The organism is Bradyrhizobium sp. CCBAU 11386, from assembly GCF_028128955.1.
GTDB lineage: Bacteria > Pseudomonadota > Alphaproteobacteria > Rhizobiales > Xanthobacteraceae > Bradyrhizobium.
Window position 1 is genome coordinate 566 of the sequence record NZ_LBKA01000005.1, and the last position, 93,935, is coordinate 94,500.

100 protein-coding genes and 1 tRNA gene are annotated in these 93,935 nt (G+C 64.3%); 73 read left to right on the forward strand and 28 right to left on the reverse strand.

The features are described 5' to 3' along the window. The 3 genes from XI09_RS02040 to XI09_RS02050 all read left to right on the forward strand — a co-directional run. Window positions 1-877: GDP-L-fucose synthase family protein (locus tag XI09_RS02040; RefSeq protein WP_271565468.1), on the forward strand; the 877-nt coding region annotated here is incomplete at its 5' end. A 63-nt stretch (window positions 878-940) separates the two neighbouring features. Then, on the forward strand, window positions 941-1,105 hold the full coding sequence (locus XI09_RS02045) for a hypothetical protein (RefSeq protein WP_271565534.1): 165 nt from the start codon (window positions 941-943) through the stop codon (window positions 1,103-1,105). 44 nt (window positions 1,106-1,149) lie between these two features. Then, complete coding sequence (locus XI09_RS02050) at window positions 1,150-1,353, forward strand: hypothetical protein (protein ID WP_271565469.1); 204 nt, start codon at window positions 1,150-1,152, stop codon at window positions 1,351-1,353. A 106-nt stretch (window positions 1,354-1,459) separates the two neighbouring features. On the opposite strand, the gene XI09_RS02055 is transcribed toward XI09_RS02050, so the two are convergent. Then, on the reverse strand, window positions 1,460-1,693 hold the full coding sequence (locus XI09_RS02055; RefSeq protein ID WP_271565470.1) for a hypothetical protein: 234 nt from the start codon (window positions 1,691-1,693) through the stop codon (window positions 1,460-1,462). On the opposite strand from XI09_RS02055, the gene XI09_RS45905 reads away from it, so the two are divergent. From XI09_RS45905 to XI09_RS02085, 7 genes are all read left to right on the forward strand, one after another. Beyond that, complete coding sequence (locus tag XI09_RS45905) at window positions 1,587-1,895, forward strand: NrtR DNA-binding winged helix domain-containing protein (RefSeq protein ID WP_442869512.1); 309 nt, start codon at window positions 1,587-1,589, stop codon at window positions 1,893-1,895. The genes XI09_RS02055 and XI09_RS45905 overlap by 107 nt on opposite strands. 195 nt (window positions 1,896-2,090) lie before the next feature. Continuing rightward, window positions 2,091-3,488, forward strand: coding sequence for an MFS transporter (locus tag XI09_RS02060; protein WP_092192590.1), 1,398 nt, complete (start codon window positions 2,091-2,093; stop codon window positions 3,486-3,488). Between the two features lie 122 nt (window positions 3,489-3,610). Beyond that, window positions 3,611-4,438 carry a 3-keto-5-aminohexanoate cleavage protein gene (locus tag XI09_RS02065; protein WP_271565471.1) on the forward strand — a complete coding sequence of 276 codons (828 nt, stop codon included), beginning with the start codon at window positions 3,611-3,613 and terminating at the stop codon, window positions 4,436-4,438. A gap of 134 nt (window positions 4,439-4,572) precedes the next feature. Next, complete coding sequence (locus XI09_RS02070) at window positions 4,573-5,778, forward strand: MFS transporter (protein WP_271565472.1); 1,206 nt, start codon at window positions 4,573-4,575, stop codon at window positions 5,776-5,778. A gap of 184 nt (window positions 5,779-5,962) precedes the next feature. Next, the gene (locus tag XI09_RS02075; RefSeq protein ID WP_271565473.1) at window positions 5,963-7,192 is read left to right on the forward strand and encodes a CaiB/BaiF CoA transferase family protein; all 1,230 of its coding nucleotides are present in this window, start codon (window positions 5,963-5,965) and stop codon (window positions 7,190-7,192) included. 194 nt (window positions 7,193-7,386) lie between these two features. Then, on the forward strand, window positions 7,387-7,602 hold the full coding sequence (locus XI09_RS02080; RefSeq protein WP_271565474.1) for a hypothetical protein: 216 nt from the start codon (window positions 7,387-7,389) through the stop codon (window positions 7,600-7,602). Window positions 7,603-7,699: 97 nt separating this feature from the next. Further along, entirely contained in the window at window positions 7,700-8,092 is a 393-nt protein-coding gene (locus XI09_RS02085) for a RidA family protein (RefSeq protein ID WP_092192604.1), read from the forward strand. 178 nt (window positions 8,093-8,270) lie between these two features. Here XI09_RS02085 and XI09_RS02090 read toward each other — a convergent pair whose 3' ends face one another. Continuing rightward, a complete protein-coding gene (locus XI09_RS02090; protein WP_271565475.1) occupies window positions 8,271-8,942 on the reverse strand; it encodes a TetR/AcrR family transcriptional regulator in 672 nt (223 codons plus the stop codon). 323 nt (window positions 8,943-9,265) lie between these two features. On the opposite strand from XI09_RS02090, the gene XI09_RS02095 reads away from it, so the two are divergent. The 4 genes from XI09_RS02095 to XI09_RS02110 all read left to right on the forward strand — a co-directional run bounded on the left by XI09_RS02095 (window position 9,266) and on the right by XI09_RS02110 (window position 13,044). Then, window positions 9,266-10,501, forward strand: coding sequence for an acyl-CoA dehydrogenase family protein (locus XI09_RS02095; RefSeq protein ID WP_271565476.1), 1,236 nt, complete (start codon window positions 9,266-9,268; stop codon window positions 10,499-10,501). 140 nt (window positions 10,502-10,641) lie between these two features. Further along, window positions 10,642-11,700 carry a phosphotransferase family protein gene (locus XI09_RS02100; protein ID WP_271565477.1) on the forward strand — a complete coding sequence of 353 codons (1,059 nt, stop codon included), beginning with the start codon at window positions 10,642-10,644 and terminating at the stop codon, window positions 11,698-11,700. A 354-nt stretch (window positions 11,701-12,054) separates the two neighbouring features. Beyond that, window positions 12,055-12,396, forward strand: coding sequence for an NIPSNAP family protein (locus tag XI09_RS02105; protein ID WP_271565478.1), 342 nt, complete (start codon window positions 12,055-12,057; stop codon window positions 12,394-12,396). Window positions 12,397-12,417: 21 nt separating this feature from the next. Then, complete coding sequence (locus tag XI09_RS02110) at window positions 12,418-13,044, forward strand: LysE family translocator (protein ID WP_271565479.1); 627 nt, start codon at window positions 12,418-12,420, stop codon at window positions 13,042-13,044. 273 nt (window positions 13,045-13,317) lie between these two features. Here XI09_RS02110 and argE read toward each other — a convergent pair whose 3' ends face one another. From argE to XI09_RS02125, 3 genes are all read right to left on the reverse strand, one after another. After that, on the reverse strand, window positions 13,318-14,490 hold the full coding sequence (gene argE, locus XI09_RS02115; protein WP_271565480.1) for an acetylornithine deacetylase: 1,173 nt from the start codon (window positions 14,488-14,490) through the stop codon (window positions 13,318-13,320). A 128-nt stretch (window positions 14,491-14,618) separates the two neighbouring features. Further along, window positions 14,619-15,170, reverse strand: coding sequence for a hypothetical protein (locus tag XI09_RS02120; RefSeq protein ID WP_271565481.1), 552 nt, complete (start codon window positions 15,168-15,170; stop codon window positions 14,619-14,621). A gap of 1,113 nt (window positions 15,171-16,283) precedes the next feature. Then, entirely contained in the window at window positions 16,284-17,069 is a 786-nt protein-coding gene (locus XI09_RS02125; RefSeq protein WP_271565482.1) for an SDR family NAD(P)-dependent oxidoreductase, read from the reverse strand. A 133-nt stretch (window positions 17,070-17,202) separates the two neighbouring features. Here XI09_RS02125 and XI09_RS02130 point away from each other — a divergent pair, with 133 nt between their 5' ends. Together XI09_RS02130 and XI09_RS02135 are read left to right on the forward strand one after the other, a co-directional pair. Beyond that, entirely contained in the window at window positions 17,203-17,901 is a 699-nt protein-coding gene (locus XI09_RS02130; RefSeq protein WP_271565483.1) for a histidine phosphatase family protein, read from the forward strand. A gap of 140 nt (window positions 17,902-18,041) precedes the next feature. Next, entirely contained in the window at window positions 18,042-18,809 is a 768-nt protein-coding gene (locus tag XI09_RS02135) for an SDR family NAD(P)-dependent oxidoreductase (RefSeq protein WP_271565484.1), read from the forward strand. 195 nt (window positions 18,810-19,004) lie between these two features. On the opposite strand, the gene XI09_RS02140 is transcribed toward XI09_RS02135, so the two are convergent. Then, window positions 19,005-20,228: a serine hydrolase domain-containing protein gene (locus XI09_RS02140; RefSeq protein WP_271565485.1), complete on the reverse strand. Its 1,224-nt coding sequence runs from the start codon at window positions 20,226-20,228 to the stop codon at window positions 19,005-19,007. A 150-nt stretch (window positions 20,229-20,378) separates the two neighbouring features. Between XI09_RS02140 and XI09_RS02145 the strand changes: the two genes are divergently transcribed. Next, window positions 20,379-20,454: transfer RNA gene (locus tag XI09_RS02145), tRNA-Trp, on the forward strand. A 103-nt stretch (window positions 20,455-20,557) separates the two neighbouring features. Here XI09_RS02145 and XI09_RS02150 read toward each other — a convergent pair. The 17 genes from XI09_RS02150 to XI09_RS02230 all read right to left on the reverse strand — a co-directional run bounded on the left by XI09_RS02150 (window position 20,558) and on the right by XI09_RS02230 (window position 36,506). Further along, complete coding sequence (locus XI09_RS02150; protein WP_271565486.1) at window positions 20,558-20,782, reverse strand: hypothetical protein; 225 nt, start codon at window positions 20,780-20,782, stop codon at window positions 20,558-20,560. A 56-nt stretch (window positions 20,783-20,838) separates the two neighbouring features. After that, on the reverse strand, window positions 20,839-21,873 hold the full coding sequence (locus XI09_RS02155; protein ID WP_271565487.1) for a Gfo/Idh/MocA family protein: 1,035 nt from the start codon (window positions 21,871-21,873) through the stop codon (window positions 20,839-20,841). Between the two features lie 3 nt (window positions 21,874-21,876). Then, a complete protein-coding gene (locus tag XI09_RS02160; RefSeq protein ID WP_271565488.1) occupies window positions 21,877-23,082 on the reverse strand; it encodes a class I SAM-dependent methyltransferase in 1,206 nt (401 codons plus the stop codon). Then, on the reverse strand, window positions 23,075-24,292 hold the full coding sequence (locus XI09_RS02165; protein ID WP_271565489.1) for a class I SAM-dependent methyltransferase: 1,218 nt from the start codon (window positions 24,290-24,292) through the stop codon (window positions 23,075-23,077). Before XI09_RS02165 ends, XI09_RS02160 begins: the two co-directional genes overlap by 8 nt. Window positions 24,293-24,696: 404 nt before the next feature. After that, window positions 24,697-25,275 (reverse strand): WbuC family cupin fold metalloprotein, encoded by a 579-nt coding sequence (locus tag XI09_RS02170; protein WP_271565490.1) that lies wholly within the window; start codon window positions 25,273-25,275, stop codon window positions 24,697-24,699. Next, window positions 25,253-25,918: a class I SAM-dependent methyltransferase gene (locus tag XI09_RS02175; RefSeq protein WP_271565491.1), complete on the reverse strand. Its 666-nt coding sequence runs from the start codon at window positions 25,916-25,918 to the stop codon at window positions 25,253-25,255. The genes XI09_RS02170 and XI09_RS02175 overlap by 23 nt, the downstream gene beginning before the upstream one ends. Window positions 25,919-25,943: 25 nt before the next feature. After that, entirely contained in the window at window positions 25,944-26,336 is a 393-nt protein-coding gene (locus XI09_RS02180; protein WP_271565492.1) for an LIC12192 family sporadic carbohydrate cluster protein, read from the reverse strand. After that, entirely contained in the window at window positions 26,329-27,135 is an 807-nt protein-coding gene (locus XI09_RS02185; RefSeq protein ID WP_271565493.1) for a sporadic carbohydrate cluster 2OG-Fe(II) oxygenase, read from the reverse strand. Before XI09_RS02185 ends, XI09_RS02180 begins: the two co-directional genes overlap by 8 nt. After that, window positions 27,132-28,250, reverse strand: coding sequence for a DegT/DnrJ/EryC1/StrS family aminotransferase (locus XI09_RS02190; protein WP_271565494.1), 1,119 nt, complete (start codon window positions 28,248-28,250; stop codon window positions 27,132-27,134). Before XI09_RS02190 ends, XI09_RS02185 begins: the two co-directional genes overlap by 4 nt. Then, the gene (locus XI09_RS02195; RefSeq protein ID WP_271565495.1) at window positions 28,240-29,346 is read right to left on the reverse strand and encodes a DegT/DnrJ/EryC1/StrS family aminotransferase; all 1,107 of its coding nucleotides are present in this window, start codon (window positions 29,344-29,346) and stop codon (window positions 28,240-28,242) included. The genes XI09_RS02190 and XI09_RS02195 overlap by 11 nt, the downstream gene beginning before the upstream one ends. Before the next feature lie 8 nt (window positions 29,347-29,354). Beyond that, entirely contained in the window at window positions 29,355-30,314 is a 960-nt protein-coding gene (locus XI09_RS02200) for a transketolase family protein (protein WP_271565496.1), read from the reverse strand. A 10-nt stretch (window positions 30,315-30,324) separates the two neighbouring features. Continuing rightward, window positions 30,325-31,173, reverse strand: coding sequence for a transketolase (locus XI09_RS02205; RefSeq protein ID WP_271565497.1), 849 nt, complete (start codon window positions 31,171-31,173; stop codon window positions 30,325-30,327). Continuing rightward, on the reverse strand, window positions 31,148-32,185 hold the full coding sequence (locus XI09_RS02210; protein WP_271565498.1) for an aminoglycoside phosphotransferase family protein: 1,038 nt from the start codon (window positions 32,183-32,185) through the stop codon (window positions 31,148-31,150). Before XI09_RS02210 ends, XI09_RS02205 begins: the two co-directional genes overlap by 26 nt. Continuing rightward, window positions 32,182-32,793 carry a hypothetical protein gene (locus XI09_RS02215; RefSeq protein ID WP_271565499.1) on the reverse strand — a complete coding sequence of 204 codons (612 nt, stop codon included), beginning with the start codon at window positions 32,791-32,793 and terminating at the stop codon, window positions 32,182-32,184. Before XI09_RS02215 ends, XI09_RS02210 begins: the two co-directional genes overlap by 4 nt. Before the next feature lie 5 nt (window positions 32,794-32,798). Further along, on the reverse strand, window positions 32,799-33,800 hold the full coding sequence (locus XI09_RS02220) for an NAD-dependent epimerase/dehydratase family protein (RefSeq protein ID WP_271565500.1): 1,002 nt from the start codon (window positions 33,798-33,800) through the stop codon (window positions 32,799-32,801). A 28-nt stretch (window positions 33,801-33,828) separates the two neighbouring features. Beyond that, on the reverse strand, window positions 33,829-35,394 hold the full coding sequence (locus XI09_RS02225; protein ID WP_271565501.1) for a PfkB family carbohydrate kinase: 1,566 nt from the start codon (window positions 35,392-35,394) through the stop codon (window positions 33,829-33,831). A gap of 83 nt (window positions 35,395-35,477) precedes the next feature. Beyond that, window positions 35,478-36,506 (reverse strand): SDR family oxidoreductase, encoded by a 1,029-nt coding sequence (locus XI09_RS02230; RefSeq protein ID WP_271565502.1) that lies wholly within the window; start codon window positions 36,504-36,506, stop codon window positions 35,478-35,480. A gap of 159 nt (window positions 36,507-36,665) precedes the next feature. Here XI09_RS02230 and XI09_RS02235 point away from each other — a divergent pair, with 159 nt between their 5' ends. The 14 genes from XI09_RS02235 (at window position 36,666) to XI09_RS02300 (ending at window position 57,485) form a co-directional block, all read left to right on the forward strand. Beyond that, on the forward strand, window positions 36,666-37,253 hold the full coding sequence (locus tag XI09_RS02235; RefSeq protein ID WP_271565503.1) for an SIS domain-containing protein: 588 nt from the start codon (window positions 36,666-36,668) through the stop codon (window positions 37,251-37,253). A gap of 250 nt (window positions 37,254-37,503) precedes the next feature. Continuing rightward, window positions 37,504-37,746 carry a lysylphosphatidylglycerol synthase domain-containing protein gene (locus tag XI09_RS02240; protein ID WP_271565504.1) on the forward strand — a complete coding sequence of 81 codons (243 nt, stop codon included), beginning with the start codon at window positions 37,504-37,506 and terminating at the stop codon, window positions 37,744-37,746. Between the two features lie 85 nt (window positions 37,747-37,831). After that, window positions 37,832-39,100 carry a class I SAM-dependent methyltransferase gene (locus XI09_RS02245; protein WP_271565505.1) on the forward strand — a complete coding sequence of 423 codons (1,269 nt, stop codon included), beginning with the start codon at window positions 37,832-37,834 and terminating at the stop codon, window positions 39,098-39,100. Between the two features lie 356 nt (window positions 39,101-39,456). Then, a complete protein-coding gene (secE, locus tag XI09_RS02250; protein WP_007611620.1) occupies window positions 39,457-39,648 on the forward strand; it encodes a preprotein translocase subunit SecE in 192 nt (63 codons plus the stop codon). Continuing rightward, the gene (nusG, locus tag XI09_RS02255) at window positions 39,648-40,202 is read left to right on the forward strand and encodes a transcription termination/antitermination protein NusG (RefSeq protein ID WP_271565506.1); all 555 of its coding nucleotides are present in this window, start codon (window positions 39,648-39,650) and stop codon (window positions 40,200-40,202) included. Before secE ends, nusG begins: the two co-directional genes overlap by 1 nt. A gap of 220 nt (window positions 40,203-40,422) precedes the next feature. Next, the gene (rplK, locus tag XI09_RS02260) at window positions 40,423-40,851 is read left to right on the forward strand and encodes a 50S ribosomal protein L11 (protein ID WP_011088164.1); all 429 of its coding nucleotides are present in this window, start codon (window positions 40,423-40,425) and stop codon (window positions 40,849-40,851) included. A 6-nt stretch (window positions 40,852-40,857) separates the two neighbouring features. Further along, a complete protein-coding gene (gene rplA / locus XI09_RS02265; RefSeq protein WP_011088163.1) occupies window positions 40,858-41,550 on the forward strand; it encodes a 50S ribosomal protein L1 in 693 nt (230 codons plus the stop codon). A 107-nt stretch (window positions 41,551-41,657) separates the two neighbouring features. Further along, window positions 41,658-42,611 carry a 2-hydroxyacid dehydrogenase gene (locus XI09_RS02270; protein ID WP_271565507.1) on the forward strand — a complete coding sequence of 318 codons (954 nt, stop codon included), beginning with the start codon at window positions 41,658-41,660 and terminating at the stop codon, window positions 42,609-42,611. A gap of 581 nt (window positions 42,612-43,192) precedes the next feature. After that, complete coding sequence (gene rplJ / locus XI09_RS02275) at window positions 43,193-43,711, forward strand: 50S ribosomal protein L10 (RefSeq protein WP_092192758.1); 519 nt, start codon at window positions 43,193-43,195, stop codon at window positions 43,709-43,711. 54 nt (window positions 43,712-43,765) lie between these two features. Continuing rightward, window positions 43,766-44,143 carry a 50S ribosomal protein L7/L12 gene (rplL, locus tag XI09_RS02280; protein WP_271565508.1) on the forward strand — a complete coding sequence of 126 codons (378 nt, stop codon included), beginning with the start codon at window positions 43,766-43,768 and terminating at the stop codon, window positions 44,141-44,143. Window positions 44,144-44,629: 486 nt separating this feature from the next. Next, the gene (rpoB, locus tag XI09_RS02285; protein WP_271565509.1) at window positions 44,630-48,748 is read left to right on the forward strand and encodes a DNA-directed RNA polymerase subunit beta; all 4,119 of its coding nucleotides are present in this window, start codon (window positions 44,630-44,632) and stop codon (window positions 48,746-48,748) included. A gap of 129 nt (window positions 48,749-48,877) precedes the next feature. Continuing rightward, window positions 48,878-53,074 (forward strand): DNA-directed RNA polymerase subunit beta', encoded by a 4,197-nt coding sequence (gene rpoC, locus XI09_RS02290; RefSeq protein ID WP_271565510.1) that lies wholly within the window; start codon window positions 48,878-48,880, stop codon window positions 53,072-53,074. 192 nt (window positions 53,075-53,266) lie between these two features. Beyond that, window positions 53,267-55,327 (forward strand): FAD-dependent oxidoreductase, encoded by a 2,061-nt coding sequence (locus tag XI09_RS02295; protein WP_271565511.1) that lies wholly within the window; start codon window positions 53,267-53,269, stop codon window positions 55,325-55,327. A 133-nt stretch (window positions 55,328-55,460) separates the two neighbouring features. Continuing rightward, on the forward strand, window positions 55,461-57,485 hold the full coding sequence (locus tag XI09_RS02300) for an ABC transporter ATP-binding protein (RefSeq protein ID WP_271565512.1): 2,025 nt from the start codon (window positions 55,461-55,463) through the stop codon (window positions 57,483-57,485). Here XI09_RS02300 and XI09_RS02305 read toward each other — a convergent pair. Continuing rightward, window positions 57,407-58,651 (reverse strand): FAD-dependent oxidoreductase, encoded by a 1,245-nt coding sequence (locus XI09_RS02305; RefSeq protein WP_271565513.1) that lies wholly within the window; start codon window positions 58,649-58,651, stop codon window positions 57,407-57,409. The two genes, XI09_RS02300 and XI09_RS02305, sit on opposite strands and share 79 nt — an antisense overlap. A gap of 672 nt (window positions 58,652-59,323) precedes the next feature. Here XI09_RS02305 and rpsL point away from each other — a divergent pair. From rpsL to rplQ, 31 genes are all read left to right on the forward strand, one after another. Then, window positions 59,324-59,695 carry a 30S ribosomal protein S12 gene (rpsL, locus tag XI09_RS02310; RefSeq protein WP_007603006.1) on the forward strand — a complete coding sequence of 124 codons (372 nt, stop codon included), beginning with the start codon at window positions 59,324-59,326 and terminating at the stop codon, window positions 59,693-59,695. Between the two features lie 15 nt (window positions 59,696-59,710). Further along, on the forward strand, window positions 59,711-60,181 hold the full coding sequence (gene rpsG / locus XI09_RS02315) for a 30S ribosomal protein S7 (RefSeq protein ID WP_011088154.1): 471 nt from the start codon (window positions 59,711-59,713) through the stop codon (window positions 60,179-60,181). A gap of 33 nt (window positions 60,182-60,214) precedes the next feature. Beyond that, on the forward strand, window positions 60,215-62,287 hold the full coding sequence (gene fusA / locus XI09_RS02320; RefSeq protein ID WP_271565514.1) for an elongation factor G: 2,073 nt from the start codon (window positions 60,215-60,217) through the stop codon (window positions 62,285-62,287). Window positions 62,288-62,327: 40 nt separating this feature from the next. Beyond that, a complete protein-coding gene (gene tuf, locus XI09_RS02325) occupies window positions 62,328-63,518 on the forward strand; it encodes an elongation factor Tu (protein ID WP_011088152.1) in 1,191 nt (396 codons plus the stop codon). Window positions 63,519-63,602: 84 nt separating this feature from the next. Next, entirely contained in the window at window positions 63,603-63,911 is a 309-nt protein-coding gene (gene rpsJ / locus XI09_RS02330; RefSeq protein ID WP_002712302.1) for a 30S ribosomal protein S10, read from the forward strand. A gap of 52 nt (window positions 63,912-63,963) precedes the next feature. After that, window positions 63,964-64,680, forward strand: coding sequence for a 50S ribosomal protein L3 (gene rplC / locus XI09_RS02335; protein WP_271565515.1), 717 nt, complete (start codon window positions 63,964-63,966; stop codon window positions 64,678-64,680). Between the two features lies 1 nt (window position 64,681). Next, complete coding sequence (gene rplD, locus XI09_RS02340) at window positions 64,682-65,302, forward strand: 50S ribosomal protein L4 (RefSeq protein WP_057745497.1); 621 nt, start codon at window positions 64,682-64,684, stop codon at window positions 65,300-65,302. Next, a complete protein-coding gene (locus XI09_RS02345) occupies window positions 65,299-65,601 on the forward strand; it encodes a 50S ribosomal protein L23 (RefSeq protein WP_011088149.1) in 303 nt (100 codons plus the stop codon). Before rplD ends, XI09_RS02345 begins: the two co-directional genes overlap by 4 nt. A 12-nt stretch (window positions 65,602-65,613) precedes the next feature. Then, entirely contained in the window at window positions 65,614-66,447 is an 834-nt protein-coding gene (rplB, locus tag XI09_RS02350; protein WP_271565516.1) for a 50S ribosomal protein L2, read from the forward strand. Between the two features lie 12 nt (window positions 66,448-66,459). Beyond that, entirely contained in the window at window positions 66,460-66,738 is a 279-nt protein-coding gene (rpsS, locus tag XI09_RS02355; protein ID WP_008136357.1) for a 30S ribosomal protein S19, read from the forward strand. A gap of 10 nt (window positions 66,739-66,748) precedes the next feature. Then, on the forward strand, window positions 66,749-67,135 hold the full coding sequence (gene rplV / locus XI09_RS02360; RefSeq protein WP_028137020.1) for a 50S ribosomal protein L22: 387 nt from the start codon (window positions 66,749-66,751) through the stop codon (window positions 67,133-67,135). Window positions 67,136-67,152: 17 nt separating this feature from the next. Next, a complete protein-coding gene (rpsC, locus tag XI09_RS02365) occupies window positions 67,153-67,875 on the forward strand; it encodes a 30S ribosomal protein S3 (RefSeq protein ID WP_092192679.1) in 723 nt (240 codons plus the stop codon). A 31-nt stretch (window positions 67,876-67,906) separates the two neighbouring features. Further along, window positions 67,907-68,320 (forward strand): 50S ribosomal protein L16, encoded by a 414-nt coding sequence (rplP, locus tag XI09_RS02370; protein WP_220010735.1) that lies wholly within the window; start codon window positions 67,907-67,909, stop codon window positions 68,318-68,320. Between the two features lie 5 nt (window positions 68,321-68,325). Next, window positions 68,326-68,532 (forward strand): 50S ribosomal protein L29, encoded by a 207-nt coding sequence (gene rpmC, locus XI09_RS02375; protein ID WP_011088144.1) that lies wholly within the window; start codon window positions 68,326-68,328, stop codon window positions 68,530-68,532. Window positions 68,533-68,545: 13 nt separating this feature from the next. Next, window positions 68,546-68,794 carry a 30S ribosomal protein S17 gene (rpsQ, locus tag XI09_RS02380; RefSeq protein WP_011088143.1) on the forward strand — a complete coding sequence of 83 codons (249 nt, stop codon included), beginning with the start codon at window positions 68,546-68,548 and terminating at the stop codon, window positions 68,792-68,794. Window positions 68,795-68,878: 84 nt separating this feature from the next. Beyond that, a complete protein-coding gene (gene rplN, locus XI09_RS02385) occupies window positions 68,879-69,247 on the forward strand; it encodes a 50S ribosomal protein L14 (protein WP_007603030.1) in 369 nt (122 codons plus the stop codon). Then, window positions 69,247-69,561, forward strand: coding sequence for a 50S ribosomal protein L24 (gene rplX / locus XI09_RS02390; protein ID WP_011088142.1), 315 nt, complete (start codon window positions 69,247-69,249; stop codon window positions 69,559-69,561). The genes rplN and rplX overlap by 1 nt, the downstream gene beginning before the upstream one ends. Continuing rightward, complete coding sequence (gene rplE, locus XI09_RS02395; RefSeq protein WP_018647250.1) at window positions 69,554-70,111, forward strand: 50S ribosomal protein L5; 558 nt, start codon at window positions 69,554-69,556, stop codon at window positions 70,109-70,111. The genes rplX and rplE overlap by 8 nt, the downstream gene beginning before the upstream one ends. A 46-nt stretch (window positions 70,112-70,157) precedes the next feature. Continuing rightward, on the forward strand, window positions 70,158-70,463 hold the full coding sequence (rpsN, locus tag XI09_RS02400; protein ID WP_011088140.1) for a 30S ribosomal protein S14: 306 nt from the start codon (window positions 70,158-70,160) through the stop codon (window positions 70,461-70,463). 14 nt (window positions 70,464-70,477) lie between these two features. Then, a complete protein-coding gene (gene rpsH, locus XI09_RS02405) occupies window positions 70,478-70,876 on the forward strand; it encodes a 30S ribosomal protein S8 (protein ID WP_011088139.1) in 399 nt (132 codons plus the stop codon). 16 nt (window positions 70,877-70,892) lie between these two features. Next, window positions 70,893-71,426: a 50S ribosomal protein L6 gene (gene rplF / locus XI09_RS02410; RefSeq protein ID WP_011088138.1), complete on the forward strand. Its 534-nt coding sequence runs from the start codon at window positions 70,893-70,895 to the stop codon at window positions 71,424-71,426. 11 nt (window positions 71,427-71,437) lie between these two features. Beyond that, the gene (rplR, locus tag XI09_RS02415; RefSeq protein ID WP_007603036.1) at window positions 71,438-71,800 is read left to right on the forward strand and encodes a 50S ribosomal protein L18; all 363 of its coding nucleotides are present in this window, start codon (window positions 71,438-71,440) and stop codon (window positions 71,798-71,800) included. A gap of 44 nt (window positions 71,801-71,844) precedes the next feature. After that, complete coding sequence (rpsE, locus tag XI09_RS02420; protein ID WP_027549202.1) at window positions 71,845-72,438, forward strand: 30S ribosomal protein S5; 594 nt, start codon at window positions 71,845-71,847, stop codon at window positions 72,436-72,438. A gap of 25 nt (window positions 72,439-72,463) precedes the next feature. Then, on the forward strand, window positions 72,464-72,658 hold the full coding sequence (gene rpmD / locus XI09_RS02425) for a 50S ribosomal protein L30 (protein ID WP_011088137.1): 195 nt from the start codon (window positions 72,464-72,466) through the stop codon (window positions 72,656-72,658). 73 nt (window positions 72,659-72,731) lie between these two features. Further along, window positions 72,732-73,217 carry a 50S ribosomal protein L15 gene (gene rplO / locus XI09_RS02430; protein WP_018322273.1) on the forward strand — a complete coding sequence of 162 codons (486 nt, stop codon included), beginning with the start codon at window positions 72,732-72,734 and terminating at the stop codon, window positions 73,215-73,217. A gap of 149 nt (window positions 73,218-73,366) precedes the next feature. Continuing rightward, entirely contained in the window at window positions 73,367-74,698 is a 1,332-nt protein-coding gene (secY, locus tag XI09_RS02435) for a preprotein translocase subunit SecY (protein ID WP_271565517.1), read from the forward strand. Window positions 74,699-74,977: 279 nt separating this feature from the next. Further along, window positions 74,978-75,871 (forward strand): adenylate kinase, encoded by an 894-nt coding sequence (locus tag XI09_RS02440; protein WP_271565518.1) that lies wholly within the window; start codon window positions 74,978-74,980, stop codon window positions 75,869-75,871. 185 nt (window positions 75,872-76,056) lie between these two features. Then, on the forward strand, window positions 76,057-76,425 hold the full coding sequence (rpsM, locus tag XI09_RS02445) for a 30S ribosomal protein S13 (protein ID WP_008549231.1): 369 nt from the start codon (window positions 76,057-76,059) through the stop codon (window positions 76,423-76,425). Window positions 76,426-76,555: 130 nt separating this feature from the next. Beyond that, window positions 76,556-76,945 carry a 30S ribosomal protein S11 gene (gene rpsK / locus XI09_RS02450; RefSeq protein ID WP_007603045.1) on the forward strand — a complete coding sequence of 130 codons (390 nt, stop codon included), beginning with the start codon at window positions 76,556-76,558 and terminating at the stop codon, window positions 76,943-76,945. Between the two features lie 112 nt (window positions 76,946-77,057). Beyond that, entirely contained in the window at window positions 77,058-78,089 is a 1,032-nt protein-coding gene (locus XI09_RS02455) for a DNA-directed RNA polymerase subunit alpha (RefSeq protein ID WP_011088132.1), read from the forward strand. Between the two features lie 145 nt (window positions 78,090-78,234). After that, the gene (gene rplQ, locus XI09_RS02460; RefSeq protein ID WP_011088131.1) at window positions 78,235-78,651 is read left to right on the forward strand and encodes a 50S ribosomal protein L17; all 417 of its coding nucleotides are present in this window, start codon (window positions 78,235-78,237) and stop codon (window positions 78,649-78,651) included. 79 nt (window positions 78,652-78,730) lie between these two features. Here the strand turns inward: rplQ and XI09_RS02465 are convergent, their stop codons facing one another. Further along, the gene (locus tag XI09_RS02465) at window positions 78,731-79,708 is read right to left on the reverse strand and encodes a Bug family tripartite tricarboxylate transporter substrate binding protein (RefSeq protein WP_271565519.1); all 978 of its coding nucleotides are present in this window, start codon (window positions 79,706-79,708) and stop codon (window positions 78,731-78,733) included. 188 nt (window positions 79,709-79,896) lie between these two features. Between XI09_RS02465 and XI09_RS02470 the strand changes: the two genes are divergently transcribed. Both XI09_RS02470 and XI09_RS02475 read left to right on the forward strand, forming a co-directional pair. After that, window positions 79,897-80,685, forward strand: a complete 789-nt coding sequence (locus XI09_RS02470; protein WP_271565520.1) for an SDR family NAD(P)-dependent oxidoreductase — start codon at window positions 79,897-79,899, stop codon at window positions 80,683-80,685. 10 nt (window positions 80,686-80,695) lie between these two features. Next, window positions 80,696-81,004, forward strand: coding sequence for a DUF1330 domain-containing protein (locus XI09_RS02475; RefSeq protein WP_271565521.1), 309 nt, complete (start codon window positions 80,696-80,698; stop codon window positions 81,002-81,004). Between the two features lie 106 nt (window positions 81,005-81,110). Here the strand turns inward: XI09_RS02475 and XI09_RS02480 are convergent, their stop codons facing one another. Next, window positions 81,111-82,124 (reverse strand): zinc-binding alcohol dehydrogenase family protein, encoded by a 1,014-nt coding sequence (locus XI09_RS02480; RefSeq protein ID WP_271565522.1) that lies wholly within the window; start codon window positions 82,122-82,124, stop codon window positions 81,111-81,113. A gap of 133 nt (window positions 82,125-82,257) precedes the next feature. Between XI09_RS02480 and XI09_RS02485 the strand changes: the two genes are divergently transcribed. Then, window positions 82,258-82,635, forward strand: a complete 378-nt coding sequence (locus tag XI09_RS02485; protein WP_271565523.1) for a winged helix-turn-helix transcriptional regulator — start codon at window positions 82,258-82,260, stop codon at window positions 82,633-82,635. A gap of 165 nt (window positions 82,636-82,800) precedes the next feature. Here XI09_RS02485 and XI09_RS02490 read toward each other — a convergent pair whose 3' ends face one another. Continuing rightward, complete coding sequence (locus tag XI09_RS02490; protein WP_271565524.1) at window positions 82,801-84,414, reverse strand: OprO/OprP family phosphate-selective porin; 1,614 nt, start codon at window positions 84,412-84,414, stop codon at window positions 82,801-82,803. Between the two features lie 313 nt (window positions 84,415-84,727). Here XI09_RS02490 and XI09_RS02495 point away from each other — a divergent pair, with 313 nt between their 5' ends. From XI09_RS02495 to XI09_RS02505, 3 genes are read left to right on the forward strand one after another with little or no spacing between them, the layout of a single operon-like run. Then, window positions 84,728-86,134: a DegQ family serine endoprotease gene (locus tag XI09_RS02495; protein ID WP_271565525.1), complete on the forward strand. Its 1,407-nt coding sequence runs from the start codon at window positions 84,728-84,730 to the stop codon at window positions 86,132-86,134. After that, a complete protein-coding gene (locus XI09_RS02500; RefSeq protein WP_271565526.1) occupies window positions 86,131-87,468 on the forward strand; it encodes a replication-associated recombination protein A in 1,338 nt (445 codons plus the stop codon). The genes XI09_RS02495 and XI09_RS02500 overlap by 4 nt, the downstream gene beginning before the upstream one ends. 52 nt (window positions 87,469-87,520) lie before the next feature. Beyond that, window positions 87,521-88,750: an RluA family pseudouridine synthase gene (locus XI09_RS02505; protein ID WP_271565527.1), complete on the forward strand. Its 1,230-nt coding sequence runs from the start codon at window positions 87,521-87,523 to the stop codon at window positions 88,748-88,750. 181 nt (window positions 88,751-88,931) lie between these two features. Here the strand turns inward: XI09_RS02505 and XI09_RS02510 are convergent, their stop codons facing one another. After that, window positions 88,932-89,378, reverse strand: coding sequence for a hypothetical protein (locus tag XI09_RS02510; RefSeq protein WP_271565528.1), 447 nt, complete (start codon window positions 89,376-89,378; stop codon window positions 88,932-88,934). A gap of 75 nt (window positions 89,379-89,453) precedes the next feature. Here XI09_RS02510 and XI09_RS02515 point away from each other — a divergent pair, with 75 nt between their 5' ends. From XI09_RS02515 to XI09_RS02535, 5 genes are all read left to right on the forward strand, one after another. Beyond that, window positions 89,454-90,248, forward strand: coding sequence for an ATP12 family chaperone protein (locus XI09_RS02515; RefSeq protein ID WP_271565529.1), 795 nt, complete (start codon window positions 89,454-89,456; stop codon window positions 90,246-90,248). Between the two features lie 53 nt (window positions 90,249-90,301). After that, entirely contained in the window at window positions 90,302-91,939 is a 1,638-nt protein-coding gene (gene fliK / locus XI09_RS02520; protein ID WP_271565530.1) for a flagellar hook-length control protein FliK, read from the forward strand. Beyond that, on the forward strand, window positions 91,936-92,199 hold the full coding sequence (locus XI09_RS02525; RefSeq protein WP_271565531.1) for an EscU/YscU/HrcU family type III secretion system export apparatus switch protein: 264 nt from the start codon (window positions 91,936-91,938) through the stop codon (window positions 92,197-92,199). The genes fliK and XI09_RS02525 overlap by 4 nt, the downstream gene beginning before the upstream one ends. A gap of 34 nt (window positions 92,200-92,233) precedes the next feature. Then, a complete protein-coding gene (blaOXA, locus tag XI09_RS02530) occupies window positions 92,234-93,091 on the forward strand; it encodes a class D beta-lactamase (protein ID WP_442869513.1) in 858 nt (285 codons plus the stop codon). 69 nt (window positions 93,092-93,160) lie between these two features. Then, window positions 93,161-93,817, forward strand: coding sequence for a carboxymuconolactone decarboxylase family protein (locus XI09_RS02535; RefSeq protein WP_271565533.1), 657 nt, complete (start codon window positions 93,161-93,163; stop codon window positions 93,815-93,817). Window positions 93,818-93,935: the final 118 nt, after the last annotated feature.

Genomic DNA, 93,935 nt, shown 5'->3' on the forward strand with positions numbered 1-93,935 from the left:
CCGGCTCGCAGGAGAGGATGTCAAGCTCGTCACGGTGGACCGTCGCGAGGTCGATCTCTGCAACCAGGCCGCCGTGTTCGACTGGTTCGCAAAGGTGCGGCCGCAGGTCGTGTTCCTCGCCGCGGCCAAGGTCGGCGGCATCGTCGCCAACGACACGCTGCGCGCCGAGTTCATCTACGACAACATCGCGATCGCGGCCAACGTGATCCACGCCGCGCATCGGAACGGCGCAGAGAAGCTGATGTTCCTCGGCTCCTCCTGCATCTATCCGAAACTGGCGCCGCAGCCCCTGCGCGAGGACTCGGTGCTATCAGGCCCGCTAGAGCCGACCAACGAGCCCTATGCGATCGCCAAGATCGCCGGCATCAAGATGGCGGAGGCCTATCGCAGCCAATATGGATGCGACTTCATCAATGTGATGCCGACCAATCTCTACGGCCCCGGCGACAATTATCATCCCGAAATGAGCCACGTCGTCGCCGCGCTGATCCGCCGCTTCCACGAAGCCAAGGTTGCGGGCGCCGGAAGCGTCGTCGTGTGGGGCACCGGCACGCCGCGGCGCGAGTTCCTCTATGTCGACGACATGGCGGATGCCTGCGTGCACCTGATGAAGACCTATTCGGCTGCCGAGCTGATCAACATCGGCACCGGCCAGGACATCACCATCGCCGAATTCGCGCGCGTCGTTGCCGAGGTCGTTGGCTACCGCGGCGAGATCTCCTTCGACACCTCGCGGCCCGACGGCACGCCGCGCAAGCTGCTCGATGTCAGCCGCCTCACGAAACTCGGCTGGCGCGCGACGACCTCGCTTCACGATGGCTTGAAGCGCGCCTATGCGGCGTATCAGGCCGGCGCGCCGGTGACAGCGCAAGAGTAGGAACCTTCGCCGCAAGCACGAGTTGGCCGGTCGGGCAGGGCGAAAAGCCACACGAGGCCGACCGTGCAGCAAGACGTGCGCGTGCGCGCCACCGCGCAAATCAACGAGGCGCGCGGCCGTCCCGTCGGCGTCGCCATCGACAAGACAGGTGCGCTGCTCGTCGCCGACGACACCGGCAACACGGTGTGGCGGGTGAGCGCGGCGCATCCGCCGCTCACGCAGCGATAGGTTTGCCGGCTGGAGATGATTGTTCAACGCCAGGGAGTTTGACGATGGGCCTTGCTCAATATGCGATCGTACCGGTCAAGGACGAATGGGGTGTGCTGCACGACGGCAACATCAATGGCAAATACGCCACCAAGGAATCCGCGTTCGAATCGGCGGTGGCCGCTGCCTCACTGGCGCTGCGCCAGGGCCATGAGGTTCATGTCAGCGTCCCCGGCCGCGAAGCGGGCGAGACAGCGCTCGGCAGCTAAAGCATGATCCGGAAAAGTGCGAAGCGGTTTTCCGGAAAGATCATGCGTCAACGACAATCCAAAGCGCGATGACGACTCACCCAAATCTCATCGCGCCTTAGCTTCGTCACACGATCAGCCGGCCGCGCCGCGCGGCGATCCCGATCGTGACCTCGGCGCCTGCGTTGAAATCGAGGCGGTCGGCTTCCACGCCGTCGCTGAAGATGACGCCGTTTTCCGCCATCAGCGAGCGGATGCCGGCAGAATTCACGCTGCCGGACTTGCAGCGCGTCCACGAGATCGCGCTCGACCGCCCGCTGGAGAAGAGCGCCTTCCGGACGCGGATCCTGTCGGCCGACATGATCGAGCCCGTTGCCAGGATGCGGCGCGGCCCGAACCGTCCGGCGCAGCTCCATCGTCTGCAGCTCTATCGTCTGAAGAAGGACAGCGAGCCCGTGTATTCGTGCGGACGTTCAATCCGCCGGAATGATATCTCGCGGCGAGGTGCCGAGCCGCCGCTCCGCGAACATGACTGCTGTCCGGAGGCAGACGCTCCGGCCTAGATAACATCATGTTAGGTTTATCGCATAACTGGGTAATTGTGTTAGCCCAGCGAAAGCCTATTGTCGCGACCAATCAGACACCCATCGGCAGTGACCAGCGCTCGCGAAACCCCCGCAGAGCGCCCGCAGATTGCTGTCCAATTGTTCAACGAAGCCCGCCAACGGGACGTCAGCAAACCAGGGAGGAATTTTGAAATGGTCACGACTCGCGCGATCCATCAGATGAGTCAGTCCAGGAAGGCTGCTGCCAGCGGCTGGATCGGGTCGGCTCTCGAATATTATGACTTCTTCATCTACGCGACCGCTGCGTCGCTGATCTTCCCGCAAATCTTCTTTCCGTCAGACAATCCCACCGTCGCAATCGTCGCATCGCTGGCGACCTATGGGGTTGGATATGTGGCCCGGCCGATCGGCGCCTTCGTTCTCGGACATTGGGGCGACACCCATGGGCGCAAGACCGTCCTCATTGTCTGCATGTTCCTGATGGGCATCTCGACCATGGCCGTTGGCCTTCTGCCGACCTATCACCAGGTCGGTATCCTCGCGCCGATCCTGCTGGTCATCCTGCGCCTCGTGCAGGGATTTGCCGTGGCCGGTGAAATCTCCGGCGCGAGCTCGATGATCCTGGAGCACGCGCCGTTTGGACGGCGCGGCTTTTACGCGAGCTTCGCCCTTCAGGGCGTGCAGGCCGGTCAGATTCTCGCTGCAGCCGTCTTCCTGCCGCTGGCGGCCTACATGCCGACCGACGCCTTCAACAGCTGGGGCTGGCGGATTCCCTTCCTGCTCAGCTTCTTCGTCATCGTCGCAGGCTACATCATTCGTCGCGAAGTGGACGAGACGCCTGCCTTTGCCCGCGAGGACGAGCGGGGAGAAACGCCGCGGGCGCCCATTGTCCAGGCCATCAAGCTGAGCTGGCGCGACATGCTCAGGGTCATCTGCATGGCTCTGATGAACGTCATCCCCGTCGTTGCGACCATTTTCGGTGCGGCCTACGCGGTCCAGCCCGCCTATGGCATCGGCTTTGCCAAGGACGTCTATCTCTGGATCCCGGTGCTCGGAAACATGCTGGCCGTGTTCGTCATTCCCTTCGTTGGCCATCTCTCCGACAAGGTCGGCCGCAAGCCTCCGATCATCGTGGGCGCGCTGCTCTCCGGCCTGCTCGCCTTCGGCTATCTCTACGCGATCAGCATCCGGAATGTGCCGCTCGCGATCCTGCTGTCGCTCCTGATGTGGGGCGTCGTCTACCAGGGCTACAACGCGATCTTCCCGAGTTTCTACCCGGAACTGTTTCCGACGCGCACCCGTGTGTCGGCGATGGCGATCTCGCAGAACATCGGAACGACCATCACCGCGTTGCTTCCCGCTTTGTTTGCGACCGTGGCGCCTCCCGGCTCGGCCAACATTCCGTTGACGGTGGGAGCGATCGCGTTCGGCATCACGGTCATCGCGGCGCTGGCGGCCGTCACCGCCCGGGAAACCTACCGGATCCGCATCGACGATCTCGGCAATCCCAAGGCCGTTCCGATGGCGCGGGCCGACTATGAGCGGCAGCGAGCCGAAGCGGCGAGTAGCGCGGCCGCAATTCCGACCTGACGGGAGTGCAAGGAGCCGTGCCGCTGCGATCGATGATGTTTGCAGCGGCAGGGCTCGATGCGTTACGAGATTGTCGATTCGAACTTTTGGGCGCGTGAGCGCGATCATCAAGAGGTTGCAGGATGAACCCCGTCGTCGTTGCCGTCGCTATCACCGGCTCCGTTCCGCGCAAGAAGGACAATCCGGCGGTGCCCATCCTGCCGTCCGAGCAGATCGAGTCGACGCAACAAGCCTTCGAGGCCGGCGCCACGCTTGCCCATATCCATGTTCGCAACGATGACGAGACGCCGTCCTCCGATCCCGAGCGATTCGCCCTCGTGCAGGAGGGGATCAGGAAGCATTGTCCGGGGATGATCGTTCAATTCTCGACCGGCGGGCGGGGCCGCGATCCCTCGGCGCGTGGATCATCGCTCTACCTGAAGCCCGACATGGCCTCGCTGTCCACGGGATCAGTGAACTTTCCGACGATTGTCTACGAGAACAGCGCCGCCCTGGTCGAGACTCTCGCCACTGGCATGAAGGCCGGCGGTATCCGGCCGGAAATCGAGATCTTCGATCTGTCGCATCTGCATGGCGCCCGCCGCCTGATCGAGGCGGGACTGATCGACCCGCGTCCGCACGTGCAGTTTGTCATGGGCGTCAAGAACGCGATGCCGGCCGACGAACATGTCCTCGATATCCTGCTGGGAGAGCTCAGGCGCCTGATCCCGCAAGCGACGTGGACCGCGGCCGGGATTGGACGCCATCAGGCCGAGGTCATGGGCTGGGCCCTCGCGCGCGGCGCGGACGCGGTTCGCACCGGGCTCGAGGACAATATCAGGATTGACAAGACGCGGCTGGCCGCCAGCAACGCGGAGCTGGTGACCATCGCCTGCGGGGCTGTCGAGCGCCAAGGCCGGCGCGTCGCGACCGCGGCCGAGGCGCGATCCCTGCTCGGGCTCGCGGGATAGGGGCCTACTGCCTCCTCCTGACATGCTTCCGGCTGCCTTCTGCCATTCGGCGGCTGGCGTTCCCGTGCGCTGAGTCTCCGGCTAAGACATGCCCACAGGCGCGATCTGCGCCTGCCGGGCAGGCGACGTTTGGAATGCGGTTCTTGAAATCTGACGGCAGGCTCATCGGGGTCCTGCTGGTGCTTGCAATCACCCAACTCATTGGATGGGGAACGATCGGCCTTCCGCCGATCGTCGGCCGCGACCTTGCGGCCGATCTCGGCATGAGCCTGCCGATGGTATTTGCGGGCACCTCCACGCTTTATGTCACCATGGGGCTGTGCGCGCCCTGGCTCGCCAAGGCGTTTGCGCGGCACGGCGCACGCAAGGTGATGATGGTGGGCACCGTTGTGGCCGTGCCGGGCTACGTCGTTCTGTATTTCGCGCGCGAGCCGATGCTTTATTTCGTGGCCTGGGTCATTCTCGGCATGGGCGGCAGCGCCACGCTGTCGACCGGTGCCTATATCATGCTCAACGAGGTTGCGGGGCGCAAGGCCAAGAACGCCATCGGCGCGCTGATGCTGGTGACGGGCCTTTCCAGCAGCATCTTCTGGCCGACCACCTCGTTTCTCAGCGGCCATTTCGGCTGGCGGGGCACCTGCCTCGTCTACGCCGCCATGCTGATCCTGGTCTCGCTTCCGCTCTACGTCTTCGGCGCGCCGCGCCGGAATGGTGTGAAGGACGAAGGCGGCTCGGCTGCAAGACCCTCCGATGCGCCTGCGATTCCGCGAAGCACCTTCAACTTGGTCGTCGTCGCGATCACGCTGAACGCCTTCGTGAATTTTGGTCTCGGCGCCGTGCTCATCGAGCTGCTGCGGGCGGAAGGGCTGGCGCCGGCCCAGGCCATCGCCTTCGGTTCGATGCTCGGCGTGATCCAGGTCAGCGCCCGCGGGCTGGACTTCCTCGGCGGCGGGCGGTGGGACGGAATCACGACCGGGCTTGTCGCCGGCACGGCGCTCCCCGTGGCCATGCTGCTGCTGATGCTGAGCGAGGGAGCGACCTGGGCGGTCGCGGTCTTCATCCTGCTCTATGGCGCCGGCAGCGGCGCGATGGCGGTGGCGCGGGCAACCATCCCGCTCGTGTTCTACGACCAGGCCGAGTTCGCCAAGGCGATGTCGATGATCGCGCTGCCGCTCAATCTGGCTTCCGCGATCTCGCCGCCGCTCCTTGCCGCTCTGCTCACCCAGTTCGGCAGCCGCGGCGCGCTGGGCCTGACCCTGGTGTTTTCCTGCGCGACCGTGCTGATCCTGGTCCTGCTCGGCCGCCGCCGGCCGCAGGTGGCTGCGGCTGCTGTAACCTAAGGCAATATTCACGGCGCGGAATTCGATCGCGATGGCCGATCCGGCCGCCGGGGCAGGGATGGCCGTATGCCCGGAGTGCAGTGCTCAGGCTGCGAAAATGGTGTATCCGCAGGGAGCGCGGCCGCGGCCGAACCTCAGCGCTCGGGCCGCCGCGCCAAGACCCAGTTCCCCGGAGGAAGTCGACATGTCGGCCTTGCCGCTCTCAGGCATCAAGATCCTTGACCTCACCCGCGTGCTCGCCGGGCCCTTGTCGGCCCAGATGCTGGGCGATCTCGGCGCGGAGGTCATCAAGATCGAGCGGCCGGGCACCGGCGACGACGCGCGCGCCTTCGGGCCGCCTTATCTGACCGACCCTGACGGCAAGGCGAACAACAACAACTCGTTCTATCTCTGCGCCAACCGCAACAAGAAGTCGGTCACGGTCAACATTGCCAAGCCCGAGGGGCAGGCGATCATCCGCGAGCTCGCCAAGGACGTCGACGTCTTCATGGAGAACTACAAGGTCGGCGATCTCAAGCGCTACGGCCTCGACTACGAGACCATCAAGGCGATCAATCCCGGCATCATCTATTGCTCGGTGACCGGCTTCGGCCAGACCGGACCTTACGCGCCGCGCGCCGGCTATGACGCCATCCTGCAGGCGATGGGCGGCCTGATGAGCGTCACCGGCCATATGGACGGCGAGCCGGGCGAGGGCCCGATGAAGGTCGGTCCCTCGATCGTCGACTACATGACCGGCATGAACACCTCGATCGGCATTCTTTCGGCGCTCTACCATCGCGACGCCAATGGGGGCGTCGGACAGCATCTCGACGTCTGCCTGCTCGATACCGTGATTGCCTCTCTCAGCCACTGGCTCCAGATCTACCTCGTCAACGGCAAGACACCGCCGCGCCGCGGCACCTGGGGCAATGGCGGCATGCCGGCCGGCGTGTTCCGCTGCACCGACGGCGAGCTGATGCTGGTGGTCGGCAATGACGGCCAGTTCCAGCGTACCTGCGCGGTGCTCGGCGAGCCCGAGCTCGCCAACGACAAGCGCTTCGTCAGGAACAACGACCGCGTCATGCACGGCAAGGAGATCATGGCGATCTTCGCCGGCCTGTTCCTGAAGAAGCCGGTGGCCTACTGGCTGGACAAGCTGGAGGAGGCCGGCGTTCCGTCGGGTCCGATCAACAATTTCGAGCAGGTGTTCAACGATCCGCACGTCCAGTCGCGCGGCATGCGGGTGAAGACCGAGCACAAGTTCGAGCCGGAGCTGTCGCTGATCCGCAACGCGCTGACCTTCTCGGAGACCCCGATCAAGAATTACCGCGCCCCGCCGCTGCTCGGCGAGCACACAAAGGAGGTGCTCGGCGGCAAGCTCGGCTATGATGCCGGCAAGATCGAGATGCTGAAGCAGCAGGGTATTATCTAGCGCTTTCCTTCTTCGCCTCTCCCCGCGGGTGGGGAGAGGGGGCGCAGCTACTCTGCGGCGATGGCGCGCGCGATGCTCGGCCTTGCCTGAGGCTTGCGCGCAATCCCCAGATAAACCCGGTCCGTACTCACACAGGCTTCCGCTTCGCGCTCGACTCTGATTCGATCTCCCTACGAGTTCCGGGAGGGAAGCGCATGTCCTATACGATCGGGTTCCAGGCCAAGAACCAGAAGGCAATTCTGGCGACCGAGGCGGCAACCGCCAATCAGGCCGTCGCCATCATTGCCGCGCTGCGGCAAAGCGCCGACGAAATCAAGTTCATCCGCTCGCCGCAGGAAGGCGAGATGGGTATCGAGATGCTGCTGCTGCTCGCCAAGGAAGAGGCCGAGGAGATGCCGCAGCGGGCCTGACCCCCGCGACGACCACACTTCGATCAGAAGCGAAACATGCCGGCTGCAATATAATGTAGCAAGGCGCCAACCTCGCTCGAACCGAAGGTGGCCGCCCATGAAACGCGAAGCGCTCCGCGTCGAACCGATCTCGTCCTTTCTCGACCGCTGGAAGGCGCCGACCTCGCCGGTGACGCGCGCCGGCAACATGATCTTCGTTGCCGGTCTGCCGCCGTTCGATCCTGAAACGGGCGAGATCGCCTCCGCGCCGATCGAGCGGCAGAGCGAGATCATCATGGAGCAGATGAAGCTGTGCCTTCAGACGGCCGGCGCCTCCCTCGACAACGTCATGAAGTGCAATGTCTACTGCACCTCGACGAAGCATTTCGCCGCGTTCAACGCGGTCTATGCGCGCTATTTCCCGATCGATCCGCCGGCGCGGATCTTCGTCTGCACGCCGGAATGGTTCGCCCCCTTCGACGTCGAGATCGACTGCATCGCGATGATGTGAGGTGAGTGGCCGTGGTCATCCTTCGAGACGCCCGCTTAGGCGGGCTCCTCAGGATGAGGACGGAGTGTGCGGCAGCAGGATCAACGGGCACCGATGCCGCTTAGCCTCATCCTGAGGAGACCGCGAAGCGGTCGTCTCGAAGGACGAGGCGTGCGCTCGATTCGATCGAGGTCATTCGTCAGCGCGCGTCCCTCGCCAGCGCACGCGCCGGCGCCTTGGCCTCGGCCTTGCCCGCCGTCAGCGCCATCGTCGCCACGCTGACGACGCGTGCAACGACGTCCTCGACGTCGTCGAGGTCGCACTTGCCTTCCGACAGTTTCGTCAGTCGCTCGCTCTCGCGGATGGTGTGGTGCGCCATGGCGAGCGCGAAGTTGAGGCCCCAGTAGATATCGACGTCGCTGCGGTCGGGCAGGGACCTGCGCATCGCGCCGGCGAATTTGCGCAAATGGTCGATCTCGCGGTTCTTGATGCGGCGGATCGGCGGCACGGATTCGATCGAGGCGCGGATCATGAAGCGCGCCGCGGTCGAGCGCTGGTTTTCGGGGCCGAGGCAGCCGCGCAAGGTCGGGCCGACGAGGGCGCGCAGGATCACCTCGATTGGCGCGCGGCCGCCGCCCTCTTCTTCCGCCGCCTTCAATTCGCGCAGGCGTTCGCGGTTGGTGGCGATCGAGCGGGAGACGAACAGCTCCGCGATCAATTCGTCCTTCGAGCCGAAATGATAGTTCACCGCCGCGAGGTTGACATTGGCCTCCGCGACGATGTCGCGCAGCGTCACGTCGCCGAAGCCGCGATCGGCGTAAAGCCGTTCGGCGGCGGCGAGAATGGCAGACCTCGTATGATCGCTGGCCATGGCTCTTTATCCCGTCATTCCGGGGCGCGACATCGTCGCGAACCCGGAATCTCGCGCCGCAACTTCTGGATTCCGGGTTCGACGCTTCGCGTCGCCCCGGAATGACGAGGAGGGCGCGAAGTGCCGAGGGAGTTGCAATTCAAACAGTTGTATGAAACTATCGTTTGAAGGCCGGGAAAAGTCAATCCGCAATCGGGACTCGTTCGCAACTGCGATCAGGCCTGAGGCTTCGCAAGGCGCGCGCATTCACGCTTGCGGGCCGCGCGCGGCGGGAGGACAGTCCGGCGCAAAACAGGTTCGAAGAGAGAAACGAGGAGCGTCCCATGGATTTCGATCTGTCCCCCAAGCAGAAGGAATGGCTCGACCGCGTGCGGTCCTTCATGGCCAAGCACGTGCGTCCGGCGGTGCCGGTCTATGACGAGCAGGATCGCAGCGGCGAGCGCTGGAAGGTGATCCCGATCCTGGAGGACCTCAAGAAGAAGGCGAAGGCCGAAGGCCTCTGGAACATGTTCATGCCGCCGTCCGAGCATGAGGATGATGAATTCCGCGGCGCGGGATTGACCAATCTCGAATACGCGCTGCTGTCGGAAGAGATGGGCCGCATCACCTGGGCCTCCGAGGTGTTCAACTGTTCCGCGCCCGACACCGGCAACATGGAAGTGTTCATCCGCTACGCCACCAGGGAGCAGAAGCGCAAATGGCTGCGGCCGCTGATGGACGGCGAGATCCGCTCGGCCTTCCTGATGACGGAACCGGCAGTGGCCTCGTCCGACGCCACCAACATCGAGACCCGCATCGAGAAGGACGGCGATCACTACGTCATCAACGGTCGCAAATGGTGGTCGTCCGGCGTCGGCGATCCCCGCTGCAAGATCGCGATCCTGATGGGCAAGACCGATCCGAAGGCGGCCAAGCACCAGCAGCAGTCGCAGATCCTGGTTCCGCTCGACACGCCCGGCATCAAGGTCGAGAAGATGCTCCCCGTCTTCGGCTTCGACGACGCGCCGCACGGCCATGCCCAGGTGCTGCTCGACAACGTGCGGGTGCCGAAGGAGAACATCCTGCTCGGCGAGGGCCGCGGCTTCGAGATCGCGCAGGGCCGCCTCGGTCCCGGCCGTATCCACCACTGCATGCGCACCATCGGCAAGGCCGAGGAGGCGCTGGAGAAGATGGTGAAGCGGCTCTCTTCGCGCTCCGCGTTCGGCAAGAAGATCATCGAGCATTCGGTGTGGGAGCAGCGCATCGGCGAGGCGCGTACCGACATCGAGATGAATCGTCTCCTTTGCCTCAAGGCCGCCGACATGATGGACAAGGTCGGCAACAAGGCGGCGCAGCTCGAGATCGCCATGATCAAGGTCGCAGGCCCCAACATGGCGCTGAAGATCATCGATCAGGCGATCCAGGCCTTTGGCGGCGCCGGCGTCTCCGACGAGGCCGGCCTTGCCAAGGACTACGCCCACATCCGCACGCTCAGGCTCGCCGATGGTCCGGACGAGGTGCACAACCGCGCCATTGCCAGACTTGAAGTTCGGAAGTATGCAAACTCTCCCGGTCATTAAGAGGGAGTGCCGGTTGGCGCTCCCGATTTGAAGAAACGACAGGGCATGATTGGGTGACCGCTTGACGCAAGTGCGTCAGCGGTTACCGATTAGGATCATGCTCGACCTGAAATGGTCAGGACTGAAGAGGGAGCGTCATCGTGGCCGACGGCGTCAGGAAAGACGAGGAGTTCTCGGGCACCAAGCCGGTCGAGGAGCGGCATCGTTTCGACGAGCTGCGCCTCGAGGCGTGGATGCGCGACAACGTCGAAGGCTATGAGGGACCGCTGGTCGTCCTCCAGTTCAAGGGCGGCCAGTCCAACCCGACCTATCGGCTGAACACGCCGAAGCGTTCCTACGTGATGCGCCGCAAGCCGTTCGGCAAATTGCTGCCGTCGGCGCATGCGGTCGATCGTGAATATCGTGTCATCGCGGCGCTGGGAAAACAGGGCTTTCCGGTCGCGCGCGCCTATGCGCTGTGCCAGGACGACGGCGTCATCGGCGCGGCCTTCTACATCATGTCGATGGAGGAGGGCCGGGTGTTCTGGGATCCGACGCTGCCGAGCCAGGATGGCGATGCGCGTCGCAAGATCTTCACCAGCAAGATCGAGACGCTGGCAAAGCTCCACATGTTCGACCCCGTCGCGATCGGCCTTGGCGATTTCGGCAAGCCCGGAAATTATTTCGCGCGCCAGATCGACCGCTGGACCAAGCAATATCGCGCCTCCGAAACCCAGCACATTCCGGAGTTCGAGAAGGTCGCCGAATGGCTGCCCAAGACCGTGCCGGAACAGGCGCGCGTCTCGATCGTGCACGGCGACTACCGCCTCGACAACATGATTTTCCACGCGACGGAACCGCGCGTGCAGGCCGTGCTGGACTGGGAGCTGTCGACGCTCGGCGATCCCATGGCCGACTTCACCTATCTGCTCATGCAGTGGATCATGCCGGGCCTGCAGGGCGTCGACCTCAAGGCGCTCAACATTCCAAGCCTGGAGGAGGCCGCGCAGATCTATTGCAACGCGACCGGGATGAGCGTGCCTGATCTCAACTGGTACTTCTCCTACAACCTGTTCCGCCTCGCCGGCATCACGCAAGGCATTGCGGGGCGCATCCGCGACGGCACCGCCGCCAACGCCAAGGCGCTCGAATCCGCCAAGCGCACCGTGCCGCTGTCGCAGGCGTCGTGGGAATACGCGCAGAAGGCGGGGGCGGTGTAGGAACGACAAGGCGCGGCTGACGGCCGCGCCTTTCTTTTTGAGGTCCTCGCTGCTCCGACACACTCCGCGTCGTTGCCCGCGAAGGCGGGCAATCCAGTATTCCAGAGGCAGCACAGGGACACGGAGAAGCCGCGGCGTACTGGATGCCCCGCCTGCGCGGGGCATGACAGCTTCCGTAGGGCGCAGCTTCGTAGCCCGGGTGAGCGACTTGTCCGCCGTAGCTCGAAGAGCGAAGGCGGAAGCGATACCCGGGACAGCCGTCCCGCATATCGCTTGCGCTCATGCGGGCTACGACATCGCGACCTTTGACATCTCGCGCTCCGATCCTATCTCCGCGGGGCACGGAGACTGATCATGATCCAGCAACTGCGCATCTACGAGATCTTCGAGAAGAACAAGGCCGCGTTCCACGTCCGGTTTCGCGATCACGCAGCACGCATCATGCGAGCCAGATATGGCTTTCGGATCGTGGCGATGTGGGAGACGCGGCACGGTGACCGTACCGAATTCGCCTATCTCCTGGAGTGGCCCGACGAGGCCGCCAAGACGTCGGCGTGGGCGGCGCTCATGGCGGACGCCGAATGGGCCGAGATCAAGCGGGTCACTCACGCCGAGCATGGGCTCATGGTCGGCCAGATCGAGGATCGCCTGCTCGTGCCGGTGGACTATTCGCCCTCGCTCAGCCTGTTACACTGACCCGGCATCGGGACCACGCCCATGATCGACCACACCACCCTCATCACCTACATCCTCATCGTGCTCGGCTTTGTCTTCATTCCCGGTCCGGCCACGCTGCTCACCATGGCGCGCGCCGCAAGCTCCGGAACGAAGGTGGGTATCGCGACGGGCGCGGGGATTGCTGCGGGTGACGTGATCCACACCAGCATGGCGATCGTCGGCCTCTCGGCGATCATCGCCACTTCGGCGCTCCTGTTCGGCATTGTCAAATATGCGGGGGCCGCGTTCCTGATCTATCTTGGCATTCGCGCCATGCTTGAGAAGGCACCGATCGAGCTGAACGGCGGAGCGCCCACGATCAGCGCAGGTCGCGCATTCCGCGAGGCCGTGCTGACCGAGGTGCTCAATCCCAAGACGGCGCTGTTCTTTCTGGCGTTCCTGCCGCAGTTCGTCCGGCCGGAACACGGCGGCACCGCGCTGCAGCTTGCGGTCCTCGGCATCGTCTTTGTGCTGCTCGGCCTGTTGAGCACCGTCGTGTTCGCTGTAGGGGCCGGTCGGCTCGGCAATTTCCTGCGCCGCCATCCGGCCGTCGTGAGGTGGCAGGGCAAGGTGGTCGGGACCATCTATTGTGCCGTCGGCGTGCGCCTGGCATTGCAGGAGCGCTGAGGCGCGACGCGCTCTCGTAGCTCCCGTAGCCCGGGTGAGCGCAGCGATACCCGGGACAGTGGTCCCGCATGTCGCTTCCGCCTTCGCTCTTCGAGCTACGGCGGACAAGTCGCTCATGCGGGCTACGCACTGCTCCCACACACTTCCGTCATTGCGAGGAGCCCGCGACAAAATTGCAAGGCAATTTTGCGCTGGTGCGACGAAGCAATCCAGACTGCCCCGGCAGAACGATTCTGGATTGCTTCGCTTCGCTCGCAATGACGAAGAGAAGCCTTACCCCTTCGCGCAATGCGCGATCAGCTTCTCGACGAACCCCGCGCATTTCAACAGCTCCGACATCTCGACGAACTCGTCCGGCGTGTGCGCCTGCGCGATCGCGCCGGGGCCGATCACCACCGAGGGGATATCGGCCATGCTGGCGAACAGGCTCGCCTCGGTGCCGAAGGCGACCTTGGCGTGGTCGTTGCGGCCGGCGAGGCTCTTGGCCAGCGTGACGATTGACGCATCGGCAGCGGTGTCGAGCGCGGGATAGTCGAGGATCTCCTCGAAATCGATGCCGCACTCCGGATGCCGCGCCTTCATCGCCGGCTCGATCTCGGCCTTGGCCCAGGCGACGATCGCATCCGTCACCTCGCGCGACTCGGTGATGCCGATGCCGCGGCATTCGAAATCCACCGTGCAGGTATCGGGCACGATGTTCAGTGCGGCGCCGCCATGGACGATGCTGGTGAGCAGCGTCGAGTGCGGAACGTCGTAGAGGCTGTCCGTCGATCTCTTGCCAGCGAGCAGCACGGCGCGGCGGCGGATCTCGACGATCAGCTCGGCGGCATATTCGATTGCGTTGACGCCGTCGGGCGCGATCGAGGAGTGGCGGGCGAGACCGCGGAAGGTGGCGCGCACGCCGTGCTTGCCCTTGTGGCCGATGATGACCTGCATCTGCGTCGGCTCGCCGATGAAGGCGCCGAGCGGCCTGATCTTCTTCCTGGCGACCTCGCCGAGCATCGGCCGCACGCCGACGCAGCCGATCTCCTCGTCATAGGAGATCGCCAGATGAATCGGCGTCCTGAGCCTGGCCTCCAGCATCTCCGGCACCATGGCGAGACACACTGCGACAAAACCCTTCATGTCGGTGGTGCCGCGGCCGTAGAGCCTGCCGTCGCGCTCGACCAGCTTGAACGGATCGTGGCTCCAGTCCTGGCCCACGACCGGCACGACGTCGGTGTGGCCCGACAGCACGAGGCCCGGGCGGTCCTCCGGCCCGATGGTGACCCACAGCGAGGCCTTCTGCCCGGTCTCGTCGACGATGCGCTCAAAGCCAACGCCGAGCGCGGCGAGATAGCTTTCGATATGGGCGATCAGGGGCAGGTTGGTGCGGTCGCTGACGGTGTCGAAGCCGACGAGGTCGGCGAGGAGCTTGCGAATCCGGTCGGGTCTTGTGTCCAGCATTCTCGGGATCATGTGATGGGAGGGGTCGTGGTCGGCTCTGCCGGCCTGCACGAACCATACCAACGGAACGGCACGACGTGCAAACCCGCTGGGCGGGCGGGCGAGCCAGGTCGGCCGTCCGAATGCGCTCAGTTCTTCTGGGCCGCGTTCTTCTTGGCCGGGGCGGGCGCCGGCGCCGCGGCGGTTTCCGGCGCTGCTTGTGGCGTTGCGACCGAAATGCCGTAGGGCCGCCACTGGTTGGCGACGTTCTGGAAGGTGAGGTCGAAATTGATCTGGAGCGGGCGGGTCGGAAAGAATCCTGTCAGACGCAGCATCTTGTTGGGATCGAGATAAGGCGGCGTCGAGAGCTGCGGTGCGGCAAGCGCCACCGAGAACAGGTCAAAATTCCGTCGCCGCAGGTCGGTGAAGCCAAGCGCGAGATCGGCGGCGCTGTTCCTGGCCTGGAAGTCCGGCGCGGCGAGGTCGCGCAGCACCGAATAGTTGCCGGTGCGGTTGGCGTCGTTCAGCGTCAGCAGCGTCGAGCGGATCAGGTACAGCGCCTGCTCGGCGCTGATGGGAAGCTGCGGCTGTTGCTGCTTGGCGGCGGCCTTGTCGTCCTCGGCCATGGTCGAGCTCATGACCGCCAGCGACATGGTGACCACCACGCCCAAAGCGAGGGCGAGATATTTCCGCACGCGCATGGCCAAATCCAGCCTCACCATCCGAGCCTGACTCCGACACGCGCGCCGAGCAGGTTCTGGTTCATGCCTGCAAAAACGTGCATCGTTATTCCTCAAACAAACCGACCCAATGACATTAGCGGTTCGATCGAACGGAATCTGTCACCGCCCGGCAACATCAGGCCGGGACCATTCCGCCGGAGTGAGGCGGGCCGCCGGCGCCGACCGGTAGAATCCGTAGCCCGGGTGAGCGAAGCGATACCCGGGACCGGTGGCGAGAAAAACCCGGATATCGCTTCGCTCATCCGGGCTACGAGATCTTGCGTTGCCCGACGGGCAAGACACGCAAGATGCCGGTCAACGCGCACCGTCGAAAATATTCCACTTTACCGAAATTCGGAATTGGCGTATCTGTCGCCGCACTCCGGCCCAAGGAAGAGGGGCGTATCGCGATCGTCACGAACGCGGGCCGGGCGGCGGTGGACGTGGGTCACATCGGCGCGAAAGGCATCGCAGGGCGGGCAACCGTGAGCGAAGGCATCGCGCGCACGACCGGTGTGATCGGCGTACGGCCAAATCGTGTCGTCCTGGCGCCCGGGGTCTGTGCGCCAAGTCTTGCGGTGATGTGTGCGGCCCGACCGGACCGCGCACATCAGCCATCCGCAGGGCGACGGGGGCAATAGTGCATCGCTCCCCGGGGAGAGCACGACATAAGCCGTTCCAACCATCGCGCAGGGAAGGCCGGGATGTCTCCGGTTGCCCTGTTTCCCGCCGTGCATCGTAGCGCAATCCGCGTTTGGCATGGCGGCCAATGGGAGCCAACCGGCTCCCGGCCTTCCCTGCGCCCTCTTTCTTTGGAGGGTGAGGCGACGAAGCAAAGCTCGGGCAGAAGAAGCCGCGAGGATGCGAAGGTGTGTCTGCACGAAAGCGAATACGGACGTTGCCGCAAGCCCTATGCATCACCGTCACCCTGAGGTGCGCGCGCTGCGGCGCGACAGCGTCGCAGAGCAAGCCTCGAAGGGCGACGGCCCGGCTGCACCTACTCGGCCGCTCATCCTTCGAGGCTCAGCATGCGATGCATTCGCATCGCACGCCTCGCACCTCAGGATGACGGAACGAACAAGAACGATAATGCTAAACCGGCTTGCCCGTATACGGCATCGACGCCGTCAGGCCGCCGTCCACCGGGAACGCCTGGCCGTTGACATACGAGGCTTCGTCGCTCGCCAGGAACAGTCCCATCGCCGCGAGCTCGTGCGGCTGGCCGGGACGCTTCAGCGGATTGAGCTGGCCGATCTTGTCTTGGGTGCCGCGCTCCTTGGCGCGGTCGAAGATCGGTTTCGTCATGCCGGTTTCGATCAGGCCCGGGCAGACCGCATTGATGCGCACGCCGGTGCCGGTGAGCGAATAGGCGGTGGTCTGCACCAGGGAAATCACGCCGGCCTTGCTCGCCGCATAGGGATGGCCGCTCGCGCCGGCCTTGAGGCCCGCGACGGATGCGGTCAGCACGATCGCGCCGGACTGCTGCTTCACCATGTGCGGCATCGAGTGCTTCACCGCGAGGAACGGTCCGATCAGATTGACGCGCAGCACCTCCTGCCAGTGCTCCACGGTTTGCTCGCCGAGCGGGACGAGCCCGCCGGAGACGCCGGCATTGGCCCAGATCACGTCGAGCCGGCCGTGCGTCTTCACCGCCTTGTCGATGACCGCGATCACATCCTTCTCGGACCCCGCATCCGCGACCATCGCTTCCGCGATGCCGCCGGCCTTCTTCACCTCCTCGACGGTCTCCTTCACCGCCTCGGTGCGATCGACCGCGATCAGCCTGGCGCCTTCCCTGGTGAACAGCAGCGCAGCGGCGCGGCCGATGCCGCTGCCGGCGCCTGTGATGATGACGGATTTGTCTTGCAGGCGGCCCATGCGTTTCTCCCTTTGGCTCGCGCACGACGCTTGCCGCGCGACGGAATTTCAAACAAGATTTCAAACGGTAAAGTGTCTTGAGACACGTTCACACCTGACGTACAGCGACATTACACGGGATGGAAGGGTTTCGATGGCAGGCGCAGACAAGCCGAATGTGGTCACGACACGGTGGTGGTGGGTCCGTCACGCGCCCGTGCGCAATGACGGCGGCAACATCTACGGGCAGAGCGATATTGCCTGCGACACCAGCGACACCTATGTGTTCAATGCTGTTGCCAAGGTGCTGCCACGCGAGGCGGTCTGGTATTCGAGCAATCTGATGCGGACGCATCAAACGGCCGAAGCGATCTGGGCGGCCGGCTTTCCAAGGCCTGCGTCAATGAAGTGGGAAGCGGACCTTGCCGAGCAGAATCTCGGCCGCTGGCAGGGCATGAACCGCGCCCAGTTCATCGCCAGCCGTCCCGTCGGCACGAGCTGGTTCGCCGACATCAACGAGCCTGCGCCCGGCGGCGAAAGCTTCATGGACCTCTACAACCGCACGCGCTGCACCATCGAGCGGATCAACACCGAGGCGGCGGGGCAGGACATCGTCGCGGTCGCGCACGGCGGCACCATCAAGGCCGCGCTGGGGCTCGCGCTCGATGGCCAGCCGGAGCGGGGGCTGTCGTTCGACATCGACAATTGCTCCGTGACGCGGCTCGACTATTTTGCGAGTCCCGAGCGCACGGTCTGGCGGCTGCCGATGGTCAATCAGCAGCCGTGGATCGCGGATGATGCGCACGCGGCGATGCACCAGCTTGCGGGACCTGAAGTCAAGAAGCTCGCCTGAGTGAGCTGTCATCCCGGGATGGTCCGAAGGACCAGACCCGGGATCTCGAGATTCTCAGGTGCGCAACTGCACACCAAAGTTCGATGCTTCGCATCGCCGCGTAACGATATTGAATACGAAGATCAATCTGGGAGAGAAACATGACCTTGTTCGACATGAAGGGGAAAGTCGCCGTCATCACCGGCTCGACGCGCGGCATTGGGCTCGCGATCGCCGAGCGCATGGCCGAGCACGGCGCCAAGGTGGTGATCTCCTCGCGCAAGGCCGACGTCTGCGACCAGGTGGCCAAGGGCATCAACGACAAGTTCGGCAAGGGCACCGCTGTCGCGATCGCCGCCAACATCTCCTCGAAGGAAAATCTGCAAAACCTGATCGACGAGAGCAACCACGCCTTCGGCAAGATCGACGTGCTGGTGTGCAATGCCGCATCGAACCCGTACTACGGTCCGCTCGCCGGCATCTCCGACGATCAGTTCAGAAAGATCCTCGACAACAACATCGTCGCCAACAACTGGTTGATCTCGATGGTGGTGCCGCAGATGATCGAGCGCAAGGACGGCTCGATCATCATCGTCTCCTCGATCGGCGGCCTCAAAGGCTCGACCATCCTCGGCGCCTACGCGATCTCCAAGGCCGCCGACATGCAGCTCGCACGCAACCTCGCCTGCGAATACGGCAAGCACAACATCCGCGTGAACTGCATCGCACCCGGCCTGATCAAGACCGATTTCGCCAAGGCGCTGTGGGACAATCCGGAGAACCTGAAGGCCTCGACCTCGCGTTCGCCGCTGCTCCGCATCGGCATCCCCGACGAGATCGCCGGCGCGGCCGTGTTCCTGGGCTCGAAGGCTGGCGACTTCATGACCGGCCAGACCATGGTGATCGACGGCGGCGCGACGATCAGTTGACGCGCGCGCGGGAAGGGGCGATTGCGTCGCCCCAACATCGGTGTCATCGCCCGCGAAGGCGGGCGATCCAGTACGCCGCAGCGGATGTGATGAGAGCGAGTTCTCCAACGAAGGCCGCGGCGTACTGGATGCCCCGCCTTCGCGGGGCATGACAGTGAGTGTGGAGACGCAGCGTTGCGTGTAAAGCGCCGCCCCTCAATCCACCGCTGCGTACACCAGATCCCGCACCAGCGTGCGCGTGTAGTCGCGCTGGCCCGGGCCCTGGCTCATGAACACCGCGAACAGATCCTCCTTCGGGTCGATCCAGAAGAACGTCCCCGCGATGCCGCTCCAGAAATACTGGCCGACGCTGCCGGGGAAGGGCGCGATGCCGGCCTCGCGGCGCACGGCGAAGCCGAGGCCGAAGCCGTGACCGGGCGAGAGCAGGGTGCCGTTGGTCTTCACCTCGGGCCCGAGGTGGTCGGAGGCCATCAGCTCCAGCGTCTTGCGGCCGATGATCCTGTTGCCGTCGAGCATGCCGCCATTGCGCAGCATCAGCGCGAAGCGGGCGTAGTCCATCGTGGTGGAGACGAGGCCGCCGCCGCCGGATTCCATCACCGGCTGTTCCAGCATGTTGAACAGCGCGACCTTGTCGCCGGTCCAGGGATCGGCCGCGAACGGCTCGGCGAGCCTGTTGGCATTGGTCTCGCTGGTCGCAAAGCCGGTCTCGGCCATCTGGAGCGGGGCCAGGACGCGCTCGGTCAAGAACGCGCCGAGCGTCTTGCCGCTGACGACCTCGATGATGCGGCCGAGGATGTCGGTGGAGCGGCTGTAGTTGAACTCGTCGCCGGGGTGGCAGACCAGCGGGAAGCTCGCCACCAGCGCCGCGTGCTCGGCATTGGTGATCTTGCGGCTGCGCACCCGCGAGTCCTGGTAGATCTTGTGCACGGGGCCGTCGCCCTGGTGCTCGTAGGTCAGGCCGGAGGTGTGGCGGAGCAGGTCCTGCACCGTCATCGGGCGCCTTGGTGGAACCAGGTCCAGCCTGCCGCCGCTGACCACGCCGACCTTCTGGTCGGCAAACGCCGGGATGAACTTGGCAACGGGATCGCCGAGCAGGAGGTGGCCGTCCTCGACCAGCGCCATGACGGCGACCGAGACGATCGGCTTGGTCATCGAGAAGATGCGGAAGATCGAATCAAGGGCCATCGGCGCTGATGTGGCCGGGCTCTGGCGGCCCAGCGCCTCGAACCAGCCGACCTGGCCGCGGCGGGCCACGAGCACGGTGATTCCGGGGATGGTGCCCTTGTCGATCTCGCGCCTGAAGGCGTCCGACATCGCCTGGAGGCGCGGCCGCGACAGGCCCAGCGTCTCGGGCTTGGCCTCAGGCAAGGGCGGTGTTTTCGGCGCGGTTGCGGGGCTAAGGGCGGCTGTCGCGGTCATGGTCACTCCCGGGGGCACATTATTATCGGGAGCGAACTGTGGCCCAGAAGGCGCGGCACAAACAAGCGAAGCGAGCGCGCTTCTCCCTTGCAATCCGGCCGTCCCCTGTGCTTGAAAGCGGCCGTGATCCTAAGGCGACGCAGGGTCCGTAGGAGTGTAGCTCAATTGGTAGAGCACCGGTCTCCAAAACCGGGGGTCGCAGGTTCGAGCCCTGCCACTCCTGCCAGCGAAATCAACCACTTAGACTAGATATCGGCGGGATGGGACAAGATCTCCCCGGCAGGCGCTCGCCGTCGTCGACCGCGATTGGGATCCCGGCTGGGTGGGGACTAGTGTGCGGGGGGCGGTCCGGCGTTGGCAGGAACCTGATCGAGATCGACATCCCGAATCGGAACGCGGCGGAGCAGCGAGACGATGGTCCCGACGAGCTCGAAATAGGTGTGCAGGTCACCGGCATGCTTCGCCTTGCCTGGGGCAATCAGTCCTTTGCCGGATTTGCCTTGCGCACTGAGAGGCGGACCGTCCTCCAGGAAATTGGCAGAGGTCACCATCAAGCCGGGGCCGATCGCGGGAATAACGCCGCTCGATCGTTCGAAGGCGGATGCGATGCCTAGCCGCTGACGCGCCGCTTCCAGATCGCCTCAGCGAGAGCGATGTCGGCCACAGAATCTTCGCCGGAGGCCAGGGGCGTCCCTTGTTCGACGATATCGGCGACGAAGGCGTCGGCCTGACGCCGAAACGCCCAGCTCCCTTCGCGCATCAGCCGCGTGCGTTGTCCGCCCTGGTCGAGGATGACCTCTGCCTCCTGCTCGGCAAAGGGCGGGGGCAATTCGATGCTCAATGCGCCCCGCTCAAAATCGATCGTCAATCCTTCGCGCCAGGCACCTTCGGATCCATTCACGAGATCCAGCGTGCACGCGACGCCGTCGAAGTCGAGGGTTATGCGCGCAGCTCCCGTGTTCTCGAGGGTGCTTTCGGCGATTGTCGGCGACGATCCGAGCACGTAGCGCGCGAGATTGATGATATGGCTGAACACGTTCAGAAAATTGTCGTAGCCGGGCCGCATCGTGCCCGGCATCCAGTCGGGACCATCCTGCCAGAGCTCGAGCCCGTCCGGCCGGGTTTCGCCGGTCATGACAAAATTGTCGTGCGATCGGCCGGTGTCGCCGCCGAAGCACCAGCCTCTTGCTCCGACAACGCGTCCGAGCGAGCCGTCTGTGCGCAGACGCCTCAGTTCGGCCAGCGCGCGCGCCACGCCGGCGTCGTGACGCTTCATGTAGCCGATGCTGTAGACGAGGCGCTGTCGCCGCGCGGCTTCGACCAGCGACGCAGCCTGAACCGTCGTGTAGGCCATCGGCTTCTCCGACAGCACGTGCCGGCCGCTGTTCAACGCATCCAGCACGATCGGGCCGGTGGCGCGACGCTTGGTCACGACGACGACGGCGGATACCTCGCTGTCTGCGAGCAGCTCCCGGTGCGTGCCGTAGACCCGCGGGATGCCGAATTTCTTCGCCGCGGCGGTCGCCAGGTCAGGCCGGAGATCGGCGATCGCAACGACGCGGCAGGCGGGATTGGCGGCGAAATTGGCGAGGTGGCACATCTGGCCCACCATGCCCGTTCCGATGATGGCAATGCCTGGCCTCACTGGCTACGATCCCTCGAAGCGCTTCCGGACGACGAGGAAATGCGCCGGCTGCCCCCAGGTGCCGATGAACGCCGGATCCGACTGGGTGAGGGCGGCGACCGCGGACGCTTCCCGTCGCCCGATCGCGCTGAAGATGCGATGGAAGCTGTCGAGCGTTGCCGTGATGGCTTCGATGTCGGAAGCATCGTCGGCGAGAATATCCGTCGTCAGGATCGCCTCGCGTAACGAGGCGAGGCTCGCGATCACGCGGGGCAGGCTGTCGCCGAAGGGCTCGTCGATCATTCGGTCCACATCGAGCACCAGCGCTTCGATCGAAGCCGAGATCGCGCTCACCGCGCCGGCCTGGCCGACCAGATAAAGCTTCCGTCCCCCGAGGAAACTCAGGCGGCTGCGGTCAAGATGGCGTGTGGCGCGACGCAGCTTCTCGTCCGCCGACAGGACCTTCTTGTGCCAGTAGACGTCCAGGCTGTCGCGATAGGCGGGCCATGCCGAATGGATGTCGAATCCCCGCTCGTGGGCCGCGGTACAGAGGGCCTCCGCATCGAGGAAGTAGCGGTGCCGGACGAACGGATTCTCGAGCACGTCCATCAGCCAGGATTCGAAGCTGCGGGTGTGCGAAATGCTGTTCCACTTCGGCTCGAACAGCAGCTTCGCCGTCTCCGGCGCGGGGCGGCCCGTCAGGGCCTTGCCGGCGGCATGGATCGCCTTGAGTGCGAGCTCGAAGAAGCCGCCATAACGTTCGTAATAGGAAACGACGGCGTAACCGTCCGGATTGAGCAGCCGGTGGAAGATGCCGAGCCATTTTTCGCTCGGCTGCACCGTGTAGATGAACCCTTCGGCGTCGATGATGTCGAAACGGCGGTCGCTGCGAAACCCCTCGACGTCGGACAATGCGAGTTCGCGAAGACGTTCCGTCTGGCCGAAATGCGCGAAGTAGGCCTGGATCTTCGGGTGCGCATGCCGGTTCGGTTCGGCGAGCGTCATGTTCGCGCCCCAGCCGGCAAACACCAGCGCGTTCTCACCGGAATCAGGACCGAATTCGAGGACCTCGGCATCGCGGAACAGCCGCGGAGGCAGCACCAGCTTGTCCGAAAAGAGTTCGCGCCGCTGGCTCGCATAGGCCGCGAGTTCGGCGGCCGACTTGAAATTCCCGAACGTCGGCAGGACGTCCTGACGTTCGTAGTAGTTGAAGAGTTTGTCCTCAGCCATGCCGAGACCCTGCGACCCCCTCGAGGCGGTCGAGCTCGCTCCAGATATCGGAGGGCGCGAAGATCGAAACGATGTGCAGCGGGCGCTTCACGTTTTCGCGCAGCCGGCTGCTGACCTTGGCTTCGTTCTCCTCGTTCACGGCAAGAAGGCAGACGAGCGCATTCGACTTGCCGGCGAGTTCCTCCGGCGAACGGATCGGGATCCCGGTGCCGGGCAGGAATAGCCCCTGGCGCTCCTTCTGGTCGTCGACCGAGAGGTCGACGAGATCAGCCAGTTCGTGCGCGTTGGTGAAGGTGCAGGCGCGGCAGCCCGCACCGTAGATGGCGATCTCGGCACCGTTGGCGCGAGCCTTGGCGAGGATCGGGCGGAGACGCGCGCCATACTCCCTCGCGCGCTGGCCGAATTTCTCGCCGACGCCGGCGGGGGCGGGCGGCGGCGTCACGTCGCGCGTCGCACGGCGGGCCGCGATCGCGAGGCTGCCGCCGCTGAAATTGTATTTCTTCACGGACACCGCCTCGAAGCCGTGGCGCGCCAGCAGCGCGACCAGGGTCGGTTCGGTGAAATAGCTGACGTGTTCCTCCCAGAGGACGGAGAGGTCGCCGACCGTCGAGCCGGGCGCGAAATCCGGCACGTCGATGAACAGCAGGCCGTCGTCGCGCAGCGCGATCTTGACGCAGTCGAAAAAGTTCTCGAAGTCGACGATGTGCTCCAGCACCTGGCGCGAGACGACGAGGTCGAACTGGCCGGCCTGGGCGACCGCGTCGTGACACAGCGCCGGGCTGATCATGTCGGCATAGACCTTGATGCCGCGCTCGCGGGCGATCTTGCCCGACACCGGGTTGGGCTCGACGCCGACCAAAACCTTCGCGCCGCGCTCGCGCAGCTTGTCCATGAACAGGCCGTCGTTGCAGCCGATCTCGAACACGGATTGATGGCTCGAGAATTTCGCGATGGTATCGAGCTCGTCGACCTGGTGCGGCTCAGGCTTCCAGCTGCTGAAATTGTAGTTGAACTGGCGATACAGGATGTCGGGATCGATCGGCTTGACGATCTGCGGCAGACCGCAATCGCCGCAGGCGAGCACCTCGAACGGATACCGTTCCTCCTGCTCGTTCCGGCTGTGCCGAAGTCGATGCGCAATCGGCATCTGTCCGAGGTCGATGACCGGTCGCAGGTTGGTCGAATGGCAAAGGCGGCAATGGTCGGTCACTGGTTATTCTCGCATTTGGGCAGGTCTGACGAGGCGATTTTCAATGAAACCGGCGCGGCCGCAATGAGATGGTCCCGGACACATCCAATCAGGGGTGCAGGGCGCAGTCCTCCGGCCGATGCGTCCTCAACCAATGCAGGTAGCAGTCGTCGATAGGTCATGCAAGACGTGCCGCTATCCATCGACGGGAGGCGGGTACGGCCAAGTCGGAGAATCCGTTCAGTCAAAAATCGCAGTTCCGCTTCTGGATGCGCTTTATACCAAGGGATCGAAGGTGGCTTCTGCCGTGTCGGCGGTCCCCAATGCGATCTTTCTGAAGTCGCGCACAACGTAGGCAGCTTCATCGGGTAGGTCGTCCTCGAGCGTTCAAGGCGGAATAGTCGAGTAGCGGTACCAGTCGAAATCTAACGTCCCATCAGATGCTCCGCGGCGAGCGCGCCAGTCTTTGTGACATAGTCCTGGACTGCGGCGGCTTCGCTGCCATCCGGCGCCCAGTCGGGAAATACCGTACGGGAGGGGTCGAAGGGACCGGCGGTGGTCTCGTGAAACACCAGCCATTCCGAGGTGATCAGGATCGAGTGGAAGACCTGTTCGGGCATCCGGTAGTAGCAGCGCTTGCCCTGGCCGTATGGTGCCATCTCGAGCACGTCGCGAATGCGGCCGTCATCTTCGAAGATCACGACCTGCGCCGTACCCTCGATCACGTGAAACGATTCAGGTTTGCCAAAATGCTTGTGGGGCCGCACATAGGCCTCGCGATGATGCACGATCAGCATCTCGTGCAGGCCGGACGAGGGATCGGGATGCGTGCACAGCCGGCTGCGCAGGCGCGGGTTGCCAGCGGCGATGCGCTTCAGCTCCGCGATCGTGGCATCGTCCGCCGTGACGATGGCGTCGTCCGAATAGTACACTTCCGGATTCTGCGCACGCAGCGAGGTCGGCCGGCCCAGGCTGGCCGTCTCATTCGAAGAAGATGAACCCATGATCGCCCCGATACCCGCATTTGTCGTAGATCCAGGCCCACGTTTCCGGACCGTGGAAGCTCAGGCAGGTGAGCTGCCAGTAGAGGAGGTTTGCCTTCTCGCGCTCGTTGCGGAACGATTCCACCATCAGATATTTCGAAGCGCCGCGTCCGACACGCTCGATCTCCGACACCGCGCGGAAGACGTCCTCGAGCGGAAGGTTGTGCAGCACGCCGAGCGACACCACGAGATCGAAGCTGTGATCGGGGTAGGGCAGCTCGACGGCGCTGCCGACCTTGAGGTGCGGCCGCACCTCCTCCTTGGCGTTGGCGATGCCATACTCGGAGACGTCGATGCCCGCGATCGTGAGGTCGGGGACGAGCTGGGTGAACTCGTAGAGCAGATAGCCCTTGCCGCAACCGACATCGAGCACGCTCACGCCCGGCTCGATGCCGTAGCGGTCGATCAGGGTCTGGGCGAGCGGGCGCCACCGTCCGTCGTAGCGATAGCCGCCATAGCCGTAACGGCGGTCGCCGTCCCAGTAGTCGCGGCCCCATTGCCGCGCCACGGTGGCGGATTCGGCCTTGTCATGCTCGACCACGCGCTGAACGTAGTCCCGCTTGGTCGATGCGTGCATGGGCTGAAGCAGGTTGATCTCGGTCATGATCGTCGACCGGTCCGCGACATCGTCACAGGATGGTCGCGAATTTATTGACGAGCAGGATGTCCTCGACGGCCTGAATGCCGTCCCGCGACGAAAGCGTGATCTCCTCGACGGCTGCGTGAAGGTCGCAGCCCTCGCGCAGCACGCGGTCGTAGATCTCCCGCCGTCGTGCCTCGTCGGGCGGCAGCATGAAGATGCTGTAAAGGATCAGGCCGCGCAGCCGCGGCAGCTCGTCCAGGATGTCCTCGAGCACCATGTAGCTGCCGGGCATGGTGTGCTCGGCGGCGCTGAGCAGATATTGCAGGTTCTTCCGCCGGGCATAGTCGCGGATCACGATGTTCTGGACGTGCTGCGGGGTACGGCTGCCGTTCAGCGGCCGCGCGCCGATGTAGCCGCGATGGCCGACGCGCTCAGCCATGGAAGCCTCCCGGCAGCTTGTATTGCATGCCGACCCGTGTTGCCGGGCGCAGCAGGATCGGTTCGAAGAATTCGCCGAAGCGCTTGTCCGCGTAGGGGGACATGATGCTCTTGAAGCGGCAGTTCATGCTCCAGCGCGTGCCGGGTTCCTCGTTGATGCGATTGCCGTGCATCAGGGTCTGGTTGAACAGCATCACGTGGCCGTAGGGAATCTCGATGAAGGTCGCGTGCGGCTTGATCGTCTTGTACAGCTCTTCGGCGCTACGCAGGCTCGCCATCCGGTCCTGCATGTCGCCGTTCAGGGACGGCGGCAGCAGATACATCGATTTGGTGCGGTGGACATCGACCAGCGGCACCCACACCACGACCTCGAACGGCGAGTCGCCCGACCAGACGTCGGAGTGGGTGGCGAGCAGCGAGGAGTCGTCGCCGGGCATCTGGATGCTGAGATTGACGCGCCGCTGCATGCAGAGCTCGTTGCCGACGATGGTCTCGATCGTCGAGCGCGCCAGACGGAAATAGGTCGGCCGGAACCAGGGCTCGGCGTTGAGGCCGTTGAACACGTGGAGCCGCAGGCCGTTGAGATCGTCCACGCTCACGCGCGTGTGGATGGTGTCGAGCAGGCCGTAGGGATCGTTGCTGTGCGGCAGCTTCAGATAATCGGCTGCGAGCTCGGCGGCGCGCCGCTGGATCCGGTCGAGCCCGGCGCGGTCGTCGGCCGGCGTGGTGACAAAGCCGTCGTCGATGAAGCGCTGCGCCAGCGCCTGCTCGTCGGCCTCGAGGAAAGCCGTGTCCGTCATGAAAAATACTCCCGGGCGGTCGCGCAAATATAGCTGATATCGGCGGCCGAGAGGAACTGGTTGATGGGAAGGGTAAGGATCTGATCCGCCTGCCGCTCGGTGACCGGAAACGCGCCGCGCCCCAGACCAAGATGCGTTGCCGCCGGCTGAAGGTGGATCGGCACCGGATAGTGGATCGCGGTCTCGATGCCCTTGTCGGCAAGATATTTCTGGAAGTCGTTGCGGCGGTCGGTCTGCACCACGAAGGTGTGGAACGTATTGAACTCGATGTTGCGGCAGGGCGGAATGAACAGGGGCAGGCCTGCAAGCTCGGCGCGGTATTGCGCGGCGTTGCGCCGTCGGCGCTCGATCACCGACGGCAAATGGCGCAGGCGGATTCGCAGCACTTCCGCCTGAAGCGTGTCGAGCCGCGATACGATGCCCCATTCCTGGACGTCGCTGCGGTTGATCAGGCCGTGATTGCGCAGGCGGCGAATTCGTGCGGCAAGCTCGGCGTCGGCGGTGACGAGGAAGCCGGCATCGCCCGCGGCATTGAGATTCTTCAGGGGATGCGCGGAGAAGCAGCCGAACGTTCCGATGGTGCCGCTCATCCGCCCGTCATAGGTCGAGCCGACGGCCTGGGCGCTGTCCTCGATCACGGCGAGAGCGTGCTTGGCGGCGATCGCCATCAGCGGGTTCATGTCGGCCATGCGCCCGGTCAGGTGCACCGGCATGATCGCCTTGGTCCGCGGCGTGACGGCGGCCTCGACCGCGGCCGGATCGATGTTCTGGTCCGGCAGCACGTCCGCAAAGACCGGCGAGGCGCCGACTGCGATGATCGCGGCGGTCGATGCCACGAACGAATTCGGCGGGGTGATGACCTCGTCGCCGGGACCGATGTTGAGCGCCCTCATCGCGAGGATCAGCGCATCGGTGCCGGAATTCAGCGTCACGACATGCGGCGAGTCGAGATAGGCGGACAGTTCCTCTTCGAGCTTTCCGACCGCCGCCCCGCCGATGAAATCGCCACGCTGGAAGACGCCCTCGACCGCCTGCATGATCTCGGCGCGCTCTTCCTCGAATTGCGCCGGAAGATTGACGTAACCGATGCGCCGGCGGCCGGTGTCAGCGTCCATGGCAGAACTTCCGAACGGTCTCGATGACGCGGTCCTGCTGCGCGCGCGTCAGGTGCTGGTCCACCGGGAAGCTGATGACTTCCTTGGCGTGGCGGTCGGTGACCGGGAACGTTCCCGGGGCGTAACCGAGATGCTTGAGACCTTCCTGCTGATACAGCGGGATCGGATAGTGGATCTTGGCTTCGATGCCGTTGTCCAGGCAGTACTGATAGAGCTCGTCGCGACGCTCGGCGAACACCATGTAGAGGTGATAGACGTGCTTCACGTTGGGCCGGCGCGGCGGGATGCGCAGGCCGGGCAGGCCGGCGAGTCCCGCGTCGTAATAGGCCGCGTTCTCGATCCGGCGCCGCGTGATCTCGCTGGTCTGGCCGATCAGCCAGTTGCCGACCACCGCCTGGAGGGAATCGAGCCGCGAATTGCAGCCGAGGATCGCGATCTCGTCGCGGTTCTTCATGCCGTGGTTGCGGATGAGCCGGAGCCGCTCGTTCATCCCGTCGTCATTGGTGACGACGACGCCGGCATCGCCCCAGACGTTCAGGTTCTTGAGTGGGTGCAGGGAAAAGCCGGCCGCGATGCCGTGGGTGCCGGAGCGCTTTCCCGCGAACTCCGACAGGATGCCCTGGCAGGCGTCCTCAACGACGGGGATGTTGTGGCGCTGGGCGATCGCCATCAGCTTGCCCATGTCGGTGACCTCGCCGGTCAGCTGAACCGGCATGATCGCCTTGGTCTTCGCTGTGATCGCGGCTTCGACATAGTCGACGTTCATGCAGAACGAATCGTCGCAGTCGACCAGCACGGGCCTTGCCCCGGTCTCCGCGATGGCGCCGACGGTCGCGATGAACGTATTGGCGGCGGTGATGACTTCATCGCCATGGCCAATGCCGAGCGCCTTGAGCGGCAGCTTGAGCGCGTCGGTGCCCGATCCGACGCCGATGGCGTGGCGCACACCGATCAGCTCCGCAAAACGCCGCTCGAATTCGGCGACGGGCTTGCCAAGGGTGAAGTCCCCGGTCGCCACCAGCCGGCCGATCTCGGCCAGGATGGGGGCTGGATCGGAGAATTGCTCGAGCAGATAGGAATATCGAACGTCGTACATGTGGCCCGTCAGGTGGAATGGAGTTGAGGGGAGGAGGTGTGCGAGGCGGCAAGTGCGCGCTCGATCGAGGTGGCAATGGCGCCGGCGGAAAGCCCGTGCTTCTTGAGCAGCGAGTCCTGCGAGCCGTAATTGTGCATGAAGCGGTCCGGCAGCGACAGCCGCAGCATCGCCGGCAGGCCTGATCCGAGCTTGTCGATCAGCGTCTCCGCGACCGCGCTGCCGAGGCCGCCGGAGGGGACATGCTCCTCGAGAGTCGCCACGAGCTTGGTGCCGCGGATCGCTTGCAGCAGCGCCTCGGTGTCGAGCGGCTTGACGGTATGCATGTGCAGGATGCCGGCGCGGACGCCTTGTGCGGCCAGCAGGTCGGCTGCGGCCAGCGCTCGCTGAAGCATGATCCCGGTGGTCACCAGGAGGACGTCACCCGGCGGGCGCATCAGGATGGCCTTGCCGATCCCAAAGCCGTGCTCGGCCTTCGAGACGATGGCGTCGCCGCCTTTTCCCAGGCGGATGTAGATCGGTCCGGTCCAGTCGAGGGTCTGCTCCATCAGCCGCGCCGCTTCGTCGGCATCGCACGGGCACACCACCGTCATGTTGGGCAGGGCCCGCATGATGGCGATGTCCTCGATCGCCTGATGGGTGGGGCCGAGCGGCGCATAGACGAGCCCGCCGCCGTTGGCGATCAGCCGCACCGGCAGGTTGTGCAGGCAGAGGTCGACGGCCACCTGCTCGTAGCAGCGGCGGGTGAGGAATGTCGCGATGGTGTTGACGTAGGGCACGAAGCCCTCCATCGCCAGGCCGGCCGACATGCCGATGATGTGCGCTTCCGAGATGCCTTCGATCAGATGGCGCTTCGGAAACTCCTTGCTCATCGCGCGCAAGGTGCCCGCGCCGGGATCGGAGCCGATGTAAAGCACACGCTCGTCGCGCGCGGCGAGCTTGTGGACCATGTTCATGGCGGTGTTGCGCATGGGGTGCCGATCAAAAATCGCCGACAGCTACGCGAATCGCGTCGAGCTCGCTGTCGGTCAGCTTGTTCTTGTGATGCCAATCGGCGTTGGATTCTGCGGCCGGCAGACCCTTGCCCTTGACGGTATGGCAGATGATCGCGGTGGGTTTGCCCGCAACGGGGGGGACCTGCTTCAGGACGGTGCGCAGGGCGCCGACGTCGTGGCCGTTGAGCTCCTGCACGGCAAAGCCGAAGCTGCGCCACTTGTCCGCGAGGGGCTCCAGCGGCAGGACGTAGTCGGTGGGCCCGTAGCTCTGGAGCTTGTTGTAGTCGATCAGCGCGACCAGGTTGTCGAGCCCGTGCTTGGCCGCGCCCATGGCGGCTTCCCACACCGATCCCTCGTTGATCTCGCCGTCGCCGAGCAGGACGAAGGTGCGGTAGGTGCGCTCGCGCATGCGCGCGGCGAGCGCAAGGCCGACACCGATCGACAGGCCATGTCCAAGCGCGCCGGTCGAGGCTTCGACCCCCGGCACCATTCCGTATTCGGGATGTCCGCCCAGAATACTGTCCGGGCCGCAAAAGCCCTCCAGCTCCGACAGGGGGAAGAAGCCGCGGTCGGCCAACAGCGCATAGAGCGCCAGGCAACCGTGTCCCTTGCTGAGGATCGCGCGGTCGCGGTCCGGATCGCGCGGGTTGTTCGGGTCGATCCGCAGCACGTCGTCGTAGAGCACGCGGACCATTTCGATCAGCGACAGCGCCGGACCGACATGTCCGCGTCCCGCCGAGCGGACGGATCCGAGCACCAGGCGGCGCAAGTAAAGGCTGCGCTCGTCGAGCGTGCAGGTGAGGGCGGTTTCAGCGTGGGGTGAGATCTGGATCACGTTGGCAAATCGTTTGATGGAGCCGGCGGGCTTTGTCGAGCTGACCGGCGAGGCGGACCGTCAGGTCGCCACCTTGCGCAGCCAAGGCGCGTCGGGAGCGGCTTTCCGGCAAATAGGCATTCAGGACAATCAGGCACCAAATCGCCCCAAACACAGGATAGAGTACGTCAAGGCGGATCGCAAACGCATCATCCCTAGCCGCGAAAGCTTGTGTGAGGCGTTCGATCAACCGATTTGCTTCGGCTTCGGGCAGATCGCTGCCGGGGTGAATCGCGGTGTCGGACACCAGCTTGACCGGATCGTCCCAGCCGAAATATTCGAAGTCGATGAAGCGCAGCCGGCCGTCCGCGGCGCGTAGCGCGTTGTGCAGTCCGAAATCGGAGGGACTCAATGCGCGATGCGCGGGCGCAATGTCCGCTGCGGGATCCCAGCCGAGTTCCGCATAGCGCCGGCGGAGCTGCCGGATCGCGATGGCCGTGCTGGGAATCAGGCTGTCGTCCATGAAGGCGCGCAGGTCCGGATGATCATCCGAGGCGCGCCTCAGTCCGTCCAGCCGCTGCTCGTATTGCGCAATGGCTTCCTCGGGCGAAAAGATACTGGCCGAGGCGTTCCGCAGAGTCCGGGCGCCCTCGGCGTCTCGCAGCTTTTGCAGCGCGATCAGGAACTCGGCCAACTGGTCGGCATCGTTGCCCTGGGGGCGCAGGACCGCCGCCTCGCCGTCGAACCATTGATACAGCGCGCAGAACGCATCCGCGTCCTTCGCGATCGGCCGCGGCGTCGACGTGATGCCGTGGCGCGACAGAAACGAGAGTGCGTCATATTCCTGACCCAGGCGATCGCGCCCGTCGGACGGATAATGCTTCAGGGCGAGGGGCGGTCCCTCCGCCATCTCCAGCCGAAACACCCTGTTGTTGCCGCCGGCCCGCGCCGGTTGAGCGGCCGCGACCCGCGCCCCGGCCAGGCGGCTGCCGATCGCCATTGCATCCGGCGCGCTGATGTCGGGCTCGCTCATTCCGCAAACACCTCGTGGCGGATGCCGGCCCATGTCGCGATCGGCTTGCAGTGTTCGGGGTGGGGAGGCTGCGAACGCGTGAACAGGATCGATCGCGTGGCCTTCGGAAAATGCGGTTGCTCGAAGACCTCGACGAGATCGTCGATGAAGACGTCGAGCTTCAGGTTCGCAAGTCTCTCGACCTTGCCGGCCAGCGTGTCCTCGAAATAGACGTCACCGACGGCCAGCGCCGCGTCCGCAGCGTCGATCAGGCCAGCCTCCCGCAGCCAGCTGCGTGCGGCGTCACGCAGGTCGGTGCAGTCGGGGTCCTGGTGGCCGAACCGGGTCTTGTGGCTGACGATGTAGACCTTCGCGCCGGCTTGCCTACACGCCGCGAGGAATTCCCGCACCCCCGGATAGATATCGGCGCCGCCAATACCCTTGCCGTAGACGAAGCCTTGCAGCCCTTGCCAGGCAAGCTCGCCGCCCGCGCGGGATCGCAGATGATCCCGTACGTCGGTCTTCAGTCCCTCCCAGCCCTCCGGCACCAGCCCACGCTGACGCGCGACGGCGGCAAAGACCTTGTCGTAGCAGATGATCGTGTTGTCGAAATCGATGCCGATCCGCACGCCGCTCACTTCAGGCTGATGTTCTGCATCATCTTGATGTTGAAATACCTGGGGTCGTTGAGCGAGTTCGGCAGGCGGCCGGCCTTGAAGGCATCCACAAGGCCGGACACGGCCTGCTCGATGGTGTGCGTCGGCGCAAATCCGAGCTCGCGGCGAATCTTCTCCGAAGAGACATGGTACGAGCGCAGATCGTCGGTCGGCTCGATGACCACGTCGACATTGCTGCCGACCACCGACTTGACGATGTCGGCGATCTTCATCAGCGAGTGGTTTTCGTAGCCGATATTGTAGGTCTTTCCGTCGATCTTCGCGTCGTCCTGCTGAAGCAGGAACAGGTAGGCCGCGGACATGTCCTCGATGTGCAGGTTGGGCCGGCGCTGCGTTCCGCCGAACACGCGGATGCGGCCGGTGTTGACCGCAAGATTGGTCAGGATGTTGACGACGACGTCGAGTCGCTGCCGCGGTGCGTAGCCGCAGACGGTCGCGGGACGAACGGTGCAGGCGACGAACCCGGACGCGGCCTCGTCGGCAAGGTCGGTCTCGCACATAGCCTTGAACTTCGAGTAGTCCGTGAGCGGCTCGCAGGACAGCTCCTCGGTCACCTCGGCCTCGTCCTTGATGCCGTAGACGCTCGAGGAGGAGGCGTAGATGAAGCGCCTGATGCCGGCCCTCTTCGCGGCGCGCACCATCGGCCGGAAGCAGTCGTAGTTGATGGACTTGCCGAGCGCAGGATCCAGCTCGAACGAGGGGTCGTTGGAGATGCAGGCGAGGTGGATCACCGCGTTGTTGCCGCGCAGGGCCTCGTTGATCGCGGCCTCATCGCGGATGTCGCCCTTGATCAGGCGAAGGTTCGGATTGTTGCGAACCGCGTCGAAGACGGATTCGCCATACATGAACAGGTCGAGCACGGTGACCTTGTGGCCCGCTGCCAGCAACTGGGGAACCAGCACGCTGCCGACATAGCCGGCGCCACCGGTGACCATCACGTTCCATTTCTGATCAATCACTGTCGTTCTCCAGGATTCTTCCTGTGCGCTATTTCAGCAACGCGGTCACAAACTTGACCAGGGGGGCCTTTTCAACCGAGTTGCGGTGACCGACGATGCCGACCTTGATCGCGCCTGCCGCGTTGCCGATGAAGGCGACGTCCTCGATATTGCCGCCGGCGGCAACCAGCGGCGCCGTGATCGTCAGGAAGGCATCGCCTGCGCCGACGGTGTCGACGACGGTCTTGGTGAAAGCGGGCACGCGTGCGACGCCGGTCTTCGACGAGAAGGGGTAGCAGCCGAAGGAGCCGTGCGTGATGATCATGTTGTCGCAGTCGATCTTTCTGTGCAGGGTGGTCTCGATCACCGACGCGATGTCGCTGAACTTGTCGGTGGCGGCCAGCCGCGCTTCCGGCGCGTCGATGCAGATGTAGTCCGCCCGCGGATACTTCGTGATCAGATTGTAGCCGTGGTTTCCGCTGTTGCTCTGGGCGTTGATCGCCAGGAACTTGGAGTTGCCGATCAGGGCATCGATTGTGCTTGGAGCGATCATCCCGTGACCGAAATCGGTGACGATCACCACATCCCCGCGGCGAACGCGCTCGGCGGTGATGCGGTCGATCTCCTTGCGCTCGGCCTCGTCGAGCGGCGTGTCGTCCATGGTGTAGACTTCGAAGAGCTTGTGCAGATAACCCAGCTCGACGTACCGCAATTTGCGGGTCGTCGGGCGGCCCTGAATGCGGATCGGCGTGAGCGTGACATTCGGGCGGACATGCGCACGGATGAACTCTTCCGGGTAGTCCTTGCCACCCAGCGTCGTGACGATCTCCACCGACTTGCAGAAGCTCGCCACGTGATTGGCAGCGGCAATGACGCCGCCGGCAAATTGCTCGCCATTCTTGAACAGGGTGGCGACGATGTTTTCCTTTGAAGCCTTTCCGAGCGCCGTGACGTACTGGTATTCGTCGATGATGGTGTCGCCGACCAGCACGACGTGCATGTCCTGGATCTTGTCGATCAGCTTCAGCAGGCGTTCGGCGCCACCGCTTTCGCGCACCTTCTGGAGGTAGTCGCGCAGAGGGGGATCGTAGATGTCGAAGTAGCGGTTCATCAGCGACGACGAGCTGAAGGTCACGTCGCGCGTGAAGACGATGCGGCCGCCATGACGTTCGACGGCCTCTCGCTCGATGGCGATCTTGCCGGTGACGTCATCCTCGGGGTTTTCGTAGTCAGAACCCTTCACGTAGATGTCGGGGCGCACGGTATCGAGGACCGGCTCGGCGCTCGAGGTCTGATTGATGCCGACCCAGTCGACCGTGCCGAGCGCGGCCAGCATCTCGGCGCGCATGCTCTCCGGGAAGATCGGCCGTCCCGGGCCCTTGTTGACAAAACGGTCGGCGGTGACGGTCACGATGACCACGTCGGCCTCGTTGCGCGCCGCCAGGATGTGCCGGACGTGGCCGAGATGCACCAGATCGAACACGCCGTGGCACAGCGCAACGGTGCGGCCCTCGGCCTGCGCGGCCCGCGCGACGGCGCCCAGTTCCTCGATCGTCTTGATCTTCTCGTGCGGTGCCGGATGGACAGCCGGCTTGTCTGTCGAAGTATTAGCCATGTGAACTACCCAAAGCGCCGGCCGGCCTCAGCCGGCCGACGCGGAATTGATCGACTCGCAGCAACGATACCTGGCGAACCTGTTCAGTGGCTTGCGTTCCGCGGCGCACCGGCCGCCGCGTCGTCCTCGTCACCAAGATATTTGAACCAGTCCTTGGTGGCGTCGGCAATCTTGTCCACCGTCCAGAGTGGCGCGTCCTTATACTGGTCCATCGACTTCAGCATCGTCGCGACGCCGTCCTCGAATTTCACCTTTGGCGCCCATTTCAGGACCTGCTTGATCTTGGTGATGTCGGCGTAGGTGCAGTCGGGTTCGCCGGGACGCTTGGGAATATGGACCTTGTCGCCGCCGAGAAGGTCCACCAGACGGTTGACGCTGTAGGTGTTGTCGGAGCCGACGTTGAATATTTCGTGCGAGACGTCGGAGCGCGCGGCGGTCACGAAGGCGTCGGCGACATCGCTGACGAAGGTGAAGTCGCGGGTCTGCTCGCCATCGCCCACCACCGTGAAGGGCTTGCCGGCAAGTTTCTGCGCCATGAAGACGCCGAACACGGCACCGTAGGTGCCCGTGGTGCGATGGCGCGGCCCGAACACGTTGAACAGGCGAAGCGCCACGGCCGGAAGCTTGTAGACCTGGCACCAGTGCATGACGCACTGCTCGCCGAGATTCTTGGTGAGGGCGTAGGGATACATCGGCCGGATCTCGGCGTTCTCCGGCGTCGGGTAGACGTCGGGAATGCCGTAGCAGGACGATGACGCCGCATACATGAAGCGCCTGACGCCCGCGTGCCGCGCAGCTTCGAGAACGTTGACCGTGCCGTCGACGTTGGCGCGATGATACGGGGTCGGGGACTCGATCGAGGGGACGATGTCGGCCAGCGCCGCGAGATGGAAAACCCAGTCGACGCCGTCGAAGTGCGGCCTGATCGAATCAAGCTCGGCGACGTCGGCCCGCACGATCTTCAGCCGGCTCGAATCAGCATGCGACGACAGATTCTCGGGACGTCCGATGACGAAATTGTCGAGCGCGATCACCTCATGACCGTCGTCGAGGAGTCGATCGACGAGGTGACTTCCAATGAAACCGGCGCCGCCAGTAACGATGCATTTCATGGGAAACATCCGTGATGCGAATGCCCAGCGAAACAGGCTCGCCAATGTTGAGTGACACCCGAAAGCCGACTACCAGCCGCACGCAAGTTTTGCAATGCCTTTGCAATCCCTGGTAATAGTCGGTATCACGACGGCATGCTTCAATCGAGTCGCCAGCCCATGCCTGCCGAGTCCGTCGATCCCGATCACAAGGCCTTCCTCGACGATTACGTGGGACGCCTCCATCGCGCGACGGCGATAGACGACAGTATTTTTGCGGGGATCTCCGCCACCCGGGCGACCTGGTTGCGCACGCGCGAGCAGGGCGGTCGCGTCGTCTTCATCGGCAATGGCGGCTCGGCCGGCATCGCCTCGCATCTGGCGATCGATCTGGCAAAGAACGCATCGGTGCCTGCGCTGTGCTTCAGCGATGCAAGCATGATGTCGTGCCTCGCCAACGACTACGGTTTCGAGGACTGGATCGCGCACGCCGTGCGGCTGAACGCCCGCGCCGGCGACTGCCTCGTCGCGATCAGTTCGTCGGGGCGCTCGAAGAACATTCTCAATGCGGTCGCGCAGGCGCGGACGATGAAGCTCGGTGTGATTACGCTCTCGGGCATGAATGCGGACAATCCCCTGCGTAATCTCGGCGACGTCAATTTCTGGGTGGACAGCCGCAGCTACAACATTGTCGAGACCACGCACCAGTTCTGGATGATGGCCGCGATCGACCTCGTCATCGGTCGCGCGGAATACCCGGCGTCCTGAGGCGGGTATCGGATGCAGTCGCGGTTTAAACAGACGGTTCTGTTTTCGCTGAGGCTGCTGCTGTCGATCGCCGTGCCGGCCTACATCGCGCGCGGTCTCGATCTGAGCCGGTTGCGGACTCATCTCGTTTCCGTCGACCCGTTCCTGTTAGCTCTCGCGCTGGCGCCTCATCGCGCCACCCGCGATCGCAAGCTTCGTTCGGTTCGGCGCGCTCGTCGGGTTTCTTCTCGTGCAGTCCGCGTGCTGCGGCTTGCTCCTCGGATCGGCGCTCCTCATCCATCTCGTGACGGCGGCGGCCTGCTATGCCCTGGCGCGCGGCGTCGGAGCGCAGCTCTCGGTGCTGGACGCCGGCATCCTGATTCCGCCGGTGGTGCTGTTGATGGCCGCTCCGATCTCGATCAGCGGCTGGGGCGTTCGCGAGGGGGCGAAGGCTGCGGAAGAATCGCCGAACTACGGGCTGGCGAGGGCCGAGGAGGTATCGAGCCACCCTTGACCCGCTTGAACCATTGCCGTCGATCTGATCTTCACAGGGTGAGATTGTCCCACCCGCGCACATCTCTCCGTTTTCCGGTTCCACGATGAAAAACCTGTTCTACGTCCGTCGTACCTGCCGCCTCTGTCATTCGGACAAGCAAGAGCTTGTCGTCCCGATGGCCGGCATGCCCATTGGCACGCCGAACTTCCAGGTGCCGGACGCCAGCGTCGACGATCCCGTCTTCAGGGCTGCGGTGCCGATGGCGCTGCATCTGTGCAGGGACTGCGGCCACCTCCAGATTCTCCATGTCGGCAATCCGGAGGTCCAGTACCGCAACTACGTCTACACCACCTCGCTCTCGCTCGGGCTGCGGCAGCATTTCGAAGGCTATGCCAGCGACGTCGTCAGCCGCTTCGGAATCGCGCCGGGATCGCTGGTGGTCGAACTCGGCAGCAACGACGGATCGCTGCTCGGCTTCTTCAAGGAGCGTGGCATGCGGGTGCTGGGCGTTGATCCCGCCGTCGACATCGCGCGGCGCGCGACGGAAGCGGGCATCGAAACCATCGGCGATTTCTTCACTGACGCCGTCGGGCACCGCATCCTGAAAAGCCACGGTGCGGCGAGCGTCGTGATCGCCAACAACATGATCGCCAATGTCGACAATCTCGATCCGCTGGTGATCGGGGTTCGCGATGTGCTTGCGCCGGACGGGTTGTTCGTCTTCGAAACGCAATACGGCGTCGACGTCACCGAGAAGAACCTGCTCGACACCGTCTATCACGAGCATCTGTCGTATTTTAACATCAAGCCGCTGACGCGCTTCTTCGCGCGGCTCGGGATGGAAGTGATCGACGTCCAGCACATCTGGACCAAGGGCGGCTCGATCCGCGTGACGGTGCAGCGCGCCGGCGGCGCGAAGAAACCGTCGGCGGAGGTCGCGCGGTTCATCGCAGAGGAAGACCGGCTCGGCGTCGATCAGCCGGCCTATTATGCGCCCTACGTGAAGCGGATCGCTGCCATTCGCGACGAGTTGGTCGCGATGGCCGATGCCGCCCACGCGCGCGGTCAACTCGTCGCCGGCTATGGCGTCTCCGTCGGCACCACGACCCTGCTGCCGCAGTTCGGTCTGGAGAGCAAGATCGACTTCCTGGTGGACGACGATCCCAAGAAGGGGAACGTGATGGCCGGCCCCGGCTACGACATCCCGATCCTGCCGCCCGCGGCCCTTTACGAGCGCAAGCCGGCGTTCGTCGTCGTGTTCGCCTGGCGCTACGTCGACCCGATCTGCGCCAAGCATGCCCGTTATTTCGCGGACGGCGGAAAGTTCGTGGTGCCGTTGCCGGGCATTTCCATGGTCGACCGGGCCGATTGACGCTGGTCTGGGGCCGCCGTCAGCGCGAGGCGGGCGGTCAGGCCGGTTCGCGCGTCGGAAGGCTGCGCGGCCCGGCCCGGTAAACCGTTGATTCGCATGGGCTCTGCCGTAGGCCTGCGGGGGCGAGGGGACGCCGGGCGGATGAGCCGCTACCTTGACGTTTGGCCCCGTTCGCAGTAGATACCCGCCACCTGCAGCCGGCCCGTTAGACGCGGATCTCCGGCGCGGCTTTGAAATCCCCGAACAATCGAGCCCGGTTTCCGGCTCATCCTTCGAGACAGAGGGCTGGGCCAACGGCGGCTGTTCGGATCCCTGAAATTCATTCGCGTCTGTCGACGGACGTTGGACATCAAACGATGGCAGTCAGCCCGTTCAAGTTCTTGCAGGAAGTCCGCTCGGAGACCGCCAAGGTCACCTGGCCGACCCGTCGCGAGACCACGATCACCACCATTATGGTGTTCGTCATGGTCGCCGTGGCCTCGATCTTTTTCTTCGCCGCCGACCAGATCATCCGCTACCTCATCACCTTCCTCTTGGGCATTCACTGATGGCTACAGCAACCGCTCAATTGTCCGACAAGCGCTGGTACATCGTCCACGCCTATTCGAACTTCGAGAAGAAGGTGGCCGAATCGATCCGCGAGCAGGCCAAGCAGCGCGGGCTCCAGGAACTGTTCGAGCTGGTGCTGGTTCCGACCGAGAAGGTCACGGAAGTGCGCCGCGGCCGCAAGATCGACGCCGAGCGCAAGTTCTTCCCGGGCTACGTGCTGGTGAAGATGAAGCTGACCGACGAGGCGTTTCATCTGATCAAGAACACGCCGAAGGTGACCGGCTTCCTCGGCGCGGAAAACAAGCCGATGCCGATCTCGGAAGCCGAGGCCATGCGCATCCTGCACCAGGTGCAGGAAGGTGTGGAACGGCCGAAGGCGTCGGTGTCGTTCGAGATCGGCGAGAACGTGCGCGTGGCCGATGGCCCGTTCGCCTCGTTCTCGGGTGTGGTCGAGGAAATCGACGAGGCGCGCTCGCGCGTGAAGGTCGCGGTATCGATCTTCGGTCGCGCCACGCCGGTCGAGCTGGAATTCGGTCAGGTCGAGAAGGTCTGACCGTTCGTCATTGCCGGGCTTGACCCGGCAATCCATCTCCTTCGTGGAACTGGTTTTGCGAAGATTGGTGGATACCCGGGTCAAGCCCGGGCATGACGGGAGTGGAGGCGGCGACGTCTCTAAAGAGAGGCCGTGGGAGGGAGGGGGCGGTTGCCAGCCGCATCCGACCCAGACCACGAACCTGAAACCGCCGGCCCCGCCGGCACACCAGGAGTGATACATGGCAAAGAAAGTGACCGGATACCTGAAGCTTCAGGTCCCGGCCGGTGCGGCGAATCCTTCGCCCCCGATCGGTCCCGCGCTTGGTCAGCGCGGTCTCAACATCATGGAGTTCTGCAAGGCGTTCAACGCCCAGACCCAGAAGGAAGAGAAGAACACCCCGATCCCGGTGATCATCACCATCTATGCGGACCGTTCCTTCACCTTCGAGATGAAGACGCCGCCGATGTCCTACTTCCTCAAGCAGGCCGCCAAGATCCAGTCCGGCTCGAAGGCGCCGGGCCGTGACAAGGCCGGCAAGGTGACCAAGGCGCAGGTGCGCGAGATCGCCGAGAAGAAGATGAAGGATCTGAATTGCGACACCATCGAATCGGCCATGAAGATGGTCGAGGGCTCTGCCCGTTCGATGGGTCTGGAAGTGGCGGGGTAAGCGGTCATGGCAATCGGAAAGCGTTTGAACAAAGCCCGCGAAGGTGTTGACCGCGAAAAGCTTTACCCGCTCGCGGAAGCCATCAAGATGGTCAAGGAACGCGCGAAAGCGAAGTTCGACGAGACCATCGAGGTCGCGATCAATCTCGGCGTCGATCCTCGTCACGCCGACCAGATGGTCCGTGGCGTCGTGACCCTGCCGAACGGCACCGGCCGTACGCTCCGCGTCGGCGTGTTCGCCCGTGGCGCCAAGGCCGACGAGGCCAAGGCTGCGGGCGCCGACGTCGTCGGCGCCGAAGACCTGGTCGAGAAGGTGCAGAACGGCTCGATCGATTTCGACCGCTGTATCGCCACCCCCGACATGATGCCGCTGGTCGGCCGTCTCGGTAAGGTGCTGGGCCCGCGCGGCCTGATGCCGAACCCGAAGATCGGTACCGTGACCATGGACGTCACCGGTGCCGTGAAGGGTGCCAAGGGCGGCTCGGTCGAGTTCCGCGTCGAGAAGGCCGGCATCCTGCAGGCCGGCGTCGGCAAGGCCTCGTTCTCCGAGGAGAAGCTGGTCGAGAACATCAAGGCCCTGGCCGACGCTGTCTCGAAGGCGAAGCCGGCCGGTTCCAAGGGGACCTACATCCAGCGCGTTGCGGTGTCCTCGACGATGGGCCCCGGCGTGAAGGTCGAGCCGGGCACCATTCTCGGCTAAGGTTTGCCTCGGCTAGAGGTTTGGAAATTGCATGAGGCGAGGGGCGGAATTGGGCAACCGATTCCGCCCCTCTTCGTTTGTGGCGGCGTTCACCGGAATCAAGAACAATGGCTGACAAGGTCCTGATCTACTCGCGCTTCCCCAAGACGATGATGGCGCGCTTCGCCGAGCGGTTCGAACTGCTGGACACCGGCGGCAAGCCCGCGCGGGAGGTGTTTTCGGCCGACGAGCTCGGCGGCATCCGCGCGATGCTCACTGCGGGCGGCACCCCGCTCGGGGCCGAGGCGATGGACCTGTTTCCGAAACTCGGCGCCATCGTCTGCTACGGCACCGGCTATGACGGCGTCGACCTGAAGGCGGCCGCCGCGCGCAACATCGCGGTCGGCCACAGCCCGGGCGCCAATGCGGCCTCGGTTGCCGACATCGCGATGACCCTGATGCTGGCGACGACGCGGCGGATCCTGGTTGCCGACCAGTATGTCCGCAGTGGCGATTGGGCCGCGTCAAAGCCCTCGCCGATGATGCGCCCGCAGGCCGGCATGCCCGGCCGCCGCATCGGCGTCTACGGCATGGGCGAGATCGGCCGCAAGATCGCCGCGCGCTGCGCCGCCTTCGAGAGCGAAATCGGCTATTTCAGCCGCACCAAATACGATCTGCCCTATCAATATTTCCCGACGCTGGAGGCGCTCGCCGACTGGTGCAGCGTGCTGATGATCGCGGTCCGGGCGGGGGCCGAAACCCAGCACGTCGTCAACGCCGATATCCTGGGGCGCCTCGGTGCGGACGGCTATGTCGTCAACATCTCCCGCGGCTCGGTCATCGACGAGAGGGCCCTGGTCGTGGCGCTCTCCGACAAGACCATCGCCGGCGCCGGCCTCGACGTCTTCGAGAAGGAGCCGCACGCGCCCGATAGCCTGACCGCGCTGCCCAACGTGGTGTTTGCGCCCCATCTCGGCGGCCACACCCTGGAATCGCACGTCGCCATGCAGAACTGCGTGCTGGCGAACCTCGGCGCGTTCTTCGAGGGCAAGCGGCTGCCTTACGGGGTCAAATCGGCCTGAATCGGTCCTTGTCAGCCCGGGTCAAGCGCCTGCGGCAACGGATTGGAACTGGTGTGAATTTTGCTCTTGGCAAGCAGGCCCGGAGCGGTTAAAGAACCGCCTCCGGACGTGCCGGCCTCGGCTGGCGCGTTCGTGCACGCATTCCGAAAACCCGACACGACAGGAGATCATTCCTTTTCAGGACGTCCGCGAGGATTTGCCGGAAAAGGAAGGGAAACCCGTCGGTTGGTGGAATGCGGGCAGAGGTCAGGCGGTTCGCCGGCTGACCTTGTCCTGTCCAAGACTGCAGGCGCCCGCGGGAAATTTCGATTTCTCAACGGCTTAATCGCATGGCCTGCATAGACGGGTGAAGACCGGATTTCACTTCGCACCCAGCTTTAAGGGCTGGTTTGCGGAACGGGTCTGGTTCGGACCTCGACACGCCGTGGGCTCTAACGGGCTCCCGGAGGGCAGGCTTTGAATTGTCGTCTTGCCCGGCGTGTCCGAAGGGTTTGCCCCCTGAGGTTCAGGTTTGGGTGGGACGATGGGTGCAACCCGGCGGTCCCGCTTTCGCGATGACCGCCAACCGGAAAGAGCTTGCTGTGGAACGAGCGGCAAAAAAAGAAGCGGTCGAACAGCTCAATGGGGTCTTCAAGACCACGAGCGTCGCGGTCGTTGCTCAATATTCCGGCCTCACCGTCGCCCAGATGCAGAAGCTGCGCCAGCAGATGAAGCAGGCGGGTGCCTCGGTGAAGGTCTCGAAGAACCGTCTCGCCAAAATTGCTCTTGAAGGCACTGACGTCGTTGCCATCGGCCCCATGCTGAAGGGGCCGACCGTGATCGCCACTTCGAACGATCCGGTAGCGGCGCCAAAGGTCGCCATCGAATTCGCCAAGGCGAACGAAAAGTTCGTCATCGTCGGCGGCTCGATGGGGAAGACCGTCCTGAATGTCGACGGCGTGAAGGCGCTTGCCTCGCTGCCGTCGCTTGATGAACTGCGCGGCAAGATCGTCGGCCTGCTTGTGGCCCCGGCGACCAAGCTCGCTCAGCTCGCCAATGCGCCCGCGGGCAAGCTCGCGCGTGTCATCCAGGCTCATGCCTCAAAGGGCGAAGCGGCCTGACGCCCTTCGCAAAACTCAAACCCGAACCAGACTTACACGTAAGGAAACTGAACAATGGCTGACTTGCAGAAGATCGTTGACGACCTCTCGAGCCTCACCGTGCTCGAAGCTGCCGAACTCGCGAAGCTCCTCGAAGAGAAGTGGGGCGTTTCGGCTGCCGCGGCTGTCGCCGTGGCCGGCCCGGCTGGTGGTGGCGCTGCCGCCGCTCCGGCGGAAGAGAAGACCGAGTTCACGGTCGTTCTCGCCGGCGCCGGCGAAAAGAAGATCGAGGTCATCAAGGAAGTCCGCGCCATCACCGGTCTCGGCCTGAAGGAAGCAAAGGACCTCGTCGAGGGTGCTCCGAAGCCGCTGAAGGAAGGCGTGAACAAGGAAGAAGCCGACAAGATCAAGGCCCAGCTCGAGAAGGCTGGCGCGAAGGTCGAGCTCAAGTAAGCGCAAGCTTGCTGGCACGAGATCCCGGGCGAGCGTCAAGCGAGGCCCGGGATCTTGGTCCACCCTTACGGAGGGCGGGCCGGATGCAAAAGGCGTGCGACGGAACGTCCCGACGCAGGCCGAACACGAAAAAGTGTGGGGATTGGAGGGTTTACTCCTCGAATCTGCACTATTGTCGCCCCATATCGGGTCGACAGCACGAAAGCGCGGTGGGCAGGGATTCCGGATTTCCCTGTAAGCCGTTGGGAGAGCAGGCTATTTCGGGCTTTTGCAGTCCGTGAAGACAATCGTTGAGACGGGCGGGCGTGCCTATGCGCCCCGCGCGTCGTTTTGCGTTTTGAAGGTCTGAAGAACAGATTCAGGACATGACGGCCTGAAACTGGATTTTCGGTCCCCAAAACGGGTTCGAAAAATTCAACCCGGGGAGCGGCGGCAGCTGCGTCCTGGACGGCGCGCCCGGAGCGGGCGACGAAATGAGAGGCCACGATGGCGCAGCAGACATTCACCGGTCGCAAACGCGTTCGCAAGTTCTTCGGACACATCAAGGAAGTCGCCGAGATGCCGAACCTCATCGAGGTTCAGAAGGCGTCCTATGATCAGTTCCTGATGGTCGACGAACCCCAGGGCGGCCGTCTCGACGAGGGTCTGCAGGCGGTGTTCCGCTCGGTGTTCCCGATCTCCGACTTCTCGGGCACCTCGATGCTGGAATTCGTCCGCTACGAGTTCGAGCAGCCGAAATATGACGTCGACGAGTGCCGCCAGCGCGGCATGACCTTCGCGGCCCCCCTCAAGGTGACGCTGCGCCTCATCGTGTTCGATATCGACGAGGAAACCGGCGCCAAGTCGGTGAAGGACATCAAGGAGCAGGACGTCTACATGGGCGACATCCCGCTCATGACGATGAACGGCACCTTCATCGTCAACGGCACCGAGCGCGTCATCGTCTCGCAGATGCACCGTTCGCCCGGCGTGTTCTTCGACCACGACAAGGGCAAGACCCATTCCTCGGGCAAGCTGCTGTTCGCCGCCCGCGTGATCCCGTATCGCGGCTCCTGGCTCGACATCGAGTTCGACGCCAAGGACATCGTCTATGCGCGTATCGACCGTCGCCGCAAGATTCCGGTGACGTCGCTGATGTTCGCGCTCGGCCTTGATGGCGAGGCGATCCTGTCCACGTTCTACAAGAAGATCCTCTACAAGCGGACCAAGGAAGGCTGGCGCGTTCCGTTCGACGCCAACCGGTTCCGCGGCTACTCGACCATCAACGACCTGATCGACGCCGACACCGGCAAGGTCGTGCTCGAGGCCGGCAAGAAGCTCACCGTTCGCGGTGCGCGTCAGATGCAGGAAAAGGGGCTGAAGGCGCTGCGCCTGTCGGATGAGGAGCTCGTCGGCAACTACCTCGCCGAGGACCTCGTCAATCCCAAGACCGGCGAGATCCACGCCGAGGCCGGCGAGGAGATCACCGACAAGAACATGAAGGCCCTCAACGAGCAGGGCTACAAGGAACTGCCGCTGCTCGACATCGACCACGTCAATGTCGGCGCCTACATCCGCAACACGCTCTCGGCCGACAAGAACATGACGCGCGAGGACGCGCTGTTCGACATCTACCGCGTGATGCGTCCGGGCGAGCCGCCGACGCTGGATTCGGCGCAGGCCATGTTCCAGTCGCTGTTCTTCGACGCCGAGCGCTATGACCTCTCCGCGGTCGGCCGCGTCAAGATGAACATGCGCCTCGACCTCGATGCGCCCGACACCCAGCGCACGCTGCGCAAGGAAGACATCCTCTCCGTCATCAAGACGCTGGTGGACCTTCGCGACGGCAAGGGCGAGATCGACGACATCGACCATCTCGGCAACCGCCGCGTGCGTTCGGTCGGCGAGCTCATGGAGAACCAGTACCGCATCGGCCTGCTGCGCATGGAGCGCGCGATCAAGGAGCGCATGTCCTCGGTCGACATCGACACGGTCATGCCGCAGGACCTGATCAACGCGAAGCCCGCGGCTGCCGCGGTGCGCGAGTTCTTCGGCTCCTCGCAGCTCTCGCAGTTCATGGACCAGACCAACCCGCTGTCGGAGATCACCCACAAGCGCCGCCTGTCGGCGCTTGGACCGGGCGGTCTGACCCGCGAGCGCGCCGGCTTCGAGGTGCGCGACGTGCATCCGACGCATTACGGCCGCATCTGCCCGATCGAGACGCCGGAAGGTCCGAACATCGGCCTGATCAACTCGCTCGCGACCTTCGCGCGCGTGAACAAGTACGGCTTCGTCGAGACGCCGTACCGCAAGGTCAAGGACGGCCGCGTCACCGACGAGGTCGTGTACCTCTCGGCGATGGAGGAGGGCCGCTACACGGTCGCGCAGGCCAACGTGCCGCTCGACCCGAAGGGCCGCTTCACCGAAGACCTCGTGGTCTGCCGTCACGCCGGCGAAGTCTTGCCGGTGACGCCGGACAAGGTCGACTACATGGACGTGTCGCCGAAGCAGCTCGTTTCGGTCGCCGCGGCGTTGATCCCGTTCCTCGAGAACGACGACGCCAACCGCGCGCTGATGGGCTCGAACATGCAGCGCCAGGCGGTGCCGCTGGTTCGCGCCGAGGCGCCGTTCGTCGGCACCGGCATGGAAGGCGTCGTTGCCCGTGACTCGGGCGCCGCGATCGCGGCGCGCCGCTCGGGCGTGATCGACCAGATCGACGCCACCCGCGTCGTGATCCGCGCCACCGAAGATCTCGATCCGACCAAGTCGGGCGTCGATATCTACCGGCTGATGAAGTACCAGCGCTCCAACCAGTCGACCTGCATCAACCAGCGTCCGCTGGTGAAGGTCGGCGACATCGTCAAGAAGGGCGATATCATCGCCGACGGTCCGTCGACCGATCTCGGCGAGCTCGCGCTCGGCCGCAACGTGCTGGTCGCGTTCATGCCGTGGAACGGCTACAACTTCGAAGACTCGATCCTGCTCTCCGAGCGGATCGTGAAGGAAGACGTCTTCACCTCGATCCACATCGAGGAATTCGAGGTGATGGCCCGCGACACCAAGCTCGGACCTGAGGAAATCACCCGCGACATTCCGAACGTCTCGGAAGAAGCGCTCAAGAACCTCGACGAAGCCGGTATCGTCTACATCGGCGCGGAAGTGCGCGCCGGCGACATCCTGGTCGGCAAGATCACGCCGAAGGGCGAAAGCCCGATGACGCCGGAAGAAAAGCTCCTGCGCGCCATCTTCGGCGAGAAGGCCTCCGACGTTCGCGACACCTCGCTGCGCGTTCCTCCGGGCGTGCAGGGCACGATCGTGGAAGTGCGCGTGTTCAACCGCCACGGCGTCGACAAGGACGAGCGTGCGCTGGCGATCGAGCGGGAAGAGATCGAGCGTCTGGCCAAGGACCGCGACGACGAGCAGGCGATCCTGGACCGCAACGTCTACAACCGTCTTGCCGAGCTCCTCGAGGGGCGGCAGGGCATTGCGGGTCCGAAGGGCTTCAAGAAGGACACCAAGATCACCCGTGCGGTGCTCGAGGAGTACCCGAAGTCGCAGTGGTGGCTGTTCGCGTCGCCCAACGACAAGCTGATGGCCGAGATCGAGGCCATGCGGAAGCAGTACGACGAGTCGAAGAAGGGGCTCGAGCAGCGCTTCCTCGACAAGGTCGAGAAGCTTCAGCGCGGCGACGAATTGCCGCCCGGCGTGATGAAGATGGTCAAGGTCTTCGTCGCGGTGAAGCGCAAGATCCAGCCCGGCGACAAGATGGCCGGCCGCCACGGCAACAAGGGCGTGGTGTCGAAGATCGTGCCGATCGAGGACATGCCGTTCCTCGAAGACGGCACGCATGCCGACATCGTGCTCAATCCGCTCGGCGTGCCCTCGCGCATGAACGTCGGACAGATCCTCGAGACCCATCTCGGCTGGGCTTGCGCCGGCCTCGGCAAGCGTATCGGCCAGACCGTCGATGCCTATTTGTCGAAGCAGGACATCAAGCCGCTGAAGGAAACCTTGAAGAAGGTCTACGGCGACGACGAGACGATCAAGTCGCTCAACGACAACGAACTGATCGAGCTCGGCCACAATCTGAGCCGCGGCGTGCCGATCGCGACGCCGGTGTTCGACGGCGCCAAGGAAGCCGACATCGAGGAGATGCTGAAGCTTGCCGGTCTCGACGCTTCGGGTCAGTCGACCGTTTATGACGGCCGCACCGGCGATGCCTTCGATCGCAAGGTGACGGTGGGCTACATCTACATGCTCAAGCTGCACCATCTCGTCGACGACAAGATCCATGCGCGTTCGATCGGTCCGTACTCGCTCGTCACCCAGCAGCCGCTGGGCGGCAAGGCGCAGTTCGGCGGCCAGCGCTTCGGCGAAATGGAGGTGTGGGCGCTCGAGGCTTACGGCGCGGCGTACACGCTCCAGGAGATGCTGACGGTGAAGTCGGACGACGTCGCCGGCCGCACCAAGGTGTACGAGGCGATCGTGCGCGGCGACGACACGTTCGAGGCCGGTATTCCGGAATCGTTCAACGTGCTGGTCAAGGAAATGCGCTCGCTCGGCCTCAACGTCGACCTGCACAACTCCAAGATGGGACCGGCGCCGACGTCGGAAGCGGCCGAGTAATTCGACCATTCATGCCCGGCCGTCTCGGCCGGGCATTGGCGCCCCTCCTGAGGCCTTGAGGGCAGGGCGCCCCGCTCGAGTGATTTTCGAATTTGCCGCCGGAGGCGACCGGCGCGCGAGGAGAAGACGATGAACCAAGAAATTATGAATCTCTTCAATCCGACGACTCCGGCTCAGGTCTTCGACCAGATCCGGATCTCGATCGCGTCTCCAGAGAAGATTCTGTCCTGGTCCTACGGCGAGATCAAGAAGCCGGAGACCATCAACTACCGTACCTTCAAGCCCGAGCGCGACGGCCTGTTCTGCGCCCGCATCTTCGGGCCGATCAAGGACTACGAGTGCTTGTGCGGCAAGTACAAGCGCATGAAGTACAAGGGCATCATCTGCGAGAAGTGCTCGGTCGAGGTCACGCTGTCGCGCGTCCGGCGCGAGCGCATGGGCCATATCGAGCTCGCAGCCCCGGTCGCCCACATCTGGTTCCTGAAGTCGCTGCCCTCGCGCATCGGCCTCCTGCTCGACATGACGCTGAAGGATCTCGAGCGGATCCTCTACTTCGAATACTACGTCGTGCTGGAGCCGGGCCTCACCGCGCTGAAGGACCGTCAGCTGCTGTCGGAAGACGAGTATCTGAAGGCGCAGGACGAGTACGGCCAGGATTCCTTCACCGCCATGATCGGTGCGGAAGCGATCCGCGAGCTGCTCAAGGGCATGGACCTCGAGAAGCTCGAGGCCTCCTTGCGCGTCGAGATGCAGGAGACCGACTCCGACATCAAGCACAAGAAGCTCGCCAAGCGCCTGAAGATCGTCGAAGCGTTCCGCCACTCCGGCAACAAGCCGGAATGGATGATCATGACCGTGGTCCCGGTGATCCCGCCGGACCTGCGTCCGCTGGTGCCGCTGGACGGCGGCCGATTCGCGACCTCGGACCTCAACGACCTCTACCGCCGCGTCATCAACCGCAACAACCGCTTGAAGCGGCTGATGGAGCTGCGCGCGCCCGACATCATCATCCGCAACGAGAAGCGCATGCTTCAGGAAGCGGTCGATGCCCTGTTCGACAACGGCCGCCGCGGCCGCGTCATCACGGGTGCCAACAAGCGCCCGCTGAAGTCGCTCGCCGACATGCTCAAGGGCAAGCAGGGCCGCTTCCGCCAGAACCTGCTCGGCAAGCGCGTCGACTATTCGGGCCGTTCGGTGATCGTGGTCGGTCCCGAGCTGCGCCTGCATCAGTGCGGCCTGCCGAAGAAGATGGCGCTCGAGCTGTTCAAGCCGTTCATCTATTCGCGGCTTGACGCCAAGGGCCTGTCCACCACCGTGAAGCAGGCCAAGAAGCTGGTCGAGAAGGAGCGGCCCGAGGTCTGGGACATCCTGGACGAGGTGATCCGCGAGCATCCGGTGCTGCTCAACCGCGCGCCAACGCTGCATCGTCTCGGCATCCAGGCATTCGAGCCCGTGCTGATCGAGGGCAAGGCGATCCAGCTGCATCCGCTGGTCTGCGCCGCGTTCAACGCCGACTTCGACGGCGACCAGATGGCCGTGCACGTTCCGCTGTCGCTCGAAGCGCAGCTGGAAGCGCGCGTGCTGATGATGTCGACCAACAACATCCTGCATCCGGCGAACGGCCAGCCGATCATCGTGCCGTCGCAGGACATCGTGCTCGGTCTCTACTACGTCTCGATCATGCGCGAAGGCCTGCCCGGCGAGGGCAAGATCTTCGGCGACATGGCCGAGCTCGAGCACGCGCTGCACGCGAAGGTCATCCACCTCCACACCAAGATCAAGTATCGGTGGCAGGGCATGGACGAGACCGGCAAGGTCTCGACGCGCTGGATCGAGACGACTGCGGGCCGCGTCATGCTCGGCAACCTGCTGCCGAAGAACCCGCGGATTTCGTACGAGATCATCAACAAGCTGATGACCAAGCGCGAGATCTCGGGCGTCATCGACCAGGTCTACCGTCACTGCGGCCAGAAGGAGACCGTGATCTTCTGCGACCGCATCATGGCGCTCGGCTTCTACAACGCGTTCAAGGCCGGCATCTCGTTCGGCAAGGACGACATGGTCGTGCCGAACTCCAAGTGGAAGATCGTCGACACCACCCGTACGCTGGCGAAGGATTTCGAGCAGCAGTACAACGACGGTCTGATCACCCATGGCGAGAAGTACAACAAGGTCGTCGACGCCTGGTCGAAGGCCACGGAAGAAATCGCCAAGGCGATGATGAAGGAGATCTCCTCGACCAAGAAGACGGCGAGCGGGGCGGATGCCGACATCAACTCGATCTACATGATGGCTCACTCCGGTGCCCGCGGTTCGCCGGCCCAGATGCGCCAGCTCGCCGGCATGCGCGGCCTGATGGCCAAGCCGTCGGGTGAGATCATCGAGACGCCGATCATCTCGAACTTCAAGGAAGGCCTCTCGGTGCTCGAGTACTTCAACTCGACCCACGGCGCCCGTAAGGGCCTCGCGGACACCGCGTTGAAGACCGCGAACTCGGGCTACCTGACCCGTCGTCTGGTCGACGTGGCGCAGGACTGCATCATCACGCAGAACGACTGCGGCACCAAGCTCGGCATCAAGATGCGCGCCATCGTCGATGCCGGCACCGTGGTTGCCTCGCTCGGCTCGCGCATCCTCGGCCGCACGGCCTGCGAAGACGTGCGTGACAGCTCGGGCAAGGTGATCATCAAGCGCGGTACGCTGATGGAAGAGAGCCATCTGGACGCCATCCAGCAGGGTGGTGTGCAGGAGGTGAAGATCCGCTCGGCACTGACCTGCGAGCTCGTCAACGGCATCTGCGGCATGTGCTACGGTCGCGACCTCGCCCGCGGCACGCCGGTCAACCACGGTGAAGCCGTCGGCGTCATCGCGGCGCAGTCGATCGGCGAGCCCGGCACCCAGCTGACCATGCGCACCTTCCACATCGGTGGTGCGGCGCAGCTCAACGAGCAGTCGTTCGTCGAATCCAACTTCGACGGCAAGATCGTGATCCGGAACAAGGCCATCGCCCGCAACAGCGAAGGTCACCTGGTCGCGATGGTCCGCAACATGGTGGTGGCGATCGTCGATGCCGACGGCACCGAGCGTGCGACGCACCGTATCCAGTACGGTTCGCGCCTGCACGTCGACGAGGGCGACACCGTCAAGCGCGGCCAGCGCATCGTCGAGTGGGATCCCTACACCCGTCCGCTGCTCACCGAAGTCGAAGGTACCATCGGCTTCGAGGATCTGGTCGAGGGGCAGTCGATCTCGGAAACGCTCGACGAGGCCACCGGTATCGCCAAGCGCGTGGTCATCGACTGGCGCTCGACCCGCGGCGGCTCGGACCTGCGTCCGGCCATCGTGGTCAAGGGCAAGGACGGCAAGGTGCTCAAGCTCGCCCGCGGCGGCGATGCCCGCTACATGCTGTCGGTCGACGCCATTCTCTCGGTCGACGTCGGAGCCAAGGTCAATCCGGGCGACATCCTCGCCCGCGTCTCGACCGAAAGCGCCAAGACGCGTGACATCACCGGCGGTCTGCCGCGGGTGGCGGAACTGTTCGAGGCACGGCGTCCGAAGGATGCGGCGATCATCGCCGAAATCGCGGGCACCATCCGGTTCGGGCGCGACTACAAGAACAAGCGTCGCATCTCGATCGAGCCGATGGACAAGACCGACGAGCCGCGCGAGTACCTGATCCCGAAGGGCAAGCACATCCACCTTCAGGACGGCGACGTCGTCGAAAAGGGCGACTTCATCGTGGAAGGCAACCCGGCGCCGCACGACATCCTGGCGGTCAAGGGCATCGAGGAACTCGCGGCCTATCTGGTCAACGAGATCCAGGAGGTCTACCGGCTCCAGGGCGTGCTCATCAACGACAAGCACATCGAGGTGATTGTCCGTCAGATGCTCCAGAAGGTGGAAGTCACCGACCAGGGCGATACGGACATGATCTCCGGCGAGCAGGTCGACAAGATCGAGTTCGACGTGCTCAACGAGAAGGCCAAGGAAGAGGGCAAGAAGATCGCCACGGGTACGCCGGTTCTGCTCGGCATCACCAAGGCGAGCCTCCAGACCCGCTCCTTCTTCTCGGCAGCCTCGTTCCAGGAGACCACCCGCGTCCTCACGGAAGCGGCGGTCAACGGCAAGGTCGATCCGCTCGAAGGCCTCAAGGAGAACGTCATCGTCGGCCGGCTGATCCCGGCGGGCACCGGCGCCTCCATGGCCAAGATCCGCGAAGTCGCGATGAAGCGCGACAAGCTGATCCTGGACGAGCGCGAGAAGCAGGCGGCCGTCGTGTCGCCCGCGCCGGAAGCGGAGCTTCCTGCGCTGCCGCCTGCGGAATGATGGTTCATCCGTAGGAATACCGAGGACAATGAAAAGGCCGGCGAAAGCCGGCCTTTTTGCTGCTTTGTTTCCCTGTTGCGGTGCAGGATCAACCTTTGTTCATCTTTCCTTCAGGCGTAAAAGCGCTTCTGCTAGGGGAGTTTAGACCGGTGGTCCCGTGACGGGGGCAGGGCCGGAGACCACGGAACTCATATGCTTGATCTCGCAATCGTAGGCGGCGGCCCCGGCGGGCTGATGAGCGCCTGGTATCTGAAGCGTAAGCTCGGCGACCTCTGCCGCGTCACCATCTACGAGGCATCCGACCGGCTCGGCGGCAAGATCGTCACCCGCAAATTCGATTCCGCGCCCGCGATGTACGAGGCCGGCGTTGCCGAGATCTACGACTACTCGATGACGGGCCCGGATCCGCTGCGCGAGCTGATTCAGCATTTCGGGCTTCAGACCATTCCGATGGATGCCGAGCAGGTGCAGTTCGGCGGCGAGCTGCTGAACGACGTGCCGGGCATGCGCCGCAAATATGGCGCCAAGACCGCGGCCGCGATCGAGGCGTTCCGCCAGCGCTGCACCGAGGTGATGTCGCCGGTGGAGTATTACGAGGGCGTCGGCGCGCACGACAACGAGAATCCCTGGGCCTACAAGACCGCCGAGCAGGTGCTCGACGAGGAGGTCGAGGACGAGACCGCAAAGCGCTTCTTCAAGGTGATGGCGCGCTCCGACATCGCGACCGAGAGCCACAACACCAACGGCCTCAATGCGCTCAAGAACTACCTGATGGACGTCGACGGCTATATCGGCCTCTATTCGATTCAGAACGGCAACGAGCAGCTGATCGAGTGCCTCCAGTCGGAGGTCAATGCCGACATCCAGCTCAATCACCGCGTGCTTACCGTCGGCAAGGCGCCGACGGGCCGCTACCAGCTCAAGATGATGAACGGCAAGGGGCCGGAGACGCGAGACTTCGATCTCGTGCTGGTCTGCCTGCCGCATTCCTGGCTCGCCACCGTCGGCTGGGAAGGCGAGCAGCTCCGCAAGTCGATGGTCAAGCACGTCTCGTATTTCGACCGTCCGGCGCATTACCTGCGCGTCTCGATCCTGTTCGACTCTCCGTTCTGGGGCGACAAGATTGCCGGCGCCTGGTTCATGTCGGAAGCCTTCGGCGGCTGCTGCGTCTACAACGAGGGCGCGCGCCACGACGTCGGCAAGCACGGCGTGTTGAACTGGCTCATTCCCGGCTCCGACGCGCTGGCCTTCGCCAATCTCTCGGACCAGGAGCTGATCGACGCCGCGCTGAAGTCGCTGCCGGCGTCCCTCGGCGATGCGCGCGCGCATCTCGTGGAAGGCAAGATTCACCGCTGGCTGTCGTCGGTGAACGCGATTCCCGGCGGTCTGCCCGTGCGCGACGTCATGACCAATCACCGGCCCGAGCCGAAGGAGCATCCCGGCATCGTCGTGGTCGGCGACTATCTGTTCGACTCGACGCTGAACGGCTTGCTGGATTCCTCGGATGCTGCGACCGACATCATCCTGACCGAGATGATGCGCCTGCGCCGCGAGCGCGCCCAGGACGACAAGCCGCTTTCCGACAAGATCGATCGCGACTATTTCGAGAATTATCGCGGCCTCGGCCCCTATAGCGAGGCGTGGCAGCACTTCACCGATCCCGATTACCTCACCAGCCTGATCAGCATCGTCTGGGGCAAGGCCAAGGGCGTCAAGCTGTTGGTCGCGGGCTCGGCCAGCGGCGAATTGGTCGGCGCGCTGCGCGAGCGCGGCATCGATGCCTTCGGCATCGAGAACAACCGCGCCATCCACGCCAAAACGCCGAAGGCGCTGAAGAAATACAACAAGCTCGGCTCGATCACCGACATGCCGTTCAAGGACGGCGCCTTCGACTTCGTGTTCGAGACCAGCCTCTGCCACGTTTCCCCGAAGCAGGTGGTCCGCGCGATTCGCGAGCTCAACCGCGTGGTCAAGACCGGCCTCGTGTTCGGCTCGATCACCTCGGACATGGCCTCGGCCGTGATCGACCGCTACGACCTCCTGCGCGGGGTCAAGAAGCTCGGCACCTGGTGGGAATGGTCCGAACTGTTCTTCGGCAATGGCTTCGATCTGTCGATGCACCGCAAGGACTGCACCGATGCGCTCTGGGAGGCGACGCTCGCCGCCAACAAGGGGCCGGGCCAGTGGTACGCCGACGCCGACAGTCTGCGCTATTCCTTCTTCGACAAGGTCGAAGACGAGGACGACCACTAGCCGCAAGGATCGGACCGGATTCGCCAATTGCTTTGCCGAATTCATTCTGATCGCATAGAATCAGTGCAATAGCGGTTTCGGCTATTTCCTGCTTTCTCTGCGGTCATGCCGGCCGTCAGCATTCGTTGGTTTCATGGCGTCCAAGCCTCCCTCTCCCGACAAACAGAAGCTCGCCGTGGAAGCGGCGGCCGAGCTCGACAAGCTTGCCCCCACCGCCAAGCCGGACCTCGAAGACGATGAGGACGAGGAAGGCGAGGAGGACGACGAGCTGGAGCTCGATGACGACGATGAGGACGAGGACCTCGTCGTCTTTACCGCGCGCGAGGCCGCCGGCGCGCTCGCCACCATCGTGGGTTTCGTCAAGCCCTATCTGACCAACTACAAGCGGATGCTGTCGTTCGTGGCGTTCGGCGTCGTCGTCGAGACGCTGTTCAACGTCATCATGCCGCTCAGCCTGAAGTTCCTGATCGACGACGCGCTCGGCGAGGAGGATTTCCAGGCGCTGTACAAGATCCTCGGCGTGCTCGCGGCCGCCGGCATCTTCACCTCGATCGTGGCGGTCTGGTACGAGCGCTGGGATGCGCGGCTCGCGGCCTGCATCATCTCCGACGTCCGCAAGCACCTGTTCGAGCACGTCCAGGACCTGCCGACGGCCTACTTCGGCCGCACCAAGCGCGGCGAGATCCTGTCGCGTTTTTCCGTCGACCTCGCGGCCTTTGAGGGCTCGGTCAAGACCTTCGCCAACAGCGCGGCGCTGCCGTTCCTGGAGTTGATCGCCGGCATCATCCTGATGGTGTTCCTGAACTGGCAGCTCGCGGTGGTCGCGCTCCTGGTGTTTCCGATCACGCTGATCGGTCCGCGCATGATTACGCCGAAGGCGGTGCAGGCCAATTACGAGCAGAAGCTCAATGAATCCGCGCTGCTCGGCATGGTGCAGGAGAACGTGGCGGCACAGGCCGTCATCAAGGCGTTCAGCCTGCAACGCCGGATGTTCGGCTTCTTCACCTTCCGCAACGACGAGACCCGCAACAGGATCGCCTCAGCCGCATTCCTGTCGACCATGGTGGAGCGGACGGTCACCATCTCGGTGCTGCTCCTGCACCTCGTGGTGCTCGCGATCGGTGCGTATCTGGCGACCAAGGGCCAGATCACCATCGGCACCTTCGTCACCTTCGAGAGCGCGTTCTGGGAGGTCTCCTACAACATCGCCCATGTGATGCATTTCATCCCGGTGTCGATCTCTTCGGCCGCCGCGATCCGGCACATCCAGGAGCTGCTCGACGAGCCGACGCGCGGGGCCGATCGTGCCGGCGCGCCCGATCTGCCGCGCATCACACACGACATCACCTTCGACCGCGTGACCTTCCAGTACGAAGGCAGCCAGACGCCGGTGCTGGACAATCTCAGCCTCAAGCTCAATGTCGGCAAAAGCATCGCCATCGTCGGCCCCTCAGGCTCCGGCAAGAGCACGCTGCTCAACCTGATCCTGCGGCTCTACGTGCCCGACGACGGCCGCGTCACCATCGACGGTGTCGACGTCCGCAAGGTGACGCTGGATTCGCTGCGCCGGAGCATGGCGGTGGTGTTCCAGGAGAACATGCTGTTCAACATGTCGATCCGCGAGAACATCCGGCTCGGCAAGGAGGGCGCGACCGATGCGGAGGTGGAGGAGGCGGCCAAGAAGGCCGAGATCCATCGCTACATCATGAGCCTGCCGCAGCGCTACGACACGCCGGTGGGCGAGCGCGGCGATACTCTGTCGGGCGGCCAGCGCCAGCGCATCGCGATCGCGCGCGCGATCATTCGCAACCCGTCCGTGCTGCTGCTGGACGAAGCCACCTCGGCGCTTGACCAGACCACGGAGGCTGCGATCAACCGCACGCTGCTCAAGGTCGCCAAGGGCCGCACTATGATCTGGTCGACCCACCGCCTGACCTCGGTGGTCGAGATGGACGAGATCATCGTGATTTCAGGGGGCAGGGCGATCGAGCGCGGGTCGCATGCCGAACTGCTCGCCAGAAACGGCACCTATCGCAAGCTGTGGAACGATCAGATCCACCAGCCGCATGGCGCTGTGGCTCAGGCCGGTGACGACAGCGACGATGACGACGAGGATGAAGACGACCTCGAGGATGATGAGGACGACGAGGAGGAGTGACCGAGGACGTTCGGCTCCAGATCGAAGGCGCCCCCAAGCGGCCGCAGCAGCCCTTGAGCCGACCAGGCGATGAAGCGCGCCCAGCGCTGCGCCGTCCAGTAGGGGCTCGTCGCGGTCGAGACTGAGCGGAAGTCGAACGCCTTCGCTGCCGACCACGCGTCGCAGGCCCGCTTGACCGGATCGGCGTAGAAGCCGGCGATCTTGGCCGCATTCATCCCTTCGGAGGAAAGCCACTGCGGGATGTAGACGTTGCAGAGCCGCTCGACGTCGGTGAAGACCTTGTCGCAGCCGGTGCCGGCGACGGGACAGGAGGTCGAGAAGGCATCTCCGACCAGCACGATTCCGGGCTGGCCGCGAGGGTCGTTCACGTAGAGATCGACCGGGCGGACCTTCAGCTCACCAGGGATGTCGAAGGCGCCGGTGATGCGCTTGAGCCGGGGCAGGGCGGCGTCCAGCGTCTCAGCTGGTGCACGGCGCAGCTCGCGCAGCCACGGATCGTCGAAGCCGCGATAGACGAACAGATTGGCGCGCATCCGCGTGCCGATCGGAAACAGCGTGATGTAGGGGATGCAATCGCTCGGCCGCTCCGAGAAATAGGTCAGCGCCGGGAAGGCGAACGAATTCCGTCCCGCCGGCACCACGTCGAACCCGATCGAGATCGAATGGCAGGCGCTGACGAGCTTGCGGGCGATGCCTAGCTGGTGGCGCAGGCCGACGTTCAGGCCGTTGGCCAGCACGGCCAGGCGGGCCGAGATCGTCTCGTCGTTGGAGAGCGTGATCTTCTGCCGCTCCGGACTGGTCTCGACCGCCACGGCCTTGGCGCAGATGCGCTCGACGGTGGCAGGGATTTCGTCGCGGACGGCGTTGACCAACGAATCGTAGAGGATGTTGAACTGCCGGCTCGGTGCCTTGTCGAGCAGGCGGCCGAAGCGGGCGATCCAGTTCTCGCCGGCAAAGGTCGCGCGGCGCAGCACTGATTCTGCGATTCCGGTCCTCAGGAATCGCTCGACCTGCACGTGGCCGCTGAGTTTTTCGACTCGAAAGTCCGCCGGATAGCTCTCATGCGGATCGATCAGCACCGTCGAAATGCCGGCGCGGCCGATCATTGCGGCGGCGGTCGAGCCGGACAATCCCCCGCCGATAATGGCAATGTCGGTGTACCGCATGGCGCCAATCTCCGCCGAAGGCGGCAGTTTGACGCATCAACAGGAAAAAAAGCCTTAGCACGGGTCATAAAAGTACTTTTCACCCGGATGTAAATAGATCTAGGGCTAGCGGAACGGGCACGTCGTTCCCACATCGTGGAAGCGCGGTGAGGGCGGCCAACAGGCGAATTCCATAGGCGCGAGAAGCGCTTTGTGACTGTCGTTTCGCCTTGACTTGATCGATTCCCACTTATAGAAAGCGCCTCACTTAACGACAGGCGGTGAGCATCGCCAACGTCGGAACGGGCCACCCGTTGATCCCTCAGGGGTCGTTGAAGACGGGCACCAACCTCGACGAATGCCGCTCAAACGCTGTCGATCATAGCTAGGCAATGCCAGTGCGATTTTAGTTCTCTTGAGCACGTTCTCTTGAGATCGAACTCGGATGCATGACCTCAGTGCGCGGGCCGCGGCGGCAAGCTGACCGGTCCAACTACTGCGGTCCTCTGTGGCGTCGAAGCGCTTTCCGCTCGTTGATGGAGCGGTTGGCGCAATTTCGCTTTGCGCGGATTGTTCCGTGGAAGGCGGGCCCATCGAGCGGGTGGCTCGAAACGAATTTGCGGTTCCGGCAACGGGCCGCGGCAAGACAGCGGACCCGGAAGGGGCCGCGGCAGAACAAAGGGTAAGGCCAGGATGCCGACGATCAACCAGCTGATCGCTCAACCGCGGGAAGTGCAGAAGTCGCGCAAGAAGGTGCCGGCGCTGCAGCAGTCGCCTCAGAAGCGTGGTGTTTGCACCCGCGTCTACACCACGACCCCGAAGAAGCCGAACTCGGCGCTTCGTAAGGTTGCCAAGGTGCGCCTGACCAACGGCTTCGAGGTGATCGGCTACATCCCCGGCGAGGGCCATAACCTCCAGGAGCACTCGGTGGTCATGATCCGCGGCGGCCGCGTCAAGGACTTGCCCGGCGTGCGCTACCACATCCTCCGCGGCGTTCTGGATACCCAGGGCGTCAAGAACCGTAAGCAGCGTCGTTCGAAGTACGGCGCCAAGCGTCCGAAGTAAGCGGGAACCACGTCCATGTCTCGTCGCCACTCAGCGGAAAAGCGCGAAGTTCTCCCGGATCCGAAGTTCGGGAACATCGTGATCACGAAGTTCATGAACTCGGTGATGTACGCCGGCAAGAAGTCGGTCGCCGAAGGCATCGTCTACGGTGCGCTCGGCATCATCGAAACCAAGACCAAGCAGAACCCGCTCGGCGTGTTCGAGCAGGCGCTCGAGAACGTCATGCCGACGATCGAGGTTCGCTCCCGCCGCGTCGGCGGCGCGACCTACCAGGTTCCGGTCGAGGTTCGTTCGACCCGCCGGCAGGCCCTGGGCATTCGCTGGCTGATCTCGGCGGCGCGCGAGCGCAACGAGAAGACGATGACCGAGCGGCTCTCGGCGGAGCTCTTGGACGCATCGAATAACCGGGGGAACGCCGTCAAGAAGCGTGAAGACGTGCACCGGATGGCGGAAGCCAACCGCGCCTTCTCGCACTATCGCTGGTAACGGCGACACACTCGGACTCGCAAGGAACGACCCATGCCCCGCCAACATGCCATCGAGGACTACCGTAATTTCGGTATCATGGCGCATATCGACGCCGGCAAGACCACGACGACCGAGCGCATCCTCTATTACACCGGCAAGAGCCACAAGATCGGCGAAGTGCACGAAGGTGCCGCGACGATGGACTGGATGGAGCAGGAGCAGGAGCGTGGCATCACGATCACCTCGGCTGCGACCACCGCCTTCTGGGCCGGTAAGCGGCTGAACATCATCGACACTCCCGGCCACGTCGACTTCACCATCGAAGTCGAGCGTTCGCTGCGCGTGCTCGACGGCGCCGTCTGCGTGCTGGACTCGAACCAGGGCGTCGAGCCCCAGACCGAGACCGTCTGGCGCCAGGGCGACAAGTACAAGGTTCCGCGCATCGTCTTCGCCAACAAGATGGACAAGACCGGCGCGGATTTCTTCAAGTGCCTCGCCGACATCGTCGACCGTCTCGGCGCCAAGCCGATCGCGATCCAGCTTCCGATCGGTGCCGAGAACAACTTCAAGGGTCTCGTCGACCTCGTGAAGATGAAGGGCATCGTCTGGAACGATGAATCGCTCGGCGCGAAGTTCGACTATGTCGACATTCCGGAAGACCTCGTCGAGCAGGCCAAGGAATACCGCGAGAAGATGGTGGAAGCCGCCGTCGAGCTCGACGACGACGCCATGGCCGCCTATCTCGACGGCAAGGAGCCGGACGAAGCGACGCTGAAGCGGCTGATCCGCAAGGCGGTGCTGACCGGTGCGTTCTATCCCGTGCTGTGCGGCTCGGCCTTCAAGAACAAGGGCGTGCAGCCGCTGCTCGACGCCGTCGTCGACTACCTGCCGTCGCCGATCGACGTGCCTGCGATCAAGGGCACGGACGACAGCGGCAACGAGGTCGTGCGCAAGGCCGACGACAAGGAGCCGCTCGCGCTGCTCGCATTCAAGATCATGGACGACCCGTTCGTCGGCACCATCACCTTCTGCCGCATCTACTCTGGCGTTCTCCAGAGCGGCACCGGCGTCGTGAACTCGACCCGCGAGAAGAAGGAGCGCATCGGGCGCATGTTGCTGATGCATGCGAACAACCGCGAAGACATCAAGGAAGCCTATGCCGGCGACATCGTCGCGCTGGCCGGCCTGAAGGAAGCGCGCACCGGTGACACGCTGTGCGATCCCGACAAGCAGGTGATCCTGGAGAAGATGGAATTCCCCGAGCCGGTCATCGAGATCGCGATCGAGCCGAAGTCCAAGGCCGACCAGGAAAAGCTGGGCGTGGCGCTGGCCAAGCTCGCCGCGGAGGATCCGTCCTTCCGCGTGTCGACCGACCAGGAGTCCGGCCAGACCATCCTCAAGGGCATGGGCGAACTCCATCTCGACATCAAGGTCGACATCCTCCGGCGTACCTACAAGGTCGACGCCAACATCGGTGCGCCGCAGGTTGCGTTCCGTGAGCGCGTCACCAAGAAGGCCGAGGTCAAGTACACTCACAAGAAGCAGACCGGCGGTACCGGTCAGTTCGCGGAAGTGTCGATCGTGGTCGAGCCGAACGAGCCCGGCAAGGGCTACGAGTTCGAGTCCAAGATCGTCGGCGGTGCGGTTCCGAAGGAATACATCCCCGGCGTCGAAAAGGGCCTCAACAGCGTGATGAGCTCTGGTGTCGTCGCGGGCTTCCCCGTGGTCGACGTCAAGGTTCAGCTCGTCGACGGCAAATACCACGACGTCGACTCGTCGGCGCTCGCCTTCGAAATCGCATCGCGCGCGGCATTCCGCGAAGCCTTGCAGAAGGGCAAGTCCGTCCTGCTCGAGCCGATCATGAAGGTCGAAGTGGTGACCCCGGAAGACTACACCGGCTCGGTCATCGGCGATCTGAATTCCCGGCGCGGTCAGATCCAGGGTCAAGACATGCGCGGCAACGCCAACGTCATCAACGCGATGGTGCCGCTCATGAACATGTTCGGTTACGTGAATAACCTGCGCTCGATGAGCCAGGGTCGCGCAACCTTCACCATGCAGTTCGATCACTACGCAGAAGCGCCGGCCAACGTGTCGGCAGAAGTCCAAAAGAAGTTTGCCTGATTGTCGTCGGTCTCAAGCTGACGATTGAACGGAGAGTCAAATGGCCAAAGCAAAGTTTGAACGTAACAAGCCGCACTGCAACATCGGCACCATCGGTCACGTCGACCATGGCAAGACGTCGCTGACCGCGGCGATCACCAAGATCCTCGCCGAGACCGGCGGTGCGACGTTCACCGCGTACGACCAGATCGACAAGGCGCCGGAAGAGAAGGCGCGCGGCATCACGATCTCGACCGCGCACGTCGAGTACGAGACCAAGAACCGCCACTACGCCCACGTCGACTGCCCCGGCCACGCCGACTACGTGAAGAACATGATCACCGGCGCCGCCCAGATGGACGGCGCGATCCTGGTCGTGTCGGCCGCTGACGGCCCGATGCCGCAGACCCGCGAGCACATCCTGCTCGCCCGCCAGGTCGGCGTGCCCGCGCTCGTCGTGTTCCTCAACAAGTGCGACATGGTCGACGATCCGGAGCTGCTCGAGCTCGTCGAGCTCGAAGTCCGCGAGCTGCTCTCGAAGTACGAATTCCCGGGCGACAAGATCCCGATCATCAAGGGCTCGGCGCTCGCCGCTCTCGAAGATTCGGACAAGAAGCTCGGCCACGATGCCATCCTCGAGCTGATGCGCAACGTCGACGAGTACATCCCGCAGCCGGAGCGTCCGATCGACCAGCCGTTCCTGATGCCGGTTGAAGACGTGTTCTCGATCTCGGGCCGCGGCACCGTCGTGACCGGCCGTGTCGAGCGCGGCATCGTCAAGGTCGGCGAGGAAATCGAGATCGTCGGTCTGCGTGCGACCCAGAAGACCACCGTCACCGGCGTCGAAATGTTCCGCAAGCTGCTCGATCAGGGCCAGGCCGGCGACAACATCGGTGCTCTGCTCCGCGGCACCAAGCGCGAGGACGTCGAGCGCGGTCAGGTGCTGGCGAAGCCGGGTTCGGTCAAGCCGCACACCAAGTTCAAGGCTGAGGCCTACATCCTCACCAAGGAAGAGGGCGGTCGCCACACCCCGTTCTTCACCAACTACCGTCCGCAGTTCTACTTCCGCACCACCGACGTGACCGGTGTCGTGCATCTGCCGGAAGGCACCGAGATGGTGATGCCGGGCGACAACATCGCGATGGAAGTGCACCTGATCGTGCCGATCGCGATGGAAGAGAAGCTCCGCTTCGCGATCCGCGAAGGCGGCCGTACCGTCGGCGCCGGCGTCGTCGCCTCGATCATCGAGTAAACAAGCGAATAGGGAATGGTGAGTGGCGAATAGGGAATTCTATTCGCTACTCGCTACTCGCCACTCACTAAAGAAAGCACGGCAATGAACGGCCAAAACATTCGTATCCGTCTCAAGGCGTTCGACCATCGTATCCTCGATACGTCGACCCGCGAGATCGTGAACACGGCGAAGCGCACCGGCGCGCAGGTCCGCGGACCCATTCCGCTGCCCACCCGCATCGAGAAGTTCACCGTCAACCGTTCGCCCCACGTCGACAAGAAGAGCCGCGAACAGTTCGAGATGCGCACTCACAAGCGCCTGCTCGACATCGTCGATCCGACCCCGCAGACCGTCGATGCTTTGATGAAGCTCGATCTGGCAGCCGGTGTCGACGTCGAGATCAAGCTCTAAGATTTTTGGATCCCGTTCGCGCAAGCGGACAGAAAGAACAGGAAGCAAGCCGATGCGCTCCGGAGTGATCGCACAAAAGGTCGGGATGACGCGGGTCTTCACGGAGGCCGGCGAACATATCCCCGTGACCGTGTTGAAGCTCGGCAATTGCCAGGTCGTAGGCCACCGCACCGAAGAGAAGAACGGTTACGTCGCGCTCCAGCTCGGTTCTGGCAGCCGCAAGACCGTTTACATGCCCAAGGCGGAGCGCGGCCAGTTCGCGGTCGCCAAGGTCGAGCCGAAGCGCCGGGTCGAGGAATTCCGCGTCACCGCGGATGCCATGATCCCGGTCGGCGCCGAGATCCAGGCCGATCATTTCGTCGTCGGCCAGTTCGTCGACGTCACCGGCACCTCGGTCGGTAAGGGCTTCGCCGGCGGCATGAAGCGCTGGAACTTCGGCGGTCTGCGCGCCACGCACGGTGTGTCGATCTCGCACCGCTCGATCGGTTCGACCGGTGGTCGTCAGGATCCCGGCAAGACCTGGAAGAACAAGAAGATGCCCGGCCACATGGGTGTCGACCGCGTCACCACGCTCAACCTTCGAGTCGTTCAGCTCGATGTCGAGCGCGGCCTGATCCTCGTCGAAGGCGCCGTTCCCGGCTCCAAGGGCGGTTGGATCCGCGTGCGCGACGCCGTCAAGAAGCCGCTGCCGAAGGAAGCTCCGAAGCCCGGCAAGTTCAAGGTTGCGGGTGGCGAAGCCGAGGCTGCGGCCCAGCAGGAGGGTGCGTGAGATGGAATTGAAGGTCACCACCCTCGAAGGTAAGGAAGCCGGCTCGGTCCAGCTTTCCGACGCCATTTTCGGCCTCGAACCGCGCCAGGACATCATTGCGCGTTGCGTGCAGTGGCAGCTCAACAAGCGCCAGGCCGGCACCCACAAGGCCAAGGGCCGCGCCGAGATCTGGCGCACCGGCAAGAAGATGTACAAGCAGAAGGGCACCGGCGGTGCTCGTCACGGCTCGGCCCGCGTGCCGCAGTTCCGTGGCGGTGGCCGCGCCTTCGGTCCGGTGGTGCGTTCGCACGCCACCGACCTGCCGAAGAAGGTGCGCGCGCTGGCTCTCAAGCATGCGCTGTCGGCCAAGGCCAAGGACGGTGATCTGCTGGTGATCGAGAAGGCCGCGCTGGAAGCCGCCAAGACCAAGGCGCTACTCGGTCACTTCTCGGGTCTGGGCTTGACCAACGCGCTGATCATCGACGGCGCCGAGCTCAACAACGGCTTTGCCGCCGCGGCCCGCAACATCCCGAACATGGACGTGCTGCCGATCCAGGGCATCAACGTCTATGACATCCTGCGCCGTCAGAAGCTCGTTCTGACCAAGGCCGCCATCGATGCGCTGGAGGCGCGCTTCAAATGACGAAGAACATTGAGCCTCGCCACTACGACGTGATCGTTGCTCCGGTCGTCACCGAAAAGGCGACGCTGGCGTCCGAGCACAACAAGGTCCTGTTCAAGGTGGCCGCGAAGGCGACCAAGCCGCAGATCAAGGAAGCGATCGAGAAGCTGTTCGACGTCAAGGTCAAGAGCGTCAACACGCTGGTTCGCAAGGGCAAGACCAAGGTCTTCCGCGGCAACCTCGGCTCGCAGTCGAACACCAAGCGCGCGATCGTGACCCTCGAAGAGGGCCACCGGATCGACGTCACCACCGGTCTGTAAGGTCGTACGACGATGGCACTGAAGACATTCAATCCCACGACGCCGGGCCAGCGCCAGCTGGTCATGGTCGATCGTTCGGCCCTGTACAAGGGCAAGCCGGTCAAGGCGCTCACCGAAGGCAAGCATTCCTCCGGCGGTCGCAACAATACCGGTCGCATCACCGTGCGCTTCCGCGGCGGCGGTCACAAGCAGACCCTGCGCATCGTCGACTTCAAGCGCGACAAGGTCGATGCGCCCGCGACCGTCGTGCGGCTGGAATACGATCCGAACCGCACTGCGTTCATCGCACTGGTCAAGTACGAAGACGGCACCCAGGCCTATATCCTGGCGCCGCAGCGGCTTGCGGTCGGCGATTCCGTCGTGGCCGGCAACTATGTCGACGTGAAGCCGGGCAACGTCATGCCGCTCGGCAACATGCCGGTTGGCACGATCATCCACAACATCGAGGTCAAGATCGGGAAGGGCGGCCAGCTCGCCCGTTCCGCGGGCACCTACGCCCAGCTCGTCGGTCGCGACCAGGACTACGTCATCATCCGCCTGAACTCGGGTGAGCAGCGCCTGGTGCACGGCCGTTGCCGCGGCACGATCGGCGCGGTGTCGAACCCGGATCACATGAACACCTCGATCGGCAAGGCCGGCCGCAACCGTTGGCTGGGTCGCAAGCCGCACAACCGCGGTGTTTCGATGAACCCGATCGACCATCCGCACGGCGGTGGTGAAGGTCGTACCTCGGGCGGCCGCCACCCGGTTACTCCGTGGGGCAAGCCGACCAAGGGCAAGAAGACCCGCTCCAACAAGTCGACCAACAAATTCATTCTCCTAAGCCGCCACAAGCGGAAGAAGTAAGGAACGCCGGACATGGTTCGTTCAGTCTGGAAAGGCCCGTTCGTCGAGGGATCTCTGCTCAAGAAGGCAGATGCCGCGCGCGCGTCCGGCCGTCACGACGTCATCAAGATCTGGAGCCGTCGTTCGACGATCCTGCCGCAGTTCGTCGGCCTGACCTTCGGTGTCTACAACGGTCAGAAGCACGTGCCGGTGGCCGTCAACGAGGAAATGGTCGGTCACAAGTTCGGCGAGTTCTCGCCGACCCGGACCTTCCATGGCCACTCCGGCGACAAGAAAGCCAAGAAGGCTTGAGGATTAAACGATGAGCAAACCTAAGCGCGAACGGAGCCTCGCCGACAACGAGGCCAAGGCGGTCGCCCGGATGCTGCGGGTGAGCCCGCAGAAGCTCAACCTGGTCGCCCAGCTCATTCGCGGCCGGAAGGCGGCTGCTGCGCTCGCCGACCTGCAGTTTTCGCGCAAGCGGATCGCGGTTGACGTGAAGAAGTGCCTGGAATCGGCTATCGCCAATGCCGAGAACAACCACGACCTCGACGTCGACGATCTCGTCGTGGCGCAGGCCTTCGTCGGCAACGGCCTCGTGATGAAGCGCTTTGCCGCCCGCGGCCGTGGCCGTTCGGGCCGTGTCTACAAACCATTTTCGCAGCTGACGATCATTGTTCGTCAGGTCGAAGCCGAAGCAGCCGCTTAAGGGCGCAGGAGAACACGATGGGTCAAAAGATCAATCCGATCGGTCTGCGTCTCGGCATCAACCGTACCTGGGATTCCCGCTGGTTCGCCGGCAAGCAGGAATACGGCAAGCTGCTGCACGAGGACGTCAAGATCCGCGAGATCCTGCACAAGGAGCTCAAGCAGGCGGCCGTCGCCCGCATCGTGATCGAGCGTCCGCACAAGAAGTGTCGCGTCACCATCCACTCGGCCCGCCCGGGCGTGGTGATCGGCAAGAAGGGCGCCGACATCGACAAGCTGCGCAAGCGGGTCGCGGACATCACCTCGTCCGACGTCGTCATCAACATCGTCGAGATCCGCAAGCCGGAGCTCGACGCGACGCTGGTGGCCGAGTCGATCGCGCAGCAGCTGGAGCGCCGCGTGGCGTTCCGCCGTGCCATGAAGCGCGCCGTGCAGTCGGCGATGCGTCTCGGCGCGGAAGGCATCCGCATCAACTGCTCGGGACGTCTCGGCGGTGCGGAAATCGCGCGCATGGAGTGGTACCGCGAAGGTCGCGTGCCGCTGCACACGCTGCGCGCCGACATCGACTACGGCGTTGCGACCGCGTTCACGACCTTCGGCACCTGCGGCGTCAAGGTCTGGATCTTCAAGGGCGAGATCCTCGAGCACGATCCGATGGCCCAGGACAAGAGAATGGCCGAAGGCGAGACTGGTGGCAGTGGTGATCGCGGCCGTCAGCGCCGCGATACGGCCGCAGCCTAAGGCCAGCACAGGAATTTGAGGGCTTAAAGCCATGATGCAACCTAAGAAAACGAAGTTCCGGAAGGCGCATAAGGGCCGCATCCACGGCGTTGCGTCTTCGGGCGCGACGTTGGCGTTCGGCCAGTTCGGCCTGAAGGCGACCGAGCCTGAGCGCGTCACCGCGCGCCAGATCGAAGCCGCCCGTCGCGCGCTGACCCGTCACATGAAGCGCGCCGGCCGCGTCTGGATCCGCGTGTTCCCCGACCTTCCGGTGTCGAAGAAGCCGGCCGAAGTCCGCATGGGTTCCGGCAAGGGTTCGCCGGAACTGTGGGTGGCGCGCGTCAAGCCGGGCCGGGTGCTGTTCGAGATCGACGGCGTCAACACCCAGACGGCGCGTGAGGCGCTGACCCTGGCGGCCGCCAAGCTGCCGATCAAGACGCGCTTCGTCGAGCGCATTGCGGAGTAATGGCCATGGCCCAGATGAAGATCGAAGACATCCGCGCGATGAGCCCCGACCAGCAGGATGACGCCATCCTGAACCTGAAGAAGGAGCGCTTTAACCTGCGCTTCCAGCGCGCCACCGGGCAGCTCGAGAACACCTCGCGCCTGCGCGAGGCCCGCCGCGACATCGCCCGGATCAAGACCGTCGCCGCGCAGACGCGCGCGAAGAAGAAGTAAGAGGCTTACGAAGATGCCGAAACGTACTTTGCAGGGCGTGGTCGTCAGCGACAAGACAGCCAAGACGGTCGTTGTCCGCGTCGATCGCCGCTTTACGCACCCGATCTACAAGAAGACGATCCGCCGTTCGAAGAACTACCACGCGCATGACGAGAACAACGAGTTCAAGCCGGGCGATATGGTTTGGATCGAGGAATCGAAGCCGATTTCGAAGTTGAAGCGCTGGGTCGTGATCCGGGGCGAACACAAGAAAAGCGCCTGATCTGTTGGCTTTAGCCGACTGTCTTCAGGGAAATGTTGAGCGCCGGCTGGGCTGGCGCAAGAGAGAAGAGGACGAGGTGCATCAATGATTCAGATGCAGACCAACCTCGACGTGGCCGACAATTCTGGCGCACGCCGTGTCATGTGTATCAAGGTGCTCGGGGGCTCCAAGCGCCGCTACGCCACGATCGGCGACATCATCGTCGTCTCGATCAAGGAAGCGATTCCGCGTGGCAAGGTGAAGAAGGGCGACGTGATGAAGGCCGTCGTGGTGCGCGTCCGCAAGGACATCCGCCGCGCCGACGGTTCGGTCATCCGCTTCGACCGCAACGCCGCCGTGCTGATCAACAACCAGTCCGAGCCGGTCGGCACCCGTATCTTCGGGCCCGTGCCGCGCGAGCTGCGCGCCAAGAATCACATGAAGATCATTTCCCTCGCGCCGGAGGTGCTGTGATGGCTGCGAAGATCCGCAAGGGCGACAAGGTCGTCGTGCTGACCGGCCGAGACAAGGGTCGCACCGGCGAAGTGTTCGAGGTTCGCCCCGACGCCGGCACGGCGCTCGTGCGCGGCATCAACATGGTCAAGCGTCACCAGAAGCAGACGCAGGCCCAGGAGGGCGGCATCATCTCGAAAGAGGCGCCGATCCAACTGTCCAACATCGCGTATGTCGGCAAGGACGGAAAGCCGACCCGCGTCGGATTCAAGATTCTGGCGGACGGCAAGAAGGTCCGCATCGCCAAGAGCTCGGGAGCTGAGATCGATGGCTGAGGCCGCTTACACGCCGCGCCTGCGCGCGGAATACGATGCGAAGATCCGCACGGCGCTGACCGAGAAGTTCGGTTACGAGAACGTCATGCAGGTTCCGCGCCTGGACAAGGTCGTGCTGAACATGGGCGTTGGCGATTCCGTCAACGACCGCAAGAAGGCCGAGACCGCCGCTGCCGAGCTGACCCAGATCGCCGGCCAGAAGGCGATCGTGACCTATTCGCGCATCGCGATCGCGACCTTCAAGCTGCGTGAGAACCAGCCGATCGGCTGCAAGGTCACGCTGCGCAAGGCCCGCATGTACGAGTTCATCGACCGCCTGGTCACGGTCGCGCTGCCGCGCGTCCGCGACTTCCGCGGCCTGAACCCGAAGAGCTTCGACGGCCGCGGCAACTACTCGCTCGGCATCAAGGAGCACATCATTTTCCCCGAGATCGACTTCGACAAGGTCACGGAAGCCCGCGGTATGGACATCACCGTCTGCACCACGGCCAAGACCGACGAAGAGGCGAGGGCCTTGTTGACCGCTTTCAATTTCCCGTTCCGGCAGTGAGACGCTGACCTAAAGCCTCTCAAACGCGGATACCCAGGAGCCAAGCATGGCAAAGAAGAGTTCAATCGAGAAGAACAACCGGCGCAAGCGGATGGTGAAGAACGCCGCCCCGAAGCGCGAGCGGTTGAAGGCGATCATCGCCGACAAGACGCTGCCGATGGAGGAGCGGTTCGCCGCGACCCTGAAGCTCGCCGAGATGCCGCGCAATTCGTCGGCGACCCGCGTGCGTCTTCGCTGCGAGCTGTCGGGCCGTCCGCGCTCGAACTACCGCAAGAACAAGCTGTCCCGTATCGCGCTGCGCGAACTTGGCTCCAAGGGCATGGTCCCGGGCCTCGTGAAGTCGAGCTGGTAAGGAGGGTCGTTTAGATGTCTACGCACGATCCAATCAGCGATCTGATCACCCGCATCCGCAACGCGCAGATGCGCTCCAAGACCAAGGTCTCCACGCCGGGCTCGCGGATGCGCGAGAACGTGCTCGAGGTGCTCAAGAGCGAGGGCTACATCCGCGGTTACGCCACGGTCGAGCACTCCTCGGGCCGCAGCGAGATCGAGATCGAGCTGAAGTATTTCGACGGCGAGCCCGTCATCCGCGAGATCGAACGTGTTTCCAAGCCCGGGCGTCGTGTTTACGCCTCGGTGAAGAACCTGCCGCGGGTCAACAACGGGCTCGGCATTTCGGTGTTGTCGACGCCGAAGGGGATCATGGCCGACCACAGCGCGCGCGACGCGAATGTGGGCGGTGAAGTCCTCTTCACGGTGTTCTGAGAAGGATTTTTGATCCATGTCACGTGTTGGCAAAAGGCCTGTGGCGGTGCCGTCGGGTGTTACCGCGACCGTCGACGGGCAGACCGTCAAGATGAAGGGGCCGAAGGGCCAGCTTCAGTTCGTCGTCCATGACGACGTCGAGGTGAAGCTCGAGAGCGGCCAGATCAAGGTCAAGCCGCGGCTCGAGACCAACCGCGCGCGGGCGCTGTACGGTACCGCTCGCGCCCAGGTCGCGAATCTGGTCGAAGGCGTCACCAAGGGCTTCGAGAAGAAGCTCGAGATCACCGGCGTCGGCTACCGCGCCGCGATGCAGGGCAAGAACCTGCAGCTCGCGCTCGGCTACAGCCACGACGTGATCTACACGATCCCCGAGGGGATCACGATCACGGTGCCGAAGCCGACCGAAATCACGGTGACGGGCAGCGACATCCAGCGCGTCGGCCAGGTCGCCGCCGAAATCCGCTCATACCGCCCGCCGGAGCCCTACAAGGGCAAGGGTGTGAAGTATGTTGGCGAGTTCATCTTCCGCAAGGAAGGCAAGAAGAAGTAACGGAGCCGGTCATGTCGAAAGCCAAGGTTACGAATGCCCGGCGCAAGCGGAGTGTGCGGCTGAAGCTGCGCCGCTCCGGTGGTGGCCGTCCGCGCCTGTCGGTGTTCCGCTCGTCCAAGCACATCTACGCCCAGGTCATCGACGACCTGAAGGGCGAGACGCTGGCCTCTGCCTCCTCGCTCGAGAAGTCGATGCGCGACGGCGGCAAGACCGGCGCCGACATCGATGCGGCGAAGGCGGTCGGCAAGCTGCTGGCCGAGCGCGCCGCCGAGAAGGGCGTCAAGGAAGTCGTGTTCGATCGCGGCAGCTACCTCTATCACGGGCGCGTCAAGGCTCTTGCCGATGCGGCGCGTGAGAGCGGGCTGAGCTTCTAACAGAATTTGAGGATTGAGGCGCAAGCCTCAGAAGGATTGGAAAAATGGCAGAACGCGAACAACGTGGTGGACGCGATCAACGCGGCGGCGGACGCGACCGCAAGGAGCGCGAGGAGCGCGACAGCGAGTTCGTCGACAAGCTCGTCCACATCAACCGCGTGGCCAAGGTCGTCAAGGGCGGCAAGCGCTTCGGTTTCGCAGCGCTGGTCGTGATCGGCGACCAGAAGGGCCGCGCCGGCTTCGGTCACGGCAAGGCGCGCGAAGTGCCTGAGGCGATCCGCAAGGCAACCGAATCCGCCAAGCGCAACCTGACCCGCGTGTCGCTGCGCGAGGGCCGCACGCTGCATCACGACATCGCCGGCCGTCATGGCGCGGGCCGTGTCTACCTGCGTGCCGCTCCAGCCGGTACCGGCATCATCGCCGGCGGCCCGATGCGCGCCGTGTTCGAGACGCTCGGCGTCCAGGACGTGGTGGCGAAGTCGATCGGCTCGTCGAACCCGTACAACATGGTGCGCGCGACCTTCGACGCGCTGAAGCACCAGGATTCGCCGCGTTCGGTCGCAGCCCGCCGCAATATCAAGGTGTCCACCCTCCAGTCCCGCCGTATCGGCGGCGACGCCGAGGCGGCTGCCGATTAACGGAAGCTTTTCGGAGTAGACCAAGATGGCCAAGGCCGCAAAGACGATCAAGCTCGAGCAGACCGGCAGCGCGATCCGCCGCCATCACTCGCAGCGTTCGACGCTGATCGGGCTCAAGCTCAACAAGATCGGCCGCACCAGCGAACTGCCGGATACTCCGGCCGTGCGCGGCATGATCGAGAAGGTTCACCATCTCGTCCGCATCGTCGACGAGAAGTAAGCAGGGCGTATGATCCCGAAACTGGGTGCCGGTTTTCGGTGAAGATCATGCGCAAGACACAAGGAGAAGGGCGATGAAGCTCAGCGATATCGCCGACAACGCCGGCTCGCGCAAAAAGCGTATGCGCGTCGGCCGCGGCATCGGTTCGGGCAAGGGCAAGCAGTCCGGCCGCGGCGGCAAGGGCCAGACCGCGCGTTCGGGCGTGCGCATCAAGGGTTTCGAAGGCGGCCAGATGCCGATGCATCGCCGTCTGCCCAAGCGCGGCTTCAACAACATCTTCCGCGTCGAGTTCGCCGAGATCAATCTCGACCGGCTCCAGGAAGCGGTCGATGCCAAGAAGATCGACGCCGGCAGCGTCGTGAACGTCGAGGCCCTGGTGAAGGGCGGCGTGCTGCGCCGCGCCAAGGCCGGCCTGCGGCTGCTCGGCCGTGGCGAGCTCAAGTCCAAGCTCAACATCGAAGTGCACGGCGCCACCAAGACCGCGATTGCCGCGGTCGAGAAGGCCGGCGGCTCGGTGAAGATCCTCGCCCCTGCCAAGGAAGAAGGCGAGGCGGCGTAACAACTGCGTCATTGGCCCGCGGCTCGCGGGCCTTTACGCATGCGGGACGTGGACTTATCGAAGCCGAGCCCCAGATAATGTCCGGCGTCCGCTAAAAGTAGCCCGGCCGCGGGCATGACGGCGCAACAGGCGGCGGGAGAAAGTCCAAGATGGTCTCAGCAGCGGAACAACTGGCAGCCAACCTCAATTTCGGCGCCTTTGCCAAGGCCGACGAACTGAAGAAGCGCATCTGGTTCACCCTGGGTGCGCTGCTCGTTTATCGGCTCGGAACCTATATCCCGCTGCCCGGCATCGATCCCAACATCTGGGAGCAGGTGTTCCGCTCCCAGGCGGGCGGCATCCTCGGCATGTTCAACATGTTCGCCGGCGGCGGCATCCACCGCATGGCGATCTTCGCGCTGAACATCATGCCGTACATCTCGGCCTCGATCATCATCCAGCTCCTGACCACCGTCTCGCCGCAGCTCGAGGCGCTGAAGAAGGAAGGCGAGGCCGGCCGCAAGACGCTGAACCAGTACACCCGCTATCTGACGGTCATCCTGGCGGCGTTCCAGTCCTATGGCATCGCGGTGGGCCTAGAAGGCGCCGGCAACGTGGTCAGCGACCCCGGCATGTTCTTCCGCCTGTCCACGGCGATCACGCTGACCGGCGGCACCATGTTCCTGATGTGGCTGGGCGAGCAGATCACCTCGCGCGGCATCGGCAACGGCATCTCGCTGATCATTCTCGCCGGCATCGTCGCCGAGCTGCCCGCCGCGCTCGCCAACATGCTCGAGCTCGGCCGTCAGGGGGCGATGTCGACCGGCCTGATCCTGGTCGTCATCATCATGGCGGTCGCCGTGATCGCCTTCATCGTGTTCATGGAGCGGGCGCAGCGCCGGCTGCTGATCCAGTATCCGAAGCGCCAGGTCGGCAACAAGATGTTCGAGGGCCAGTCCTCGCATCTGCCGCTCAAGCTCAACACCTCGGGCGTGATCCCGCCGATCTTCGCGTCTTCGCTCTTGCTGCTGCCGACGACGGTTGCGAACTTCAATGCGGGCAGCGGGCCGGAATGGTTCCAGTGGATCACCACCCAGCTCGGGCATGGCCGTCCGCTGTTCCTGATCATGTATCTCGCGCTGATCGTGTTCTTCGCGTTCTTCTACACCGCGATCGTGTTCAACCCGACTGAGACCGCAGACAATCTGAAGAAGCACGGCGGCTTCATTCCGGGCATTCGCCCGGGCGAGCGCACTGCGGAATATATCGACTACGTGCTGTCGCGCGTCACTGTGCTCGGCGCGGTCTATCTGGCGATCGTCTGCTTGATCCCCGAGATCCTGATCTCCTACGCCTCGGTGCCGTTCTACTTCGGCGGCACCTCGCTGCTGATCGTCGTCAGCGTCACCATGGACACGGTGGCGCAGGTGCAGGGCTATCTGCTGGCGCATCAGTATGAGGGCCTGATCCGGAAGTCGAAGCTGCGGGGCCGCCGCCGCTAAGCGCGGCGTCCTCTGACGGCGGCGCGACTGCGCCGCCGATTCGCCCGCGCGAGAGCAGCGCGCGGCGCCCGCAGAGACGGCCAGCCAGCCATTCGATCGCATCGGCAGAGCTGCTCTCACCGCGACACAATCCCTGATTTCAAAGGCCTTCTTGGCGATCGGGTATTCGCTCCCCTATGATATGGGTGGCGGTGCGGCGCCGATTATGGTTTGCACTGTTCTTGATCTTCAAACACAGGTGCGCGACGTATCGCTCACCAATCCGGGGGGCGTACGCCGATGAGAATTATACTTCTGGGACCGCCGGGGTCGGGCAAGGGGACCCAGGCGCAGTTGCTGGTGCAGCGCTATGGTATCGTCCAGCTCTCGACCGGCGAGATGCTGCGCGCGGCCGTGGCGGCGGGAACGCCGGTCGGGCTGAAGGCCAAGGAGATCATGGCCAGCGGCGGCCTCGTGCCCGACGAGGTCGTGGTCGGAATCATCTCCGACCGGATCGACCAGCCGGACGCCAGGAACGGTTTCATCCTCGACGGTTTCCCGCGCACCGTGCCGCAGGCCGAGGCGCTGGACGAGCTCCTCAAGCACAAGCATCTCAAGCTCGACGCAGTGATCGAGCTCCGCGTCAACGAAAGCGCGCTGCTGAGTCGCGTCGAGACCCGCGTCGCCCAGATGCGGGAGCGCGGCGAGGAGGTTCGGCTCGACGACACCCCCGAGGTCCTGACCAAGCGGCTTGCCAGCTACCGCAGCCAGACGGAGCCCCTGATTCACTACTATTCCGAGCGGCGGAAGCTCTCGACCATCGATGGCATGATGGCCATCGACGAGGTCACCCGTGCGATTCACCGCCAGCTCCTGGCGCTCGGGGCAGTCGAGCCCAAGACGCATGGCAAGGGAACCGCCAGGGGACCTGCCAAGAGCGCGGCCAAGGCAGCGCCGGCCAAGAAGGGGGCGGCCAAGGCCAAAACAGCCAAAAAGTCGGCGAAAACGGCCAAAAAGCCCGCCAAATCCGCTAAAAAGGCGGCCAAGAAGGCCGCGAAGGGCGCCAAGAAGGCGGTCAAGAAGACCGCGAAGAAGACGGTAAAGAAGGCTGCCAAAAAGACCGCCAAGAAGGCTGTCAAAAAGGGTGCCAAAAAGGCCGCAAAAAAGGTCACGAAAAAGCGAGCTAAGCGCTAGCAGCGGTTGACGAAAGCCCCCGGAATCCCTTAATAAGCCCCGCATCCAAGTCGGATAGTTTCAGACGATGCCGGGCCCCAGGAAGACCGGGGGTGGGCGTCGTGTTCGCGTTTGTGAACACCTGCCCGAGAACACAAGCACTTAAAGCCTGGTCCTGACGAGGACCGGCAACAGGAGAGAAGGCCGTGGCCCGTATTGCCGGCGTGAACATTCCCACCAACAAGCGCGTGCTGATCGCGCTCCAGTACATCCATGGCATCGGTCAGAAGATCGCCGGTGAGATTCTGGAGAAGGTGAAGATCCCGGTGGATCGTCGCGTCAATCAGCTCAGCGACGCCGAAGTGCTCCAGATCCGCGAAGTCATCGACCGCGACTATCTCGTCGAGGGTGACCTGCGTCGTGAGGTCGGCATCAACATCAAGCGTCTGATGGACCTCGGCTGCTATCGCGGCCTGCGTCATCGTCGCGGTCTGCCGGTGCGCGGTCAGCGCACCCACACCAATGCGCGCACGCGCAAGGGCCCGGCCAAGGCCATCGCCGGCAAGAAGAAGTAATTCGCGCGAATAGGTGAGTAGCGAATAGCGAGTGGTCATCCATTCGCTATTCGCTACTCACCATTCGCTTTTTCACAGGTGTAGCCGCTGGCATTACGGCGGCGTTTGAGATCTCCAGGAAAGGTACTCAATGGGTAAGGAAGCCACCCGCGTTCGCCGTCGTGAACGCAAGAACATCGCCTCCGGCGTTGCGCACGTGAACTCGTCGTTCAACAACACGACCATCACCATCACCGACGCGCAGGGCAACACGATCGCCTGGTCTTCCGCCGGCACGATGGGCTTCAAGGGCTCGCGCAAGTCGACCCCGTACGCGGCGCAGGTTGCCGCCGAGGACGTGTCGAAGAAGGCGCAGGAGCACGGCATGCGCACGCTGGAAGTCGAAGTCGCCGGTCCCGGTTCGGGCCGCGAGTCGGCGCTCCGCGCGCTCCAGGCCGCAGGCTTCACCGTCACCTCGATCCGCGACGTGACCACGATCCCGCACAACGGTTGCCGTCCCCGCAAGCGTCGGCGCGTTTGATACGAAGTTGCGGGCGCATCGGCGTCCGTAATGACTTTTGCAAGAAGCCGCAGGTGCGACCTGCGGCCTTTCTCCAACGCCAGTGTCTGCAACGGCAGTTCGACTGGCCTGTATGGGTGAAACAGTGACGATCCAGAAAAATTGGCAAGAACTGATTCGGCCGAACAAGCTCCAGGTCACGCCCGGCAGCGATCCGGCCCGCTTCGCGACCATCGTCGCCGAGCCGCTCGAGCGCGGCTTTGGCCAGACCCTCGGCAACGCGCTGCGCCGCATCCTGCTCTCCTCGCTCCAGGGCGCGGCGGTGCAGTCGGTGCACATCGACGGCGTGCTGCACGAGTTCTCCTCGATCGCCGGCGTCCGTGAGGACGTCACCGACATCGTGCTGAACATCAAGGACATCTCGATCAAGATGCAGGGCGAAGGCCCCAAGCGCATGGTCGTGAAGAAGCAGGGCCCGGGCGTCGTCACCGCCGGCGACATCCAGACCGTCGGCGACGTCGTCGTGCTCAACCCGGATCTCCAGATCTGCACCCTCGACGAGGGCGCCGAGATCCGCATGGAGTTCACCGTCGCGACCGGCAAGGGCTACGTGCCCGCCGAGCGCAACCGTCCCGAGGACGCGCCGATCGGCCTGATCCCGGTCGACAGCCTGTACTCGCCGGTCCGCAAGGTCTCCTACAAGGTCGAGAACACCCGCGAGGGCCAGATCCTCGACTACGACAAGCTGACCATGACGATCGAGACCAACGGCGCGATCTCGCCGGATGACTCGGTGGCTTACGCCGCCCGCATCCTCCAGGATCAGCTCAACGTGTTCGTCAACTTCGAAGAGCCGCGCAAGGAAGTCGCCCAGGAGATCATCCCGGACCTCGCCTTCAACCCGGCCTTCCTCAAGAAGGTGGACGAGCTCGAGCTGTCGGTGCGTTCGGCCAACTGCCTGAAGAACGACAACATCGTCTACATCGGCGACCTCGTGCAGAAGAGCGAAGCGGAAATGCTCCGCACCCCGAACTTCGGCCGCAAGTCGCTGAACGAGATCAAGGAAGTGCTGGCCCAGATGGGTCTGCATCTCGGCATGGAAGTGCCGGGCTGGCCGCCGGAGAACATCGACGAGCTCGCCAAGCGCTTCGAGGATCACTACTAAGTCAGGCGAATAGGGAGTGGCGAATAGCGAATGACAACTCGCTACTCGCCATTCGCTACTCACCTTCAAGGGCGAACGCGGGCAGCCCACCTGAGCAACATGTCCGACGAACCGTCGCGGCAGTTTCAAACTAAGGAATAGTCACATGCGTCACGGCAAGGTTCATCGGAAGCTCAACCGCACGGCCGAGCACCGCAGGGCGATGTTCGCCAACATGGCGGCCGCACTGATCAAGCACGAGCAGATCGTCACCACGCTGCCCAAGGCCAAGGAGCTCCGTCCGATCGTCGAGAAGCTCGTGACCCTCGGCAAGAAGGGCGGGCTGGCCATGCGCCGTCAGGCCATCTCCGAGATGCGCGACAAGGATCAGGTCAAGAAGCTCTTCGACGTGCTCGCGACCCGCTACAAGGATCGCCAGGGCGGCTATACCCGCATCATCAAGGCTGGCTTCCGCTACGGCGACAACGCCGCGATGGCCGTGATCGAGTTCGTCGATCGCGACGTCGATGCCAAGGGCCAGGATTCCGGTCCGGTGCAGGAGAAGGAAGCCGAGGCGGCGTAAGCCGTTTCAGCAGCCACGGAATTGAAAGCGGCGCCCTCGGGCGCCGCTTTTGTTTTGGGACTGGCGAAGATCGGCGAGACTATTCTTCCTTGATCCCCGCCCTTTGCGCGATCTCCTTCATCTCGGCGGTCTCCTTGCCGACGGCTCCTGCCCAATCGCTGTAGCGCATGAAGCCTGGTTCGAATCCGACCTTGGTGAAGCGCTCGATGACGGAAGGGCTGTTGATGATCTCCTCCAGCGTCGCCGACAGCTTGTCGCGAACGGCCGGCGGCAGCCCCTTGGGCGCGACCACCGCGCCCCAGGACGCGAAGTCGATGTTGCCATAGCCGAGTTCGGCAAGCGTCGGCACGTCGGGCAGGTAGGGCGTGCGCTTGCCCGAGAACACCGCGAGCACCTTGACGGTGCCGGCCTCGATCTGCGGCTTCACGGCGATCACGGTGTCGACGTGGTACTGGATGTGCTTGCCGATGAGGTCGTTCATCGCCGGTGCACTGCCCTTGTAGGGCAGGTGGACCATCTTGACCCCGGCACTCGATTTGAACAGCTCGCCGGCGAAATGCGAGACGGTCGCGACGCCGAATGATGCGAGCGACAGCTTGTCGGGATTGGCCTTCGCTTCGGCGACCAGCGAAGCCACGTCGTTGACCGGATTGTCCTTGTAGGTGACCAGCGCCAGCGTGATCTTGCCGACCTGGCCGACCGGCTCGAAATCCTTGGCCGCGTCGTAAGGCACGCTTTCCTTCACGGCTGCCGGCAGCGTGAAGCTCGAGTTTGAGCTGAAGAACAGGGTGTATCCGTCAGGCGCCGAGCGCGCGACTTCCTTGGCCGCGATGGTGGTGCCGCCCCCGGGACGGTTCATGATGATCACGGGCTTGCCGAGCCGCGTCTCCAGTTCGCCGCCGATAATGCGCGCGACCACGTCGGAGGCGCCGCCCGGCGGGAAGGGGACGATCAATTGCAACGATTTTTCCGGATAGACCGTTTGAGCCGGCGCGAGCGAATTGCCGCCCATCAAGCCGACCAGCCCGAGAATAATCGTGAGAGCCGTACGCTTCATCGCATAGTTCTTCCGTGTTCACATGAGACGCCGCAGCTGCTTAGCAATAATCGTTCCAGCCGCGGTTCAGGCAGGGTGTCTACGTTGTCGCAGGAAAAGTGCTCGGCGTCTCACTGATTGGTGAGCGCCGATTGCGGCCCGATCTGCCGCGCCCGATATCCCCATCATCGCTCTGATGGAGATATTACATGAACATCGACCTTTCCGGAAAAACTGCACTGGTGACCGGCTCGACCGCCGGCATCGGCCACGCCATTGCCAAGGGCCTTGCCGCCTCGGGCGCGAGCGTCGTGATCAACGGGCGCGGCCAGGACAAGGTCGATGCCGCCGCGCGCAAGCTGGAAGCAGCGGGTGGCAAGGTGCGCGGCATCGCGGCCGACGTGTCGACCGCTTCGGGCTGCAAGGCGCTTGTGGCGGCACTGCCCGAGGTCGACATCCTCGTCAACAATGCCGGCATCTTCGAGCCGAAGGACTTTTTCGAGATCCCCGACGAGGACTGGAGCCGCTTCTTCGAGGTCAACGTCATGAGCGGCGTGCGGCTGTCGCGCGCGTATCTGAAGGGCATGCTCAAGCGCAACTGGGGCCGCATCGTCTTCATCTCCTCGGAATCCGGCCTCAACATTCCCGTCGAGATGATTCACTACGGCATGAGCAAGACCGCCCAGCTCTCGGTCGCGCGCGGTCTGGCGCAGCTCACCCGCGGCACCGGCGTCACCGTCAATTCCGTGCTGCCGGGCCCGACCATGTCGGAGGGTGTCGAGACCTTCGTGAAAGATCTCGCGAAACAAAACGGTCAGTCGGTGGATGAAGCCGCAGCCAATTTCGTCAAGCAGCATCGCCCGAGTTCGCTGATCCAGCGCTTCGCCAGCGTCGACGAGATCGCCAACATGGTGGTCTATGTTGCGTCGAAGGAGGCGTCCGCGACCAACGGCGCGGCGTTGCGCGCGGAAGGCGGCATCGTCAACACGATTGCCTGAGGCTACGCACATGCCGGCCTATGTGATCTCCGAGGTCGAGGTGCGCGACAGGAGCGCGATGGGGGCCTATCGCGCGCTTGCGGCGCAGACCATCGCGCAATACGGCGGCCGCTACCTCGCGCGCGGCGGCGCCGCCGCGGTGGTGGAGGGCGGTCCGCCGCCCAAGACCATCATCATCGTCGAGTTTCCGTCGATCGCGCGTGCGCGCGAATGGTACGCGTCGGCGGAATATGCCGAGGCGTTGAAGCTGCGGCAGACGGCGCTGGAGCGGCGGCTGATGTTTGTCGAGGGCATCGCTCCAGAAGGGCAACTGCCGTAGGGTGAGCAAAGCGAAGCGTGCCCACCACCTTTCTGCGCCCTTTGCGTGATGGTGGGCACGGCGCAAGTGCGCCTTTGCCCACCCTACGCAGCGGCGCTGTGCTCGCCTACCACCCCTCCAGCACGATCTTGCCGCGTGACTTGCCGCTCTCGAGCAGTGCGTGCGCGCGCTTGAGGTTGGCTGCGTTGATCGTGCCGAAGGTCTGGTCGAGCGTGGTGCGGAGCACGCCCTTGTCGATGAGGTCGGCGACGTCATCGAGCAAATGATGCTGCGCGATCATGTCAGCCGTCTGGAACGAGGAGCGCGTGAACATCGATTCCCAATGCACCGAGATCGCCTTGCCCTTGAACGCGCTCACAGCGAACTCCGGCGGGTCGTCGATCAGGCCGAACTTGCCCTGCGGCGCCATGAACTCGGCGATGCTCTTGTAGTGCTGATCGGTGAAGGTGAGGCTCGCCACCAGCGCGACCGGCGGCAGCTTGAGCTTCTCGATCTGCTCCTTCATCGGCTTGCCATGGTCGATCACCGCATGTGCGCCGAGATCGAGGCACCATTTCTGCGATTCCGGCCGCGTCGCGGTCGCGAGCACCGTCAGCCCGGTGAGGCGGCGGGCAAGCTGGATCAGGATCGAGCCGACGCCGCCGGCGCCGCCCGTGATCAGCAGCGTGCGCGGATCGACGCTCTTGCCCGGCACCGCGCCGAGACGATCGAACAGCAATTCCCACGCAGTGATGGAGGTGAGGGGGAGGGCGGCCGCTTGCGCAAACGAGAGCGACTTCGGCTTGTTGCCGACGATGCGCTCGTCGACCAGGTGGAATTCGGCGTTGGTGCCCTGGCGCAGGATCGAGCCGGCGTAAAACACCTCGTCGCCCGGCTTGAACAGCGTGACGTCAGAACCCACGGCATCGACCACGCCGGCCGCGTCATAGCCCAAGATCTTCGTCTCGCCCTCGGGCGGAGCGGCGCGCTTGCGCACCTTGTAATCGACCGGATTAGCCGAGATCGCCTTCACGGCGACGCGGATGTCGCGTCCCTTGGGCTCGGGTTTTGCGGTCTCGAAATCGAACAGCGCGTCCTGATCCTCGATCGGAAGCGACTTCTTGTAGCCGACGGCCTTCATGGCTTGTCTCCATCAGATGGCGCGCAGCTTGTGATGTGCGCCCGGCCTGCTAACTGTCCCGCTGGCCCCGGTTTGGCAAGTACTGTAAATTCGGGGATATAGTCCCCGTTTGGATACTATTGGGAAAACACGCATGAAACGGCGCAATTTTGCCCGCCGCCCTGGCTGCTCGGTCGAGGCGACGCTGGACCTGATCGACGGCAAGTGGAAGGGCGTGATCCTCTACCACCTCCAGAGCGGCACCCAGCGCTTCGGCGAGTTGCGCCGTCTGGTGCCCGCCATCACCCAGCGCATGCTGACCAAGCAGCTTCGCGCGCTGGAGGAGGACGGGCTCGTCATCCGCAAGGTCTATGCGGAGGTGCCGCCGCGGGTGGAGTATTGCCTCTCCGAGCTCGGCGAGAGCCTCAGGCCGGTGATCGACATATTGAAGGCCTGGGGCGAGAGCCATCAGCAGCGGCTCTCCTGCGCGCCGCCGCCGGTGGTGGTGAAGAAGCCGAAGCGCGCGGCGTAGTGAGAGGTTGGCCGCCAAGCTCTCGGTGTCGTCCCGGCGAAAGCCGGGACCCATAACCACAGAGGCAAGTTGTGACGCGAGCCGGCAACTCCGAGCCTTCGCCAAACTACTCCCTGTGGCTATGGGTCCCGGGTTCGCGCATTCGCGCGCCCCGGGACGACGAGTTCAGAACGCGAACTGCGTGCGCATCGCGACGGCGTCGAATTTCGAGCCGACATCGGCGGTCGAGACCGGCGAGGCCTGCCGCGACACCGTGCCATGCAGATAGTCGAGCATGAAGCGGACGTTGCCGTTGACGTACCAGTTGAGCGCCAGCGTGTAGACGGTCTGCCGGCCGCCGGCGATGCCGTTGGCGGTCGCGAGCTGGTCGTTGAGGTCGATCGTCGAGAAGCGTCCCGCGATTTCCCAGGCGCCCCAGCCGCCGCCGTCGAGCGAGAACGAATGCGCCGGCTTGACGCCGTTATAGGCCGCGTTCGCCGCATTGTAGGTCCGCCCCTCGCCGGTCAGCACGTAGCCGGCCTGCGCATAGCCGCCCTGGAATTTCAGGCTCGGTGCGCCGACCAGTGGCACGCCGGTGTTGGCGGTGCGGTCGATGTTGTACCAGAAGTACTCGCCCTGAACGATGAACGGCCCATAGGTCGCCGCCGCTTCGACGCTGTAGACCTGCGCGCCCGAGGCATTGGCGATCGCGCCGGTCGAGATCAGCGTGGTCGGATCGAGACGCAACTCAGGGCGATCGCTCAGCGTGACCGTCTGCGTATTGGCGATGAGATTGCGCGGCGGCTGGATCAGCCACTGCGCGTCGGCGCCGATATGCACCGAGTAGTCCTTGCCGCTGATCGGATTTCCGGCAACGCGCGCCACTGCGCCATATTGCTCGCTCGTGCCCGCCGGCGCCGCGCTCGAGGCGGAATGGATCGCCCCCGTCGACGGTCCCGTGACATAGCCGCCGATCCAGAGCTGGTCGTTGTACCAGCGCGTGCCGGCCGCCGAGCGGAAGTCGCCGGCAGCGATATTGGTCGCGATGATGCCCGCCGAGGCGCGCTCCATGAACATGATGTCGTTGGAGCTCGTGGCCTCGTCCATGGTGTAGGGCAGGTCCATGATGCCGGCCTCGATCGCCATCCGTCCGCCGAACGGCTTCAGGCCGGTGTAGCTGAGATAGGCGTTCTCGACGCCGGAGACGCCGCCGCCGGGCAGCGATCCCGGAGCTGCGCCGCCAAATCCATCGGAGGTGCCGCCGAAGTCGTAGATCAGCGCGAAATTCCAGTCGTTGAAGAATTTGCCGGCAAGGCCGATGCGCGCGCGGCGGACGTTCTCGCCGCTGTCGAGCTTCTGCGGCACGGTGGACGCGGTGTTGGGACGATAATCATAGCCGCCGACATCGTAGTGCACGCGGCCGGTGATGCCGACGCAGTTCGCCCCATCGGCAGTACAGATGGTCGGCCGGTTGTTCGGCATCGTCACGACGACGCCCGACGCCGGCGCGGGCCCCTTGAGCGGGATCGCAGCGTTGGCATTGGCCACGACCGCTTTCGCTTCCGAGCGCGCTTCGGCTTTGGCTTCGGCCTTCGCCTCGGCCTTGGCTTTCGCCGTGGCCGCCGTGTTCGCCGCGGTCTGGCTCTGGAGCTTGTCGAGCTTCTGCTCCAGCATCTTCAGCTGCTGCTTCAGCAGCGCGATCTCCTGCTCGCTGCTGCTTGCCGATTGGGCCTGGGCCTGCGCGGCCGCGAGCGCACCGGCCAGACCAATCGCCGTGGCTGCAATTCTTGTCCTGCTCACGTCACACCTCCATCGTTTGACGAACTTCCCCAAGTCGCAGGCGGAGAGCCTAGGAACGATCGATGACTGTCCCGCGACGGCGCGCCCCGGCTGCGCGGTTCCCACTGATGCAAATTCGCCGCAACCGAATCCGCCTTGCATCACCATGCAAGATGACGCGCATCATGCCAATCCACGGCGCCACGCAAATTGCCATTTCGACCGCGGGGCGTGTATGCGGCAGGCGGCGGAAGGGGGTGAATATTGCCGTCCCGCGCCCTTCTATTGGGGGGCGAACGCGCCTATATTCCGGCGTCTTTTCCAAGAGGTAGGAATGTTTCGATCGACCTGGACCGCCGTCGTCACGGCATTGTGCATAGCCTTTTCGGCCCACTTCAATCCGGCTGCGGCGCAGGACCGTCGGGTCCCGACGTCGCCGGCCGAACTGCGGCTGTCCTATGCGCCGATCGTACAGCGGGTGCAGCCGGCCGTCGTCAACGTCTATGCCGCCAAGGTGGTGCAGAACCGCAATCCGCTGCTCGACGACCCGGTCTTCCGCCGCTTCTTCGGCGTGCCCGGCCAGCAGCCCGAGCAGATGCAGCGCTCGCTCGGCTCAGGCGTCATCGTCGATACGTCGGGCCTCGTCGTCACCAACGTCCACGTCATCGAGGGCGCGGACCAGGTCAAGGTGTCGCTGTCGGACAAGCGCGAGTTCGAGGCCGAGATTCTGCTGAAGGATTCCCGCACCGATCTCGCCGTACTGCGCCTGAAGGACAGCAAGGAGAAATTCCCGACGCTCGACTTCACCAACTCGGACGAGTTGCTGGTCGGCGACGTCGTGCTCGCGATCGGCAATCCCTTCGGCGTCGGCCAGACCGTGACCCACGGCATCATCTCGGCGCTGGCGCGCACGCAGGTCGGCATCACCGACTATCAGTTCTTCATCCAGACCGATGCGGCGATCAATCCCGGCAATTCCGGCGGTGCGCTGGTCGACATGAGTGGCAAGCTTGCCGGCATCAACACCGCGATCTATTCGCGCTCCGGCGGCTCGCAGGGCATCGGCTTTGCGATCCCCGCCAACATGGTGCGCGTCGTCGTCGCCTCCGCCAAGAGCGGCGGCAAGGCGGTGAAGCGTCCCTGGCTCGGCGCCAAATTGCAGACGGTGACGCCCGAGATCGCCGAAAGCCTCGGCTTGCGTTCGCCGACCGGTGCCTTGGTCGCGAGCGTGGTCTCGAACGGCCCCGCAGCGAAGGCCGGCCTGAAATCCTCCGATCTCATCACCGGGATCGACGGCCAGACCGTGGATGACCCCAATGCCTTCGACTACCGCTTCGCGACGCGTCCGCTCGGCGGCACCGCGCAGATCGACGTGCAGCGCGGCGGCAAGCCGGTCAAGCTGACGGTGGCGCTGGAGACCGCGCCCGACGCCGGCCGCAACGAGCTCGTCGTCACCACGCGTTCGCCGTTCCAGGGCGCGAAGGTCTCGACCATCACGCCGGCGGTCGCCGACGAGCTGCATCTGGATGCCGACACCGAAGGCGTCGTGATTACCGATCTCGGCGGCGACAGCGCGGCCGCTCAGGTCGGCTTCCAGAAGGGCGACATCATCCTCGCGGTCAACAACCAGAAGATCGGCAAGACCGGCGACCTCGAGAAGGCCGCGGGCGAGCGCCCGCGGATCTGGCGCATCACGCTGGTGCGCGGCGGTCAGCAGATCAACGTTACGCTGGGCGGATGAGTCCGAAGCGACCACAGGAGACGCCAACTCTCTTTGCCGCGGCGGGGCTCGATCACGAGGCTCCGCATCCGCTGCCGGACCGGCTGCGCCCGCGCGCGTTGTCGGAGGTCGTCGGCCAGGATCACATCCTCGGCCCCGACGGTGCGCTGACGCGCATGCTGGAGACGCGCACGCTCGGCTCGCTGGTGTTCTGGGGCCCGCCCGGCACCGGCAAGACCACGGTCGCGCGGCTGCTGGCGGATGCGACCGACCTGCATTTCGAGCAGATCTCCGCGGTGTTCTCCGGCGTGGCCGACCTCAAGAAGGCGTTCGATGCCGCGCGTGCCCGCCGCGAGATGGGCAAGGGCACGCTTCTGTTCGTCGACGAGGTACACCGCTTCAACCGCGCCCAGCAGGACTCGTTTCTTCCTGTCATGGAAGACGGCACGGTGGTCATGGTCGGCGCCACCACCGAAAACCCGTCCTTCGAGCTCAACGCGGCGCTTCTGTCGCGTGCGCGTGTGCTGGTGTTTCGCTCGCTCGATGCGGCCGCGATCGAAAAGCTGTTTGCGCATGCCGAGGAGGTCGAGGGCCGCAAGCTGCCGCTCGATGCGGAAGCACGCGCGGTGCTGGTGCGCATGGCCGACGGCGATGGAAGGGCATCGCTGACGCTCGCCGAAGAGGTTTGGCGTTCGGCGCGGGCTGACGAGATCTTCAATGCCGCGCAGTTGCAGGATATCCTGCAACGCCGCGCGCCGATCTACGACAAGTCGGCCGACGGTCATTACAACCTGATCTCGGCGCTGCATAAGTCGGTGCGCGGCTCCGATCCCGACGCCGCGCTGTATTATCTCGCGCGCATGCTCGATGCCGGCGAGGACCCGCTGTTTCTGGCCCGCCGCGTCGTGCGCATGGCGGTCGAGGACATCGGCCTTGCCGATCCGCAGGCGCTCGTCATCGCCAATGCCGCCAAGGACGCCTTCGACTTCCTCGGCCATCCCGAAGGCGAGCTCGCCATCGCGCAAGCGGTGGTCTATCTCGCCACTGCGCCGAAATCGAACGCAGTCTACGCCGCCTTCGGTGCCGCCATGCAGACCGCAAAGCAGGCCGGCTCGCTGCTGCCGCCAAAGCACATCCTCAATTCCCCGACCAAGCTGATGAAGTCGGAAGGCTACGGCGCAGCTTACGAATACGACCACGACGCCCCCGACGCCTTCTCCGGCCAGGATTATTTCCCGGAAGCCCTGGGCCGCCAGACCTTCTACGACCCGCCCGAGCGCGGTTTCGAGCGGGAGATCAGGAAGCGGCTGGATTACTGGGCCAAGCTGCGGAAAGAGCGGAGCGGCTCGCGCTAGAAACGGCCATTTCGCCGTGACGGGAGCCGGCTTTTAGGGTACGCAGGCAACCATGAGCCGTCGCATCAAGAGAATGAACCCAAAGCCCCGTTCGCGTGACGAGCGCGATGACGCACGTCCGTTCAAGGCGCGCGGCGCCAAGAAGGCGGGGCCGCGGCCTGGCGCCAAGCCGGGTGCAAAGCCGCCGCGTTTTGCGGCCGAGCGTGCCGAGCGGCGCCCGCCCAAGGCAGCGCTGGAACGGGCAGCGCTGGAAAAGCCTGCACCCGCCAAGCCCGTCGAGGCGCTGCTGCCGACCAAGGTGCAGACCGTCACCGTGACGGCCGACGAGAACAACATGCGCGTCGATCGCTTCCTCGAGGCGCGCTTTCCCGGCCTGTCGTTCTCCCACATCCAGCGCGTCGTCCGCAAAGGCGAGCTGCGCGTCGACGGCAAGCGCGTCGACAGCAAGGACCGGCTGGAGGAGGGGCAGAGCGTCCGCATCCCGCCGCTGAAGCTCGACGCGCCGAAGGTCGTCGGCGAGCTCTCGGAGGCGGCGCAGAAGACGCTCAAGGCGCTGAAGGAGATGACGATCTACGAGGACGACGACGTCCTCGTCCTGAACAAGCCGGCCGGACTTGCCGTGCAGGGCGGCTCGGGCATGACGCGGCACATCGACCAGATGCTGGAGGTGATGCGCGATGCCAAGGGCCAGAAGCCGCGCCTCGTGCACCGCATCGACAGGGAGACGTCGGGTTGCCTGTTGATCGCCAAGACGCGCTTTGCCGCCTCGCATCTGACCGGCGCGTTCCGCTCGCGGTCGGCGCGAAAGGTCTATTGGGCGCTGGTGCCGGGGCTGCCGAAGCCGAAGCAGGGCCGCATCTCGACCTTCCTTGCCAAGGAGGAGAGCGAGGACGACACCATCATGCGCATCGCTCAGCACGGCGATGAGGGCGCCAGCCACGCGGTGACCTACTATGCCGTGGTCGAGACCGCCGGCAACAAGCTGACCTGGGTGTCGCTGAAACCGGTGACGGGCCGCACCCATCAGCTCCGCGCGCATATGGAGCATATCGGTCATCCCATCGTCGGCGATCCCAAATATTTCAACATCGAGAATTGGCAGCTGCCGGGCGGGCTGCAAAACCGGCTGCATCTGCTCGCGCGCCGCATCGTCATTCCGCATCCGCGCGGCGGCGTGATCGACGCAACCGCCCCGCTGCCGCCGCACATGCAGCAGTCGTGGAATCTGCTCGGGCTCGATGCAAGCCGGTTTGATCCGATCGAGAACGCGCCGGAGGAATAGTCAGGCTGAATGGGGCGGGCGATGTCCGCTCATTCTCAGGTGTCATCGCCCGCGAAGGCGGGCGATCCAGTATTCCAGAGACCGCAGTGATTGAGCCGAGAGGCCGCAGCGTACTGGATGCCCCGCTTTCGCGGAGCATGACGGCGGCGATTGTGGTTGCGACCGACAACCCCACACCCCCTCAATTCCGGAACTGCTCCAGAAACATGCGCAAGCTGTCGTGCGGGGTCTCGACATCCGTGATCAGCCATCCATCCGGCCCGTTGACCAGGATGAAGTTCAGCGTCACCCGGCGGCCGTGATTGTCGAAATTCGCCGCGACATAGGTCTTGTCGTATTGCCTCCGCACGACCGCGATCGCGACCGGGCCGAGCTTCCAGCTCGGGCTCTGCACCAGGAAATCATAGGGCTCGGCCCTCGGCGTGCTCCAGGCCTTGCGCAGCGGGAAATCGAAGAATTGCCGGGCGGTGGCGCCATCCCGCGGCAGGCCTTTTGACAGCTCCGGCGCGCCCTGGCCGTAATGGGCATAGACGTTGCGGACCAGCGATTCCGGGCTACGAAAGCCGGCCTCCGCCGCGGCCAGCCCAAAGCCGGCGACCAGGGCCACAATACCCGCAAGTTCCCTCATGCCTGCCGCTCGCTTTATCGGGCGCCGGTCTTGTCGTACAAGCCTACCACTGAGCGAGTAGGGCCGAAAACTGACATGCGCGAATTGTTCGACGAGGTTGCGGGCAGGACCCCGCTCGATCCACGCGAGGCGGCCCGCCAGTCCGCGCGCACGCCGCAGCGCAAGCGCTTCTACAAGGAGGCCGGCGTCGCCGAGGCCGAAGGCGGCTTCGCCATCACGCTCGACGGCAAGCCGATCCGCACGCCGTCCGGCCGCCAGGTCGTGATCCCCTCGCGCGCGCTGGCCGATGCGGTCGCCGCCGAATGGGCGGCCCAGGGCGAGACGATCGATCCCGTGACCATGCCGCTGACGCGGATCGCCAACAGCGTGGTTGAAGGCGTGGTCGATCGCGTCGGGCTCGTCAGGGACGACCTTGCAAAATATTTCGAGGCCGACCTGCTGTTCTATCGCGCCGGCCATCCCGAGGCGCTCGTGGCCCGCGAGGCCAGGCATTGGGACCCCGTGCTGTTCTGGGCCGCGGAGACGCTGGGGGCGCATTTCATCCTGTCCGAGGGCGTCATGCATGTGAAGCAGCCGGACGAGGCCATTCGGGCCGCCCGCGCAGCCCTGCCCGGGGATGCCTGGTCGGTCGCGGCACTCCATGTGGTGACGACCCTGACCGGCTCGGCGCTGCTGGCGCTGGCCCTGGCCCATGGCGTGCGCGAGGCCGATCAGGTCTGGGCCGCCGCCCATGTCGATGAGGACTGGAACGCCGACCATTGGGGCGTGGACGAGGTGGCCGCGGCACGCCGGGCCGCCCGCGCGCGGGATTTCAACGCTGCCGTCGCAGTTCTGGCGGCGGTCAAGCCGTCCGCGGCCGAAGGTCCTTAACGAGAGGTTTACGACGCCGGCGTTAGGGTGGCCCGTGCTCCTGGGCCCCTGAGATGGCGACGCCGATCAGTTCCATTACTCCCGTCAGTGCTGCCAGCCCCGTGGCTGATGCGGCGACGCCCGATCTCGTGCTCCAGGCCGGCAGCGTCGTCGACGCCAGAGTCGTCAGCGTGCTCGCCGACAATCTGGTGCGGATCGCGATCGCAAATCTCTCCCTCGACGTGATGTCGGAAGTCGCGCTGTCGCCGGGACAAAATCTCCAGCTTGCGGTGTCGCAGAACGACGGCACCATCCGCCTTGCCGTCATGGGCGGCGCAGGCGAGGCGGCCGCCGATCAGATCACGCTGACGCCGGCCGCGGCTTCGCTGGTCGACAGCCCGTCGCTCGCGCCGTCCGCGAACGCGGCGCGCAACACCTTGACGGCATCGGAGCAGGTCGCGGTGACAATGGCTTCGGCCGAGGCCGCGAGCAAGCAGGGCAGCCAGGCGCCGCTGTTCGCCAATCTGGCCTCCGTCGTGACCGGAAGCGATCTGCCGGCGGGATTGAAGCAGGCGGTGCTCGACGTGCTGGCGCAGCAGACGCCGCTCAATACTCAGCTCGACGGCGCCGACATCGAATCCGCCTTCCAGAAGTCAGGGCTGTTTCTCGAGGCCTCATTGGCCGCGGGCGCGCCGCCCTCGCCAGGCGCCGTGCCGGACCTGAAGGCGGCGCTGCTGGTGCTGCGCCAGACGCTGGCCGCGACCTCAGGCGCGCTCGAGACCGGCGTACCGCAAGCACCGGCGCAAGGCAACGCGCCGCCTACAAGCGTCACGACCACGCCGCAGACCGCAGCGTCCGCACTTCAGGCGGCGGGCGAGGCCGCGCAGGCGGCATTGCCGTCGCCCGACGTGGAGATCGTCCAGCCGACGCAAATGCCGCGCGGCACTGCGCTCGCAGCCGCCGTGCTGGCAGACATGGCGGGCGCAACGCCGCAGGCGGCGGGCCCGCGAACCATGTCCGCTGGCCTTGCCGCGAGCCTCTTGCAGGAGGTCACGCAAAACCTGCCGCGCATGATCGGCAATTTGCCGGGCTCGAACAAGGCCGTGCCCGATGGCCACATCTTCGAGGCCGCCGCGCGCACGACGCCACCGCCATTCCGCGGCGCGCTGCCGTCGCCGCAGTCCATCGCCTCGCCATCGCTCGCGCCGGATACGCCGCTGGCGGCGACCGTGCACCGTCTGCTCGACGACACCAATGCCGCGATCGCGCGGCAGACCTTGCTCCAGGTCGCCTCGCTCCCCGATCGCACCGATGCCTCCGGGCACCGCGTCGATCCGGCCGTGCCGCAGTGGAATTTCGAGATTCCCTTTGCGACACCGCAGGGGACCGCCATGGCGCAGTTCGAGATCTCGCGCGACGGCGGCAACGAATCCGCCGATCCTGCCAAACGCGCCTGGCGTGCACGCTTCACGCTCAACCTCGAGCCGGCCGGCCCCGTGCACGCGCTGATCACGCTGAACGGCGACAAGACCTTCGTGCGGATGTGGGCGGAGCGGCCGGCGACCGCGCAGCAGCTTCGCGCCGGGATCGATGAGCTCAGCCAGGCGATGACCAGGGCCGAGCTCAAGCCCGGCGACATCGTGGTGCGCGACGGCACGCCGCCGCAACCGGCACCGGCCCGCGCCGGCCACTTCCTGGATCGCGCCACATGAGTGATCCATCCAGGCTCGCGATCGCGCTGCATTACGAGAAGGGCTCTGGCGCGCCGGTCGTCGTCGCCAAGGGCAAGGGCACGATCGGCGAAAAGATCGTCGAGATCGCCAAGGCCAACGACATCCCGATCGAGGAGAATGAAATCCTGGCCGGAGCGCTGTCCAAGGTCGAGCTTGGCGAGGAGATCCCGCCCGATCTCTACAAAGCCGTCGCCGAAGTGCTGGTGTTCGTGCTGCGGCTGTCGGGCCGGGCGCGCTGACGCACTGTCATCGTTTCACCATGATAGCGGTTGCATGGTCGCCGCCAACTCCATCGCTCAACGGACACTGCACGTGATCACTCGCCGTTCCACCCTCGGCCTACTCGCCGCAACCGCGATCCTGCCGTCGCGCGCGCTCGCCCATGTCGCGCCGCCGCGCAACGAGATCCGCGACAGCCTGGCAAAACGCTTCGCCGATCTCGGCACATCAGGCACCTTTGTCGGCTACAAGGTCGAGGACTATCTGATCGTCGCCAGCGACAAGGAGCGCTCGGGCGAGGGCAAGCTGCCCGCCTCGACCTTCAAGATCCCGAACTCGCTGATCGCGCTGGAAACCGGCGTGGTCACAGATCCCGACAAGGACGTTTTCCCTTGGGACGGCGTGAAGCGGCCGATCGAGGCGTGGAACAAGGATCACACGCTGCGCAGTGCCATCGCGGTCAGTGCGGTACCGGTCTATCAGGAGATCGCGCGCCGCATCGGGCCGGAGCGCATGCAGAAGTACGTCGATCTGTTCGACTATGGAAATCGCGACATCGGCGGCGGCATCGACCAGTTCTGGCTCACAGGCGCTTTGCGCATCGATCCGGTCGAGCAGATCGATTTCGTCGACCGGCTGCGCCGCCGTGCGCTGCCGATTTCCAAGCGCAGCCAGGATCTCGTCGCTGACATCCTGCCGGTGACCAAGGTCGGCGATAGCGTCATCCGCGCCAAGTCCGGCCTCCTGGGCGCCGAGCGCGGCGAGCCGTCGCTGGGCTGGATGGTCGGCTGGGTCGAGAAGGGCGAGGCGCACACCGTGTTCGCGCTCAACATGGACTGCACCGAGCCGCGCCTCGTCGGCGAGCGCATGCCGCTGACGCAAGCCTGCCTTGCCGAGATCGGCGCGGTCTAGCTGGCGCGCACGAACCCGCTCGACTAGCATCCTTCCGACCAAACAAGAAAAAAGGTCGGGAGGACAACAATGAACTCAGCGCCACTCTGGCTGTCGTCGCTTGCGCTTGCCGCAGCCGGCGGCTGGCTCGCCGCCACGATATTTGCGGCCCCCGCCACCAGCAAGGAGCCGCGCTTTCCGCAGCTCACCATGGACCAGCTCGACGCCAAGCAGAAGCCGCTCGGCGAGCAGATCATGAAGGTGTCGAGCGTCGGCATCGGCGGGCCCTACAATCCGATGATCCGCAGCCCCGTGCTCGGCCAGCGCCTGTTCGACCTGTTCTACTATCTGCGCTGGGAGACCTCGGTCCCGACAAAACTCAACGAGTTCGCGATCCTGATCATCGGGCGGCAGTGGCGTTCGCAGGTCGAGTGGTTTGCCCACGCGCCGCTCGCGGCGAAAGCGGGATTGTCACCCGACATCATCGCCGAGCTGAAAGCCAACAAGCGGCCGTCGAAGATGGCCGAGGACGAGGCTGTGGTCTACGATTTCGTCACCGAGATCACCGCGACCAAGAAGGTCACCGACGAGACTTACGCGCGCGCGAAGAAGGTGTTCAACGACCAGCAGATCGTCGACCTCACCGCGGTCGCCGGCAACTATGTGATGGTCGCGATGCTGCTGGCCATGGCCGAGGAGACGGTGCCGCCGGACAAGCAGGAGCCATTCAAGCCGGGAGAGCCGTAAGGTTCGTCATTGCGAGGAGCTCGCGACAAAAATGCGATACCGTAGGGTGGGCAAAGGCGCGTAGTGCCGTGCCCACCATCTCTCCATACGGTGATCCGTAGTTGGTGGGCACGCTTCG

Bases quoted from the DNA above. Each gene is read 5' to 3' on its own strand.
- XI09_RS02050 (WP_271565469.1), top strand. From the start codon at position 1,150: ATGGGCCTTGCTCAATATGCGATCGTACCGGTCAAGGACGAATGGGGT.
- XI09_RS45905 (WP_442869512.1), top strand. From the start codon at position 1,587: ATGCCGGCAGAATTCACGCTGCCGGACTTGCAGCGCGTCCACGAGATC.
- XI09_RS02055 (WP_271565470.1), bottom strand. From the start codon at position 1,693: ATGTCGGCCGACAGGATCCGCGTCCGGAAGGCGCTCTTCTCCAGCGGG.
- XI09_RS02060 (WP_092192590.1), top strand. From the start codon at position 2,091: ATGGTCACGACTCGCGCGATCCATCAGATGAGTCAGTCCAGGAAGGCT.
- XI09_RS02065 (WP_271565471.1), top strand. From the start codon at position 3,611: ATGAACCCCGTCGTCGTTGCCGTCGCTATCACCGGCTCCGTTCCGCGC.
- XI09_RS02070 (WP_271565472.1), top strand. From the start codon at position 4,573: ATGCGGTTCTTGAAATCTGACGGCAGGCTCATCGGGGTCCTGCTGGTG.
- XI09_RS02075 (WP_271565473.1), top strand. From the start codon at position 5,963: ATGTCGGCCTTGCCGCTCTCAGGCATCAAGATCCTTGACCTCACCCGC.
- XI09_RS02080 (WP_271565474.1), top strand. From the start codon at position 7,387: ATGTCCTATACGATCGGGTTCCAGGCCAAGAACCAGAAGGCAATTCTG.
- XI09_RS02085 (WP_092192604.1), top strand. From the start codon at position 7,700: ATGAAACGCGAAGCGCTCCGCGTCGAACCGATCTCGTCCTTTCTCGAC.
- XI09_RS02090 (WP_271565475.1), bottom strand. From the start codon at position 8,942: ATGGCCAGCGATCATACGAGGTCTGCCATTCTCGCCGCCGCCGAACGG.
- XI09_RS02095 (WP_271565476.1), top strand. From the start codon at position 9,266: ATGGATTTCGATCTGTCCCCCAAGCAGAAGGAATGGCTCGACCGCGTG.
- XI09_RS02105 (WP_271565478.1), top strand. From the start codon at position 12,055: ATGATCCAGCAACTGCGCATCTACGAGATCTTCGAGAAGAACAAGGCC.
- XI09_RS02110 (WP_271565479.1), top strand. From the start codon at position 12,418: ATGATCGACCACACCACCCTCATCACCTACATCCTCATCGTGCTCGGC.
- argE (WP_271565480.1), bottom strand. From the start codon at position 14,490: ATGCTGGACACAAGACCCGACCGGATTCGCAAGCTCCTCGCCGACCTC.
- XI09_RS02120 (WP_271565481.1), bottom strand. From the start codon at position 15,170: ATGCGCGTGCGGAAATATCTCGCCCTCGCTTTGGGCGTGGTGGTCACC.
- XI09_RS02125 (WP_271565482.1), bottom strand. From the start codon at position 17,069: ATGGGCCGCCTGCAAGACAAATCCGTCATCATCACAGGCGCCGGCAGC.
- XI09_RS02130 (WP_271565483.1), top strand. From the start codon at position 17,203: ATGGCAGGCGCAGACAAGCCGAATGTGGTCACGACACGGTGGTGGTGG.
- XI09_RS02135 (WP_271565484.1), top strand. From the start codon at position 18,042: ATGACCTTGTTCGACATGAAGGGGAAAGTCGCCGTCATCACCGGCTCG.
- XI09_RS02140 (WP_271565485.1), bottom strand. From the start codon at position 20,228: ATGACCGCGACAGCCGCCCTTAGCCCCGCAACCGCGCCGAAAACACCG.
- XI09_RS02160 (WP_271565488.1), bottom strand. From the start codon at position 23,082: ATGGCTGAGGACAAACTCTTCAACTACTACGAACGTCAGGACGTCCTG.
- XI09_RS02170 (WP_271565490.1), bottom strand. From the start codon at position 25,275: ATGGGTTCATCTTCTTCGAATGAGACGGCCAGCCTGGGCCGGCCGACC.
- XI09_RS02175 (WP_271565491.1), bottom strand. From the start codon at position 25,918: ATGACCGAGATCAACCTGCTTCAGCCCATGCACGCATCGACCAAGCGG.
- XI09_RS02180 (WP_271565492.1), bottom strand. From the start codon at position 26,336: ATGGCTGAGCGCGTCGGCCATCGCGGCTACATCGGCGCGCGGCCGCTG.
- XI09_RS02185 (WP_271565493.1), bottom strand. From the start codon at position 27,135: ATGACGGACACGGCTTTCCTCGAGGCCGACGAGCAGGCGCTGGCGCAG.
- XI09_RS02190 (WP_271565494.1), bottom strand. From the start codon at position 28,250: ATGGACGCTGACACCGGCCGCCGGCGCATCGGTTACGTCAATCTTCCG.
- XI09_RS02195 (WP_271565495.1), bottom strand. From the start codon at position 29,346: ATGTACGACGTTCGATATTCCTATCTGCTCGAGCAATTCTCCGATCCA.
- XI09_RS02200 (WP_271565496.1), bottom strand. From the start codon at position 30,314: ATGCGCAACACCGCCATGAACATGGTCCACAAGCTCGCCGCGCGCGAC.
- XI09_RS02210 (WP_271565498.1), bottom strand. From the start codon at position 32,185: ATGAGCGAGCCCGACATCAGCGCGCCGGATGCAATGGCGATCGGCAGC.
- XI09_RS02225 (WP_271565501.1), bottom strand. From the start codon at position 35,394: ATGGCTAATACTTCGACAGACAAGCCGGCTGTCCATCCGGCACCGCAC.
- XI09_RS02230 (WP_271565502.1), bottom strand. From the start codon at position 36,506: ATGAAATGCATCGTTACTGGCGGCGCCGGTTTCATTGGAAGTCACCTC.
- XI09_RS02235 (WP_271565503.1), top strand. From the start codon at position 36,666: ATGCCTGCCGAGTCCGTCGATCCCGATCACAAGGCCTTCCTCGACGAT.
- XI09_RS02245 (WP_271565505.1), top strand. From the start codon at position 37,832: ATGAAAAACCTGTTCTACGTCCGTCGTACCTGCCGCCTCTGTCATTCG.
- secE (WP_007611620.1), top strand. From the start codon at position 39,457: ATGGCAGTCAGCCCGTTCAAGTTCTTGCAGGAAGTCCGCTCGGAGACC.
- nusG (WP_271565506.1), top strand. From the start codon at position 39,648: ATGGCTACAGCAACCGCTCAATTGTCCGACAAGCGCTGGTACATCGTC.
- rplK (WP_011088164.1), top strand. From the start codon at position 40,423: ATGGCAAAGAAAGTGACCGGATACCTGAAGCTTCAGGTCCCGGCCGGT.
- rplA (WP_011088163.1), top strand. From the start codon at position 40,858: ATGGCAATCGGAAAGCGTTTGAACAAAGCCCGCGAAGGTGTTGACCGC.
- XI09_RS02270 (WP_271565507.1), top strand. From the start codon at position 41,658: ATGGCTGACAAGGTCCTGATCTACTCGCGCTTCCCCAAGACGATGATG.
- rplL (WP_271565508.1), top strand. From the start codon at position 43,766: ATGGCTGACTTGCAGAAGATCGTTGACGACCTCTCGAGCCTCACCGTG.
- rpoB (WP_271565509.1), top strand. From the start codon at position 44,630: ATGGCGCAGCAGACATTCACCGGTCGCAAACGCGTTCGCAAGTTCTTC.
- rpoC (WP_271565510.1), top strand. From the start codon at position 48,878: ATGAACCAAGAAATTATGAATCTCTTCAATCCGACGACTCCGGCTCAG.
- XI09_RS02295 (WP_271565511.1), top strand. From the start codon at position 53,267: ATGCTTGATCTCGCAATCGTAGGCGGCGGCCCCGGCGGGCTGATGAGC.
- XI09_RS02300 (WP_271565512.1), top strand. From the start codon at position 55,461: ATGGCGTCCAAGCCTCCCTCTCCCGACAAACAGAAGCTCGCCGTGGAA.
- XI09_RS02305 (WP_271565513.1), bottom strand. From the start codon at position 58,651: ATGCGGTACACCGACATTGCCATTATCGGCGGGGGATTGTCCGGCTCG.
- rpsL (WP_007603006.1), top strand. From the start codon at position 59,324: ATGCCGACGATCAACCAGCTGATCGCTCAACCGCGGGAAGTGCAGAAG.
- rpsG (WP_011088154.1), top strand. From the start codon at position 59,711: ATGTCTCGTCGCCACTCAGCGGAAAAGCGCGAAGTTCTCCCGGATCCG.
- fusA (WP_271565514.1), top strand. From the start codon at position 60,215: ATGCCCCGCCAACATGCCATCGAGGACTACCGTAATTTCGGTATCATG.
- tuf (WP_011088152.1), top strand. From the start codon at position 62,328: ATGGCCAAAGCAAAGTTTGAACGTAACAAGCCGCACTGCAACATCGGC.
- rpsJ (WP_002712302.1), top strand. From the start codon at position 63,603: ATGAACGGCCAAAACATTCGTATCCGTCTCAAGGCGTTCGACCATCGT.
- rplC (WP_271565515.1), top strand. From the start codon at position 63,964: ATGCGCTCCGGAGTGATCGCACAAAAGGTCGGGATGACGCGGGTCTTC.
- rplD (WP_057745497.1), top strand. From the start codon at position 64,682: ATGGAATTGAAGGTCACCACCCTCGAAGGTAAGGAAGCCGGCTCGGTC.
- XI09_RS02345 (WP_011088149.1), top strand. From the start codon at position 65,299: ATGACGAAGAACATTGAGCCTCGCCACTACGACGTGATCGTTGCTCCG.
- rplB (WP_271565516.1), top strand. From the start codon at position 65,614: ATGGCACTGAAGACATTCAATCCCACGACGCCGGGCCAGCGCCAGCTG.
- rpsS (WP_008136357.1), top strand. From the start codon at position 66,460: ATGGTTCGTTCAGTCTGGAAAGGCCCGTTCGTCGAGGGATCTCTGCTC.
- rplV (WP_028137020.1), top strand. From the start codon at position 66,749: ATGAGCAAACCTAAGCGCGAACGGAGCCTCGCCGACAACGAGGCCAAG.
- rpsC (WP_092192679.1), top strand. From the start codon at position 67,153: ATGGGTCAAAAGATCAATCCGATCGGTCTGCGTCTCGGCATCAACCGT.
- rplP (WP_220010735.1), top strand. From the start codon at position 67,907: ATGATGCAACCTAAGAAAACGAAGTTCCGGAAGGCGCATAAGGGCCGC.
- rpmC (WP_011088144.1), top strand. From the start codon at position 68,326: ATGGCCCAGATGAAGATCGAAGACATCCGCGCGATGAGCCCCGACCAG.
- rpsQ (WP_011088143.1), top strand. From the start codon at position 68,546: ATGCCGAAACGTACTTTGCAGGGCGTGGTCGTCAGCGACAAGACAGCC.
- rplN (WP_007603030.1), top strand. From the start codon at position 68,879: ATGATTCAGATGCAGACCAACCTCGACGTGGCCGACAATTCTGGCGCA.
- rplX (WP_011088142.1), top strand. From the start codon at position 69,247: ATGGCTGCGAAGATCCGCAAGGGCGACAAGGTCGTCGTGCTGACCGGC.
- rplE (WP_018647250.1), top strand. From the start codon at position 69,554: ATGGCTGAGGCCGCTTACACGCCGCGCCTGCGCGCGGAATACGATGCG.
- rpsN (WP_011088140.1), top strand. From the start codon at position 70,158: ATGGCAAAGAAGAGTTCAATCGAGAAGAACAACCGGCGCAAGCGGATG.
- rpsH (WP_011088139.1), top strand. From the start codon at position 70,478: ATGTCTACGCACGATCCAATCAGCGATCTGATCACCCGCATCCGCAAC.
- rplF (WP_011088138.1), top strand. From the start codon at position 70,893: ATGTCACGTGTTGGCAAAAGGCCTGTGGCGGTGCCGTCGGGTGTTACC.
- rplR (WP_007603036.1), top strand. From the start codon at position 71,438: ATGTCGAAAGCCAAGGTTACGAATGCCCGGCGCAAGCGGAGTGTGCGG.
- rpsE (WP_027549202.1), top strand. From the start codon at position 71,845: ATGGCAGAACGCGAACAACGTGGTGGACGCGATCAACGCGGCGGCGGA.
- rpmD (WP_011088137.1), top strand. From the start codon at position 72,464: ATGGCCAAGGCCGCAAAGACGATCAAGCTCGAGCAGACCGGCAGCGCG.
- rplO (WP_018322273.1), top strand. From the start codon at position 72,732: ATGAAGCTCAGCGATATCGCCGACAACGCCGGCTCGCGCAAAAAGCGT.
- secY (WP_271565517.1), top strand. From the start codon at position 73,367: ATGGTCTCAGCAGCGGAACAACTGGCAGCCAACCTCAATTTCGGCGCC.
- XI09_RS02440 (WP_271565518.1), top strand. From the start codon at position 74,978: ATGAGAATTATACTTCTGGGACCGCCGGGGTCGGGCAAGGGGACCCAG.
- rpsK (WP_007603045.1), top strand. From the start codon at position 76,556: ATGGGTAAGGAAGCCACCCGCGTTCGCCGTCGTGAACGCAAGAACATC.
- XI09_RS02455 (WP_011088132.1), top strand. From the start codon at position 77,058: ATGGGTGAAACAGTGACGATCCAGAAAAATTGGCAAGAACTGATTCGG.
- rplQ (WP_011088131.1), top strand. From the start codon at position 78,235: ATGCGTCACGGCAAGGTTCATCGGAAGCTCAACCGCACGGCCGAGCAC.
- XI09_RS02465 (WP_271565519.1), bottom strand. From the start codon at position 79,708: ATGAAGCGTACGGCTCTCACGATTATTCTCGGGCTGGTCGGCTTGATG.
- XI09_RS02470 (WP_271565520.1), top strand. From the start codon at position 79,897: ATGAACATCGACCTTTCCGGAAAAACTGCACTGGTGACCGGCTCGACC.
- XI09_RS02475 (WP_271565521.1), top strand. From the start codon at position 80,696: ATGCCGGCCTATGTGATCTCCGAGGTCGAGGTGCGCGACAGGAGCGCG.
- XI09_RS02480 (WP_271565522.1), bottom strand. From the start codon at position 82,124: ATGAAGGCCGTCGGCTACAAGAAGTCGCTTCCGATCGAGGATCAGGAC.
- XI09_RS02485 (WP_271565523.1), top strand. From the start codon at position 82,258: ATGAAACGGCGCAATTTTGCCCGCCGCCCTGGCTGCTCGGTCGAGGCG.
- XI09_RS02495 (WP_271565525.1), top strand. From the start codon at position 84,728: ATGTTTCGATCGACCTGGACCGCCGTCGTCACGGCATTGTGCATAGCC.
- XI09_RS02500 (WP_271565526.1), top strand. From the start codon at position 86,131: ATGAGTCCGAAGCGACCACAGGAGACGCCAACTCTCTTTGCCGCGGCG.
- XI09_RS02505 (WP_271565527.1), top strand. From the start codon at position 87,521: ATGAGCCGTCGCATCAAGAGAATGAACCCAAAGCCCCGTTCGCGTGAC.
- XI09_RS02510 (WP_271565528.1), bottom strand. From the start codon at position 89,378: ATGAGGGAACTTGCGGGTATTGTGGCCCTGGTCGCCGGCTTTGGGCTG.
- XI09_RS02515 (WP_271565529.1), top strand. From the start codon at position 89,454: ATGCGCGAATTGTTCGACGAGGTTGCGGGCAGGACCCCGCTCGATCCA.
- fliK (WP_271565530.1), top strand. From the start codon at position 90,302: ATGGCGACGCCGATCAGTTCCATTACTCCCGTCAGTGCTGCCAGCCCC.
- XI09_RS02525 (WP_271565531.1), top strand. From the start codon at position 91,936: ATGAGTGATCCATCCAGGCTCGCGATCGCGCTGCATTACGAGAAGGGC.
- blaOXA (WP_442869513.1), top strand. From the start codon at position 92,234: ATGGTCGCCGCCAACTCCATCGCTCAACGGACACTGCACGTGATCACT.
- XI09_RS02535 (WP_271565533.1), top strand. From the start codon at position 93,161: ATGAACTCAGCGCCACTCTGGCTGTCGTCGCTTGCGCTTGCCGCAGCC.